Source organism: Nonomuraea sp. SYSU D8015 (assembly GCF_008065375.1).
Lineage (GTDB): Bacteria > Actinomycetota > Actinomycetes > Streptosporangiales > Streptosporangiaceae > Nonomuraea.
The window spans coordinates 1,189,446-1,297,399 of record NZ_VJYI01000001.1 but is presented as its reverse complement, the minus strand read 5'-3'; the positions used below and the strand labels follow the sequence as shown (position 1 = coordinate 1,297,399).

Annotated in this window: 146 protein-coding genes, 4 tRNA genes and 2 pseudogenes (2 of these 152 cut by a window edge); 34 read left to right on the top strand and 118 right to left on the bottom strand. The window is 69.3% G+C overall.

Going from position 1 to position 107,954, the window contains the following annotated elements; all coding sequences use genetic code 11:
* The 5 genes from ID574_RS08395 to ID574_RS08375 form a co-directional block, all read right to left on the bottom strand.
* Positions 1–722, bottom strand: partial view of a cation:proton antiporter gene (locus ID574_RS08395; RefSeq protein ID WP_188188108.1) — the 5' portion only. The gene continues 601 nt to the left of window position 1, outside the view; the window shows 722 of its 1,323 coding nt (coding positions 1–722); it begins with the start codon at positions 720–722; its stop codon lies beyond the left edge, outside the window.
* Between the two features lie 13 nt (positions 723–735).
* Positions 736–2,073 (bottom strand): cytochrome P450, encoded by a 1,338-nt coding sequence (locus tag ID574_RS08390; RefSeq protein WP_188188363.1) that lies wholly within the window; start codon positions 2,071–2,073, stop codon positions 736–738.
* Positions 2,070–3,116 (bottom strand): alpha-hydroxy acid oxidase, encoded by a 1,047-nt coding sequence (locus ID574_RS08385; protein WP_188188107.1) that lies wholly within the window; start codon positions 3,114–3,116, stop codon positions 2,070–2,072. The genes ID574_RS08390 and ID574_RS08385 overlap by 4 nt, the downstream gene beginning before the upstream one ends.
* 2 nt (positions 3,117–3,118) lie before the next feature.
* Positions 3,119–4,690, bottom strand: coding sequence for an NAD(P)-binding domain-containing protein (locus ID574_RS08380; RefSeq protein ID WP_188188106.1), 1,572 nt, complete (start codon positions 4,688–4,690; stop codon positions 3,119–3,121).
* 82 nt (positions 4,691–4,772) lie between these two features.
* On the bottom strand, positions 4,773–6,275 hold the full coding sequence (locus tag ID574_RS08375) for a class I adenylate-forming enzyme family protein (RefSeq protein ID WP_188188105.1): 1,503 nt from the start codon (positions 6,273–6,275) through the stop codon (positions 4,773–4,775).
* A 107-nt stretch (positions 6,276–6,382) separates the two neighbouring features.
* On the opposite strand from ID574_RS08375, the gene ID574_RS08370 reads away from it, so the two are divergent.
* Positions 6,383–7,072: a sulfotransferase family protein gene (locus ID574_RS08370; RefSeq protein ID WP_188188104.1), complete on the top strand. Its 690-nt coding sequence runs from the start codon at positions 6,383–6,385 to the stop codon at positions 7,070–7,072.
* Positions 7,073–7,081: 9 nt separating this feature from the next.
* Here ID574_RS08370 and ID574_RS08365 read toward each other — a convergent pair whose 3' ends face one another.
* From ID574_RS08365 to ID574_RS08355, 3 genes are all read right to left on the bottom strand, one after another.
* A complete protein-coding gene (locus tag ID574_RS08365) occupies positions 7,082–8,047 on the bottom strand; it encodes a phosphotransferase (RefSeq protein WP_188188103.1) in 966 nt (321 codons plus the stop codon).
* 1,087 nt (positions 8,048–9,134) lie between these two features.
* Positions 9,135–9,611, bottom strand: a complete 477-nt coding sequence (locus ID574_RS08360) for a nuclear transport factor 2 family protein (protein WP_223166473.1) — start codon at positions 9,609–9,611, stop codon at positions 9,135–9,137.
* 15 nt (positions 9,612–9,626) lie between these two features.
* A complete protein-coding gene (locus ID574_RS08355) occupies positions 9,627–12,158 on the bottom strand; it encodes a hypothetical protein (protein ID WP_188188102.1) in 2,532 nt (843 codons plus the stop codon).
* Between the two features lie 273 nt (positions 12,159–12,431).
* Here ID574_RS08355 and ID574_RS08350 point away from each other — a divergent pair, with 273 nt between their 5' ends.
* Positions 12,432–13,766 (top strand): trypsin-like peptidase domain-containing protein, encoded by a 1,335-nt coding sequence (locus ID574_RS08350; protein WP_188188101.1) that lies wholly within the window; start codon positions 12,432–12,434, stop codon positions 13,764–13,766.
* Positions 13,767–13,858: 92 nt separating this feature from the next.
* Here the strand turns inward: ID574_RS08350 and ID574_RS08345 are convergent.
* The 3 genes from ID574_RS08345 to ID574_RS08335 form a co-directional block, all read right to left on the bottom strand.
* A tRNA-Val gene (locus tag ID574_RS08345) sits at positions 13,859–13,933 on the bottom strand.
* 5 nt (positions 13,934–13,938) lie between these two features.
* Positions 13,939–14,009: transfer RNA gene (locus ID574_RS08340), tRNA-Cys, on the bottom strand.
* A 15-nt stretch (positions 14,010–14,024) separates the two neighbouring features.
* Positions 14,025–14,096 (bottom strand) — tRNA-Gly (locus ID574_RS08335).
* Positions 14,097–14,183: 87 nt separating this feature from the next.
* Between ID574_RS08335 and ID574_RS61500 the strand changes: the two genes are divergently transcribed.
* Positions 14,184–14,309, top strand: coding sequence for a hypothetical protein (locus tag ID574_RS61500; protein ID WP_262495951.1), 126 nt, complete (start codon positions 14,184–14,186; stop codon positions 14,307–14,309).
* On the opposite strand, the pseudogene ID574_RS62715 reads toward ID574_RS61500, so the two are convergent.
* Together ID574_RS62715 and ID574_RS08325 are read right to left on the bottom strand one after the other, a co-directional pair.
* A pseudogene (locus ID574_RS62715) lies at positions 14,276–14,851 on the bottom strand (SDR family NAD(P)-dependent oxidoreductase); the annotation flags it as partial. The gene ID574_RS61500 and the pseudogene ID574_RS62715 overlap by 34 nt on opposite strands.
* Before the next feature lie 62 nt (positions 14,852–14,913).
* Entirely contained in the window at positions 14,914–15,654 is a 741-nt protein-coding gene (locus ID574_RS08325) for a hypothetical protein (RefSeq protein ID WP_223166472.1), read from the bottom strand.
* Between ID574_RS08325 and ID574_RS08320 the strand changes: the two genes are divergently transcribed.
* From ID574_RS08320 to hutH, 3 genes are read left to right on the top strand one after another with little or no spacing between them, the layout of a single operon-like run.
* Positions 15,643–16,194, top strand: a complete 552-nt coding sequence (locus ID574_RS08320) for a hemerythrin domain-containing protein (protein ID WP_223166471.1) — start codon at positions 15,643–15,645, stop codon at positions 16,192–16,194. The genes ID574_RS08325 and ID574_RS08320 overlap by 12 nt on opposite strands.
* A gap of 49 nt (positions 16,195–16,243) precedes the next feature.
* Positions 16,244–16,951, top strand: coding sequence for an ArsR/SmtB family transcription factor (locus tag ID574_RS08315; protein ID WP_188188100.1), 708 nt, complete (start codon positions 16,244–16,246; stop codon positions 16,949–16,951).
* A gap of 19 nt (positions 16,952–16,970) precedes the next feature.
* Positions 16,971–18,521, top strand: coding sequence for a histidine ammonia-lyase (gene hutH, locus ID574_RS08310; protein ID WP_188188099.1), 1,551 nt, complete (start codon positions 16,971–16,973; stop codon positions 18,519–18,521).
* Here hutH and ID574_RS08305 read toward each other — a convergent pair.
* Positions 18,502–19,668 carry a Rid family hydrolase gene (locus tag ID574_RS08305; RefSeq protein WP_223166470.1) on the bottom strand — a complete coding sequence of 389 codons (1,167 nt, stop codon included), beginning with the start codon at positions 19,666–19,668 and terminating at the stop codon, positions 18,502–18,504. The two genes, hutH and ID574_RS08305, sit on opposite strands and share 20 nt — an antisense overlap.
* Positions 19,669–19,726: 58 nt before the next feature.
* Between ID574_RS08305 and ID574_RS08300 the strand changes: the two genes are divergently transcribed.
* The 4 genes from ID574_RS08300 to ID574_RS08285 all read left to right on the top strand — a co-directional run bounded on the left by ID574_RS08300 (position 19,727) and on the right by ID574_RS08285 (position 23,109).
* Complete coding sequence (locus ID574_RS08300; RefSeq protein WP_188188097.1) at positions 19,727–20,644, top strand: LysR family transcriptional regulator; 918 nt, start codon at positions 19,727–19,729, stop codon at positions 20,642–20,644.
* Positions 20,611–21,624, top strand: a complete 1,014-nt coding sequence (locus tag ID574_RS08295) for a chorismate-binding protein (protein WP_188188096.1) — start codon at positions 20,611–20,613, stop codon at positions 21,622–21,624. Before ID574_RS08300 ends, ID574_RS08295 begins: the two co-directional genes overlap by 34 nt.
* Entirely contained in the window at positions 21,621–22,451 is an 831-nt protein-coding gene (locus tag ID574_RS08290; protein WP_223166469.1) for an aminotransferase class IV, read from the top strand. Before ID574_RS08295 ends, ID574_RS08290 begins: the two co-directional genes overlap by 4 nt.
* 133 nt (positions 22,452–22,584) lie before the next feature.
* The gene (locus ID574_RS08285) at positions 22,585–23,109 is read left to right on the top strand and encodes a hypothetical protein (RefSeq protein ID WP_188188095.1); all 525 of its coding nucleotides are present in this window, start codon (positions 22,585–22,587) and stop codon (positions 23,107–23,109) included.
* Here ID574_RS08285 and ID574_RS08280 read toward each other — a convergent pair.
* Positions 23,103–24,494 (bottom strand): LVIVD repeat-containing protein, encoded by a 1,392-nt coding sequence (locus ID574_RS08280; RefSeq protein WP_223166468.1) that lies wholly within the window; start codon positions 24,492–24,494, stop codon positions 23,103–23,105. The genes ID574_RS08285 and ID574_RS08280 overlap by 7 nt on opposite strands.
* Positions 24,495–24,613: 119 nt before the next feature.
* Between ID574_RS08280 and ID574_RS08275 the strand changes: the two genes are divergently transcribed.
* Positions 24,614–25,186, top strand: a complete 573-nt coding sequence (locus ID574_RS08275) for a DUF305 domain-containing protein (protein WP_223166467.1) — start codon at positions 24,614–24,616, stop codon at positions 25,184–25,186.
* Between the two features lie 54 nt (positions 25,187–25,240).
* On the opposite strand, the gene ID574_RS08270 is transcribed toward ID574_RS08275, so the two are convergent.
* Positions 25,241–25,657 (bottom strand): SsgA family sporulation/cell division regulator, encoded by a 417-nt coding sequence (locus ID574_RS08270; protein WP_020547189.1) that lies wholly within the window; start codon positions 25,655–25,657, stop codon positions 25,241–25,243.
* A 451-nt stretch (positions 25,658–26,108) separates the two neighbouring features.
* Between ID574_RS08270 and ID574_RS08265 the strand changes: the two genes are divergently transcribed.
* Positions 26,109–26,183, top strand: a tRNA-Val gene (locus tag ID574_RS08265).
* Between the two features lie 222 nt (positions 26,184–26,405).
* Here ID574_RS08265 and ID574_RS08260 read toward each other — a convergent pair.
* The 5 genes from ID574_RS08260 to ID574_RS08240 form a co-directional block, all read right to left on the bottom strand.
* The gene (locus ID574_RS08260) at positions 26,406–27,647 is read right to left on the bottom strand and encodes a tyrosine-type recombinase/integrase (protein WP_188188094.1); all 1,242 of its coding nucleotides are present in this window, start codon (positions 27,645–27,647) and stop codon (positions 26,406–26,408) included.
* Positions 27,648–27,706: 59 nt separating this feature from the next.
* Complete coding sequence (locus ID574_RS08255) at positions 27,707–28,606, bottom strand: hypothetical protein (RefSeq protein ID WP_188188093.1); 900 nt, start codon at positions 28,604–28,606, stop codon at positions 27,707–27,709.
* 1 nt (position 28,607) lies between these two features.
* Positions 28,608–28,901 (bottom strand): hypothetical protein, encoded by a 294-nt coding sequence (locus ID574_RS08250; RefSeq protein ID WP_188188092.1) that lies wholly within the window; start codon positions 28,899–28,901, stop codon positions 28,608–28,610.
* Positions 28,902–29,410: 509 nt separating this feature from the next.
* Positions 29,411–30,193 carry an SAM-dependent methyltransferase gene (locus tag ID574_RS08245; protein ID WP_188188091.1) on the bottom strand — a complete coding sequence of 261 codons (783 nt, stop codon included), beginning with the start codon at positions 30,191–30,193 and terminating at the stop codon, positions 29,411–29,413.
* Entirely contained in the window at positions 30,085–31,092 is a 1,008-nt protein-coding gene (locus ID574_RS08240; RefSeq protein WP_188188090.1) for a helix-turn-helix domain-containing protein, read from the bottom strand. Before ID574_RS08240 ends, ID574_RS08245 begins: the two co-directional genes overlap by 109 nt.
* Before the next feature lie 342 nt (positions 31,093–31,434).
* Between ID574_RS08240 and ID574_RS08235 the strand changes: the two genes are divergently transcribed.
* A complete protein-coding gene (locus ID574_RS08235; protein ID WP_223166466.1) occupies positions 31,435–31,677 on the top strand; it encodes a GntR family transcriptional regulator in 243 nt (80 codons plus the stop codon).
* 250 nt (positions 31,678–31,927) lie between these two features.
* Here ID574_RS08235 and ID574_RS08230 read toward each other — a convergent pair whose 3' ends face one another.
* From ID574_RS08230 to ID574_RS08210, 5 genes are all read right to left on the bottom strand, one after another.
* Positions 31,928–32,623 (bottom strand): TRADD-N-associated membrane domain-containing protein, encoded by a 696-nt coding sequence (locus ID574_RS08230; RefSeq protein ID WP_188188088.1) that lies wholly within the window; start codon positions 32,621–32,623, stop codon positions 31,928–31,930.
* 288 nt (positions 32,624–32,911) lie between these two features.
* Positions 32,912–33,364, bottom strand: a complete 453-nt coding sequence (locus ID574_RS62710; RefSeq protein WP_188188087.1) for a GIY-YIG nuclease family protein — start codon at positions 33,362–33,364, stop codon at positions 32,912–32,914.
* A complete protein-coding gene (locus tag ID574_RS08220) occupies positions 33,351–33,725 on the bottom strand; it encodes a hypothetical protein (protein ID WP_223166465.1) in 375 nt (124 codons plus the stop codon). The genes ID574_RS62710 and ID574_RS08220 overlap by 14 nt, the downstream gene beginning before the upstream one ends.
* 17 nt (positions 33,726–33,742) lie before the next feature.
* A complete protein-coding gene (locus ID574_RS08215; RefSeq protein WP_223166464.1) occupies positions 33,743–35,056 on the bottom strand; it encodes a helix-turn-helix domain-containing protein in 1,314 nt (437 codons plus the stop codon).
* A gap of 238 nt (positions 35,057–35,294) precedes the next feature.
* Positions 35,295–35,639 (bottom strand): GntR family transcriptional regulator, encoded by a 345-nt coding sequence (locus tag ID574_RS08210; protein ID WP_188188085.1) that lies wholly within the window; start codon positions 35,637–35,639, stop codon positions 35,295–35,297.
* 120 nt (positions 35,640–35,759) lie between these two features.
* Here ID574_RS08210 and ID574_RS08205 point away from each other — a divergent pair, with 120 nt between their 5' ends.
* From ID574_RS08205 to ID574_RS08130, 16 genes are all read left to right on the top strand, one after another.
* Positions 35,760–35,987: a helix-turn-helix domain-containing protein gene (locus ID574_RS08205; RefSeq protein ID WP_223166463.1), complete on the top strand. Its 228-nt coding sequence runs from the start codon at positions 35,760–35,762 to the stop codon at positions 35,985–35,987.
* A gap of 110 nt (positions 35,988–36,097) precedes the next feature.
* Complete coding sequence (locus ID574_RS08200; RefSeq protein WP_188188084.1) at positions 36,098–36,418, top strand: hypothetical protein; 321 nt, start codon at positions 36,098–36,100, stop codon at positions 36,416–36,418.
* Complete coding sequence (locus ID574_RS08195; protein WP_188188083.1) at positions 36,415–36,819, top strand: SsgA family sporulation/cell division regulator; 405 nt, start codon at positions 36,415–36,417, stop codon at positions 36,817–36,819. The genes ID574_RS08200 and ID574_RS08195 overlap by 4 nt, the downstream gene beginning before the upstream one ends.
* Complete coding sequence (locus tag ID574_RS08190) at positions 36,816–37,529, top strand: hypothetical protein (RefSeq protein WP_188188082.1); 714 nt, start codon at positions 36,816–36,818, stop codon at positions 37,527–37,529. Before ID574_RS08195 ends, ID574_RS08190 begins: the two co-directional genes overlap by 4 nt.
* Complete coding sequence (locus ID574_RS08185; protein ID WP_188188081.1) at positions 37,529–37,765, top strand: hypothetical protein; 237 nt, start codon at positions 37,529–37,531, stop codon at positions 37,763–37,765. Before ID574_RS08190 ends, ID574_RS08185 begins: the two co-directional genes overlap by 1 nt.
* Entirely contained in the window at positions 37,765–38,847 is a 1,083-nt protein-coding gene (locus ID574_RS08180) for a hypothetical protein (RefSeq protein ID WP_188188080.1), read from the top strand. Before ID574_RS08185 ends, ID574_RS08180 begins: the two co-directional genes overlap by 1 nt.
* 44 nt (positions 38,848–38,891) lie before the next feature.
* Positions 38,892–39,323, top strand: a complete 432-nt coding sequence (locus tag ID574_RS08175; RefSeq protein ID WP_188188079.1) for a hypothetical protein — start codon at positions 38,892–38,894, stop codon at positions 39,321–39,323.
* Positions 39,320–39,586, top strand: a complete 267-nt coding sequence (locus ID574_RS08170; protein ID WP_188188078.1) for a hypothetical protein — start codon at positions 39,320–39,322, stop codon at positions 39,584–39,586. Before ID574_RS08175 ends, ID574_RS08170 begins: the two co-directional genes overlap by 4 nt.
* A 133-nt stretch (positions 39,587–39,719) precedes the next feature.
* On the top strand, positions 39,720–41,648 hold the full coding sequence (locus ID574_RS08165; RefSeq protein ID WP_188188077.1) for a hypothetical protein: 1,929 nt from the start codon (positions 39,720–39,722) through the stop codon (positions 41,646–41,648).
* Between the two features lie 12 nt (positions 41,649–41,660).
* Positions 41,661–42,092 (top strand): hypothetical protein, encoded by a 432-nt coding sequence (locus ID574_RS08160; protein ID WP_188188076.1) that lies wholly within the window; start codon positions 41,661–41,663, stop codon positions 42,090–42,092.
* A 15-nt stretch (positions 42,093–42,107) separates the two neighbouring features.
* Entirely contained in the window at positions 42,108–42,974 is an 867-nt protein-coding gene (locus ID574_RS08155) for a hypothetical protein (RefSeq protein WP_188188075.1), read from the top strand.
* A 3-nt stretch (positions 42,975–42,977) separates the two neighbouring features.
* Positions 42,978–44,432: a transfer protein gene (locus ID574_RS08150; RefSeq protein WP_188188074.1), complete on the top strand. Its 1,455-nt coding sequence runs from the start codon at positions 42,978–42,980 to the stop codon at positions 44,430–44,432.
* 38 nt (positions 44,433–44,470) lie between these two features.
* A complete protein-coding gene (locus ID574_RS08145) occupies positions 44,471–44,713 on the top strand; it encodes a hypothetical protein (RefSeq protein WP_188188073.1) in 243 nt (80 codons plus the stop codon).
* On the top strand, positions 44,688–44,948 hold the full coding sequence (locus ID574_RS08140) for a WhiB family transcriptional regulator (RefSeq protein WP_188188072.1): 261 nt from the start codon (positions 44,688–44,690) through the stop codon (positions 44,946–44,948). The genes ID574_RS08145 and ID574_RS08140 overlap by 26 nt, the downstream gene beginning before the upstream one ends.
* Positions 44,897–45,070, top strand: a complete 174-nt coding sequence (locus ID574_RS08135) for a hypothetical protein (RefSeq protein WP_188188385.1) — start codon at positions 44,897–44,899, stop codon at positions 45,068–45,070. Before ID574_RS08140 ends, ID574_RS08135 begins: the two co-directional genes overlap by 52 nt.
* 85 nt (positions 45,071–45,155) lie before the next feature.
* Complete coding sequence (locus ID574_RS08130) at positions 45,156–45,371, top strand: transposase (RefSeq protein WP_188188071.1); 216 nt, start codon at positions 45,156–45,158, stop codon at positions 45,369–45,371.
* On the opposite strand, the gene ID574_RS08125 is transcribed toward ID574_RS08130, so the two are convergent.
* Positions 45,325–45,624 carry a hypothetical protein gene (locus ID574_RS08125; RefSeq protein WP_188188070.1) on the bottom strand — a complete coding sequence of 100 codons (300 nt, stop codon included), beginning with the start codon at positions 45,622–45,624 and terminating at the stop codon, positions 45,325–45,327. The genes ID574_RS08130 and ID574_RS08125 overlap by 47 nt on opposite strands.
* A 175-nt stretch (positions 45,625–45,799) precedes the next feature.
* On the opposite strand from ID574_RS08125, the gene ID574_RS08120 reads away from it, so the two are divergent.
* Both ID574_RS08120 and ID574_RS08115 read left to right on the top strand, forming a co-directional pair.
* A complete protein-coding gene (locus ID574_RS08120) occupies positions 45,800–46,255 on the top strand; it encodes a lamin tail domain-containing protein (protein WP_223166462.1) in 456 nt (151 codons plus the stop codon).
* A gap of 281 nt (positions 46,256–46,536) precedes the next feature.
* Positions 46,537–46,833, top strand: a complete 297-nt coding sequence (locus ID574_RS08115; protein WP_188188068.1) for a hypothetical protein — start codon at positions 46,537–46,539, stop codon at positions 46,831–46,833.
* A 139-nt stretch (positions 46,834–46,972) separates the two neighbouring features.
* On the opposite strand, the gene ID574_RS08110 is transcribed toward ID574_RS08115, so the two are convergent.
* From ID574_RS08110 to ID574_RS07925, 38 genes are all read right to left on the bottom strand, one after another.
* Positions 46,973–47,359, bottom strand: a complete 387-nt coding sequence (locus ID574_RS08110; protein WP_188188067.1) for a hypothetical protein — start codon at positions 47,357–47,359, stop codon at positions 46,973–46,975.
* 9 nt (positions 47,360–47,368) lie between these two features.
* Positions 47,369–47,923: a lamin tail domain-containing protein gene (locus ID574_RS08105; RefSeq protein ID WP_188188066.1), complete on the bottom strand. Its 555-nt coding sequence runs from the start codon at positions 47,921–47,923 to the stop codon at positions 47,369–47,371.
* Positions 47,924–48,123: 200 nt separating this feature from the next.
* Positions 48,124–48,897: a peptidoglycan-binding protein gene (locus ID574_RS08100; protein WP_188188065.1), complete on the bottom strand. Its 774-nt coding sequence runs from the start codon at positions 48,895–48,897 to the stop codon at positions 48,124–48,126.
* Positions 48,898–49,165: 268 nt separating this feature from the next.
* A complete protein-coding gene (locus ID574_RS08095; RefSeq protein WP_188188064.1) occupies positions 49,166–49,309 on the bottom strand; it encodes a hypothetical protein in 144 nt (47 codons plus the stop codon).
* Positions 49,310–49,351: 42 nt separating this feature from the next.
* Complete coding sequence (locus tag ID574_RS59575) at positions 49,352–50,071, bottom strand: hypothetical protein (protein ID WP_223166461.1); 720 nt, start codon at positions 50,069–50,071, stop codon at positions 49,352–49,354.
* Entirely contained in the window at positions 50,068–50,385 is a 318-nt protein-coding gene (locus ID574_RS08085) for a hypothetical protein (protein WP_188188063.1), read from the bottom strand. Before ID574_RS08085 ends, ID574_RS59575 begins: the two co-directional genes overlap by 4 nt.
* 173 nt (positions 50,386–50,558) lie before the next feature.
* Complete coding sequence (locus ID574_RS08080) at positions 50,559–50,723, bottom strand: hypothetical protein (RefSeq protein ID WP_188188062.1); 165 nt, start codon at positions 50,721–50,723, stop codon at positions 50,559–50,561.
* 13 nt (positions 50,724–50,736) lie between these two features.
* Positions 50,737–50,940 carry a hypothetical protein gene (locus tag ID574_RS08075; RefSeq protein ID WP_188188061.1) on the bottom strand — a complete coding sequence of 68 codons (204 nt, stop codon included), beginning with the start codon at positions 50,938–50,940 and terminating at the stop codon, positions 50,737–50,739.
* Positions 50,921–51,514, bottom strand: coding sequence for a hypothetical protein (locus ID574_RS08070; RefSeq protein WP_188188060.1), 594 nt, complete (start codon positions 51,512–51,514; stop codon positions 50,921–50,923). Before ID574_RS08070 ends, ID574_RS08075 begins: the two co-directional genes overlap by 20 nt.
* Positions 51,514–54,189: a phage tail protein gene (locus tag ID574_RS08065; RefSeq protein ID WP_223166460.1), complete on the bottom strand. Its 2,676-nt coding sequence runs from the start codon at positions 54,187–54,189 to the stop codon at positions 51,514–51,516. Before ID574_RS08065 ends, ID574_RS08070 begins: the two co-directional genes overlap by 1 nt.
* 244 nt (positions 54,190–54,433) lie before the next feature.
* Positions 54,434–55,621 (bottom strand): hypothetical protein, encoded by a 1,188-nt coding sequence (locus tag ID574_RS08060; RefSeq protein ID WP_188188058.1) that lies wholly within the window; start codon positions 55,619–55,621, stop codon positions 54,434–54,436.
* Positions 55,618–60,357, bottom strand: a complete 4,740-nt coding sequence (locus ID574_RS08055) for a phage tail family protein (protein WP_188188057.1) — start codon at positions 60,355–60,357, stop codon at positions 55,618–55,620. The genes ID574_RS08060 and ID574_RS08055 overlap by 4 nt, the downstream gene beginning before the upstream one ends.
* 27 nt (positions 60,358–60,384) lie before the next feature.
* A complete protein-coding gene (locus tag ID574_RS08050; protein WP_188188056.1) occupies positions 60,385–60,582 on the bottom strand; it encodes a hypothetical protein in 198 nt (65 codons plus the stop codon).
* A gap of 29 nt (positions 60,583–60,611) precedes the next feature.
* Positions 60,612–61,085, bottom strand: coding sequence for a hypothetical protein (locus ID574_RS08045; protein ID WP_188188055.1), 474 nt, complete (start codon positions 61,083–61,085; stop codon positions 60,612–60,614).
* Positions 61,082–61,636 carry a phage tail tube protein gene (locus ID574_RS08040; protein ID WP_188188054.1) on the bottom strand — a complete coding sequence of 185 codons (555 nt, stop codon included), beginning with the start codon at positions 61,634–61,636 and terminating at the stop codon, positions 61,082–61,084. Before ID574_RS08040 ends, ID574_RS08045 begins: the two co-directional genes overlap by 4 nt.
* On the bottom strand, positions 61,636–61,914 hold the full coding sequence (locus tag ID574_RS08035; RefSeq protein ID WP_188188053.1) for a hypothetical protein: 279 nt from the start codon (positions 61,912–61,914) through the stop codon (positions 61,636–61,638). Before ID574_RS08035 ends, ID574_RS08040 begins: the two co-directional genes overlap by 1 nt.
* Positions 61,914–62,237: a hypothetical protein gene (locus tag ID574_RS08030; protein WP_188188052.1), complete on the bottom strand. Its 324-nt coding sequence runs from the start codon at positions 62,235–62,237 to the stop codon at positions 61,914–61,916. The genes ID574_RS08035 and ID574_RS08030 overlap by 1 nt, the downstream gene beginning before the upstream one ends.
* 56 nt (positions 62,238–62,293) lie before the next feature.
* Positions 62,294–62,713, bottom strand: a complete 420-nt coding sequence (locus ID574_RS08025) for a hypothetical protein (protein ID WP_188188051.1) — start codon at positions 62,711–62,713, stop codon at positions 62,294–62,296.
* Between the two features lie 2 nt (positions 62,714–62,715).
* Complete coding sequence (locus ID574_RS08020; protein WP_188188050.1) at positions 62,716–63,177, bottom strand: hypothetical protein; 462 nt, start codon at positions 63,175–63,177, stop codon at positions 62,716–62,718.
* Between the two features lie 10 nt (positions 63,178–63,187).
* Positions 63,188–63,634, bottom strand: a complete 447-nt coding sequence (locus tag ID574_RS08015; RefSeq protein WP_188188049.1) for a hypothetical protein — start codon at positions 63,632–63,634, stop codon at positions 63,188–63,190.
* 71 nt (positions 63,635–63,705) lie between these two features.
* Positions 63,706–64,086 (bottom strand): hypothetical protein, encoded by a 381-nt coding sequence (locus tag ID574_RS08010; RefSeq protein ID WP_188188048.1) that lies wholly within the window; start codon positions 64,084–64,086, stop codon positions 63,706–63,708.
* Between the two features lie 10 nt (positions 64,087–64,096).
* Complete coding sequence (locus ID574_RS08005; protein ID WP_188188047.1) at positions 64,097–65,023, bottom strand: phage major capsid protein; 927 nt, start codon at positions 65,021–65,023, stop codon at positions 64,097–64,099.
* Positions 65,024–65,045: 22 nt separating this feature from the next.
* The gene (locus ID574_RS08000) at positions 65,046–65,426 is read right to left on the bottom strand and encodes a capsid cement protein (protein WP_188188046.1); all 381 of its coding nucleotides are present in this window, start codon (positions 65,424–65,426) and stop codon (positions 65,046–65,048) included.
* Between the two features lie 3 nt (positions 65,427–65,429).
* Positions 65,430–67,226, bottom strand: a complete 1,797-nt coding sequence (locus tag ID574_RS07995; protein WP_188188045.1) for a phage protease — start codon at positions 67,224–67,226, stop codon at positions 65,430–65,432.
* An 88-nt stretch (positions 67,227–67,314) separates the two neighbouring features.
* Positions 67,315–69,372: a phage portal protein family protein gene (locus tag ID574_RS07990; protein WP_442939242.1), complete on the bottom strand. Its 2,058-nt coding sequence runs from the start codon at positions 69,370–69,372 to the stop codon at positions 67,315–67,317.
* A 13-nt stretch (positions 69,373–69,385) separates the two neighbouring features.
* A complete protein-coding gene (gene terL / locus ID574_RS07985) occupies positions 69,386–70,918 on the bottom strand; it encodes a phage terminase large subunit (protein ID WP_188188043.1) in 1,533 nt (510 codons plus the stop codon).
* On the bottom strand, positions 70,915–71,199 hold the full coding sequence (locus tag ID574_RS07980) for a hypothetical protein (protein WP_188188042.1): 285 nt from the start codon (positions 71,197–71,199) through the stop codon (positions 70,915–70,917). The genes terL and ID574_RS07980 overlap by 4 nt, the downstream gene beginning before the upstream one ends.
* A complete protein-coding gene (locus ID574_RS07975) occupies positions 71,199–72,767 on the bottom strand; it encodes a hypothetical protein (RefSeq protein WP_188188041.1) in 1,569 nt (522 codons plus the stop codon). The genes ID574_RS07980 and ID574_RS07975 overlap by 1 nt, the downstream gene beginning before the upstream one ends.
* A 15-nt stretch (positions 72,768–72,782) precedes the next feature.
* Entirely contained in the window at positions 72,783–74,519 is a 1,737-nt protein-coding gene (locus ID574_RS07970; RefSeq protein WP_188188040.1) for an SGNH/GDSL hydrolase family protein, read from the bottom strand.
* Between the two features lie 3 nt (positions 74,520–74,522).
* Positions 74,523–74,906, bottom strand: coding sequence for a hypothetical protein (locus tag ID574_RS07965; protein ID WP_188188039.1), 384 nt, complete (start codon positions 74,904–74,906; stop codon positions 74,523–74,525).
* A 75-nt stretch (positions 74,907–74,981) separates the two neighbouring features.
* Positions 74,982–75,431 carry a hypothetical protein gene (locus tag ID574_RS07960; RefSeq protein ID WP_188188038.1) on the bottom strand — a complete coding sequence of 150 codons (450 nt, stop codon included), beginning with the start codon at positions 75,429–75,431 and terminating at the stop codon, positions 74,982–74,984.
* Positions 75,432–75,479: 48 nt separating this feature from the next.
* Positions 75,480–76,175, bottom strand: a complete 696-nt coding sequence (locus ID574_RS07955; RefSeq protein ID WP_188188037.1) for a hypothetical protein — start codon at positions 76,173–76,175, stop codon at positions 75,480–75,482.
* Positions 76,176–76,189: 14 nt separating this feature from the next.
* Entirely contained in the window at positions 76,190–76,843 is a 654-nt protein-coding gene (locus ID574_RS07950) for a phage tail fiber protein (protein ID WP_188188036.1), read from the bottom strand.
* Positions 76,844–76,879: 36 nt separating this feature from the next.
* Positions 76,880–77,092 carry a hypothetical protein gene (locus ID574_RS07945; RefSeq protein WP_188188035.1) on the bottom strand — a complete coding sequence of 71 codons (213 nt, stop codon included), beginning with the start codon at positions 77,090–77,092 and terminating at the stop codon, positions 76,880–76,882.
* A gap of 1 nt (position 77,093) precedes the next feature.
* A complete protein-coding gene (locus tag ID574_RS07940; RefSeq protein ID WP_188188034.1) occupies positions 77,094–77,501 on the bottom strand; it encodes a hypothetical protein in 408 nt (135 codons plus the stop codon).
* Between the two features lie 15 nt (positions 77,502–77,516).
* Positions 77,517–77,804 (bottom strand): hypothetical protein, encoded by a 288-nt coding sequence (locus tag ID574_RS07935; RefSeq protein ID WP_188188033.1) that lies wholly within the window; start codon positions 77,802–77,804, stop codon positions 77,517–77,519.
* 16 nt (positions 77,805–77,820) lie between these two features.
* Complete coding sequence (locus ID574_RS07930) at positions 77,821–78,876, bottom strand: LamG-like jellyroll fold domain-containing protein (protein ID WP_188188032.1); 1,056 nt, start codon at positions 78,874–78,876, stop codon at positions 77,821–77,823.
* A gap of 11 nt (positions 78,877–78,887) precedes the next feature.
* Positions 78,888–79,397 carry a hypothetical protein gene (locus ID574_RS07925; protein WP_188188031.1) on the bottom strand — a complete coding sequence of 170 codons (510 nt, stop codon included), beginning with the start codon at positions 79,395–79,397 and terminating at the stop codon, positions 78,888–78,890.
* 50 nt (positions 79,398–79,447) lie between these two features.
* Here ID574_RS07925 and ID574_RS07920 point away from each other — a divergent pair, with 50 nt between their 5' ends.
* Positions 79,448–79,732, top strand: a complete 285-nt coding sequence (locus ID574_RS07920) for a hypothetical protein (protein WP_188188030.1) — start codon at positions 79,448–79,450, stop codon at positions 79,730–79,732.
* Here the strand turns inward: ID574_RS07920 and ID574_RS07915 are convergent.
* The gene (locus tag ID574_RS07915) at positions 79,729–80,100 is read right to left on the bottom strand and encodes a hypothetical protein (RefSeq protein WP_188188029.1); all 372 of its coding nucleotides are present in this window, start codon (positions 80,098–80,100) and stop codon (positions 79,729–79,731) included. The genes ID574_RS07920 and ID574_RS07915 overlap by 4 nt on opposite strands.
* Entirely contained in the window at positions 80,076–80,219 is a 144-nt protein-coding gene (locus ID574_RS07910; RefSeq protein WP_188188028.1) for a hypothetical protein, read from the bottom strand. The genes ID574_RS07915 and ID574_RS07910 overlap by 25 nt, the downstream gene beginning before the upstream one ends.
* Positions 80,220–80,362: 143 nt before the next feature.
* On the opposite strand from ID574_RS07910, the gene ID574_RS07905 reads away from it, so the two are divergent.
* Entirely contained in the window at positions 80,363–80,758 is a 396-nt protein-coding gene (locus tag ID574_RS07905; RefSeq protein WP_188188027.1) for a hypothetical protein, read from the top strand.
* Between the two features lie 3 nt (positions 80,759–80,761).
* Here the strand turns inward: ID574_RS07905 and ID574_RS07900 are convergent, their stop codons facing one another.
* The 49 genes and pseudogenes from ID574_RS07900 to ID574_RS07665 all read right to left on the bottom strand — a co-directional run bounded on the left by ID574_RS07900 (position 80,762) and on the right by ID574_RS07665 (position 105,943).
* The gene (locus ID574_RS07900; RefSeq protein ID WP_188188026.1) at positions 80,762–81,004 is read right to left on the bottom strand and encodes a hypothetical protein; all 243 of its coding nucleotides are present in this window, start codon (positions 81,002–81,004) and stop codon (positions 80,762–80,764) included.
* 27 nt (positions 81,005–81,031) lie between these two features.
* Positions 81,032–81,271 carry a hypothetical protein gene (locus tag ID574_RS07895; RefSeq protein WP_188188025.1) on the bottom strand — a complete coding sequence of 80 codons (240 nt, stop codon included), beginning with the start codon at positions 81,269–81,271 and terminating at the stop codon, positions 81,032–81,034.
* Positions 81,272–81,276: 5 nt separating this feature from the next.
* Positions 81,277–81,636: a hypothetical protein gene (locus ID574_RS07890; protein ID WP_188188024.1), complete on the bottom strand. Its 360-nt coding sequence runs from the start codon at positions 81,634–81,636 to the stop codon at positions 81,277–81,279.
* 7 nt (positions 81,637–81,643) lie between these two features.
* Positions 81,644–81,928 carry a hypothetical protein gene (locus ID574_RS07885; protein ID WP_188188023.1) on the bottom strand — a complete coding sequence of 95 codons (285 nt, stop codon included), beginning with the start codon at positions 81,926–81,928 and terminating at the stop codon, positions 81,644–81,646.
* Positions 81,929–81,950: 22 nt separating this feature from the next.
* Positions 81,951–82,850: a tyrosine-type recombinase/integrase gene (locus tag ID574_RS07880; protein WP_188188022.1), complete on the bottom strand. Its 900-nt coding sequence runs from the start codon at positions 82,848–82,850 to the stop codon at positions 81,951–81,953.
* 134 nt (positions 82,851–82,984) lie between these two features.
* On the bottom strand, positions 82,985–83,176 hold the full coding sequence (locus tag ID574_RS07875; RefSeq protein ID WP_188188021.1) for a hypothetical protein: 192 nt from the start codon (positions 83,174–83,176) through the stop codon (positions 82,985–82,987).
* A 56-nt stretch (positions 83,177–83,232) separates the two neighbouring features.
* The gene (locus tag ID574_RS07870) at positions 83,233–83,469 is read right to left on the bottom strand and encodes a hypothetical protein (RefSeq protein ID WP_188188020.1); all 237 of its coding nucleotides are present in this window, start codon (positions 83,467–83,469) and stop codon (positions 83,233–83,235) included.
* A 193-nt stretch (positions 83,470–83,662) separates the two neighbouring features.
* Positions 83,663–83,902 carry a hypothetical protein gene (locus ID574_RS07865; protein WP_188188019.1) on the bottom strand — a complete coding sequence of 80 codons (240 nt, stop codon included), beginning with the start codon at positions 83,900–83,902 and terminating at the stop codon, positions 83,663–83,665.
* Complete coding sequence (locus ID574_RS61490; RefSeq protein WP_262495949.1) at positions 83,899–84,024, bottom strand: hypothetical protein; 126 nt, start codon at positions 84,022–84,024, stop codon at positions 83,899–83,901. The genes ID574_RS07865 and ID574_RS61490 overlap by 4 nt, the downstream gene beginning before the upstream one ends.
* A 44-nt stretch (positions 84,025–84,068) precedes the next feature.
* The gene (locus ID574_RS07860) at positions 84,069–84,539 is read right to left on the bottom strand and encodes a hypothetical protein (RefSeq protein WP_188188018.1); all 471 of its coding nucleotides are present in this window, start codon (positions 84,537–84,539) and stop codon (positions 84,069–84,071) included.
* Complete coding sequence (locus tag ID574_RS07855; protein ID WP_188188017.1) at positions 84,536–85,294, bottom strand: hypothetical protein; 759 nt, start codon at positions 85,292–85,294, stop codon at positions 84,536–84,538. Before ID574_RS07855 ends, ID574_RS07860 begins: the two co-directional genes overlap by 4 nt.
* Before the next feature lie 4 nt (positions 85,295–85,298).
* On the bottom strand, positions 85,299–85,547 hold the full coding sequence (locus ID574_RS07850; protein ID WP_188188016.1) for a hypothetical protein: 249 nt from the start codon (positions 85,545–85,547) through the stop codon (positions 85,299–85,301).
* On the bottom strand, positions 85,544–85,756 hold the full coding sequence (locus ID574_RS07845; RefSeq protein ID WP_223166459.1) for a hypothetical protein: 213 nt from the start codon (positions 85,754–85,756) through the stop codon (positions 85,544–85,546). Before ID574_RS07845 ends, ID574_RS07850 begins: the two co-directional genes overlap by 4 nt.
* Positions 85,753–86,025: a hypothetical protein gene (locus ID574_RS07840; RefSeq protein ID WP_188188014.1), complete on the bottom strand. Its 273-nt coding sequence runs from the start codon at positions 86,023–86,025 to the stop codon at positions 85,753–85,755. Before ID574_RS07840 ends, ID574_RS07845 begins: the two co-directional genes overlap by 4 nt.
* Positions 86,018–86,362, bottom strand: a complete 345-nt coding sequence (locus ID574_RS07835) for a hypothetical protein (RefSeq protein ID WP_188188013.1) — start codon at positions 86,360–86,362, stop codon at positions 86,018–86,020. Before ID574_RS07835 ends, ID574_RS07840 begins: the two co-directional genes overlap by 8 nt.
* Positions 86,355–87,068 (bottom strand): hypothetical protein, encoded by a 714-nt coding sequence (locus tag ID574_RS07830; protein WP_188188012.1) that lies wholly within the window; start codon positions 87,066–87,068, stop codon positions 86,355–86,357. Before ID574_RS07830 ends, ID574_RS07835 begins: the two co-directional genes overlap by 8 nt.
* Positions 87,061–87,441: a hypothetical protein gene (locus tag ID574_RS07825; RefSeq protein WP_188188011.1), complete on the bottom strand. Its 381-nt coding sequence runs from the start codon at positions 87,439–87,441 to the stop codon at positions 87,061–87,063. Before ID574_RS07825 ends, ID574_RS07830 begins: the two co-directional genes overlap by 8 nt.
* A complete protein-coding gene (locus tag ID574_RS07820) occupies positions 87,434–87,724 on the bottom strand; it encodes a hypothetical protein (RefSeq protein ID WP_188188010.1) in 291 nt (96 codons plus the stop codon). Before ID574_RS07820 ends, ID574_RS07825 begins: the two co-directional genes overlap by 8 nt.
* Positions 87,717–87,887: a hypothetical protein gene (locus ID574_RS07815; protein WP_188188009.1), complete on the bottom strand. Its 171-nt coding sequence runs from the start codon at positions 87,885–87,887 to the stop codon at positions 87,717–87,719. The genes ID574_RS07820 and ID574_RS07815 overlap by 8 nt, the downstream gene beginning before the upstream one ends.
* A gap of 333 nt (positions 87,888–88,220) precedes the next feature.
* Positions 88,221–88,973: an HNH endonuclease gene (locus tag ID574_RS59570; RefSeq protein WP_223166458.1), complete on the bottom strand. Its 753-nt coding sequence runs from the start codon at positions 88,971–88,973 to the stop codon at positions 88,221–88,223.
* Positions 88,974–89,191: 218 nt separating this feature from the next.
* Positions 89,192–89,302, bottom strand: a pseudogene (locus tag ID574_RS62705) (hypothetical protein); the annotation flags it as partial.
* Positions 89,302–90,018, bottom strand: coding sequence for a hypothetical protein (locus tag ID574_RS07800; protein WP_188188008.1), 717 nt, complete (start codon positions 90,016–90,018; stop codon positions 89,302–89,304). The pseudogene ID574_RS62705 and the gene ID574_RS07800, both read right to left, overlap by 1 nt.
* The gene (locus ID574_RS07795; RefSeq protein WP_188188007.1) at positions 90,015–90,221 is read right to left on the bottom strand and encodes a helix-turn-helix transcriptional regulator; all 207 of its coding nucleotides are present in this window, start codon (positions 90,219–90,221) and stop codon (positions 90,015–90,017) included. Before ID574_RS07795 ends, ID574_RS07800 begins: the two co-directional genes overlap by 4 nt.
* Entirely contained in the window at positions 90,202–90,372 is a 171-nt protein-coding gene (locus ID574_RS07790; protein ID WP_188188006.1) for a hypothetical protein, read from the bottom strand. The genes ID574_RS07795 and ID574_RS07790 overlap by 20 nt, the downstream gene beginning before the upstream one ends.
* Positions 90,372–90,764: a hypothetical protein gene (locus ID574_RS07785; protein ID WP_188188005.1), complete on the bottom strand. Its 393-nt coding sequence runs from the start codon at positions 90,762–90,764 to the stop codon at positions 90,372–90,374. Before ID574_RS07785 ends, ID574_RS07790 begins: the two co-directional genes overlap by 1 nt.
* Positions 90,761–91,033: a hypothetical protein gene (locus ID574_RS07780; protein ID WP_188188004.1), complete on the bottom strand. Its 273-nt coding sequence runs from the start codon at positions 91,031–91,033 to the stop codon at positions 90,761–90,763. The genes ID574_RS07785 and ID574_RS07780 overlap by 4 nt, the downstream gene beginning before the upstream one ends.
* Positions 91,034–91,430: 397 nt before the next feature.
* Complete coding sequence (locus ID574_RS07775) at positions 91,431–93,980, bottom strand: bifunctional DNA primase/polymerase (protein WP_188188003.1); 2,550 nt, start codon at positions 93,978–93,980, stop codon at positions 91,431–91,433.
* A 369-nt stretch (positions 93,981–94,349) separates the two neighbouring features.
* Positions 94,350–95,588, bottom strand: coding sequence for a DNA-methyltransferase (locus ID574_RS07770; protein ID WP_188188002.1), 1,239 nt, complete (start codon positions 95,586–95,588; stop codon positions 94,350–94,352).
* Positions 95,585–95,881, bottom strand: coding sequence for a MerR family transcriptional regulator (locus tag ID574_RS07765; RefSeq protein ID WP_188188001.1), 297 nt, complete (start codon positions 95,879–95,881; stop codon positions 95,585–95,587). Before ID574_RS07765 ends, ID574_RS07770 begins: the two co-directional genes overlap by 4 nt.
* Positions 95,878–96,930 carry a DNA cytosine methyltransferase gene (locus ID574_RS07760; protein WP_188188000.1) on the bottom strand — a complete coding sequence of 351 codons (1,053 nt, stop codon included), beginning with the start codon at positions 96,928–96,930 and terminating at the stop codon, positions 95,878–95,880. The genes ID574_RS07765 and ID574_RS07760 overlap by 4 nt, the downstream gene beginning before the upstream one ends.
* The gene (locus tag ID574_RS07755) at positions 96,927–97,100 is read right to left on the bottom strand and encodes a hypothetical protein (RefSeq protein WP_188187999.1); all 174 of its coding nucleotides are present in this window, start codon (positions 97,098–97,100) and stop codon (positions 96,927–96,929) included. The genes ID574_RS07760 and ID574_RS07755 overlap by 4 nt, the downstream gene beginning before the upstream one ends.
* A 320-nt stretch (positions 97,101–97,420) precedes the next feature.
* A complete protein-coding gene (locus ID574_RS07750; protein ID WP_188187998.1) occupies positions 97,421–98,518 on the bottom strand; it encodes a DNA polymerase III subunit beta in 1,098 nt (365 codons plus the stop codon).
* Positions 98,515–98,766 carry a hypothetical protein gene (locus ID574_RS07745; protein WP_188187997.1) on the bottom strand — a complete coding sequence of 84 codons (252 nt, stop codon included), beginning with the start codon at positions 98,764–98,766 and terminating at the stop codon, positions 98,515–98,517. Before ID574_RS07745 ends, ID574_RS07750 begins: the two co-directional genes overlap by 4 nt.
* Positions 98,763–99,119, bottom strand: a complete 357-nt coding sequence (locus ID574_RS07740; protein ID WP_188187996.1) for a MazG-like family protein — start codon at positions 99,117–99,119, stop codon at positions 98,763–98,765. The genes ID574_RS07745 and ID574_RS07740 overlap by 4 nt, the downstream gene beginning before the upstream one ends.
* Entirely contained in the window at positions 99,116–99,583 is a 468-nt protein-coding gene (locus tag ID574_RS07735) for a WhiB family transcriptional regulator (RefSeq protein ID WP_223166457.1), read from the bottom strand. Before ID574_RS07735 ends, ID574_RS07740 begins: the two co-directional genes overlap by 4 nt.
* Entirely contained in the window at positions 99,580–99,906 is a 327-nt protein-coding gene (locus ID574_RS07730) for a helix-turn-helix domain-containing protein (RefSeq protein WP_188187995.1), read from the bottom strand. Before ID574_RS07730 ends, ID574_RS07735 begins: the two co-directional genes overlap by 4 nt.
* A complete protein-coding gene (locus ID574_RS07725) occupies positions 99,903–100,352 on the bottom strand; it encodes a helix-turn-helix transcriptional regulator (protein ID WP_188187994.1) in 450 nt (149 codons plus the stop codon). The genes ID574_RS07730 and ID574_RS07725 overlap by 4 nt, the downstream gene beginning before the upstream one ends.
* Positions 100,349–100,777 (bottom strand): hypothetical protein, encoded by a 429-nt coding sequence (locus ID574_RS07720; RefSeq protein WP_188187993.1) that lies wholly within the window; start codon positions 100,775–100,777, stop codon positions 100,349–100,351. Before ID574_RS07720 ends, ID574_RS07725 begins: the two co-directional genes overlap by 4 nt.
* A gap of 38 nt (positions 100,778–100,815) precedes the next feature.
* Positions 100,816–101,154, bottom strand: a complete 339-nt coding sequence (locus ID574_RS07715) for a hypothetical protein (protein ID WP_188187992.1) — start codon at positions 101,152–101,154, stop codon at positions 100,816–100,818.
* Positions 101,151–101,609, bottom strand: coding sequence for a hypothetical protein (locus ID574_RS07710; RefSeq protein ID WP_188187991.1), 459 nt, complete (start codon positions 101,607–101,609; stop codon positions 101,151–101,153). Before ID574_RS07710 ends, ID574_RS07715 begins: the two co-directional genes overlap by 4 nt.
* Complete coding sequence (locus ID574_RS07705) at positions 101,610–101,867, bottom strand: hypothetical protein (RefSeq protein WP_188187990.1); 258 nt, start codon at positions 101,865–101,867, stop codon at positions 101,610–101,612.
* Complete coding sequence (locus tag ID574_RS07700; protein ID WP_188187989.1) at positions 101,867–102,139, bottom strand: hypothetical protein; 273 nt, start codon at positions 102,137–102,139, stop codon at positions 101,867–101,869. The genes ID574_RS07705 and ID574_RS07700 overlap by 1 nt, the downstream gene beginning before the upstream one ends.
* The gene (locus ID574_RS07695) at positions 102,136–102,753 is read right to left on the bottom strand and encodes a hypothetical protein (protein WP_188187988.1); all 618 of its coding nucleotides are present in this window, start codon (positions 102,751–102,753) and stop codon (positions 102,136–102,138) included. Before ID574_RS07695 ends, ID574_RS07700 begins: the two co-directional genes overlap by 4 nt.
* Positions 102,750–103,289 carry a hypothetical protein gene (locus tag ID574_RS07690; RefSeq protein ID WP_188187987.1) on the bottom strand — a complete coding sequence of 180 codons (540 nt, stop codon included), beginning with the start codon at positions 103,287–103,289 and terminating at the stop codon, positions 102,750–102,752. Before ID574_RS07690 ends, ID574_RS07695 begins: the two co-directional genes overlap by 4 nt.
* Positions 103,286–103,675: a DUF6197 family protein gene (locus ID574_RS07685; protein WP_188187986.1), complete on the bottom strand. Its 390-nt coding sequence runs from the start codon at positions 103,673–103,675 to the stop codon at positions 103,286–103,288. Before ID574_RS07685 ends, ID574_RS07690 begins: the two co-directional genes overlap by 4 nt.
* On the bottom strand, positions 103,672–103,947 hold the full coding sequence (locus ID574_RS07680) for a hypothetical protein (protein WP_188187985.1): 276 nt from the start codon (positions 103,945–103,947) through the stop codon (positions 103,672–103,674). The genes ID574_RS07685 and ID574_RS07680 overlap by 4 nt, the downstream gene beginning before the upstream one ends.
* Positions 103,948–104,013: 66 nt before the next feature.
* Positions 104,014–104,532 (bottom strand): hypothetical protein, encoded by a 519-nt coding sequence (locus tag ID574_RS07675; RefSeq protein WP_188187984.1) that lies wholly within the window; start codon positions 104,530–104,532, stop codon positions 104,014–104,016.
* A complete protein-coding gene (locus ID574_RS07670; protein WP_188187983.1) occupies positions 104,529–105,380 on the bottom strand; it encodes an exonuclease domain-containing protein in 852 nt (283 codons plus the stop codon). The genes ID574_RS07675 and ID574_RS07670 overlap by 4 nt, the downstream gene beginning before the upstream one ends.
* A complete protein-coding gene (locus ID574_RS07665; RefSeq protein ID WP_188187982.1) occupies positions 105,377–105,943 on the bottom strand; it encodes a hypothetical protein in 567 nt (188 codons plus the stop codon). The genes ID574_RS07670 and ID574_RS07665 overlap by 4 nt, the downstream gene beginning before the upstream one ends.
* A gap of 11 nt (positions 105,944–105,954) precedes the next feature.
* On the opposite strand from ID574_RS07665, the gene ID574_RS07660 reads away from it, so the two are divergent.
* Positions 105,955–106,119, top strand: coding sequence for a hypothetical protein (locus ID574_RS07660; RefSeq protein WP_188187981.1), 165 nt, complete (start codon positions 105,955–105,957; stop codon positions 106,117–106,119).
* A gap of 118 nt (positions 106,120–106,237) precedes the next feature.
* Here ID574_RS07660 and ID574_RS07655 read toward each other — a convergent pair whose 3' ends face one another.
* Positions 106,238–107,143 (bottom strand): hypothetical protein, encoded by a 906-nt coding sequence (locus ID574_RS07655; protein ID WP_188187980.1) that lies wholly within the window; start codon positions 107,141–107,143, stop codon positions 106,238–106,240.
* On the bottom strand, positions 107,140–107,954 hold the 3' portion of the coding sequence (locus ID574_RS07650; protein ID WP_223166456.1) for a PD-(D/E)XK nuclease-like domain-containing protein. It continues 55 nt past the right edge of the window; only the last 815 of its 870 coding nucleotides appear in the window; its start codon lies off the right edge, out of view; it ends in the stop codon at positions 107,140–107,142. The genes ID574_RS07655 and ID574_RS07650 overlap by 4 nt, the downstream gene beginning before the upstream one ends.

The following is a 107,954-nucleotide window of genomic DNA, read 5'->3' as shown; positions in this document are numbered from 1 at the left end:
GCGACGGCCCTGCCCATGGGCCGCAGCAGCGGGGCGACGACCTTGAGCATGACCACGGCGAACACCGCGGTCAGCGCGATGGTGGGCAGGGCTCCCCCGGGGCCGGCGCCGAGGTGCATGGCCGACAGGACGGCCAGGATGCACCAGGCCAGGGCGTCGTCGATGGAGGCGGCCAGCAGGGTGAGGCGGCCGATCGGGGAGTTCTCCAGACCGCGCTCGTAGAGAATCCTGGCCAGCATGGGGAAGGCGGTCAGGGACAGCGCGCCACCGACGAACAGCCCGAACTGGAGCGGGCTGACGTCCGGGCGGGAGAGCGTCCCGTGCAGCAGCAGGCCGGCGCCGAAGCCGAGCAGCAGGGAGGGCACGATCCCGGAGGCGGCCAGCACGGACGCCTTGCGCATCTCGCCGGGCGGGCCGGCGCCGTGGTCGATGCCGGCGCCGACGAGGAACATGTAGAGCGTCAGGCCGATGGTGCTGAGCACGTACAGGACGGGCCTGACCTCGGGCGGGAACAGGGCGGCCTGCGCCTCGGGGAACAGCCAGCCGAACAGCGTCGGCCCGAGCAGCACGCCGGCGACCATCTCGCCGAGCACGCGCGGCTGCATCACCATCTGCGCCAGCCGGCCGCAGATCGCGGCGGCGATCAGGAGGACGACGAGGGCGGGCAGGACTTTCAGTATCAGGGCGAGATTCGGGTCGGGTGCGGTCACCAGGAAGGCCATGCCGGTTCTCCGCTCAGCGGTGGGTGACGGGGCATCGGGCGAAGTGGCGCTCGCACAGCCGCTGCCTGCGCGCGTCCCACACCATGTAGGTGCCGAGGACGAGCTGGACGAGGCTGCGCCAGACGTCCTCCCAGCGGTCGCGCAGGCGCATCCAGGCCAGCGCGGCCGAGCTCCGGCGGGAGGCTCCGGGGGCGCCCCGCGGGATGAGCAGGCACGGTCCCCGGTTGGGCAGGGACCTGGTGTGCGAGGCGGACGAGGCGAGGGCGTACCTGCGCAGGACCTCGCGGGCGGCGGCCCGCATCGCGATCGGGGCCAGCCGCCAGGCGGGGCAGGGGCGGTTGGCGGCGACGCCGAAGGGGATGTGGTTGAGCTCCTTGGCGGGCCGGTCAAAACGGCCGGGGTCGAAGCGGTCGGGGTCGGGGAACCCGGCGCGGTGGAACTCGGGGTAGTCGAAGCACAACACCGACCCGGCCGGGATCGTCGTGCGCTCGTCGATCTCGATGTCGCCGGTGGTGATGCGGTGCGCGATCCCGAACAGCGGGTAGAGCCGCATGGTCTCGGCGATCACGTGGTCGAAGTGGCGGTCGTCGGCCTCGCGGGCCTGCTCCTGCACGCCGGGGTGCTGGGCGAGGACCATCAGCAGGTGGGCCATGGCCTCCGACATCTGCACGACGGCGGTGTTGAAGAACGCGCCCTGCAGGTAGAAGGCCTGCTCCTGCGGCGTCAGGTCCGGCGGCAGGGGGACGCGCACGTGGGCGAGCCGGCCGAGCAGGTAACGGGTGAGGCGCTCGCGGCGGCCCATGTGACGCAGGCCGGTGCACTTGAGCGCGGTGACGACGTCGTCGGCGTTGCCTGCGATGAGGTCGCGGGCCTCGCGCGGGCACGGCTCGGCGAAGACCAGCTCGTACGAGAACTCCGCCCAGAGCGGCATCATCAGGTCCCGCAGCCGCACCGGCCCCCGGAGGCCGTCCAGCGCGCGGGCGGCACAGCGGCGGGCGAGCTCCTCGGCCTCGGCGCGCGGCACGGCGAGCAGGGCCCGCGTGGTCCTGGCGACGGCGTCGTACCGCTCCCCCGCCTCCAGGTGCTCCTGGTGCATCTCGGGGCCCGGCGACAGCCAGTACCAGAACAGGTCCGACAGCGCCGCCCCCTTGCTGCGCCCGTTCGCCGCGGGATGGGAGTAGAGCTCCTTGAACCGGTCGACGCCGACCAGGTCGCCGGGGACGGGGATGCCCTCGTCGCCGTTGATCCGGTTGAAGACCCGCACGCGCAGCGCCACCACGCGACCCGGCAGCCACCACGGCAGGCTGGCCAGCACGGCCACGGCCGGCACGATCGCGATCAGCCCTGTCATGATCGACACGGCCGCACCATGCCCGGGTCGAGGTCGTGGATCGAGGTGCGGCCGCACAGGGTGAGCGCGTGCTCGACCTCCGCGCGCAGCAGGCCGAGCACGCGAGCCACCCCCCGCTCCCCCTCCGCGGCGAGTCCCCAGATCACCGGCCGGCCGACGGCGACCGCGGCGGCGCCGAGGGCCAGGGCCTTGAGCACGTCGGTGCCGCGCCGCACGCCGCCGTCGAGCAGCACCGGCACGGCGCCGCCGACGGCCGCGACGACGTCCGGCAGCAGGTCGATCGTGGCCGGCACGGTGTCGAGCTGCCGCCCGCCGTGGTTCGACACCATGATCGCCGCCGCGCCGTGGTCGAGGGCGAGGCGGGCGTCAGCCGGATGCGTGACGCCCTTGAGCACGATCGGCAGCGACGTCGTCTCCCTGAGCCGGTCGAGGTGCTCCCAGGACAGCTCGGGCGCCATGACGATGGGCCGGACCCGGTCGCCGTCCCGCAAGTTCTCACAGCACAGGTGCTCGGGCAGGTCGTGGAAGCCGTTGCGCAGGTCGCGCTCGCGCAGCCCCAGCGCGGGCGAGTCCACGGTGACGACCAGCGCCTTGCAGCCGGCCGCCGCGGCGCGGCGCACGATCTCGCCGGTGAAGGCCTCGTCCGGCTGGATGTACAGCTGGAACCAGAGCTCGGCGCCGGGGGCCGCGGCCGCCACGTCCTCGACGGCGACGGTCGAGGCCATGCTGACGATCATGATGGTCTCGGCGGCGGCGACCGCGCGGGCCGTGGCCCGCTCGCCCTCGGGATGGGCGAGCCGGTGGAACGCGGTCGGCGCCACCAGCACGGGCATGGCCGCGCGGCTGCCCAGCAGGGTGACGTCCGTCTGGAGCTTGCCGACGCCCCGCAGCACCCGCGGCAGCAGCCCGAGCCGGGCGAAGGCGGCCTCGTTGGCCCGCACCGTGACCTCGTCACCGGCGCCGCCGGCGAAGTAGTCGTAGTGCGCGGGGCCGAGGCGGGCGCGGGCCTCCGCCTCGAACTCGCGCAGCGTCCGCGCGTCCACGGTCAGACCGGCACGGACGCGGCCCGGCGGGCGAAGAAGGCCCGGAGCGGCTCGACGTGGACCTCCTCGGAGTTCCACTCGTTCTCCAGGTTCTCCGTGATGTGATGGGCCACCGGCGGCTCCCCCGGCAGGTGGTGGCGCACCACCGGGTGCAGGTAGTGGCCCTCGTGGGCGCGGGCGGAGTCGCTCTGGGCGGGGCGGGCCACCGTGATGTCGAAGGGGTCGACTTTGTCGTGGTCGGGCCCGTACTCCAGGGTGATCGCGAAGTGGCCGCGCTCGCCGATCGGCTGGCCCTGCAGGTCGTAGGGCACCTCCTCCAGATAGCGGGCGAGCCCGTCTCCGTCGATCACGATCACGTCGGCCAGCAGCCCGAACTGCTGCCACAGGGCCGAGGTGCGGTTGACCCGCTCGATGACGGCCGTCGCCAGCGGCCCCGGCTGGGCCGCGAGCATCCTGGCCGGCCACGGGACGCCGTGGTAGCGGGACTCCAGGATGCGGTGCAGGGCGCGCACGCCGTAGCGGAAGCCGTGGATGAAGCCGCTGGTGCCGCGCTTGAAGTCGCGGGACTGGGTGATCGTGCCGGCGAAGTACAGGTCGGGCACGTTGACCGACTCGTAGGCGGGGGTGAGCGCCGGGAACCTGTCGTCGATCGCCAGCTCGGGGCGGCAGCCGTCGGCGAAGATCGAGGCGTCGAAGCGGAAGCCGGTGCACAGGATCACCCGGTCGTACGGGATGTCCTTGGTGACCTCGTCGGCCCGGGCGAAGGCGACCGTGACCAGGTAAGTGCCGTCGGGCTGCCGGACGATGCGCCTGACGTCCCCGTCGAGCAGGGCGTTCTGGGACTTGAGCTGGTAGGTGTCGAGCAGGCCGTTGTTGACCGCGCGCAGGTGGCCCACGTAGTGGGTGCGCCAGGCCATGCGCACGGAGTGGGGGCCGGCGACGTGGATGACCGCGGCGGTCTCGATGAGGTTGTCGGCGGTCTCGAACGCGGAGTTGCCCTTGCCGATGACGAGCACCCGCCGGTTCACGTAGTCGGCCGGGTCGGTGGAGGCGGTGGCGTACAGGTCGGCGGTCTCGACGCCGGGGATGGGCGGCACGTTGGGCCGGGTGACGCCGGTCGCCACGATCACCCGGTGCGCCTCCCAGCGGCGGCCGTGCTCGTCGGTCACCACGAACGCGCCGCGCCGATCACCGGGGCGATCGACGCGGACCACGCGGGAGTCGTAGGTGACCCGCAGCTCGTTGGCCTTGGCGAAGTCGGCGAGGTAACGCACCATGTCGTCGGCGTGCGGGAAGTAGCGGTCGCTGTAGCGGGTGAACAGCAGCTCGGGGTCGTCCGACAGCAGCGAGTTCCAGTCCATCCGGAGGTTGAGCTCCGGGTCGTCCCAGCCGGTGTGCTTCTTGTTGATCGAGATGAGCGTGCGATGGCGCGGGAAGGTGCGGAAGAACTGGCTCGGCGCGGGACCTGCCTCGAGGATCTGGTATGTCCGTCCCGCCCGGTGCAGGAAGTAACCCAGCTGCAGTCCCGCCGGGCCCGCGCCGATCACCAGGTAGTCCACGGCATTGTCCGCCACTGACGCCTCCGTCACAACGAAGTGATTGAAAGGACAACATCAGTGTTGGCGGGTGATTCTCAGAGTTTGCTCAGAGGCCGGCTCAGGGCGTGTGCCTGGCCAGGAGGGCGCGTTTGTCCGGCTTGCCGCTGGCGGCCACGGGCACGCCGGGCACCATCGTGATCGTCTTGGGTACGCTGTCGTCCCCCAGCTCGGCCCTGACCAGCGCGGACAGTTCCGCCTGGTCCGGGGCGCGCCCCGGCGACGGGACGACGAACGCGTGGACGGCCTCGCCGGTGACCTCGTCGGGGGCGCCGGCCACGTACGCCTCGGCCACGCCGGGGTGGGCGGTCAGGACGCGTTCGATCGGGCCGGCGTACACGACCATGGCGTTGACCATGACCACGTCGCGGGTGCGGCCGGCCAGGTGCAGGAAGCCGTCCTCGTCCACGTGCCCGAGGTCGCGGGTGCGCAGCCGGCCGTCCCTGAGCGTGTCGCGGGTCTCGGCCTCGTCACCCCAGTAGCCGGACATCACGTACGGGCTGCACACATGAATCTCGCCGGTCTCGCCCGGCGGCAGCTCCCGGCCGTCCTCGTCGCGCACGCTGACCTCGACGCCGGGATGCGGCAGGCCCACGGAGTCCAGCCCGCGCCCCGCCGCGATGTGCTCAGGCGTGAGCATGGCCACGTTGCCAGCCTCGGTCTGGCCGTACCCCTGGTAGACGACGGGGCCGAGGCGCTCGGCCGCCTCCGCCAGCCTCTTGGCGCTGATCGGCGAGCCGGACACCATGAGCGCCCGCAGGCTGCTCACGTCCGCCGGCTCCTCCTCCAGCAGGCGCAGCATCTGGTGCAGCCGCGGCACCGTGATGATGGAGCCGGTGATGCGGTGGCGCTCGATCGCGTACGGGAACAGCGGCCGCCCGTCCTCCTCCGGGATCACCGCCGTGCCGCGGCCCAGCAGGCACGGCGCCGCGAACTCCAGCACGACCATGCTGGCGAGCGTGCCGAACAGCAGGTAGCGCTCGAAGTCCCGGGCGAGGGCCGCCGCCACCGGCCCCCACCTGCGCGGCTGCCACGCCCAGTGCTCGCTGAGCGCCCGGTAGGTGATCGCGCAGCCCTTGGGCCGCCCGGTGCTGCCGCTGGTGAACACCAGCGCCGCCACGTCGTCCGCGCGGGCCTCCGCGGTGAGCGGCCGGCCGTCGTCGGGGTGCGCCAGCAGGTCGGTCGCCTGTGCGCACGGTCCCAGTGAGAGCGCCCGCTCGGCGGTGAACAGCCCGGGGGCGGCGGTCGTGGGGTCCACCAGCACCGCGTCCACGTCCATGCCGAGCACGTGGGCGAGCTGGCCGGGGGCGTACCCGGGGCGGACGCCCACGACTCGGCAGCCGAGCGCGTGCGCGGCCATGTGGGCGGCGAACGCCTCGGGCGTGACGGCGGTGCGCACCGCCACGGCGCGGCCCGGCCCCAGCCCCGCGTCGGCCATCGCGCCCGCCAGCCGCCGGATCATCTCCAGCAGTTCGCCGCGGGAGACGGTGCGGCCGGCGTGCTCGAAGGCAGGCGTGTCGGGGGCGGCGCGCAGCGCGTCGAGCAGGGGGTGCGGGAAGAGCATGGTCGGCTCCTCTGTGCATTCCCGACATGTCGTCATAGAACTGGATTCACGGTAGACGGCGCGGATCAGAGGCGCATCAGAGACGGCACGCGGGTGGTGAGCGCGACGTGAAGGTGATCGGCGCGGGCTTCGGCCGGACGGGCACCCGCTCGCTGAAGGCGGCACTCGAACTCCTCGGGTACGGCCCCTGCTTCCACATGTCGGCGGTCATCGCGGAGCCGTACCGGGTGCGCCAGTGGCTCGACGTCGGCGAGGGCCGCCTGTGCGACTGGGACGAGGTGTTCCGCGGCTTCCGGTCGGCGCTGGACTGGCCGGCCTCGGCGTACTGGCGGGAGCTGGCCGCGCACTACCCGGACGCCAAGGTGATCCTCACCGTCCGCGACCCCGGCCGCTGGTACGACAGCGTCAGCGAGACCATCTTCCGCAGCGCCCTGGCCGAGCGGCGGCGGCTCCCCCTGCGCCGCCGGGTGGTGCGCTGGCTGGTGGCGCGGCGGGCCCCGGACTTCGCGCTGTATCCGCGCATGGCCAGGGCGACCGTCATCGACCGGATCTTCGACGGCCGCGTCGACGACCGCGCCCACGTGCTCGAGATCTACGAGCGGCACGTCGCCGAGGTCGAGGCCGCGCTCCCGGCCGACCGGCTGCTGGTGTTCGACGTGCGGGACGGATGGGGACCGCTGTGCGCGTTCCTCGGCGTGCCCGTGCCCGAAGAGCCGTTCCCCCAGGTCAACGAGCGCGCGGCCTGGCACGCCAAGCGCTCGCGCCGCCGGCTCGGGCTGATCCTGCGCGGCCGCTGAGCCCTCGTGTCACAGGACGTTCAGAAGAGTCTCGATCCTCGCCGGCGTCAGCGGCCGGCTCAGCATCGCCTTCACCCGGTCGCGGGCCCTGCTCCGGTTCTCCCCGGACTCCTCCGGGGAGAGGGCGCGCCGGACGTAGAACTCCAGCAGATGCCCCTGCTCGGCGATCGCCATGGAGAAGTCGGCCGGCTCGGCCACCGCCGCGGGCCCGCCTGCCGCCCGGTAGGCGCGATAGGCCGCGACCGCGCCTTCCAGCGAGAGATCGACGAGGATCTTCGCCAGCTCCCACGCCGGCCGCGCCGGGCCGGCGTTCTCCCAGTCGAGCACGACCACGCCGCCGTCGGACGCCCGGCGCACGTTCTCGACGTTGACGTCGCGGTGGCAGGTGGTCAGGGAATCGGGGCCGGGCGGACTCACCAGGTCGTCCAGCGCGGCGAGCTCGGGAAGGGCCCGCTCCAGCGCCGCCGCCCATTCGCCGCCCGCCGCCGCCAGCGCCTCCCACCCGGCCTTCCCGACCGGCTCGGAGAACCACGGGGTCGCCGGCCCCCAGGCCGGATGCCCGACCTGGTGCAGCTCGGCCGTCACGGCGCCGAGCTCGGCTCCCATGACCACCTCGCCGGCCGCCAGATCGACCCACTCGTAGACCCGCCACCGGCCGTCGAGCAGCACGTCGCCGTCCACCGTCATGACCGGCCGCGGCAGGCGGACACCCGCGTCCCGGGCGGCGAGCTGGAACCCGGCGTCCTCCCGCGCGTCGTGCTCCTCCTGAGGCACCAGCAGCTCCTTGACGGCCCAGGTGCCGCGCTGGGTGTCGAGCCGCCAGATCCGCCCGAGCTCGCCGCGCGCGGCGTACCCGGCCGGCCCGGCCGGCTCCCCCAGGCCGTACGCCCGCGCGACCGCCCGCATCGCCTCGCCCGGCACCTCGTTCACGAAACCCTCCCCGCCGTCCGACGCCCCTGCGCGCCTGGTTCCCATGCCCACTCTCCCCCTCCAGGCTCCTGGCGGCGCCCGCCCGGCCACCCCGCGACGGTTTACGCAGCAGTCGTGCCCGTGGCGGGCCGGTGCGCGTCGGACGGCTGGTGGCGCGCATCAGAGGTAAGCCGCCGCAGTATGGCGCCGAGGTCGCGCATCGCCCGCGCCCTGGACCTCACGCCGGCCGCACCTGATCGACCGGTGCGGGGTCGTCCCAGTTCAGTGCCAAGAACCGTAGTCACTCTCCCGTGTCGGAAAGCGGCTCTTGAGCGTGGCAGCGATACCGGGATCGAACCAATGACCTCTTCGGTGTGAACTCGTGGCATGGAGGTCGCTGGAGGTTGTCATCGGGAGGCCAGTGCCGTCATGGAGATCGCCAATGGTCGCTGATAGCCGATGTGGTTGCTGCACCCTCGCTCGTGTGCCGTTCACCAACGTTAACGCATCGTTCAAGGACGCCTCCGGGCGCAGCGAGCCTACCTGGGCGCCGTCTACAAGAACCGTGTAGGCGCGGAACTGATCACGCCCTCCGGTGCGTTGACGGGTGATCACGATTTGGCGGTCATCGCAGACAGCACCCATGAATCAAAGCCCGACATACCAGGCAGCTCACAGGCGTTTCAAACCGCCCATAGCGGTGGCTTCGCAGCATCTCCTCGTCGGCCAACCGTAACTCGACCGGGCCGGACGGCCAGGGCAAGCCACCGTTCGCGTGTACATGTGTGCCCGTGAGCTTCCTCGCGCGCTGGTTGCCCTGCCGGCAGTCGGCTGCTTGCCCTGGCGTGGCCGGCCTGGTGTCCCTCGGGTGACCGGTAGCGTTCCTCACCTGCCTGCAGAGGCGTGGCGAGTCGCCGGCGCACAAGACCTCGAGCCCTTCTCCCAGTACTATGAACTCGTCCGCGACCAGGGGCTTCGCCTCGATTCACCAGGCGTTTTCAGGGGTTGACGACCCGACCCACACGCCCAGATCTTCCGCGTGTTGTTCGGTGGCCAGATCAGGACACGGCTGGTCACTGCCGGAACTGTCGATCCGCCCGTTCGCTCCTCGATGCAGGCTGCCGCGCCCGTCCACGCGCGAGCAGGCGACGGCTCAGCGGGCGGTGCGCCAGCTCTGTTCCTCCACCAGCTCCGTGCTGCGCCATCCGTCCGGGGTGCGGCGCAGGCGGTGGTGGTACCAGCCGCCGCCGTGCAGGAAGCCCTCGGTGCTCGCCGCCACCATGTCCCGGATCGGGGCGAGCGTGTCGGTGAAGGGGGCGCTCACGTGCGCCTCGCCGTCCCGGAAGTCGATCACGGGGGCGCCGATCAGGTGCAGACGGCCCGGCCAGTGCGCGAGCACCTCGGCCAGCCACGCCTTGACCTCGTCCCGCGTGCCCTTGATGCCGCCCGCCGACGTGTAGTCGATCACCGCGTCCGCGCTGAACACCTCGTCGAGCAGGTCCCACTGCCCCGAGTCGACGGCGCGCGCGTAGCGGGCCAGCAGGCCGGCGATCTCGAGGCGGTCGGCGATTTCCCGAGCGGACATTCCCCGGGCGTCCTCTTCCCGCGCGTCCTGCTCCTGAGCGTCCATGGGATGATCTTCGCGCTACGAGCGCTCCGTGACCAGACCCGCCAGCCGCTGACGCGAGGCCCGAATGGTGAACGGCTCGCAGCCGGCGCAGAAATAGCCGCGGCCGAACGTGAACTCCACCGCGTCCTTCCCCAGGTTCACCAGCAGGCGGTCGTTGTCCACGCTGACCGTGCGCGGGTTCTGGCCGGCCGGCATGAGCGGACGCAGCGCGCCGGCCAGCCGCCGCCGGCCCGCCGGGGTGAACGTGTCCGGGGTGAAGATGTCGCTCAAGGCGAGCACCCGCCCGGCCGTCAGGTCGTAGTTGACCGCCCGCCGGTGCTCGCCGTTCATGAGGTAGCGGACCGAGACGATCTCGGCGTCGCTGCGCACCAGGACGTAGGTGCTGGTCACGACGCCGATGGCGGTCGGGTTCTCGCGCACGTCGCGCAGCGTGTCGCGGACGCGCTCGCCGACGGGCGCGAACAACGCCGCGTTGATCCGCCGCGCGTCCCTGCCGGTGGCGCGCGGATGGGAGACGTCGATCGTCAGCCGCGGCCGCTGCTCCCGCCAGGAGACCGCGGCGATCGCGACGGGCTCGGGGGCCGGCGGGCGGACGGCGGGGGCCGCCGCGATGACGACGAGACCGGCGGCGGCGTACAGCAGGGCCTTGCGGCGCACCGGGACGACGGGCCCGGCCGCCGCGAACGGCCCGGCGAGGAAGCCCATCTGGAGCCCGGCCACGGGGTCCAGGGGGAGGTGGGCCAGCCCGCCGGCCACCACCGACAGCCCCCACACGGACAGCCAGGGCTGGAGCCGGCGCTCCTTCAGGTTCGAGCGCGCCATCCCGAGGTAGACCAGACCGGCCAGGAGCAGGACGTACAGGCCGGTGGCGACGTTCTCCAGCGCCGTCTGCCCGACGGACAGCACGGGCACGGCGTGGGCCTCCGCCACGCCGAACCCGTGAAGGGCCCCCGCCACCACGGCCACCACGGTCGCCGCCCCGGCCGCCCGGGCGGCGACCGCGCCGCGCTCCCGCCGCGTCGGGACGCGGTCCTGCGCCTCCTCCTGCCAGGCCCGGTACCGCTCGACCAGCTTGCTCCAGGTCTCCTCGCCCTCCAACTCGACGATCCGGACGAACCTCGTCAGGCCGACCTGCGAGTGCACGATGAACAGCAGCGCCGCGAAGGCCGGCACGACGAGCCCGGTGAAGAGCGCCGCCTCCCCGGCCGGCGAGATGCCGAGCAGCCGCTCACCGGTCACCGCGTAGGCGAGCACGCTGCCCGCGTTCCAGCCCAGCGCCGCCGCCAGCGCGAGCGCCCCCACGAGCAGCAGGTAGTCGGAGGCGGGGAAGATCCGCACGAGCTGCCCCCGCACCGCGCAATGGACCAGGACCGCCGCCGACACCCCGAAGACCGCCGGCACCGCCCACAACCACACCATGGCGCTCGTGCCCAGCGACGGGTCGGGCGGCGCGAGGAAGGCGGGCGCCTGCGCGATCAGCGGCGTCTCCTCGTCGTACGTCCGCCGCGTCAGCAGCGGGTACCGCGACGTGACGGCCAGGCAGAAGTACGTCAGCGCGAGCGCCGCCACCGCCACCAGCAGGCCCCACCGCCGGTCGGGCCGCACCGGATCCGGCGCCGCCGCCGGCCGCTCCCGGCCCGGGAGCACCCACTGGAGCCCGGTCCCGGCCAGCGCGAGCAGCAGCGGCGGCACGGCGATCTGGGCGGGCTCGGCCACCAGTACCACCCCGATGTCACCGGCGTACTCGACCGCCCAGGCAGCGTTCAGCGGGTCGGCGAGCAGCCGTTCGCGCATGCCGAGATCGATCGCGACGACGGCCGCGTACACGATGGGCGCCGCGCACAGCGCGATCCACGCCAGCACGAACGCCCGTCCCGGCCGTCCCTCCACCGGTAATCGCCGCCGCAGCGCCCCTTCGAGATAGCTCGCCACGACGGCCGCCAGCACCACCGCCACCTGGCCGAAGTAGCTCAGCGACAGCGGCAGCCAGGCCAGCAGCGGCTCCCGATCCCGGACCAGCACGCTCCACACCACGGCCCAGCCGGCCACCAGGCACGGCAGCACCCACCGGCGGGGCCGGAACGATCGGTTCCTCGGCTCCGGGGCGGAGGCGGGCAGCGTACGGGTCACGGCCAGCGCCGCCAGCGCGGCCACCAGCGCCGTCGCCATGCCCCAGGACGCGGCGTACGACGCGTGCTCCAGGAACGCGGCCTCCCGCGCCCCGGGCTCCGGCGCCCACGCCAGCACCGCGACCACCCCGGCCGGCCCGCCCGCCAGGCACCAGCAGACCACCAGCCCGACCCGCGACGCGCCGAACCCCGACCACCTGAACGCGACGTAGGCGCCGGTCGTGAGCGTCACGGAGAACCCCGCCAGGGCCGCCGCCGTGATCACCGCCGGTCCCTGGCCGAGCCCGGGAAAGACCAGCGCCCCCGCGAAGGGCCGGCCGAGCAGGAACCCGCCCACGGGCGGCAGGGCGCACAGGCCGGAGACGAGCAGCGCGGAGCCGGCGGCCGCGAGCAAGAACATGCGGGTCGTTTTCGCCACGCCCCGTCCTCTGCCCCCACGGGGTCTTCTCCCGCCTCATGGTGACCGGGAAGTGACCGGCGGGTGAGCGCGCACGGCCGCCGAGCCCGCCCCGGGCGCGACCGTATCCCGGGCCTGAGCGTGACCCGGCCGCGGTGGCCCGCGCCCGCGCCCGCGACGCCGGCCTCGGCACGGGGTGAAGTCTCCTGACATTTCCCCGTATGTGAGTTACAAGCGGAATGCCAGCGGCCCGCCGCAGAATCCCGTCACGAGCGAATGAAGACGGGGTGCGAGATGCGCAAGCAGGCACGGCGGTTGGTGGCGATGACGGGGGCGGTCCTGGCCGGGGTCACGGTCGCGCAGGGAAACGCGTCGGCCGAGGTCTCGACGCAGGCGTCGAAGCCGGGCGACGTGGCGATCGGCACCCGGCTGGCGGCGCAGACCGATCCCGCGGTGGTGCTGATCGAGCTGAAGTACACCGGGACCGTGGTCGTGCCACTGCCGGACACCACCAAGGCGTTCGACGGGCTGACCGCCAAGGCTCGCAAGCACGCGAAGGCGGGGCGCATCCCGGCCGACCGGCAGAGCCAGATGAAGTGGATCCTGCGTACGGCCGCGTCGGACGTCGGCCGGTACCTCAAGCCGCGCAAGGAGAAGGTCGGCTTCAAGGACCAGGCCCGCGGGTACTACTGCACCGGCTGGTGGATCACGCCGAACGGTCACATGGTGACCGGCGCGCACTGCGTCGACCGGCCGAAGTCGCTCGTGCGGGCGGCCCTCGGCGAGACCGCCCTGACCACCCTCAACGCCGAACAGGTCAAGGCGTACCTCGAGAGCGTCGCGGACGTCGCCCAGGCCGACGACGAGATGGTCAAGCTGACCGGGGCGCTGTTCAGCCGGTTCAACGCCAAGCACATGCGGCTGACCGGCCTGCGACGCGACATCGGCCTCGTGCGCGCGCTGCCCGGCGGCGGGATGGACGCCACCTCGAAGGTGACCCCGCTGCGGCTGCTGGCCAAGGGCCTCGACTACCCGGGCGAGGACTTCGCCCTGCTCAAGATGAACGGCGCCGGGAACCTGCCCACCGTCCCGCTCGGCAACGACACCGACGTGCAGGTGGGCGACCAGCTCTACGTCAACGGATTCCCCGGCGTCATCACCAACAGCCCGGCCTTCAATCCCAAGTCGAAGCTGTACCCGGCGCTCACCCAGGGCGCCTTCAACGCCAGGCGCACGACCATCGCGGGGGTGCCGTACATCCAGGCGCAGGCGCCGTCGTACGGCGGCAACTCGGGCGGTCCCGTGTTCGACGAGCGCGGCAAGGTCATCGGCACGCTGATCGCCGGCACGGGGGACGACGCGCAGGAGAACCAGAGCTACATCCTGCCAGTGGGCGTCATCAAGAAGCACCTGGTCGCGGCGGGGGTCAGGCCGGTGCAGTCGCGGACGTCGCTGGTCTACAACGCCGCGCTCGACGACTTCTTCGCCAAGAGATACCGCGCGGCGCTGCCCAAGTTCCGCCAGGTGCGTGAGCTGTATCCGGCGCATCCGTACGTCGCCGCGTACATCCGCGACACCCGCAAGGCCATCGCCGCGGGCCAGGACAGGACACCCAAGAACGCGGCATGACCGGCAACCGTGGCGTGTGAGGCCAGGGCCGCCTACTCGAGATCGAAGAACAACTGGTCTGCTAGAGGGTCATGTCTCTAGCAGGCCGGTCATGGTGGACGATACTGGGATTGAACCAGTGACCTCTTCCGTGTCAGGGAAGCGCTCTCCCGCTGAGCTAATCGTCCTTGCGAGGTGGCGACGGGATTTGAACCCGTGTGGACGGCTTTGCAGGCCGCTGCCTCGCCTCTCGGCCACGCCACCGAGCCGGAAGCTCCGAGCGGAAGACGGGATTCGAACCCGCGACCCTCACCTTGGCAAGGTGATGCTCTACCACTGAGCCACTTCCGCATCCGCCCCGCTCGCGCCGGGCGACGAGAGAACTCTAGCGAATCCTGGCCGAGTCCCCAAACTGGAATACGGCCGCCGGGCTCAGCTGTGGCCGCCGTCGACCGTGACGCGCTGCCCGGTGATGAACGCGCCCCGTCCGAGGCCAGGAACGACACCGCCGCCGCCACGTCCGCGGGCGTGCCCATCCGGCGCAGGGGCACCTCCGCGACGTAAGCGTCCGGGTCAAGGCCCGCGTGCCGCTCCACCGGGATCCAGCCGGGGGCGACGACGTTGACGGTGATACCGTACGGGCCTAGCTCACGCGCCCACGCCTCGGTCATCGCGTGCTGCGCGCCCTTGGCCGCGATGTACGCCGACATGCCGGGCAGGTTGCGGTCGACGATGTCGGAGCCGATCTGGATGATCCTGCCGCCGCCGCGTTCCCGCATGCCCGGTAACACCGCCTGCACCAATAGCGTGGGGCTCTTGACGAAGAAGCGGAGCTGGTCGAGCTGGTCCTCCCAGGTGAGGTCCGCCAGGGGGATGGACGGCTGCGGCCCGGTCGCGTTGACCACCAGCACGTCCACCGGGCCGAGCCGATCGGCGACCCGGGCGACCAGATCCCTCACACCGGCCTCGTCCGTGACGTCGGCGGGGCACGCCTCGGCCGTGCCGCCGGTGGCGCGGATCTCTGCCACCACCTGATCGAGGCCCGCGGTGTCCCGGCGGGAGTTGACGGCGGCGGCCAGGCCGTCGGCGGCCAACCGGAGCGCCATCACGGCGCCGAGGCCGCGGGACGCGCCGGTGACGAGGGCGACTCGTGTCGTGAGACCCGACTCTAGCCTCCGTCAGCGGCTCGGCTGGAGGCCGGCCGGGTCGGGCCCTCGGTCTGAAGGCGGTAGTGGGTGGTCTGATCGATCCGGGTGGCGATCAGCTCGCGCACGTACGCCTTGTTCGGCTGGAACGTCACGGGCGGCGGCAGGGCCGGGGCCAGCACCTGGTCCGGGTCGCGGCCGTCGAACCGCTTGAACAGCTCGGCGGCCGGCCGCGGGTGCTCCAGCTCCATGTTGAGGTGCAGCTCCCAGCTGCTCTTCACCTTCGGATCGGACTCCGTCTCCAGGAACGAGTGGTAGCTGCCGCGCGACGGGCTCCGTCTGCAGGGGCCGACGTTCATGTAGAAGTTCATGGTCTGCTGCTCGGCGGCCGTGATCGTGAGCGCGTGCAGGTCAATGGTGGCTCCATGCGGGCCACCCAGGCGGTCAGGTCCACGGCGACCTGTCTCGTAGGCGATGGTGCTCTCCAGCACCGAGGCCGTGCGGGGCAGCAGCCAGTTGACCGCCTTCTGCTGCCGGCCCTCCAGGTGGCGCACCCGGGCGAGCTGCCGCTTGAGCTCGGTGTCGGGGCAGTGGCGGGCCAGCCGGTGGCTGAAGGAGATCGCCTCTTCTCGAAGGCCATGTCGCCGCCCGTACCCGGCGACCGTCCAGGCAACCTCCGCGTTGGTTACCCGGACGGCCCGCGTTCGGTAAGGGGGCGCGTGCCCGCCGCGGCCCCCGGGTAGGGCTTCGGAGTGGCTGAACACGATGTGATCGATTTGCTGATGGCACAGCACGGGCAGATCAGGGACCTGTTCGACGAGGTCGAGAAGGCGCCCCCGGACAAGGTGGACGGGGCCTTCGCCCGGTTGACCCGCATGCTCTCCGTGCACGAGACCGCCGAGGAGGAGATCGTCCACCCGTACGCGCGCAGGAAGCTCGACAACGGGCAGGGCGTGGTCGGCGACCGGCTACGCGAGGAGAACCACGCCAAACGGCTCCTCCTCGACCTGGACCGGAACGGCGTTGACCACCCTCGGTTCTGGGAGCGTCTGGCCGAGCTGCGCACCGTCGTCACGATGCACGCGCGAGGCGAGGAACGCTACGAGTTCGCGCGGCTGCGCGCCTGCACGTCCGCCGCCGAGCGGCGGGCCATGGCGGCGGCGGTGCGCGCGGCCGAGACCCTCGCGCCGGTCCGGCCGCATCCCGGCACGGAGTCCGCCGTCAAGAACGTGCTGCTGGGGACGCCCATGGCGGTCATGGACCGGGCCCGCGAGGTGATCCGCAAGGCGCTCGGCAAGCGCTGAGGGCATTCTTCGACACCGGGCGAAATGTCGGCGTACTAGCGTCGTGAGCATGGAGTACATCGCCCGTGACGCCGACATCGCGCCCGTGGCCGCGCTCATCGCGGAGCCCACCCGGGCGGCCATCCTGACGGCCCTGCTCGACGGGCGGGCGCTGGCGGCCGGCGAGCTGGCCAGGGTCGCCGGCGTGAGCCCCGCCACCGCGAGCGCCCACCTGGCCAGGCTGCTGGATGGCAGGCTGGTCGACGTCGTGCGCCAGGGCCGCCACCGCTACTACCGGCTGGCCGGGCACGAGGTGGCGGAAGTGCTGGAGGTGCTGGCCAGGATCAGCGCCCGGCCGCCGGTGCGGTCCCTGCGCCAGTCCCGGCAGGCCAGGCTGCTGGAGGAGGCCCGCACCTGCTACGACCACCTGGCCGGACGCGCCGGCGTGGGGCTGCTCGACGGTCTCAGGGCAGGCGGCTACTACGTGGGCTGCGACCTGACCGGCGAAGGGGAGCGGCTGCTGACCGGGCTCGGCGTGGACGTCGCGGGCGCGCGGCGCTCCAGGCGGCGCTTCGCCCCCGAGTGCCTGGACTGGACCGAGCGCAGGGCGCACCTCGGCGGGGCGCTGGGCGCGGCGATCACGGAGGCGTTGTTCGCGCGCGGCTGGTATCGCCGGGGCAGCGTGCCGAGGGCACTGATCCTCACGGACGAGGGCAGGGAGGGGCTGTCGGAGTTGTTCCCGAGTAAGGAGCTAACATCGCATACGCCGGTTACCTAGCAGCGAGAGAAGTCCCACCATGCGCGACAACGGAGTCGTGAACGTCGGCCCGGAGCCCCTGACGTTCCAGGAAGTGATCAACGTGGCCCGGCACGGGGCCGCCGTCCGGCTCACCGACGACGCTGTGGCCGCCATGTCGGCCGCCCGCCAGCGGGTGGACGAGCTGGCCGAGAGCCCGCTGCCCGCGTACGGCGTCTCGACCGGCTTCGGAGCGCTGGCCACCCGGCACATCGACCCGGCGCTGCGCACCCAGCTCCAGCGTTCCCTCGTCCGCTCCCACGCGGCCGGCAGCGGCCCCGAGGTGGAGACCGAGGTCGTGCGCGCCCTCATGCTGCTGCGCCTGCGCACGCTGGCCTCCGGCCACACCGGCATCAGGCCTGGCACCGCCAAGACCCTGGCCGCGCTGATCAGCGCGGGCATCACGCCGATCGTCCACGAGTACGGCAGCCTCGGCTGCTCGGGCGACCTCGCGCCGCTCGCGCACGTCGCCCTCACGCTCATGGGCGAGGGCGTCGTACGCGACGCCGACGGCAACGTCCAGCCGGCGGCCGAGGCGCTCAAGCAGGCCCACATCGAGCCCGTCGAGCTGGCCGCCAAGGAGGGCCTGGCGCTCATCAACGGCACCGACGGCATGCTCGGCATGCTCGTCCTCGCCATCGACGACCTCACCAAGCTCGTCAGGACGGCCGACGTGAGCGCCGCGATGAGCGTGGAGGCGCTGCTGGGCACCGACCGGGTGTTCATGCCGGAGCTGCAGGCCCTGCGCCCCCACCCGGGCCAGGCGCTGTCGGCCGCCAACATGATGAAGATCCTGCGGGATTCCGGCATCATGGCCAGCCACCGCGACCCGGAGGCGTGCACCCGGGTCCAGGACGCCTACTCGCTGCGCTGCGCGCCGCAGGTCGCCGGCGCCGCCCGCGACACGATCGCGCACGCCGCCACCGTCGCCGGCTGGGAGCTGGCCAGCGCCGTCGACAACCCGGCCGTGCTCGCCGACGGCCGCGTCGAGTCCAACGGCAACTTCCACGGCGCGCCGATCGCGTACGTCCTGGACTTCCTCGCCGTCGTGGCCGCCGACCTGGCCTCGATGTCCGAACGCCGCACCGACCGGTTCCTGGACGTGGCCCGCAACCACGGGCTGCCCGCGTTCCTGGCCGACGACCCCGGCGTCGACTCCGGGCACATGATCGCTCAATACACCCAGGCGGCGATCGTCTCCGAGCTGAAGCGGCTGGCCGTGCCCGCGAGCGTCGACTCCATCCCCAGCTCGGCCATGCAGGAGGACCACGTGTCCATGGGGTGGTCGGCCGCGCGCAAGCTGCGCAGGTCGATCGACGGGCTCACGCGCGTGCTGGCGATCGAGGTCCTCACCGCCGCCCGCGCGCTGGACCTGCGCGCGCCCCTGGAGCCCGCGCCCGCCACGGCGGCCGTGGTGAAGGCCCTGCGCGAGACCGTGCCCGCCCCGGGCCCCGACCGGTTCCTGGCGCCGGAGATCGACTCCGCCGTCCGCCTGGTGGCCGACGGCGGCGTGGTGGCGGCGGCCGAGTCCGTCACGGGCGCCCTGGCCTGAGCGCCACGATCAGGTCCACTTCGAGCAGCAGCCCCGGCATGAACAGCTTCGACACCTCGACGGTCGTGCTGGCCGGGGGTGTGCCGGTGATGTACTTGCGGCGCACCGCGCCGTACTCCGCGCGGGCGTCCATGTCCGTCAGGTACGTCCTGATGAACGCGATGTCGTCGAACGTGGCCCCCTGATCGGCCAGGATGCGCCCGATCACCTGGAAGACGTGCTCGGCCTGGGCCGCCATGGAGCCCTCGCCGACGAGGTTCCCCTGCTCGTCGAAGGCCGCCTGGCCGGAGACGTAGAGCATGTCGCCGACCCGGACGGCGTGCGAGTACATGCCGTTCGTGGCCGGGACCGTCGACGGGTTGAGCGGCACGGCGCGCGGTCCGGGAGGATCTGCGACGTGCTCGGCGATCGCGGTCAGGTCGCGCTCGCCGAGTCCGGCCGCCCGCGCCTCCTGCAGCCGCGCCCGGGCGGCCGTGGCCAGCGACGCGCCCTCCCAGGCGCCCAGCTCCAGGTCCTTCGCCGCGTGCGCCAGCGAGTAGCGGGTCTCCTTCGACGGGGCGCGCAGCCGCTCCGCCAGCACGCCGAGCGGGGTCCCCGCCAGCACGTCGGCCAGCGCCTCGCGGTCCACGCCGTGCGCCTCGCCGTACGCGTACGTCTCCGCCAGCAGCACGTGCGCGGGCACCATCGCGCTCATGACGGCGATCTTCATGGCCGCGCCGGCCCCCAGCGGCCCGAGCTCCCGCACGGACCCGAACACCGACAGCACCTCGCGGCAGCCCGACACGTCGCCGCCCGCGAGCACGGTCAGCGTGCCCTCGGCGGCGGGCCCGACGCTGCCCAGCACCGGCGCGTCCACCAGCGCCACCGAGGGCGGCAGCAGCGCCCGCAGCTCCCGCACCGCCTCCGGGCCGATCGTGGACATCTCGACCACCGTCGCGCCGGGACGCAGCCCCGGCAGCGCCGCCGTCAGCACCTCGCGTACCGCGGCCGGGTCGCTGAGCATCGTGATGACCAGGTCCGCGCCCTCCACCGCGGCGGCGGCGGAGACTCCGGCGCCGCGCCGCCACGTCGTCACCTGGTGCCCGGCCGCAACCAGCCGCCGAGCCATGGGGGCGCCCATGCGCCCTTGTCCGAGAAAAGCAATCACGGGCCCCAGTGAACCCGGATGCGAGGTATTCCACCACCGACTAGATTGCATACCAGCCATGCTTGACGTGAATGCCTTTGACACCGCCGCGCTGCGCCTCTTCGACGAGGTGGCGCGGAGCGGATCGTTCACCGCCGCCGCCGAGCTGCTCGGCTACACCCAGTCGGCGGTCTCCCGCCGCGTCGCGGCGCTGGAGCGCGCCGCCGGCGGGCCGCTCTTCGAGCGCCTGGCCCGGGGCGTGCGGCTGACGCCCGCCGGCGCCGCCCTGCACCGCCACGCCGTCGCCGTCCTGGACCGGCTGGAACGGGCGGGCGAGGAGCTGGCCGCCATCCACGGCGGCCGGGGCGGCACGCTGCGCGTGGGCGCGTTCGCCACCGCCAACGTGGATCTCGTCCCGCAGACCTTGAAGCGCTTCGCCGAGCGGCGGCCGCACGTCGAGCTGCGCCTGGTCGAGGGGCTCACCGGGCATCTGATGGAGCGGCTGCGCGCCGGGGCGCTGGACGTGGCGGTGATCAGCGACTATCCGTCCGGGCTGCCCGCCGACGCGCCGCGGACCGTGCTGCTGGGCGAGGACCGCCTGTTCGTCGCGCTGCCCCGCGGTCACCGGCTGGCCGGCGAGGCCGACGTGGACCTGCGCGACCTGGCCGGGGAGACCTGGATCGAGGCGGCCCCGCGCGGCCAGCCCACGCTGCTGGTCACCGCGTGCGCGGCCGCCGGGTTCACGCCGCGCAGCGGGCTGCGGGTGGCCGAATGGTCGGGCAAGTTCGGTTTCGTCGCCGCCGGGCTCGGCGTGACGCTCGTGCCGGAGCTCGCGGCGCGGGCCGTACCGCCCGATCTGGTGCTGCGGCCGCTGCGCGGAATGGCGCCGATGCGCAAGGTTTACGCGGCCCTGCCCGAGGATCCCCTGCCCGCGACGCTGGAGCTCCTCGATTTGCTGGGAGAATGGGAAGTGTGTACGACGGCTTCGCCCATTTAGGTCACACTCTCGCCACCGGTCTGCGAGACGTGACCTCCGACCTCGCCGCGCTCGACGGCGAGGGCTGGTGGGCCGTCGTCGTCGACTACGAGGGCAAGGTGACGTGCGCCCGGTTCGACCGGGTGCGCCGGGCGCCCCTGCCCGAGCCGGCCGCCCCCTGGCACGGGCCGCACCCCGGCCAGTGGCGCAGCTCGCTCGGCCGGGACGCCTACGAGCGCGGCGTGCGGACCATCCGCGGCTACATCGAGCAGGGCGAGGTCTACCAGGCGAACCTGTGCCGGATCCTGACCGCGCCCGTCCCGCCCGACGCCGACCTCCTCGCCCTGGCCGCCAGGCTCGCCGCCGGCAACCCCGCCCCTTACGGGGGCGTGATCCGCGTCCCCGGGCTCAGTGTCGTGTCGGCCTCGCCGGAGCTCTACCTGTCGCGTGACGGCGACGTCGTGGAGTCCAGGCCGATCAAGGGCACCGGCGCCACCGCCGGCGACCTGCTCGACAAGGACTACGCCGAGAACGTCATGATCGTCGACCTGGTCCGCAACGACCTGGGCCGGGTCGCCGCCGTCGGCTCCGTCGAGGTGCCGTCGCTGTGCGCGGTCGAGGCCCATCCCGGGCTGGTCCACCTCGTCTCCACCGTGCGCGCCCGGCTGGCGCCCGGGGTGGGCTGGCCCGGGCTGTTCGCCGCGACGTTCCCGCCCGGATCCGTCACGGGCGCGCCCAAATCGTCGGCGCTGCGCATCATCAATGAGCTCGAACCAGCACCTCGCGGGCCGTACTGTGGGGCCGTGGGCTGGGTCGACGCCGATCGGAAGAGGGCGGCGCTGGCCGTGGGCATCAGAACATTCTGGATCTCGGCAGGCGAGATCCGGTTCGGCACGGGAGCGGGCATCACGTGGGGCAGCGACCCCGGGCGCGAGTGGCTCGAGACCGAGCTCAAGGCAGCCAGGCTCATCGCACTGGCATCCACAGGAGGAAATGAATGAACATCCCTGTCTGGGTCAACGGGGAGCTCGTCGACCCCGCGCGGGCCAGCGTCTCGGTCTTCGACCACGGTCTGATGGTCGGCGACGGCGTGTTCGAGACCATCAAGATCGTGAACGGCAAGTCGTTCGCGCTCACCCGGCATCTCGACCGGCTCAAGCTCTCCGCCCAGCGCATGGAGCTGCCCGAGCCCGACCTCGCGGCCATCGCCGACGGCGTCGCCGCGTGCCTGGAGGCCGCGCCCGCCTGGGAGCTGGGCCGCATCCGGGTCACCTACACCAGCGGCCCGGGGCCGCTCGGCTCCGACCGCGGCGACCAGGGCACCACCGCCATCGTCATCGTGGACGAGCAGAAGCCGTTCCCCGCCACCGCCAACGTCGCCGTGGTCCCCTGGCCGCGCAACGAGCGCGGCGCCCTGGCCGGCGTCAAGAGCACCTCCTACGGCGACAACGCCAAGGCGCTGCTGCACGCCAAGAAGCGCGGCGGCGGCGAGGCGATCTTCGGCAACCTCGCCGGCGACCTCTGCGAGGGCACCGGCTCCAACATCTTCATCGTCCGCGACGGCCGCCTGCTCACCCCCACCCTGGAGTCCGGCTGCCTGGCCGGCGTCACCCGGGCGCTGGTGCTCGAATGGTTCGGCGGCGAGGAGACCGACGTCCCGCTGTCGGCGCTCTACGAGGCCGAGGAGGCGTTCCTCACCTCCACCACCCGCGACGTCCAGCCGATCAAGCTGGTGGACGACACCGAGCTGCCAGTGGCCCCCGGCCCGATCACCACCAAGGCCATGCGCGTCTTCGCCGAGCGCTCGGCCGCCGACCTCGACCCGTGATCGTCCCGGCCCCGCCCCTCACCAGGGCGGGGCCTCCTCCATTCGCCCTGCGTTCCGGCGTTCTCCTCGCGCGCGATCGAACGGCGACGTTAGGATTCCCGGCAACATCGCCTCCGATCAATGGAGGGTCCGGATGAGTGGGGATGGCGGCGCGCCGCTGCCGCCGATTTCTGAGATGGGCGCGATCGTCACGGTGGAGCGCGTGCTCGCCCGCACCCCGGCCCTGGCCGTGCGGCTGCCGATGATCCACGCCTACACCTCCGGCTGCCTGCTCAGCCTCGACGTCGTGGCCCGCAACGCCGCCGCTCCGCGCAGCCTGGCGCTGCAGCTCGACTCGGCGTTCTCGGGCGAGGAGAGCACGTCCCTGCACGTCAGCCTGCGCTACGCGAACGGCGTCGAGGTGGACTCCGGCAAGGACCACGACTGCGCGCCGCCGAGCCTCTCCTGGTTTCCCGGAGGAGTGCGCGGCGACGCGTCGTTCACCCTCTACCAGATGCCGTTGTGGTTGTTCCCGCTGCCGCCGCCGCAGGACTTCCTGCTGACGGTCGAATGGCCGTGGGCCGGCATCCGTCCCGAGCGGGTGCGCCTCGACGGCGCCGCCATCACAGGGGCGGCGGCGCGGTCGACGCACTCATGGCCCCAGGAGATGCCTCAGTAGCTCTTCTGGGTCTGGACGTTGAAGTCGTCCATCTTGACCTTCTTGGCCGGGTCGGTGAGCGGATCGTCGATCTCGAGGACGTCCAGGCCCTCCATGATGTCGCTGGAGTAGATGTAGCCGTTGTAGTAGTAGGCCGACCAGGAGCCCGCGATGCCGGCCTGCCGGTTCGGGCCGCGCTCGAAGTAGCCGATCTCCTTGGGGTTCGCCGAGTCGGTGAAGTCCCAGATCGACACGCCGCCCTGGTACCAGGCCTGCACCATGATGTCCTTGCCGGGCACCGGGATCAGGGAGCCGTTGTGGGCCACGCAGTTCTCCTCCGGCTGCTGCTCCCGCGGGATCTTGAAGTAGCCGCGCTTCTCCAGCTTGCCGTTCACCAGGTCGTAGACGGCGTTGGCGCCCTTCGTGTTCGGCGTGTTGCGGTCGCATGTGGCCTGGCCGCCGCCGCCCAGCTCGTCGCCGAACACGACCTTCGTCCCGTCGTTGTTGAACGTCGCCGAGTGCCAGATCTGGAAGTTCTCCTGGTCGGTGAGCTGCTGGAGCACCTTCGGGTTCACCGGGTCGGAGATGTCGAGCAGCACGCCGTCGCCGAAGCAGGCGGCCGCGGCGAGCTTCTTCTCCGGGTAGGCGGTGATGTCGTGGCAGCCGGAGGCGAACTCGGAGTGCTGCCGCTCAGGGAAGATGTCCGGCTTCGCCACGATTTTTGCGGATTGAGGCGACTTTAGCGGGACTTCTACGATCTGGATGAGCTCGTGCGGGGCCGGGCAGGTCTTCGAGTCGGGCTCGGGGCCGGGGGACGAGACGTACACGTACAGGCTGTCCTGGGCGGGCACCATCGTGTGCGTGTGGGAGCCGCACTCGGTCTGGACCGCGCCGACGTACCGCGGGCTCTTCTTGTCGCTCACGTCGAAGATCCGCAGGCCCTCCCAGCTCCTCTCGTTCTCCCCCGCGTCGCACTCGGGGCCGGCCCGCGGCTCGTCGATGGACAGGATCAGCAGGTTCTCGTGGATCGTGACATCGTTCTGCTGTGCCGGGCAGGCCACCTGGCTCACGATCTGCGGCTTGGTGGGATCGCTGATGTCATAGATTGAAAAACCACCGAAGTTGCCCACATAGGCGTAGTCGCCCTGGAAGGCCAGGTCGGTGTTGATATCGTCCGTCCCGTCGAAGGGAGCGGTCCTCGGCACGTGGGCCACCTGCTTGATGTTGTCACTCATCATGACACCGCCTGTCGCGGTGCCGGTGGCCCTGCCGGCTGGAGCGCTGGTCTCCTGCGACGTGGTCGCGGGTGTCGCCGGCCCCTCTCCTGCCTGAGGGCCCGCCGCGCAGGCGGAGACCAGCATGAGCGCCGCACACAACACCGCTCCGCGCAACTTGGCAGAGATCAACGCGTAACCCCTTTGTCTTGTAGTCCACTATGGAAGCTATGTCAGCAGGTTCGTGGATGCGTACCGTCTTCGTCATGGTTATGGCGATATTGACGCTTACCGCCTGCTCTCAGGAGCCCGTGCAGCAGCCTTCGCCCATCGGGACGGACGCGCCCGTCCTGGTGCCTGGGAGCCCGGGAGCCCCGGCGCGCACGGCGACGCCGGGGGAGCGGATCGGGCATAAGGCGAAGTCGGCGGTGGCCGCTGACGTGCGCTTCGCGGAGGCCATGATCCCCCACCACCGCCAGGCCCTGGAGATGACCTCCCTCGTGAACGACCGCACCACCACGCCGGTCATCCACGCGTTCGCCCGCTCGATCACCGCCGCCCAGACCCCGGAGATCCAAGCCATGACCGGCTGGCTCGCCGAGCTCGGCCGCCCGGTCCCGGGCGAGCACGCGCACGACCAGGCGGCCGGGTACGGGATGGCCTCGCAGGAGGAGCTCAACGCGCTGCGCGCCGCCAGGGGCTCCGCCTTCGACCGCATGTTCCTGCAGCTGATGACCAGGCACCACGAGGGCGCGGTGAAGATGGCCGGCGAGGAGCTGGCCGGCGGCAAGGACCAGCGCATGAGGATGATGGCCAAGGACGTCTACTCAGGGCAGAGCATCGAGATCGCCCGCATGAAGAAGGCCCTGGAGTCGCTCCCGTGAACGACGAACGACCCCGCGCGTGACGGGGTCGTACGGGGGATGCCTGCGGGGAGCTCAGGAGGGCCAGAGCATGTTGGTCAGCTCGGCGTCCAGATCCATGAAGTCGGTCTCGCGGCCGGCCGGCACCTTCTCGTAGGTGCGATGCAGGAACTCGGTGAGAGGAGCCAGCGGCACCTCGAAGAGCGCCTGCCCGAACGGGGACGTGAGACTGATGTGGAGCGTGCGCTCGCCGTCGGCGCGCGCCGGCCAGACCTGCACGTCGCCGTCGCCGACCCGCCTCACGATGCCCACGGTCAGCAACTCGCGGGCGAAGATCCACTCGACCGGCTCGTCGTTCCCTACGTGGAAGGCCATGCGGATGGCATACGGGTCGTCGGCTGTGTAACTCAGTCCGGCGAGCAGGGGGACGGTAGTACGGTCGGGGACCACAAGCCGAAGGCCAAGCTCGGCGGAGACGGTGGTGCTGTTCATCGTCAGCCAAACCTTTTCGTCGAAGGTCCCCTCTACGGGGCTTTCACTGCTCTGACGGACTTCGTCCTGAGCTATGACGCGGAACGAAGAAACCTGTAGGAAAGATTCCGCTTCAGGGGCCTTCTGTAACGCACATCACAGCTGGACATTTAGGCATCTACCAGGCTAAACGGCATCAATCGGGTCGTATTTGCAAGGGTTTTGCGTGTTGTCAGCCTGCCCCGGACACGCCGACCATGAACGTTTCTCTCGAAAGATCGCGATCGATGCCTACCGGAACACGACGATGGTATGTCACCGACCCCTGTCGCCGGTGGGCAACCGCCGCCTTTCACCCTGAATCCTCCCGTCGCCATCCTCTGCCGCCCCCTCCCCGATCGCTTCGCTTCGCCAGCAGGTGCCAGAGTGCGGTATGGTTTTCCCCGTCGGCACCGTGAGGAGCCGGCAGGGCGGGCGATTAGCTCAGCGGGAGAGCGCTTCGTTCACACCGAAGAGGTCACTGGTTCGATCCCAGTATCGCCCACCAGCACGTCAGAGGCCCGGTCCCACACCAGTGGGATCGGGCCCTTTTGATGATCGTGCGTCGTAGGTGCGTCACGAGCGCAAAATCCTGACGCACGCCGAAGACGGTCAGACCGCCGCGAAGTGCACACAGAGTGACCAGAGCCGGAGATCGTGATCTACCGCGATGCGATCAGCACGATTCGGTAACAAGATCCTCTTGCCAGGACCTGGGGCTCGGTAAAAATCAGCCCGGCTGACGCTCGGCGGGCATCTCGCCACGCCGCCGCCACGCCGCGATCACCTTGTCGTGGGCGTCAGGCGCCAAGTGGCTGTACCTGGTGGTCGTCGCGAACGATTCGTGGCCGAGCAGGCCTTGCACGTCGTACAGCGGAACGCCGGCCTGAACTAACCACGACGCCGCGGTGTGCCGCATGATCCTCGGCGGGAAGCGTCGGATCCCGTGCGCCGGCGTGTCGCAGATCACGCCACACTCCCCCGCGGCGAACGTCTCGCCGTCGCCGGCCTCGAGCGGGGAGCGGTTGCCGCACAGCCGAGCCGCCTCCACCGCCGGATACCAGATCCGGTCGCGGAAGTTGCCGTCGTCGACCACGCCGCCGTCCGGTGCCGTGAACACCAGCGCGGTCCTCGGCCGGCCCACCATGAGCCGCGACATGCCCTCGAGAGTCTTGGCCGGGATAGGCACGGTCCGATTCGACTTCATCGACTTGGGATATTCCCGAAGCCCTTGTCGGGTGGCCACCTCCACCACGGACAGCAGGCCGCGGATCCAGTCGACGCGGTGCCCGTGCAGCCCGTACGCCTCGCCTGGCCGCAAACCCACGTCCATGCCCAGTTCGACCAGGGTCCGCCACTTCGGGCCGTGTAGCCGCTCTACAGCCGCGTACAGCGCCTCAGCTTCGGTGCGCTCGTAGAACTCGACCTGGGTGGCGTTCTTCCGAGGCAGGTCGAGGTCCCCGAACGGGTTGGCAACCACTAGCGGCGGATGCTCTTTCATCGCCGCCCGGTACAGGGTCGACATCAGGTAGACGATGTCATGGATCGTCGAGGCCGCCAGGGTCGGGATCTCGTCGGGGTCGTCGAAGAAGTCGGCCGGCTTGCCCTGATGGCGGGCACGCCTCGTCTCCTGCAGCTGGCCCACCCACCGCTGGGCGTCCACTCGCTGGACAGCGGCCATCGGCCAGTCGCCCCACTGCGGCAGGCAGTGCGTTTTCCACAGGGATGCGTTCTTCGCCTTCGTCGGCGCCTCGACGACGCGTGCCTCGACGACCCGCGCATGCCAGTCGGCGACCTTGATCTGCCCGGCACGGGGGTCGCGCGTGTCCCCCTGAGCGATCTTGGCTTCCAGGTCGCGCGCCCACTTGTCGACCACCGACTTCAACCGGTTCGTCTTCGTGCGCCGCTTGCCGTTGGGCAAACGGACGGTCGCCTGATAGAGGCCGGAAGGGATGCGTCGGATGTACGCCATCAGCCCTCCTCGCCCAGGCCGCCGAACTGGCGGATGTACGACATGAGATGCGGTTCTCCCTACTGGCGCAGGCGGTCGCGGACCCTGTCGAGGTCGACCTCCAGGTCGCCGACGCCGACCTGCCGCTCCTTGACGTCGACGTTGAGCACATCGTCGACCTCAACTTCGAGCTCGTCGACGTCCACATCCACGTCCAGGTCGCCGACCTTGGCCCCGACCTTGCGGTCCTTGACGTCCGCCTCGACGTCGACGTGCGGCCGGGTCGGCGATGGGACCGGCGCGGCCGGCGGCCGGGTAGGCAGCGGGTCCGGTCGGGGTGTTGGTGGTGGCGCGTCCACTGTAGGGGAGGCGGCCGGGGGTGGTGCTGGTTTCCGGTCGACAGTCTCCTGCGGGTCCGCCGTCGGGTGGGCGGGCGGCAGGTGTGTCGCCGTGACCGGCCGGCCGGTCTCCGATGTGGGGGCTGGCCGGTCGCTGCCGCGCGGGTCACGTCCCCCGCCTGCCGGCGGCTCAGAACGGTCCGGACGCCCCTGTGAGGGCTGCCCGGTCGTAGTGGTCGGCGGGGGTGTGCCGGGCGACGCCGGGACGATTACGGCGGTCTGCGACACGGACGCGGCGATCGCGCCCGGCTGGCCGCCGGGGCTGTCAGGCACGCTGGTTATCGTTAACGTTGCGATGCCGATTGTCGCCGCGGCTCCGGCGCTGGCGATCGCTGCGGCGGCGCGGGGATGCTCGTGCGCGAACGCCAGCAGCGGCGCCGGGATGATGCCCAGCCAGCCCTGCTTGGCCGGTTCGAGGGCGGCGTCGATGGCTTCCTCGCGTTCTTGGCCGCGCAGGCTCGCGTCGACCTCGATGATGAGCCGGCCGTTGGGGTCGTCGGGCGGTTCGCGGCGGGCGACCGCGGGCGCGTACGCGGGCGATACCTCGACGAGGTCGTAGTCCTTCAGCCGGTGGCGGCCCATGTCAGTTCCCTCCCCCGCTGCCGTAGTAGTCGACGACGTTCCGCCACACCTCGACTGGATCGTCGAATCCTTCGGGTGGTGCGACCACGACGAGTTTCCGTCCGCCTGCCGTGATCGTGATGGGGTGCATGCGGCTGGTGCGTACGCTCATGGCCCGTTGAACCTCGGGTGGCGGCGCGAGCGGCCGGCGAAGTTCGGCCTCGAGGTTGCGCACCATGGTCATCAGGTAGTGGTTCAGGGCTTGGGCGTCGTCGAGCTTCGCCTGGGTGTCTGCGAGTTCGGCGGTCAGCGCCATGATGCGCCGCTGCGCGAAGATTGGATTCCATGCTTCGGGCGGGATGTCGCGGATGTCCGCGATGTCCTCTGTTAACGCGTTGCCGGCGCGACCGGGTGTTGGATCTTCGTGCTGCTTGTGGTCGACATCGCCGTTGATGGTCGTTCACCCCCTGCTGCTTCTGCGCCCCTCCGCGCAGAGGCGGACTTGTCCGGAATCCCTCGCCCGTATTGCGTGTATAGGACACAAAACGCTCGCCTGATTCGAACGTCAAGCCGTATTTGCTGGAAAGTTCCTGTTGGTGCTGTTGCAACTACCTGCAACCATCTTCGCAGGTGGGCGCTAGGTACGCCATGTCCGTATTCCGGGATGGGGACTGTCAGTTAATGGCGTACGCCAGCTCGTAAACAGTCGATTACCTGCTTGAGGAAGGATTGCCTTACCCCGGTGTTCGATCGTTTTCTGTCATGCCCGAAACGGGCGGAATAGACCCAAATGCGTCCGCCGATCCGGGAAAACGTGAATGCTTGTCACGTTGAACGGAGAATCCCGACGCAGGCCAGCGCCTCTCCAGACTGCTCCGGGTAGGGGTCTCCGTGGCGTGGCCGCCACTCGTGCAGGCCGACCAGCCCGGGCTCGACGAGCGTGTATCCGTCCATCAGCGCCGCGATCTGGGCGCGGGTGCGGGCCGTCAGCGGATTCGTGGTCTGCTTGTACAGGGCTTCCGCGGCCCGGATCGTGGCCGCCGGCGTGGTGTCCAGGCAGCCGTGCGACAGCGCGAGGTAGCTGCCGGGCGGCAGGCCTTTACGCAACTCGGTCTGAGCCTGCTCGAGCGCGGTGTCGGGCATGAAGTGCCAGATCGCGACGGTGAGAACTCCTAGCGGCTGGCTGAGGTCGAGCAGCCCGGTCACGTTGGGGTTGGTGAGGATGTCGGCTGGGCGGCGCAGATCCCCCTCGACGGTGATCACGCCGGGTTCGTCGCGCAGCGCCTGCCCCTCCGCGATGACGATCGCGTCGTTGTCCACATATACGATCCGGGCGCCGGGATGAACCTGTCGGACGACCTCGTGCACGTTCGGTTCGGTGGGCAGGCCGGAGCCGATGTCGAGGAACTGCGTGATGCCTTGCTCGGCCATCCATCGGGCCGCACGTAGGGCGAAGCCGCGGGTGGCTCGAGCGCTCTGGCGTGCGTTGGGGAACGCCTTCAAGAAGAGTTCGGCGGCCTCCCGGTCGACGGCGTAGTTGCGATGGCCGCCGAGGAGATAGTCGTAGATGCGGGCACTGGACGGGATGGTGGCGTCTGTGCTGGCCATGAAGCTTCTCCTGAGGGTGAGAGGAGGCGGTTTCGGATGGCGGCGAGGATCTGCGAAGTCTCCGCCCGTCGTCGGGCGGCCGCGCCGATGAGTTGGTCGAACAGCAGGCCGTAGTGTTCGGCTGCGGCCAGGTCGGTGATCTCGTCGCCGGTGTAGCGGTGCACGGTCAGGATGTGCGCGTCGGGCACCCGGAAGATGCTGAACGGCTCCGCGGCGGGAAGGTACGGCGACGCCGTGGGGATGACCTGGATCGTGACCGTCTGGGTTTGGCTGGCGGCGGCCAGGGCGTCGAGCTGCCGCAGGTGCATGTCGAGGTCTCCGCCGGGGATCCGCAGGAGCGCCGCTTCGTCGATGACGGCCCACAGTCTGGTGCCGCGGGCGCGGAGCGTCTGCTGCCGGCGCGCCACGGTTGTCACGTGGGCCTCCGTGGCGGCCTGGTTCGGCGACGGGTAGTGGCGGGCCTGGTATGCCGCCCGCGCGTACTCTTCGGTGCGCAGCAGGTCGGGCACGAGATGCGGCTGGTAGATGCGGATGAGGTCGGCGACCTGCTCGTGGCGCAGCAGCACGGCGTCTTTCAGGGGTACGTCGTGGCTGTCCCACCAGCCGGGTTCGCGGTGGCCGAGGGCCACGGACAGCAGCGCTTCCTGCTGGAAGTGGTCGCGGATGCCGTACAGGGTGAGCAATCTGAGGAGGTCGTCGCGCCGGAACGGGTGGATGCCGGCTTCGATTCGGCTGATTTTGGAGATCGATGCGTTGATGGCTTTGGCGGCTGTCTCCTGGAGGAGGTTGCGGTGGAGGCGTAGGTGGCGGAGCCGGGCGCCGACCATTTGCCGGGCGCTTAGCTGTCGTCCGTCGCCGTTCGCCATCGTGTCCTCGCTGGAGACTCGCCGCTTGCGCAAATGGTTCCCCGACGTGTGCGCTTGGTGAGATTACGCACGGTTTTCCCTCTGTGTCCACCTTCGGTCACCGTGTGTAGAGATCACAGAATTTGCGTGGAGGGGCGTATATGGGGCTTTTATTTGCACGGGGCGATGGAGGGGCCGTTGACCTGCCCGTCCGCGCCGGGCCGTGAGGCCTGAACCGAGGCGAAAAGCAAGGCTCTTATAGCGGCACGGATAGTGTCGCCGCTGCAGATCGTACCCATGTTCGGAATCTTGATCATGCTCGTTCACGGTCGTTCATGCACGAGCGCGGACGTCGCTGGTTGAGTACCCTCGTTCATGATCGTGTACGGTTTGTCCGTGATCGAGTTCCGCGACAACGCGTACGTGTGGGTGCAGGTCAGAGACGTGCTGAAAACCCGCATCATCGAGGGGACATACCGGCCTGGCCAGGTCGTGCCCTCGGAGTCCACCCTGGTCCAGGAGTTCGGCGTTGCTCGCAACACCATCCGCAAAGCCGTCAAAGCGCTGCGAGAAGAGGGTTTGATCACTACAGTGCCGCATCTCGGCAGTTTCGTGTCAGAGAACTTGCCGAACGGATGACGGGAGGGGTGACGACGGCGCGCCCAAAAAGGACAGGGACCTCGGCAGGCCCGAGCATCGCTCGGTAGCTGCATGTGACCATGCGGAGACGTGGCGGCACGAGCCCAGGCTGCTTGCGTGGAGGTCGTGCGCATCCTCAGAAGATCACTCGCCGCAGCCGCCATCACAACCACGACGCTCAGCGGGCTGTGACCTGATCGAAATGCCGGAGCTACGGCGCCGAGAACTCAACCCCAGACACGACTTGATGTCACGTTGATCCCTTCCCTGCGTCGTCATTGTCTGAGCCGGGGGCGTTCGCGGCCGGCACGATGCCGCGGAGGACGTCGGCCGCGATGGTGGCCCGCTGGTCAGGCTCCAGTCGCTCGATACCGTTTAGGAGGCGTTCGGCCGCCAGGTAGCGGGAGAACTCAAGGGGTTGATCGAAATAGGAGCGCAGGTGGGTGGCGGCGGCCTCCTGGGAGCGGACGAAGGTCCGGCCGATGTAGGCAGCGAACGCCGCCGACGTGGCGCCCAACGCGCCAGTGACGACCGCGGCTGCGGTGCTCTGCGCATATAAGGCCAGGATGGCGAAGACAACCAGGAGGACAAACCCGACAGCCATCGCGATCTGGGCGTTGCGGAACGACTGACGGGCCTGGCCAGTGGCGATCTGGTGGTAGTAGTCCAGCCGGGCGTGCGTCACCTTCCACAACGCCGGCAACGTCAACTCGTCGGCGTCGGCGAGTTCCCTCTCCGCCTCAGACAGTTCGCGCCGGGCAGCCTGCTCAGCCTTGGTCGTACCGGACACAGGTGGCGGCGGGCGGGAGTCGTCGACGACTCTTACGTATGCCTTCACCCAAGCCTCGATGTCGGCCTCAGTAAGGCCGAGTCCGCGCAGAATCCTGAGCATGATGGGCAGATCAGCCAGCCGCCCGTCCCTCAGCATTCTGAACACGATCGACACGTGGACCCCGGAGTCTCGCGCGATCTGGGCATGGCTAAATTCGGACTCCCCATACCTGCACAGTCCGCGCAACGCGCTCACGAACTCTGCGCGGGTCCTGATCCCATCGGGCGAGATCCACGTGCTCGCGCGCCCGTCTCCCGCTGTATGGTCTGGCCCGGTCGCATCGTCCATACAGGGTAAACGTTCGGTCATGCCCTTTCGCTACAGGGTGCGGGACTGGGGGCTGCCCGGCAAGCGGTGCAGAGAACGAGACATCGGACAACGATGACTAGGCAACCGGCGCTCCTAGCGGCGCGTCGCGAACCCGCGGCACCCGCAAATGGAATCGCCGTCTGGATCTGTCGCGCTGCATGCTAATCCTGAGATGCGCCGATGAGATCCGGCCTCGTGTCGGCAAACGGCACACAGGGTCTGGCTAGTCACCGGCTGGTCCGTCAGCGTCCAGTCGTTGGACGCTACCGCCTCTTCGACCAGTGCAACCGCATCCTCATCGCCGAAGTTGTACCACTCGCCGTGTGAGTGGTATATCGCGAAGTGGCGGTGCAGGTTGGACTCCAGTCCACGGCCGCCAGAGTGGGTCCACAGGACGGCCAGAGGGACAGGGGACATGCTTTGGATTGTGCCAAGTCGACGCGTGACATCGACAGTTCGGCCGATCTTAAATAGAGATGATTGAGGGTTGCCAATCAGGTAGACGATCTCAGCCTCCCCCCTCCATGCCTCTTCATTGCACCTCAACCCCGGTCAACGACTGCTCGATCGCGTCGAAGATGTCGGCGTCGGTCTCGCGCTGCCACTCAGGCAGGTCAGCCCAGTCGGCCACATAGGACGGCTTCGGGTTCGGGATGAGCAGGTGCATCTGGGCGATCCAGCAGATCGCGATAAACCGGCCTCGCTGCTCACGGGTGAGTTTCGCCGTGCGGCCGAGGCTTATCTCCCAGAAGGCGGATACTTGTCTTTCCACCCGGGCTGCGGCCTCTCGCTCCCATTCGGGCATTTCCTCCCATGGTGTGACGTACCCAGGCTTGGGCTCGCCCGGATAGTGCTTGCGGACACCAGCGATCCACGCCTCACGGAAGATACGGCCAGGCTCGTGCAAGGTAACTCCCTCGTGGTTCAACTGGCCGTGGCCAGTTCGTTGATGTCGTTGTGCAGCGCACGTAGCCGGTCGTCGACCGGTAGGGCGGTCATCTGATCCTGCAGTCCGCGCAGCTTCTGGGCGATGACGCCGGACCCGGTGCGACGGGCGAGCTCGACGGCGGCGCGACCGTAATCAAGCAACTGGTCACGGTCGCCCCGCTGGACACCCAGGGAAGCGAGATCTACCAGGACGCCGCCGCGGCGGCGCGTGGTGAGGTTGTGTGCGAGCGCGCCGGCGAGTACCTGCTCTGCGAGATCGGGGCGGCGGAGCATGGTGTAGCAGGTGCCGCGCTCTTCGTGGAGTCGGCCGCCGTCGAAACGCAGCCACCCGCCGTTGTGGATGGTCCCGGTCATGTTGCGAACCTGCTCGGCGTCGTCGAGGGCACGCTGGCAGCTGTCGAAGTCGCCGAGCCCCGCGAGGGTTTCGGCTCGTACGGCGGCGACCCAGTGGCGCGTGGACAGGCTGCTGTTCCCACGGCGGGCGAGCGTGGCGGCGAGGTCGAGCATGGGTGCCGCGGTGGCGTACTGGCGTTCGTAGACGCCGATGAAGGCGTGCCGGGTCATGGCGCATGCCCACAGGTCGTAGGCCGCCGCCTCTCTGCTGGCGGAGGCGGCGAGGGTGTAGCAGTGGGCGGCGTCGGTGTACTGGTTGCCGTCGAAGTGGATTTCGCCGGCGAGCTGGAACAGGTCTCCGGCGAGGGCGCACAGTTGGCGATGGGTCGTCTCGGTCGTGGAGCGCTGGAGGGCGTCGACGAGCGTGGCGAGGTGGTCCTGAACGAGCGGGTAAACCTTGCGCTTGCTGCTGGCCAGCATGAAGACCTGCCACAGATGGGTGTTCAGGGTCTCGTACTGGGTGATGGTCTCGGTGTCGGGCCGGGTGGCTCGGTTGGCGATCCGGTCGAGATCGAGAGCTTGACTCGCCTGGGGTGTGGCGATGACGGCGCCGGCCATGGTGAAGAGGCGGAGCATTTCACGGCGGTTCATATCGTCATCGGTCCACTCCTGTGACTCGGGCACGACCTGCGGCTCACGTGTTGGGTCGCGTATTGGGTCGGTCTGGCGGCTTAGGAGGTGCGCGAAACGTGCCTTGACGTGGTCAGGAGCTGTCCAGAGCGCCATGTCCAGGATCTGCTGCTGTTCTGACTCCTGCTGCAGGTTCGGGTTGCCCTCCCACTTCACGATCGTGCGAGGATCAACCCCGAGACGTTTCGCGAACTCACGCTGGGAGTAGTGGTATGCCTGGCGTAGGACGCCGGCCATCGCGCCGTTCCAGTCGTTCACGACATCCACAGCGTGCTCCTCCGCTGAGTGAGTCTCCTGTGAGTCTAGGATTCCTGCCCTGTAGATCAATAACCGCGCTGCAAGAGTTCCGCAGCAGTGCTGCATCGGTGCGGCATACGTTCCTTCCGGCGCGGCATGTGTCGTTCCTACGGTAGATCTATGAGTCCATCAGAGTGCGTCAAGGTCGCCGAAGCGCTTCGCGCGCTGGCGTGTCGCATCGAGCGCTTGGAGAGGCGTGTGGACGTTCTCACTGGTCTTCGAGGGCCCGCACGCGAGACTCGAGCCCGCCAACCCGCTCTGTCAGGCGCTGAAGTTCAGCCATCACCTGTCGGTATTCCTGCGACGGTTCAGGCTCTTCCGGCGTCTTGATCACATAGACGCCCCGAGTTGACTGTGTGCTGATCAGCCCGTCGTTGGCCAGTTCGCTCTGGGCCTTTCTGACGGTCTCAGGGGCCACGTCGTAGTGCTTGGCCAGGTCCTTGCGGGACGGGAGCCGCTCGCCCAACTTGATGCGACCATCCTTGATCTTGCCTCGGAGGTCGTCGGCGATCTGCTGGTAGGCCGGACGTGGGTCACTGAAATCGATCGGCACGAGATAAGGCTAGGCGGAAATGTGTGAACTAGGAAAGCACGTCCATCCATGCGTTGACTTGCATAGTTCAACGTGTTTGCCTAGGCATATAGAGAGTGTGAAGCGCCCCTAGGAGTTGTTGTGAGCCGCAAGAGCGTTGAGATCACGCCGGATCGCCGTCAGGCGTTGCCCATCCCTGAGGTTGCCGAGATTCTCGGCGTCTCGCCCATCACTGTCCGCCGCGCTGTCGAAGCTGGCGAGTTCCCCCACGTTCCTGTGCGTAGCAAGAAGCAGGTTCCTCGCGCGTTCGTGGAGGCGCTGCTGGCTGCGCCGAAGTGGGGCGCCGAGCCTGACGAGGTCGCGGTCTGATGCGCGCGATCTCCCCTGACATGCGAAAGGCGACCCCCATCCGCCCAGACCGAGGTCGCCAGCTTCCGCATGTCCCGACCACCAGCACGAGCGAAGGGACAACCATCATCATGCACGACACCCCCGACATTCGCATCCCCGCGCAGCGCTGGCCGGAGCCGGAGCATCAGCTGTGGTGTACGGATCACCTCGGCGACGACGCCGGTTTCGGCATGTGCATCGGTACGGATCTCGAGCTGCCTGGCCTGCAGATCGGTCTCCGCTGGGAGCCCGGCCGGCCGGTCTACGCCAGCGTCGCTACCGGCGTCCGCGTGGAGGAGATCTCCCTGGACGACCTGGAGCATCGGGCGTTGGCGATGCTCACCACCGCGCTGATGGGCCGCGGCATGACCCCGCCCGCCACCGCGCTCACCGGGACGGTGACCGCATGAGAAAGATCCTTAACGTGCCGATCCTTTTGTGGAACGCGGCCCGGCACAGCGACGAGCCGTACACGGCGACCATCGTCTACCGCAGCGACGACCCGTTCGCGGTCGAGATCGTCATCCCCGACCACGACGGCGTCCACGAGGTTGTGCTCTACCGCGACCTGCTGATCGACGGCCTGGAGAAGCCGACCGGCGAGTCCGGTTTCCCGCTGGTCAAGCCGCACGCCGTGCGGGACTACATCACGCTCACGGTGCCGTGCCGGGGCGGGCTGCGCGAACTGTACGCCGAGCGGGACGCTGTCGAGGCGTTCCTGGAGAAGACGTGCCGGATGGTGCCGCTCAACCGGCAGCGGCCGATCGCCCGCGCCGAACTGGACCGCTGGCTGGCGGAGGTGACCGCATGACCGCCGACCGACTCTTCACACCCCACCCCGAGGATGACGCGCAGGCCATGCTGGCGATGCGCACCGATCTCGCCCGGATCGCCACCGCGCTGGAACTGCTGGCCAAGACGCCGGCCGCGATCCAGCACCTGGCCGGCCACGTGTCCGCCGCCGGCCAGGCCCTGCAGAACGGGCTGGAGGACCTCGGCGCTGAGGTCCACAATCTGACCGCGACCGTGAACCAGGGCGTCGAGTTCGCCGACTCCACCGCTGCCGCGGTCGGCTCGGTCGCCGAGACCGTGCACGAACTCACCGACACCGTCGATCGACTCGCCGAGCCCCGGCCGCGCTGGTGGCAGTGGCGGCGCCGCCGCACCATCAGGAAGGCATCGCCGTCGGGCCCCGTCCCCCACATGGCAATGTCCACGCCGGACGAGAGCACCGCCGAGGTGTACGAGTTCCGAGTGGACCTCCGTCGGCAGTCGGACATCGGAGAGCAGACCGTTGACAAGGCGCTGGCCAGTGGCCGGTTCACCGCCGAGTATGAGGCGGCCTACGGCATCGCGCTCAAGATGCTGCCGGGTCTGTGCACCCAGGCGGGCGTAGCGGTCGACCCCAACCAGGTATACGGCCGGATCTTCCGTAGCGACCGTGAAGGCCGATTCTGGCACGTCAACTCCGTGTTTCTGCCTGGTGTGACTGTCCTCGACGCACCGCCTGGAGGGTTCTGATGAACCAGACCCAGGCCGCGCTCCTCGTCGCCGAGCACGCCGAACTGTTGGCCGCCGCGCGCGCCGCCGTCGCCGCGGCCGAGCGCGACGAACCTGACCCGCTCGTGCACGTGCGGCACGTGCTCACCGCCCACGACCAGATGCCCGCGCCCGGGGCACACCCGGCGCAGTTGCTGGCGCAGGCGCTGCCCACCGCCCACCTACAGGCTCTGATCCGAACCCCGGAGACCGTCTGATGAACACCACGACCCCGTCGCCCGATCCTCCGCCCGAGGATGACGTCGCGCGCGGCCTGGCCGCGCTCGAGGACTATGTCGCCTCCCGCCTCCCGGAGCCGGCCGCCCACGAGCCCGATGTCGAGGATTCCGAGGTCGACGACGAGTCCTACATCGAGGACGAGCCTGAACCCGAGTATGGGCTCGACTTCGACGACGACGAAGGCAACACCAGCCGCGTCCGCAAGCTGCGCGCCGAGGTCGCCGAGGCGCACCGCCTCCTGGAGTTGCAGGACGACGACGCGCCTCTGCTGATCGACACGCCCAAGGTGCGCAAGCGTCGCCGCGATGTCAGCGAGGCCGCCCGGCTGCACGAGCTCGCCCAGGACCCGGTCGCGTTGGCCTACCGCGACGCCAAGGTGCGCCGCACTGTCACGGTGATGGTGATGGCGGCGGCCGCGATCGGCCTGGCGGTGTCGAGTATCGGCGTGCAGGCTTCGGTGGCCACGGCGCTGGAACTGAAGGAGCACACGTTCGCCTGGTGGGCGGCGTTCGGCGTGGAGCCGGCCCTATCGCTGCCGCTGCTGGCCGCCGTGGCGGTGCAGGCCTACAGCGCGATGCGCGGCCAGGTCGTCGACCGCAAGGACAAGAACGGCCCCGGCCGGAAGTTGTTCCGCGCCGAGGCGCTGCTGCTCGTTCTGACGCTGGTGTTGAACTGCTGGCCAGCGTTCGCGCCCGACGTCGATTTCGATCTGCTGACGTTGATCGTGCACAGCCTTGGTCCGGTCGCGGCGGTGACCGCGGTGTGGGTGCTGCCGGCGCTGTGGTCGGTGCTGCAGGCGCTGCCTGTCCCGGCGGCCTCCGGTACAGGCCGTACTGATGGCCGTACTCACCTTGAGTACAGGGCAAACGCTGGCCGCCGGTACAGCCCTCCGCCGCCCCGTCCGAGGGTCGATATCGACGCTCTGACGGACCGGGCACGCGCCTTGATCGCCGCCGGGAAGCTGCCCGCCGACGCCGGCATCCAGAAGATCGGCAAAGCGTTGGGGTGCGGCACCGGCACCGCCACCAAGGTCAAGAAGGCGCTCGAAGGAAGGGATTGATGATGAGTAGGACTTCTTCGTCCGGGCCGGAGTGGTCTGGGGACATGCTGGACCGCCCGGAGGTGGTGCAGGCGTTCGCAGCCCAGCTGCGGCGGGCGCTGTCGGAGTATGCCGACTTCGTGGCTCACATGCGGCGTGACGCTGAGGCCATGTGGGCGGAGAACCCGCCGTCGGAATACGGCTCGTTTGAGGCGTGGTGGCGGCATTGGAGGGTTACCGCCCCGTTCGCCGAGATCCAGGAACACCTTGAGGCTGCGGCCAGACTGACGTTCCGGCTGGAGGCCCGATATCGCAGGAACCGTCACGAGATCCCCGCGAAGCGGCAGGCTGCCGCGCAGGACAAGCAGCAGGCGCTCGCGCCCGGCCCTGACCCGGCCAAACGCCCAGCTCAGCCGAGGCGGGCAGGCGCGCGGCCAGCGTCGGCGAAGTCGGACAGGGAGTTCCTCGACCTGATCCGTGAGGAGCGGCCGGCGTGAACGGGACGGTCGACAAGCTGACTCCGGAGGCGCTGCGCCGGCTGCAGAACCTCGCCAGAACTTGGAATGAGCGCACCCAGGCTGTCAAGGATGACGCCCAGTTCGCGAAGTTGTGCTTCGACCGGGCCAAGGCCGCCGCGCGGCGGGCGCGGCGCAGCCAGCGCAACCCGCGGGCGATGTATGAGCTGGCGGAGCTGCTCGCGACGTGGGCCGCCCAGCAGGAGGAGTCCGAAGCACGCTGGCATGGAGGTCACGGATCGTGACTGCGCATCTTCATGTTCATGCGCCGAGTGCGCCTCGCGCGCGCGTAATGCGCGGCGCGCGTACGCGCGGCGCGCGCGCGAGAGAGGTTCCCTCATTCGGTCACTGTCTGTCAACCCTTGAGAGGAGGCGGTCGTGAGCGGCAGCGACGACAAGGACGGGGGCGGCTCGGTCGTACAGTTTCCTCGCGTGTTCCTGCCGGGCTCCTTCGACGCCCCTAGACCAGACCCTGACCCGGGCGTGACGGACAGCCCCGCCGAGGGCGCCGCGCCGTCCGCTCCGGCCGGTGTCTGGCCCCGGCTGCCCGGCGTCGCGGACATGGCGCCACCGCTCGCCCTGACGATGCCTGGTGTCCCGGCCCCGGCCGACGCCGGCGAGGACAGCGGCGAGGATGGCGGGTTCGTCCCGCCCGCGCCGGAGGATCCCGACAATCCGACCGTGCGGGACACGCTCGCGGTCGCGATAGCGCTGGTCACCGCTTTGGGTGTGGCGGCAGCGCAGGGCATGTGGCAGCAGGCCCGCCGCCGGAAGGCGCTCGCTGATGAGGCTCGAGCCAACGCCGACAAGGCGCAGGCCAAGGCTGCCGCCAGCGGCGCTCGGAGAGCGAATGGCGCCGATTCGGGAGGATCGGGGGGCAAGAGGTCGTCTCTGCGTTCCCCGGGTGGCGGCGACCGCAGGGGTTCGCGCCCTGATGGTGGCCGTAAGCGGCGCGACAGGGGCGATCGGCCCGGGGCCGGCCAGGATCGTTCGCGTAAAGGACCGGGACGTGACAGCAAGGGCGGCAATGCACCCCAGGCTGGCCCGGGCGGCAAGACGACGTGGGGGCGCGATAAGCAGAAGCGGCGGAAGGGCGCCGCCAAGGGCGGTTTCGGCTGGCGGAAGCGCCGCGGCGCCGACACTGGCAAGTCGCCGAAGACGCCCAAGGGCGGTGCCGACAAGAACTCCCCGAAGGCTCCGAAGGCTCCTAAGAAGCCTGCGGGCAAGCTGCGGTGGAAGGCTCCCAAACGCCGAGGCAAGGGCGGCGACAAGGATCCGAAGGGCTGGACATCCGGACGCCCGGGCGGCGGCCGCAAGCGCAAGGCAGACAACAAGGGCAAGCCGCGGCACGACCGGCTGCGGTGGAAGGCCAGCAAGCGGCGGCCCGGGCCCGGTGGCGACAAGGCGATCGAGGGGCGGAAACGCTGGAACCGCCGGGTCGCCCCCGAACGCGAGGCCGCGCGCCCGCGTCGGCGTTCCAGGAAGTCCTGGGTGCGCAAGTCGGCGAAGCACGGCGCCAGGTGGTTGAAGCGCTGGAGCCGTCGTAGAACCCGTCCCGAGCCGCGCTCCAGGATGAGTTTCGGGTTCACCTGGCCCAAGCGCGGCAAGCATCGGGGCGCGCGGCAGCGCTGGTGGACCAGACGTCACAAGGCCTCCGGCGCGACCGCGTGGAGCTCGACAGCAGGCGGCACGCCGCCCCCGCCTCCTCCAGGGTTCGAGGGGATGCGCCCGCCGCCGGGGGCGGACCGGAGCGTGCGGGTTGAGTCCTGCGAGCGCGTCGACGATCCCCCAGAGCCGGCGCCCGAGCCCTTGGTCTTGGCGGGAGCACCCGCTGGAGGACGCCCTGCGCTACCCGCAGGCCCTTCGCCGACACCAGCAGCGACCCCGAATGGAGCCCGTTTCGTGAGCGCGCCCGTCCGCAGCACGCAGTACCGCGACGCAGAGTTGACCATCTACGACGTGATCGACGCCGACGCCGACATGGCGGAGGAGATTCTCGACGGGGTGGCCCCGGCCCGGCACACCGCGGACGGCTGCGAGTTGCTGCTCACCCGGCTGGAATCCCTGCACGCCAAGGTCGTCGAGCTGATGGTGCCCGGCGTGCTGGAAGGCATGGTCGTCAGGTTGATGGACAAGACCGCCACCGTGCGCGCCCGCGCCATGGCGATCGCCGACACATTGCCCGCCGCCTCCGAGGCCATCTCTATCGCCGGCGCGAACGCCGCTGCCCGCCACAAGCCTCTGGCCGACGCGGTCCGCGATGCCGGCCACACCCGTCCCGCTGAGCGCGAATACCACGACGAGTAGCAGGAGGAGCTCATGAGCGAGTTGGAGAGGCGCCAGACGGGCGCCGCGGTGGAGGCGAGCGGCGGCGTGTTGGAGACGGCGGTGCGTTACACCATCGTCATCGCCCAGCTCACCATGGCCGGGATCAAGTTGCGCGGGCTGAGCCAGCAGGTCCGCTCCACTTACCGCTACGTCGAGGGCTGCTCGACGTCGGTGGATCGGCTGGCAGAGCAGATGGCGTCGCTGACCGTCGACCGCGACACCGTGGGTGAGCACCATCAGGCCGCGGCCGTCATGCGGAGCGTGCTGAACGAGGCCGAGGCGATGGCGGAGGCGGCCGAGGACCTGTCGACCCTGTTCCAGCAGGCCGCCGACGCCCACGAGGGCGACTACGGGACGGTCGCCGACGCCGCCACCCACATGCCTGTGCCGATGGCTGAGGCCGAGTTCTACAGCAACCGCTGACCGAAGGAGACGATTGTGGCCCGGCCTGTGAACCCGCCAGCACTGTCGCCCGTGGAGGTGACAGTGCCGCAGTGGCACGCGCTGACCAAGATGCAACGCCGCGTGCAGGTCGTCCGCAGCGCTGTGGGGCGCGTGGCCACGCTCGCCGGCGCTGCGTCCGCTGCGGCGGGTCTGTTCACCGGCCACTGGACCGGCGTGTCCCTGCTGGCCGACGCGGCGCTCACTCTGGGCGGGCTGGCCACGCTGCGGCTGTGGAAGCCTGATGGCCACCAGAAGGCGACCGCCACCGTGCTGTACCTGATGCCTGGCGGCAGCCTCGCCTGTCTGCTGGTCGCCGAACAGTGGGTGCCCGGTATCCACCCGCTCGAGGCAGCGGCGCTGGCCACCTGGACGGTGGGAACGTGGGTGGCGCGCCCGGCCGACGTCGCCCGCCGTATGGTGTCCCCGCCGCCGCGCGTCCCGTCAACCACTGTCGCGCCGCTGCCAGCCGAGGTGTGTGACCATCCGGCAGCGCGCTGGTGGGCGCAGAAGGTCGCCATCGACGGCGGTGCCGCCCCCGGCACACTGCTAGAGGACATCGAGCGGACCGGCGAGACAGCCGTGCGGGCGGTGGTCCGCTCCGCCGTCCCCGGCCAGCCGGTCCCGGACATCTCGATCATGCGACTGTCGGCGCTGATGGACGTCCCCGAAGACCTGATAGCCATCGGGCCGGTGCCCGGCCGTGGCTCCGCCTATCGGCTGCTGCAGGTCGGCCGGCCGGACGAGGACGTCACACCGGCCGCGGTGTGGGCCAACCGGATCGCCCCGGACGCCATGCCCGGGACCGTGCTGACCAGCGTGCGCACCGGCCGGCCCGCCGACCGCATAGACGAGGAGGGCTGAAACATGAGCGCGGTCGCTATCCCCGACGGCGAGATCGTCGAGCTGATGCTGGAAGCGCCGCCCGGCCAGGTCGTCAAGTACGACCACGAGGCGCTGTGCTCGGCGCTAGGCGTGGAAGACGACCCTGGCCGGGTCGTCGTCGAGGTGCACGGGCGCCGCGCCATCGTCACCGTCTACCCGGCCAACCCGCTCGCGGTCATGCCGCCGCCCTCCCCCGCCGACATGCTGATGGACCGGCATGGCCGGATCGTGGTCGGCCGCCACCACAACGGGCGCCCGGCCCGGCGCAGGCTTTTCGATAAGCGGACCGGCAGAGCCCAGCGGGCGCTCGTGTTCGGTACCACCGGCGCCGGCAAGTCCCGGATCGTGCAGTACGTGATGGCGTGCGAGAAGCGCAACGGCATCGTCACCTGGTACGGCGACCTGAAAGGTGGCCAGTCCGCGCCCGAGGCCGAGGGAAACGTCGACTGGTTCGCCACCACGCAGGAGGAGGTCATCCTCATGCTGCGGTCGGCAGTCGCGGTCGCCTCGCTCGCCCGGCAGCCCCGCTACTGGAAGATGGGGCGCAACACGTTCCTGATCGGCGACCCCGACCCGCTCATGTCGGTGCGCCTGGACGAGGCCAACCGTGCGCTGGAGCGGGGCGCTCCTTACCGGGACGAAGCGGCCTATCTGCTGCGGGAGTTGAGCCGTGCCGGCGGTTCGCTCGGCGTCGGCGCTGAGCTGGACGCCCAAGCCTCCCACCTGGAAGAGCTCGGCGGCAGCGACACGCTGCGCGCCATGTTCAAGGAGGGCGAGGTCACGCTGCTGCGCTGGACGTCCACCGTCATGCAGCAGCTGGCCAAGGACGGGCTGCTGGAGCCGGGCACGCAGCTCATGCCGATCCCCAAGCAGCTCAAGCAGCCTGAGCTGCGCAGCCAGTTCGACGCGTACGACGACGATGACGACTTCTGCGACACGCAGGGCATGGCCTACCTGCTGACGAGCTTGACCCCGACCAGTCTGATGCGGCATTGGCGGATCGGCTCTATCGAGCCGCTGCCCGGCCTCGACCCGGAGATTCTCGCCCTGTACGGCCCCGGAGAGCCCGCCCGGCTGGAGGAAGCGTCGTGGGAGGCCGCTGGCGAGGCGTACGCCGCCCGCCACGACCCTGCCGCCATGGCCGCGCTGTGCCAGGCGTTGCGCGACGAGTACGCCGAGAAGGAGCAGCGGACGCAGTCGGCGGACGGCGACTCTGCTAGCCGCGGCGGGAGGAAGAAGAAACGCCTGGAGGACCGCGTCGTGACTGCCCTGGCCGCCGCCGAGGACGCGCTGACGGCCGAGGAGATCCTCGACGTCGTCAACCAGGACGGCGGCCGCGAGGTTCGGATCGGCTCGGTCCGTAACACGCTGGTCGCGCTCGCCAACGACGAGGAGATCGCCCGCGTCGGCCATGGCCTGTACGCCCTGAACCGTTGACGTCCACCACCACGGCACCCCCAGGAAGGGAGATCACAGTGAACAGCCTGTATCGGATCCCCGCTGGCTATTGCGGCGGTGTGATCCTCACGGCGCTCGTCGGAAGAACCGGCGCCGACGCAAACCCGCTCCTGACCGTGCTCCTGATCGCGGTCGGCGTCATGGTCACGGCTCTCGCGATCCTTGTGATCGTCGGCGTGGTGCGCTTGGCCGGCGCCCGGCCCGCTCAGTTCATCCGCAGAGACGAGGTCGGCCGTGGCGGACGTCGACCTGGCCACTGACCACCGCCCGCTGTCGTGGCTGGACGCTGGCCTTTGCTCCCAGACGGACCCGGAGGTGTTCTTCCCGGAGAAGGGCGCCTCGCCGAAGGTGGCCAAGCGGGTGTGCCGATCCTGCGAAGTGCAGGCAGAGTGCCTGCAGTATGCGCTATCAAACCCACCATCTAGATCACCATGGAGAATGTCATGTCATCACCTACCCCGGTCGTCCGCCGTCGGCGTCTGGCGCCGTCGCTGAGCGAGGTGCTGCTCGGTCTCGCCGGCGCGCTCGCCACCACCACCCTGATCGCGGGCGCCGCTGCGGCCGCGGCGTTGCGCGCCGAGAAGACAGGCAGGCGAGGTGCACGCCGTGACGTGTGACGTCGCCCGCTGTTGCGGCCCCGGTCTCTGGTGAGGCCGGGGCTTCTTCACACCCCACTGTGTCCGTTTTGTACAGTTTTCAGGTGTGGTGACCTGGCACGGCCCTGACGGCATCCAAATCGACGCGATCACCCTCGACCAGCGTGCCGTCCTCAAAATCACCCAGCAGATCAACGGGCGAACCTACACCCTCGGCTACTGCCGGCACCCCCGAGAGGTCGCGGTGTACGTCGACCTCGCCGACCTGGTCGAAGTCATCCCGTTCCCTCAGGGGCATCGCCTGGCCTCGCGGCCTTCCTGAGCGCCATCTCCGCCTTGATCGGGTCGTCCACCGTCTGCCACCAGTCCAGGTCCCGCAGCTCTTCCATTCGCGCCAGCCGCGCCAGGCGCGCCCTCTGTAGCTCGTCGGCCAGCCCTGGCGGGATGGTCGCCTCTCCGGCCGCTACAGCGACACCGGACGGCATGAGGGAGATAAGCCGCTGCACCTCGGCATCCGCGGCGTCGTAAGCCTGCTGCGCTTTGATCGCATCTGGCGGGATGTCGTAGTCGGCCATGGTCTCCCCCGTGGTGCGTGTGGTTCGAGAGGATCCTAGACCGAACACCCGTGCGGGCCAGCGGCCGGCCCGCTGTGGTTGGCCGGATGCGGACACAACCGTTCGGCAACCCCGCTGCAATCCCCGCCGTCACACTGTTGTCACGTTCCATCCCCCTACTCTCAGGAGTTCGCCCGTGTTCAGACGTCTCGCTCCCGCCGCTGCCGCCGGGACGGCCCTGCTCGCGTCCACACTGGCCGCCGCACCCGCTCAGGCCGCCGCGCCGGCGGTTCAGATCGTGAAGGTGTACTACGACAGCCCCGGCGCGGACCGGCGCTCCAACTCCTCCCTCAACGCCGAGTACGTGGTGCTGAAGAACACAACGAGGAAGACGATCCAGTTGGAGCGCTGGGTGTTGCGGGACGAGACCGGTTACAAGTACCGGTTCGGCCCGTTCACACTCAAGCCGGGCAAAACGGTCACGGTCCGCAGCGGCAGCGGAGAGGACGGCACGTCGACGGTGTACTGGAACCGCAGGCAGTACGTGTGGAACAACGACGGCGACACGGCCAGCATCCACCGAGGCTCAGACCTGAAGAAGATCGATACCTGCTCGTGGGGCAGCGCCGGCGACTGGACCAACTGCCAGTAGCGCAGCGCAGAGCGGCCACCGCCCGAGGTGCGTGAAGCGGTCCTCCGGCTCTACGACCTCGGACGGTAGCCCTCCTGTGGAGGGGCGTGGGCGTCTGGCTGCACCCTGGTCAGAGGCTCAGACACCCACGCCGCAACTCCGACCTTCCCGCCCGGCTCCGTTCCACGCCGCCACCTGCCATTCGTTGCCCTCCAGTGGACAGTGAATCTTCCACCGTCATCGCATCGGCATATCCCCCAGGGGCAGCACGGAGATTGGCAGCAGCTTCACGGAGGAAAGCCATGATCAAGACACTTCACAAGATGGGCATCCGGTCCTCGTTCCTGTACACGTGCGGGATCGCCTCGATCGGGCTGTCGTTCGCGGCCTGGGCATCCTCACTCGCGCTCGAAACCACTAAGGGCATCGACAGGGCCGACCGTTGGGGGATCTTCGTCGGTCAGTGGGCTCCCACATTCTTCGCGCTCGGCTCCGGCCTCCACGTCGAGGAACTCCGCCAAGAACTCATGGAGCAGCGGCAGATCCCTGAAAGGGAGAGGGAGCCCGTACGGGCGCCCGCCGGCGCGTACGGCAGCTGACAAACGCGAAGAAGCCCCGCCCGCCTCCCTTGAGGGAGACGAGCGGGGCGTTCCGTGTCCGCCGTGGCCGTGAGTCCCATCCCCGGCCGACGGCGGACCATCCCAACGCCAGGGTGTGGGCTGCCCCAGCGCGGGACGTCTACAGCGACGTCACGTTCTTGTCCGAATGCGCGCCCGGCGGATAATCCGACGTGACCGGCGCCGGCGACACGTTCGCCCGCAGGATTAGGCCGAGCACGGCGGAGGTGAGCACGACGAACGCGCCCGTCTGCTGCTCGGTGAGCGGCAGCCCGAACGAGGCGAGCCCGGTCAGGATCGTGGACAGGGCGCCGGTGAGCGCGGAGACGACCCACGGCCGGGTGAGGAACGCGACGATGAGCGCGACCACGCCGTTGGCGATCGTCATCACATACCCGGACGTTTCAGCGGTGAGGCCGACCGCGGGCAGCGTGGCCAGGAACGCCACCAGGGCGTTGATGACGTACAACCAGACCGCGGGCTCGTACCCGAAGATTCGTACCTGCATGACGTCCTCCTAGTGGGCGGTGTAGCCGCGGGAGAAGTTGTAGCTCTTGGACTCGGATGCCGAGCCGAGGGTGATCCAGACGGTGTCCCACGGCGCGCCCTTGTCGCGCTGTGCGCCGTTGTTGAGGAAGTGTCCGCGATACCCGCATGCCACGTTGTGGTTCATGTAGACGGCGTGCATCTGGCCGTCGCCGAACACCGCGGCGGTTCCGGAGCCGACGTAGACGCGGATCGTGTGGCCGGCGGACAGCAGCAGTTTGCCGTCGGCCTCGACGACGCCCGGCAGCGAGGTGAGCGTGTAGTTGTTGCACTGGCCGGCGCCCGAGCCGCGGCCGTGCGCCCACGCGTCCTCCACGCGCAGGCCCTTGACGTCGACGGGCTCGGTGGAGGTGTTCTTGATGTCGATGAATTCCTGGTTGCGGTTCCACGGCTGGTCGGCGCCGTAGGCGTTGTAGCCGATCTGGACGATCTCCAGGCCGGGCACATCAGCGGCGGCGGAGGATGGCGTGGCGAGGCCTGCGCCGATGAGGAGGGCCGCCAGGGCGGCCACGAATCTGGTGCGCATAGTGAGGGCGCTCCTTTGATGGATGACATGAAGAAAGGCGGCCGTCACGGGTCCGCCTCCAGGTAGGCCAGCGCCGTTGCTGGCCGGTCAGTCGCCGACGCCCGGCTCGGGCTCGTCGACGCGTTCAGGCCGCTCCAGAGCGGCGTCCAGGGGCGGGTACGGGCGGAGATGCCACCAGCGGGCGAACAGGCCGTCCATGGCTACTTCACGCGCAGCAGCGCAGCCCACGTGCGAGGCCCGACGATCCCGTCAACCTCAAGCTTCTTCGACCGTTGAAACGCCTTCACGTCCGAGTCGAGGGCGGCGTCGAAGTCGGTCCGCTCGAGCCACTCCTGCAGCCCGTCCGTGCCGCCGTAGTGGGCCGGGTCGAGGCCGCCGCGGGCAAACAAGCAGGCGCGGACCGTTTTTACGTCGTAGTTGTTGGCGCCCTTCGCCAGCATGGGCAGCTTCTTCACGAGGTCCTCCACGGTCGACGCTGCCGGCGCGGCAGGCGGCTTGGTGCTGGGCTTGTAGGGCGGGTTCCAGAACCCGGCGATGTGCGTTGCTGACCTGACGCGGCGCTTGCACGCGTCGCCGGTGTTGCCTTCGATCGTGATAACCCGGCCGTCGTCAAGGACGTCTTCAATGACGCCCACGTGGTCGATCGCGGCGATCGTGTTGGTGCCGGCCCAGTCGAAGAACACGATCGCGCCCGGACGGGCATGCTTCTTCAGGTTCTCGACGGTGCCGGCGTACCACAGGCCGCGGTCGCGTCCGTCGTCGGCGTGCCACGGCGTATACGCCCGGTCTCCGGCCGGAAGGACGGCGGCGGCGTTGCCGGACTTGCGCGCCCAATACGTGATCGCCATGTTGCACCACGGCGCCTCAAGAAACGCTTTGCCGTGCCGGGCAGCGTAGTCGCGGGTGATGTGGTTCGGCCTGCCGGACAGGCCGAGGTCGGCGCGGCCCGCGGCCAGCATCTTCGCCGCCGTCATTTCTTCACCGCCGAGGTTCCCGCAGGCCCGTGGGGGATGTAGCCGAGGGATGCCACGCATGTACAACCGTCCACAGGTCCCCACGATGGGCATGTGCTGCGCTCGCCGTACGATCCGCAGCACGGGTTGCGATCCACCTCTGGGTCGTTGCAGCCGCACCGCTCGTGGCGGTGCATCCGGGTGACTGGCTGGCCGCATCCTTCGCACACCAGGAACGGGTTCGCGAACTCGATAAAAGTGTGGGTCCGGGTGCGTGTGATGGTCAGCATCACGCCCCCTCGCCGCGGTAGATGCCGTCATCGTCGGGCGGCCCGAACCGCTCCTTGAGCACGGTCTCTTCGTCGTCTTCCGTGGCTTCCCACGGCTGCCGATCAACTTTGGTGGCGGTGAGCTCGGCTTCGTTCTGCCTCACGGTGAGGGTGCTCCTTCCGGGTTGCAGGCGTAGGTGGTTGGTTCAGGAGGGCGGGGTGGCGGTGCATCGCCATGGTTTTCCGGTGACCTGGCCAGGCGGATCGGGCGGATAACAGTAGATCGGGTTGGCCTGCAGCCATGCCTCGACAGCTGCAGAGATCTGCTCGGCGGACGGAGGCGGCCCCGGGTCGCCCTTTGGGCCAGGGACGGTGGAGTCCTTGCCGTCCACGCCGTCTTTCCCGGGTTCACCTGCTGGCCCGGGCGGGCCTGTCACTGTCTCTCCGGGCTCGCCTTTTTCGCCGCGCGGGCCAGCAGGTGGCGGGTTCTCGCGTAGATACGCCGACACCGCCGCAGCAATCTCCGCCTTGCTCGGCGCCCGGCCAGACGACGGCGGGTTCTGGCGCAGATAGGCGGCGACGGCTGCGCTGATTTCGGCCGAGGTCGGCGGGCGGCCAGGCTCGCCCTGGTCCCCGCGTTCGCCGGGCGGCCCGGGATCCGGGGTCACCTTCGGTTTGCCGCCCATCTCCCGCACCTGCTCGGCGAGTACCTCGCTGTTGCGTTCCGCTACGTCCGCCCGCTCGCGCAAGTCGTGCATTTGCAGCATGATCGCGAAGATGACAGCGGCGAAGATGACAGCGGCGACGAGCGGCAGCGGCCACCAGCGCGGCTGCCGCGATCCCTCTTCCTTCTCGGCTGGCTCGTTGACGGTGGTGTCATCGGCGTGGTCGCGAAACAGCCCGTCGTCGTTGTGCCGGCCCATCATGTCCCCTTGTTCAGCCAGAGCTGGAAGAGCAGGATGACCAGCGGTGCGATGATCGACGTGAAAACGGCGAGGCCGATCAGCCGCTTGTAGTTGTCCCGTTCCTTCTTGTCGGCTTCGCGGTCGGCTTCGATCGCCGTGATTTTGCGTTCGTGATCGTCGAACTGGCGTTGAACAGCCTGCTGGTATGCGGCGAAGAGTTCGCTGGACACAACGCGATCAAGCCGTGAGTTGAGGGACGCGAACCCGGATTCGAGACTGCGGCGCAGGGCCTCCATCGAACGGTGGAGTTCCCACGGTGTCGGCTCATCGGGCACTCACGTCCTCCCTCGTGGACGATCCGGCGGAAGGCCGTGAATGGAAGTAGGTGTGCCGCCCTGCCGGAGCACCCTCAAACGCAGGGCGGCACGTCTCTGGGGTGTCCGCATCCGGCCACGCGGATTCGGGCCAACGTGAGGGACGATCGGAGCGTCCCCTTATCGGCCGTGGATCAGGAGGCGTGGATGGGTAAGGACAAGCCGATCGAAGTACGCAACGTCGGCAGGTCGGTGTCGAAGCCGGCGTGGACGGTCGGCGAGATCGTGTGGATGTGCTGCACGATGGGGATGGCGTATCCGTGGATTTGGGCGCGCCGCCGCAAGAGGACGACGATCACCAAGCATCGTTAGTCAGTCTTCAACAGAGCCTGCCACCACCGGCCGGTCGGGCTGTTCGCCGCGGCGGAGCCGCTCCAGTTCGGCGCGGAGTTCGTCGCGTTCGCCGGTCAGTGCGGCGACGTGGGCGCGCAGTGTCGCCGACTCGGTCAGCGCGTCGTTACGTTGCCGTTCGACCTCGCCGAATACGGCATGAATGTCAACGCTGATCGGTTCCACGTGTCCTCTTCCGGTAGGGGAGCCGCTCGTCGAGGTCCTTGTTCGCCTGGCGATGCCACTCGCCGACGGTCGTCGTGCCGCGACCTGTCCTGATCTCCATGTCCGGCCCGAACCGTGATTTGAGCGCCGCGAGCTTGGCGTGCGCGTCGACCTCGCCGTACTCCAGCCGGCCGTCCGCGGCGGCGGCGACCGGGATCCGCGCCTTGGCACCCGGCTTCGGCATGTCGATCCGCCGCCCGGATGCCTTGACGGCGGCGATCCTGGCGAGGTGCGCCTCCCGCACCTCGTCCAGGCTGGCCGCATTGTGCAGGGTGACCGGACGCCCGGCGCGGGCGCGCGCGACTGGATCGGTGCCGCGGGTGAGGTCCTGGTCGACGTGCGCGGTGTGGATCGCAACGTCGAGCAGCTGCTCGAAGTCGTCCATCGGCAGGCCGTACTCGGCAGCAACCTGGGGCAGCCAGTGAATCGGCATCACATAGCCGTGAAGAGTGCCGTCGTCCTGCAGCACATCAAACTGCCATCGGTCCACGCCATCACGATCATAGTGTTCACGGACATCAACGATCGCCGCCATTACATCCTCCATCCCAGATATGTCACCTCGTGGGGATCAACAGAAGAAGGTTGCGACTGCAGGAATCCGAACGACGATGCCCCGCCCCCGTTCTTGATCGCCGCATAGACGTTACTTCCGATGTCAAAGAACGAGATCACTGGGTAAATCGCCGAGTCCATCGTTCCACCGAAGAAGATCGTGTATCCGGTGGCGAAACCGCCGATTTGAGAACTGCCCCGGACCCATACGCTGTTGTTGCCCGGCTGTCCCAGCATTCCATGCATATCAAACCATGTGTCGTTCACTCTCAGTCCGGTATGCGTAAAGGTGGCCCCTCCGGTCGTGCGAATCAGCTCAACTATTCCAGGTGCCAGCTGCAGAAGCCCCTTTCTGTCGCCGACTGTCACCGACCCCATCTGAACAGCATCTACACCTGCTCCAACATGAGACGTAATGTAGTGGTAATCAAACGTGTTCTCGTAGAACCGGATTTCCGGATCAGCGCCGAAGTTCGGGTTGATCACAAGCCGTGCCGAAGAGCCGGATACCGTGCTTGTGAGTCGGCCGACCATGTCGACGTTGCCGTTGGTGGCGTCCAGGTTCAGGGTCTGGCTGCCGCCGCCGTCGTACAGCCGCAGGCCGTTCATGTCGAGTTCGACCCTGCTCCCCGACCCTGCGGACCGCAGCGTGAAAGAGCCGGAACTGGCCAAGTTGACGAGTTGTGTGCCGCCCGAATTGATGATCCGCAGCCCGGCCGTGTCCAACTCGACCCGGGCACCGCTCGCGGCCGACCTGAGCGTGAAACTGCCGGACGCCAGCAGCGACACCACCTCGGTGGTGCCGCTGAAGACCTTCAGGCCGGAGGTGTCGAGCTGCACACGTGACCCCGACGGTGCGCTGCGCAACGTGAATGACCCGGTGTTGAGCAGACTGACCAGTTCGTTGTTCCCGGAGTCGAAGCCGTGCAACCCGGTGGCGTTCAACACCACGCGCTGACCAGCAGACGCGGTGCGGATCTCGGCGCCGATCAACCAGTTCGACGAGATCGTGCCCGCCGTCACCTTGGTCACGGTCAGGTCCGAGATGTGGGCGTCGTCGATCAGCAGCGCCGTCGCGCTGGCCGACGCAGACGCCGCCGACCGGTTCCCCGCCTCGTCCACCGCGATGACCCGCACCCACCGCGCCGTCGTCTCCTCAACCTCGACCGTCGCGATCGCCGGGATCAGCGCCTGCATCATCGCGGCCGTCGCCGGCGTTTTGCCCTTCAACGTGGTCGAGTCGGCGGTGAATCCGCTGGTAGCACCGACGTGGATCTCCAGGTGTTGGAGATCCTTTTCCAGGTTGAAGGTGCCGCCCGTGGATTTGCCCAGGTTGTGGCTGATTTGGAGGGCGAGCCGGGAGCCGGCGACGGTCGGCGCGGCTGGCGTCGACGGCGGGATCGTGTCGGGGTTGGCTGTGGCGCTCACGGTCGCCGACCAGGCGCCCGCGTTGCCGGCCAGGTCGACGGCGCGGATCCGGAAGTCGTACGTGACCCCAGGGCTCAGGTCGTTGACGACGCCCTGCAGGTCGCCCCACGGCGCATAGGCGATCTCCCACGAGGTGGCCGGGGAGATGCCGTAGCCGATCTCGTAGTGGTGGCCGTCGAGGATCGTCGAGCCGTCAGTGTTGAGCGGCAGCTGCCAGAAGGCGATGATCCGGGCGCGGGTGTTGCCGAGCCCGTCCAGGTAGACCGACGTTTGGAACGGCGTCACCCAGGTGACGACGCCGGGAATGGTCGAGTCGGGGATCGGCCTGGGCCCGACAGGTTCGCTGCCCGCGTTCGTGAGGCTGCGGCCGAGCTCGCCCACCGTAATGCTCGTCGCACCCGACTCGAACCGCACAAAGGGGGTGAGATCGTGCCAGGTGCCGTCCTGGTGCCGGTAGGCGACCGTCATCTCCTCCGTGACCGGCCACGAACACTCCGCCACCCGCAACTTCAAGGGGTTGAACCGCTGTCCGCGAAACGTGACCTCCACGCTGGGGTCGACGATGCCTGAGTCGGGATCCCACACCCACACCCAATCCCCGACCGCGAAGGAGCCGCGCACCTCGTAGTCGTGGGTGGACAGCCGTAGCGCGTTGCGGGTGCCCGAGAAGCGGTTGAGCTGGAGTTGCGCCCTCGCTTGGGCGTTGCCGGTCGACGTGCCCGACTCGGAGACGAGACGGGTCCGCTTGACCGCCTGGCCGCGCAGATCAACGTACGGGTTCGACGCGATGTTCGCCGAGCCGGTGGCGGTCGCCTCCCCCTGGCCTTCGGCGAGGAGGACGACGCGGGTGGTCCAGTCCTGTACGTCCCGGGCCAGGGACATGTCGCCGGGCAGCCCGGTGAGGGCGAGGTCGTGGCCGTCGGCGCCGTTTCGGACGATCACACACTTTGGGGTGGTGGCGAACAGGTTGGCGGCTGGGCCGGCGTCGAGGGTGGCGTTGCCGTTGACCCGCCATTCGCAGTTGAACAGCTGGCACACGTAGTCGACAGCCTTGCGTTTGCTCTGCCACACGTGCGTGCCGGTATACGTGCCGGCCGCGCTGTACAGGGCGCCCTCGATGACCGCGGTGCCGGAGCCGAGGATGTCCCTGATGGCGTTGGGGAACGTCTTGCCGGTGATGTTGAGCGGCGTCTCGAAGATCTCGCCCTTGTCGTCGGAGTCGCCCAACCACAACGCCATCCCCTGGCCGTTGATCTTCTTCGTGGTGTCAAAGTCCCGCCCGGTGAGCACGCCGACATACCGGCCGGTGGTGAGCAGGTTGTCGCCGTACTGGGCCGGGTCGAGGCGGCCGGCCTGTACGGCGATGTGGCCGAAGAACGCCAGGCGGTCCAAGAGGTCTTTCGGGGTTTCCTCGACGAGGGTGATGGACCAGGAGCCGAGCCCCATCAGCGTCTCCGTGACCGGCACCTGCTCACCTCCGAATCGCGGCAGTCGTCTCGGGCAGCGCCGCGAGGTACTGGTCGCGCAGGTTGGTGGCTTGGTCGCCGGACACTGCGGAGCCGCCGCCGGCGACGACGCCGACAAAGAAGTCCATCGCCGTGGCCGCCGTCCGGGTCAGGCCTCCAGATGCGTGCGGGTCGAAGTTCCTCGCCGACCCGGCGATCGCCCTGTTGCCGTTGGCGTCGTCCGTCGACCGCACCACGTACGAGGTCGAGTCGGTCATCGTCTCAGCAGTGGCCAGATACACGCTGAGCGTCCCGGAGTCGCCGCGCTGGAAATACCCTTCGACGAATCTCGAGCCGCGCCGCAGGGTTAGGTCGAGGACGGCTCGGCCGACCGGCGACCGCGACTCCACCAAGCGCACGATCACCTGCTCCGGGTCGTTCCGCAGCACCGTGGCCGACTCCCAGCGGCTGATTTGGGTGCCGCCCACGTCCGCCCACCAGGTTTTCGGCCGCCACGCCGACCCGGTGAACGCGGCCACCTCCAACGATCCGCCGACGGTGAGGGGCCGCACCCGCACCAGGCCGTTGGAGAGCTCCCAGTTGTCGGTGGCCAGCGTGCTCCCGGTGCCGACCCGCTCGAACCCGGAGGACAGGATTCGGGCGCGGCCTCGCAGATAGTCCTCCACCGCGCACCCCCACCGTGGCGAGGTGTTGGCCGGGAGCGCCCGGTAGACGGTGATGGCGCCGTCCGTCGTCGCCCGCGTCATCGTGGACGGCGACGTGGAGCCGGTGTAGTAGCCGTAGGCGCCGACCGGCGGCGCATGCCACCGCTCCCCCGCGAGGCTGAAATCGTTGGCGCGCACAGCGCCACTGAGTCTGCTCTCCAGGTCGACGTCGGTGTCGCCGCCGTGCCTGGCCAGTGTGAGCTTCCAGGTAACCCACGCGATGGACTGCCTGAACCGGTCTGTGTAGTCCGCGGACGCGTCCGTGATCGTGTAGTAGCCGTTCCGCTCGGACTTCTCCTCCCAGATGGCGGGGACGAGCGAGCCGCGCAGCCCGAGCACGCCCTCCAGCCGCTCGAGCAGTTCGGTGCGGCTGATCAGCGGGGTGACTTCTTTGCCGTGGACGGTGAGGGTGCGGCCAGCGTCCCGGACAGTCTCGGATACCGTCATGGTCTCCCGCAGGGTGAGGCGGCCGAGCTGGAGGGTGCTCATCCTGCGTAGGCCTCCCGCTCGATGTCGCGCAGCCCGTCCCGCACCTGCACGAGGACCTGCCGCCACGCGTCCGGCCGCGACGGGTCGATGACGCCCTGGATCGGCATCACCAGGTCGCCGTGGATCACGACTCCGCCACCCGCGCCGCCCGCCGCGACAGCGGGTGCAAACGTGCCGGTGAAGGTAGGCGCCGGCGAAGCGACGTCGGTGAAGGCGCCGGCGACGGTGTCCGCCATCGTCTGCGACGCGGCTTCGAGCATGGGCAGGCTGTGCTCGATACCCATCACCAGGCCGGGCGGCAACTCGCGGCCGATCGCGGCGAACAGCTTCGACGGGGAGGCGATGCCGAGGGCGTCCTTGACCCATTGCGGCATGATTCCGGCGAAGAAGTTGTAGATGGCGTCGCGGAACCACTGCCACAGCGACTGGATTCCGTTCCACAGCCCTATGAGCAGGTCGCGACCGGCGTTGAACAGGGTGCCGCCCAAGTTTCCGAGCGCCCCGGCGATCTGCCCGGGGAGGTCGCGGAACCAGTTGAGCAGGTTGTTGATGCCGTCGGATACCGCGTTGCGGATGTTGTTCCAGGCGCCCGAGACGAACTCGCGGACGCTGTCCCACGCCTGCCGCCAGCGGTCGCCGATTTGGCCGAGGATGTTGGCGATCGTGTCTCGGATCTCGTTGATCCGCTGGCTGATGGCGGCTCGGATGTTGTTCCACGCCTCGGACACCCGGTCGAGGACGCTGCCGAGCCAGCCGCCGATCATGCCGGGGAGTTCGCCGAACCAGGCGATGATGCCGCGCACCCAGTCGACGCCGCGCTGGAACCACTCCCGGAATCCGTTGATCAGGTCGGGGATGATCGAATTGCCGATCAGGGTGTCGTACAGCCATTGGAAGACCTGCACGATCGCGTCGATCGCGACCTTGATGATCCCGGCCAGCCACTCGAAGACCGGGGCGAGCCGGTCTGCCAGCCACGAGATGACGTCGGCGATGATGCCGATCAGCGGCGTCAACACCGACGTGATCAGGTTGAGCAGCACCTCGATGAGCGGCATCACGGCGGTCACGAGCTGCGCGAACAACCCGATGATCGTCGTGAGGAGCGGGGCGAGCGCGTCGATCAATGGCAGCAGCGGCTGCAGGATCGCCATCACCAGCTGCATGAGCGCGTCGAGCAGCGGCATCAACGCTTGCAGGATCTGGCCGAACACGTTCGCGACCAGCGCCAGGATCGGGGTGACCGCCTGCACGAGGCTGACGAGCACGGGCAGCACGGCCTGCACCAGCGGCATCAGCGCCTGCACGACCTGCAATACGAGGCCGATGAGCGGCGTCAACGCCTGGATCGCGACGTCGACCAGCACCTTCAGGACCGGCATCAACGCGGCCAGCAGTTGGGTGACGACTCCGGCGAGGGCGGTGATGACCGGTGTCAGCGCGCCCATCAGCTGGGAGAACAGCGGCAGGAACTGGACCGCCAGTGGGACGATCGCCTGCAGCAGTTGCGCCACCAAGCCGATCAGCGGGGTGATCGCCGGTAGGAGGCTGAGGACCGCCTGGACGATCGCCAGCAGCGCCGGCGCCGCGGCCTGCAGGGCGGTGATGAGCGCGCCGCCGATCTGCTGCACCAACTGGACGATGACCGGCAGCACCGGCGTGAGCGCCTGCACCAGCATCGTGACCGCCTGGGCGAGGATTCCGCCGAGCTGGGCGGCGACCTGCGCGACCAGTTCGATCAGCGGGGTCAGGGCGGGGAGCAGCGCGGCGATCGCGTCGGCGATGAGCACGAGCGCCGGCGCGACGGCCCGCACCGCCTGCGCGAGGGCGTTGCCAAGCGCGGCAGCCAGTTGGCCGAGCGGGGCAAGTAGCGGTGTCACCGCCCGCAACAGCGAGCTGATCACCGTGAGGAGGGTTTGGCCGATCACTCCGGCGATCTGCACGACGATCGGCAGCAGCGGCGCCACCGCCGCGAGCAGTTGGCCGAACGCAGCGACGAGCTGGCCGACGATCGGTGCCGCGGTCTGCAGCAGCTGGGTCAGGATCGGCAGCGCGGCCGTCGCCAGGCTGCCCAGGACGGGGGCGAGGGATGCGGCTGCCTGCGCGAACTGGCCGATATAGGGGACGATCGCCTGCACCGCGGCCAGCAGCGCGCCGCCCAGCACCTGCAGGACCTGGCCGAGGACCGGAAGCAGCGGGGTGACCGCCTGCGCGATGGCGGCCCACGCCTGGACCAGTGCGCCGCCGAGCACGGCCGCGATCTGGGCGACGATCGGGATGAGCGGGGCCAGCGCGGGGATGAGCTGGCCGACGAACTGGCTGATGACCTGGGAGATGAGCGGCAGCAGCGGCTGGACAGCGGCGACCAGGGTGGTGAATGCCTGCACCAATGCGCCGCCGAGGACGGGCACGAGCGCGGTCGCGGTGTCGATCAGCGGGGTGAGAGCGGGCAGCAGGCTCGCCAGCAGCGCGGCGCCAAGCTGAATGGCCTGGGCGGCGAGCGGCGCCAGCGCGGCCAGCAACTCGCCGAACCCCGAGATGATCGGCGTGAGGAGCGGCGCGAGCGTGTTGATGGCGCCGACCAGGGCGGTCGCCAGGGTGTCGGCTACCTGGACGAGCACCGGCAGCAGCGGGATCAGCGCGCCACCGATCTGGGCGACCGCATTCAGGAGGGCTCCGCCCAGCGCGGCGGCGATCTCTGCGATGACCGGCAGCAGCGGCGTCAACGTGGCCAGCAACTGGGACAGCAGGACGGCGGCGAGCTGCCCGAGCTGGACGATCAGCGGCGACACGATCGCCGCCACTTGGCCGATCGCGGCGATGAGCGGGCCGAGCAGCGGGGTGAGCGCCGATACAGCCTGTAGCAGGGTGCCGCCGACCACCGCGACCAGATCCCCGAGGATGGGCAGCAGGGGAGCCACCGCGGCCAGAACGCTGCCGAGCACCTGCCCCAGCTCGGCCACCACTGGGCCGACCGATTGGAACGCGGTGGAGAGGTTCCGGGCGATCGGCGACAGCGCAGCCCCGAGGGAGGCGACCGCCTGGCCGACGCCGTCGACCACCGCAATAAGTCCGGGCAGGAGTTCCGCGGCGGCGACGCCGATCTGCAGGAACACCCCGGCCGCCAACTGCAAGAGCCCGGCCAGGGCGGTGCCGAGCGGCGTCAACGCCGGCCCGATCGCGGCGACAGCGGCGCCGAGCCCGTGAATGACGGCGATGATCCCGGGCGCGACCGCCTGGAGGGCGGGCACGAGCGCCTGCACCGCGCCGACCAGCACCGGCCCGAACGCCGTCGCCAAATCAGCCACGAGCGGCGCGAGCTGACCGATCCCGGCCGCGACAGCCGTGATGACCGGCACCAAGGCTTGGCCGACCTGCGCCAACGCCCGGAAGATGCTGACCAGCACCTGCTGGCCCTGCGCCGACTCCACCCAGGCGTGGGCGGCGTCGACGAGTTGGCCGAGCACACCGAGCGCACCAGCGCCAGCGTCATCGAGCGCGGAGAAGACGCCGCGGATGATGCCGCCGACGTCTGCGATGATCGCGCCGAGTTGTTTGAAGACGTCGACCGCGCCTTGCATCCACTGGAAGGCCCGCCCTGACAGGGCGGCCTCCTCCATGAACTCGCCGAACCGGGCCGCCACCGCGGCGATGCCGGGCGCCAGGTCGGCGACGAACAACGCGCCCGATATGGACAGGGCGCGGAACCCGTCCAGCAGCGGCTGGATCGCCGGTGTCAGGTCCTCTACCGACCGCTTGGTGGCGTTGAAAATCGCGGTGATCGCGTGGATGGTCGCGCTCTCGCGGATGAACTCGACGACCTCGAGCGCGGCCTGCCCGAACGCCTGGGCCACCCCGGTCATGCCGTCGTCCACTGCGTGGATCGCGGGCAGCAGCGACCACATCTGGCCGATCAGCGGCTCGAACAGGGCATCCTGGACGCTGCTCTTGAGGTCTTGGAACGCCGGTGCCATCTGGAACAGCTCGTAGCTGACGAGCTGCGCCGCCCGGCTGAGGTCCTTGGTGGCCCCGATGAACTTCAGGTAGTTGCCGCTGATCGCCGCGGCGAACCCGTCTGCGACACCGTGAAGCGCCAGCTTGAGCGTCCCCATGGCGCTCGCGCCGAGCAGCGCGGCCCCCGGTAGGGCGGCCAACGCCCCGGCAGCGGGGGCGAGCGCCGCAGCGAGCGCGCCGACGCTGACCGCGGCGGATGCGGCGCTGGCGGCGAGGGTGGCCATGGCACCCGCGGCCACACCGAGCTTGCCGAGTTCGGCGAGGAGGCCGCCAGCGGCGACCGTGGCGTTGCCGAACCCGCCGGCCAGCCCGGACACGCGGGGCGTGATGGCGTCGAACACGCGGGCGGCGGTGTCGCCGATGCCGCGCAGCCGGTCGCCGAACCCGTCGTTGGCGCCGTCGCCGGCGGCCTCGCCGAGCCGGCGGCCCTCGGCGTGGAAGCGTGGGCGTTCTCCGCGCAACCGGTCAGCGGAGCCGCCGAGCTGGTCACCGAATTCGTCGTTGAAGCCGTCGCCGGCGGCTCGGCCGTGCGCTTCGGCGGCGGACACGAATCGGCCGCGGTCGTCGTGCCAGCGGCCGAGCGCATCCTGGGAGAAGCGGGCGCCGAACTCGTCGCCCGCGTCGGAGCCGGCCCGGCCGAACTCGGAGCGGACATCGTCGCGGACGCGGTCGGTGTCGGCTCTGACCCGCACGAACGCTTCGGCGAGAGGGGTGCCAGGCATCGACACCCCCCGCCGACTTTCCGCGATCTACTTGGCGAGGGCTGCTACGATCCGCATCCGCTCCTCACGGTCCTGCTGGGTGCGGCGGACAGGGCGAGGCGGGCCGTACAGGTCGTCGAACTCGGCGTGCGGGTCCGCCTCGATCCCCTTTGCGCCGGCGAACGCGAGCAGTGCGGCGGTTTGGAGGAAGTCGGTCCGCCACTCGATCCACAGCGCGTGGATCACATCGAGGTAGTCGGCGAGGGGCAGGTCGGTCAGCCGTAGGAGACCACTGGAGGTGTCTCCTCGACCGGTTTCTCCTCGACGGTGGCCCGCGAGAAGGAAACGACCTTCGCAGTAGCCGGGTCGTTCGGCGGCCCATCGGGCAAGCTCGAGGGCCTCTGTGTAGGGCGGTTCGTGGCCGCCTCTGTCGCGTCCTGCATGATCCCTTTGAGGATTTCGACCAAGGTTGCGTCGTCGGTGCGGTGGCGGCGGCAGTGCGCCCGGAACCGCTGGTAGGTGCGTTCGCCGAGCAGGCCGAGGAACACATCAGCGATGATCGCCACCCCGGATGGGTCCTGCGAGTCGATACCTGCGGCGGCGAGCCGTGCGTACTCGGCGAAGTCCATCGTGCTGATGGCACCCTCGCCTTCGAATTCGACGCCGTCGAGCTCGAACGAGACCGCGGGTACCGCGTTCTGGCTTGCCGCGGCGGGCGGCTTGGAGGTGTAGGAACGCTTCGCCATCACGCGGCCCTCGCTGTCGCCATAATCGCCTTGAACGCCTTAGCCGCGGCCGGACGTTCCAGCTTGAATTCGCATCTGATGGTGGCCTTGGCGGCGCCCTTCGCGCGGGAGACCTCCATGTTGCCGACCTGCAACGCCTTGCGGTACACCCACCTTTCGGTGTGATCTTCGCTTTCCCAGCCGAGCATGGTTCTGACTTCTTCGCCCAGATCCGGGGGTTCGAAGGTGACGATGCCAGTACCGGATGTGATGGTGCCGCCGTTGAGGGCGCGCTTGAGGTTGGCCGCCGTCATCTCGGCCAGGCTGAAGCTCAGCGACAGCTCACGCGAGGTGAGGGCGACCGCGACCGGGTCAAGCTCTTCGGCAACCTCGACGTTTTCCGAGTCGACGCTGTAATTGAACGTAGAGCCTTCGTCCGTGTAGCCGAGCTGGATCCAGTTCGCCGAGACGCTGGCCCACGGCGTGGTCAGGTCGGCCGGCTCAGGCGTGCCGAGCACGGCGATGTATAGCGTGCCGGGCCCGAGCGCGAGGTTGGCCGGGTTTCCACGAGGCATCAGGACTCACCTTCCTTGCTGCTGGTGGCCTGGCCATCGGCGGTCTCAGGCTCGTCATTGCTGGGCTTCTCCGGGGCGTCGTAGCCGTCGGGTGCGCGCACCAGGTCGTGCCAGCCGTACTGCTCGACGTGGCCGGGCGGCACGTGGTCGCCGGGGTTGAAGGCGCGGGAGAACTGGTCGCCGATGAACAGCGGCTGCTCGGCGATGTAGTACGGCGGCGTCGCCGGAGCCTGCTCGACATTCTTGTCAGCCTGCTTGGACTGGCGGGAGGTAGCCATCAGGACACCTTGAAGCAGCCGACCGTCACCGACGTGACGCCCGAGTAGGTGATGTCACACTGGCCGTCCGCCTTCGCGAACACCCGCGGGACGGGAATCTTCCACCGTTCCCCGGCCGGGATCGCCACAGCCCGATCGCCGATCGTCAGACCGTCGAACAGGCCTGGAGTGACGAGAGTGACGGTCACGGACGAACCGCCGCCGTTGTTCACCTCCAAAAACACGCCGTCACCGGCGGCGCACGTGTCGCCGCCGCCAGCGGCCGCGGTGAGAACCGATGCTGATCCGCCGGGGACCAGCACCTGCAGGGGTAGAGCCGCCATATCGTCCTCCAGGTCAGGTCAGGCGGGGATCATTCGAGCGGAGAAGAGACCGCAGGTCAGAGGCAGTAGAACGAGGCGTCGACGAGGAACTGCCATTGCTCGCGGTCGGAGTCGTGGTTATCCACGAGCAGCGGGCCGACGATGTCGTCGGCAACCAGGAACGCGTGGCCGTCGACCGCGGCCGGGGCGCCCTTCAGCGCTGCGACCGCGTTCGCGTAAGCGGTCGCGGCGAGTTCGGCGGCCTCGTCGGTACCGGCATAGATCGACGCTGAGATGCGGGGGCTGTCGAGCACGTCCTCGGCGACCAGATCGGCGGCGCGGCCGATCCGCGACAGGAGCACGTAGGCGCCTTGGCCGGGGGAACGCGGATGCTGCCGGAACGCGCCCAACGCGATCGGCCGACCAGGGCCGACGAGGTCGGGTTGGGCGGTGATCCAGGCGCGGACGAGGGTCACGGCGGCGACGTAGCCGGGCACGGTCAGGCTCCGCGAAGGTCTTCGAGCGCTGGCCGCAGGTACGGCTGAGCGCTGGTGCCGGGGTGGTTGACCTTCTTGGCGAAGTGCACACGCCCGTCGGCGCCGACCCATCGCAGCCAGCCGCGAGGGTTCTTCGGCCTGATCACATGCGGTCGCGTGCCTACCTCGAGAAAAAGGCCTAGCGGCTCGCCTTGTGGTGTTTTGGCTGGTGATGCGATGTCGGTGTAGAGGCCGATCGCGTCCCGGTGGAGTTCCCAACCGATTTTGGAGCGGGTATAGCCGGATGGGCGGCCGCCGGAGCCGCGCGGGGAGACCGGGCAGCGCCGCTTGGCGCCCTGGGTGACGATTTCGCCGTAGCGGGCCATCTGCCGGCCGACCGGCCCCTGGGGACTCTTGAAGATGCGGTCGAGTTCAGCCTCGTTGAAGTCGATGCGGAAACCCCGGCCACCTGCTCCAACCGCCACATCAACCTCCTTAGAGGGGGTAGTCGCCGGGCCAGGTCGGGTCCGGCATGGCCCACACCGGCAGCAAGGATCCGTCTGTGCCGGAACCGGCGTCGTTGACCGCGTTGATGAGCCGCTGCAGGGCGTCGTTGGCCTGCTGACGGAGATGTTCGTAGACGCTGACGTCGGCCTGCCGGTCCGGGTAGGCGAGCTCGATCGAGGCGGCGGCCAGGAGCGCGGCAGTGTCCGTCGCCATCCCGGTCAGGAACGCCGGCGTGGCGGGCAGCGTCCCGCCGATCGCGGCAAGCACCTCACGCACAGCACGGTTAATGTGCCGCATCGCCTGCTCGCCAGTCGGCGTCGTGGACGCGTTGAACGTGCCCAGCAGCGTGTCGTCGCTGGGGGTGTCAGCCGATCGGGTGCGGGTGGGGATGTGGTCGGCGACCTGCTCCAGCAGTGGAGCCCACGACTCAGCCACAACCCCTCCTCACACGGTTGCGGGCGGCCCGGCCGGCGGCTACGGGGGAAACCATCCGACCGGACCACGACCTACTGCGGCTGCTGGCCGCGGACGTACCGGTCCAGCAACTGCTCCCGTGTCATGTCGTCGAGCTCGGCCTGGCTGGCGCCGCGGGACACCCCGTAGGCGACCAGGTCGGACTTCGAGGAGCGCGAGTTGACCGCCGCAGGCTCGGCCATCTGGACCGTGCTGGCCTGCTCGACGTCTTCGGGGGTCTGCGAGGACGGCTCGTTGTCGCCGCCCTCCTCCACCTCGACGATCATCTTGTTGGCGAGGAGATGGTCGATCTTCTCTTGGGGGACGTCGTCGGGCAGGAACGCGTCCTTGTAGAAGGTGCCGAGCGCGGGCCCGGCCACGGTGTTGATGGGGATGTGGACGACGCACGGCGCCGTCACCTGGTATTTCGCCACGTCACCCACCTCACGTGCCGGTGATCTTGCGTCCGGCGCCTGGCTCCTGCACGACCGGGACGGTCAGCCGACGGCCGCGCAACTCCCACGCGTCGCGGCTGTCGAGCCGGGTGGTGCCGACTTGGACGGCCATGTCTCCGACCGTGTAGCCGGGGTCGACCTCGGCTTCGTCGGCCATGCCGCCGAGCTGCTTGGAGTCGAGGATCCACACGTCGTCGGACGGCAGCGCGGAGAGGGGGGCCACCACGACGGCCAGATCGTCAATAACGTCGATCTTGCCGGTGTAGACGGGGTTGTCGGTGGACTCCCGCCTGCGCAGGTTGGCGATGTTCGGGTCGGACGCCATGTAGGCGTACTTGGTGGACGACAGCAGGATGGTGTCGGGCATGTAGCCCTGGTTCAGGTCGATGATCGCCGCCTTGGCGAGTTCGATGTCGCGCAGGATCGCCGCCGTGGTCGCGTTGTTCCAGGCGGCGGTCGCCGCCCCGGACGCGGTGATCGCCGACCCGACCGCGGAGATGGTCACGGAGTCGACCTGCTTGATGATGCTGTTGATGACCTTGCGGAGGGCGCGGTCGACCGCGTCGCCCGCATACACCGACCGCTTGATCTCCTCATCGGTCAGGTCGACCGCCTGCCCCCACTTCTGCACGGCGGCCACGGCGGCGGTGCCGGTGCCGGGCACGTCCTTCGGATAGGTGCTGCCAGGCGGCACGGATTCGACCGGGCGGGCGTTGACGATCGGTTCGCTGACCTCGTACATGACAGCGCCGCCGCTGGAGCGGAAGCGCTGGGTGAGGATCTGGTCGGACACGAACCGCAGGTCCGTGAAGGTGCGCAGCCGCCTGCGGATGGCGGTCGGCTGCTGCAGGAAGCGGCTGATGGTGAGCAGGTCGCCCGAAAGGGTGGGCGGCGCCGGAGGGTATGTCCCAGGCATTCCTTATCTGTCCTTCCGGGTGTTAGCGGCCGATCCAGCGGCACTTGTTGCCGGCGGTGGCGGTGGACACGGCGGTGCCGATGAGATGGCCGGCCGCGGCCAGCGTGCCGAGCGTGCCGGAGTCGACCCCGCCTGAGGCGGCGGAGGCGAGCGCGGCACCAGCGGTGACACCGGCCGGGGTGGTGGTTTCGTGCATGACTCCGGAGATGGGCCACACGGTGACCCGGGTGCCGGAGGCGGCGTCGAAGGCTGCCACGCCGACGACGGAACCAGAGGCACCAGCGGTGGGCGCGACGGTGCCGACGCCGGAGGCGTGCACCACCTGGCCGCCGGTGATCGCGGCAGAGGCGGTCATGGCGAACGGCTCGGCGCCGCCGTAGTACACGGGCGTGTAGTCAGCCATGGCTTAGACCGCCTTCCGGGAGAAGATGCCGTCGTACTGGGAGCCGTCGTCTGCCTGGTCGGTCGGCTCGCCGCCCGGCTCACCGACGTCCTCGAGCGGCACCAGCCCGGGCGCCAGCGAGGCGAGAAGCTCGCGGGTGCCTTCGGGGTCGGCGGCCCATGCCTTCTGCCAGTGTTCGCGGCGGGCGGGCGGCGTCTTCCCGGCTCGGATGGCGTCGTCGATGGTACGGTCGCGGTCCTCGGTGAGCTGGCGGGCGCGGGCGGCGACGCCCTGCTCAGCCTTCTCCCGCAGGTCGGCGAGGGTGGCCTCGTCGATGGCGACGGTGCCGGGCGGCAGTGCCGCAGCGGCGGCTACCGGTTCCGGCTGCGGGGTGGGCTCGGGCGGCGGCGCGGTCGCCTTGTCGAGCAGGTCGTCGATGGCCGCGAGGATGGCCTCGTCGCCGGCCTCGGCCTCGAGGCCGAGCCGCTCACGCAGGCCCTCGTCCAGAGCCATAGTCGCTCCTTCGGTTGGTGGGGTGGGCCCCGCGGCCGGCTCGACCGGGGGAGACAAAGATGCCTCCGCCTGTGGGGCGGAGGCGTTGGCGGTTTCGCCGGCGAGATCGAGGAGGCTGTCGGGCGGGTCCTCGTCCAGCTCGTTGCGGTAGAGGCTGGCCAGCTTTCGCGCGGCGGCCTGCTTCTGGTCTGCGGTCACGCCCTTGAGCTGGCCGATCCGGGCCGCGGCGGCGTGCACGGCGTTCCGGTTGAGGGTGCCGTCCGGCTCCCGCACCGGGAGCTTGCAGGCGGACTTGGCGTCGGGGTCGCCGTCGTGGGTGTGGATAAGGCAGGCGCGATGCCACTGGTCGACGTCGTAGTCGGCCTGCGAGAAGTCGGACCAGGCGGTGTCGGAAACCGAGGCCGCCCGCGTCTGCTGGGCGGGGTCGGGGCGGGATTCGGCGCGGGACGCGTACACGATCGTCTGTGTCGCCGCCGCCGCAGTGACGTCGGCGGGCACATCCTCGTACCGGATCTTCACCTCGACCTTGTCGCCGAAGCTGAACTCATCCTCGCCGTCCACCTGGACAGGCACCCGGTGGTACTTGCCGGTCGTGTCATCCACCACGATCAACTGCAGCGGGGACAGTTGCATCTCGCAGATCCACTCCTGCCAGGGCGCCTTCTCGTAGTAGGCGCGCCGCACGTCCTCGCTGGAGATGCCGGCGGCCACCTCGGCTGGTCGCGGATTGGGCATGGAGGCTGCTCCCTTGCTGGCGTGGACGGTGACCGTGACGCGGCCCGGCACGTCGTCGGCTGCGGTGGTGGAGGCGGCGGTTACGCCGTACAAGGCGGCGACGTCTTGAAGCGACCGGAGGGTGCCGACGCCGGGCGGTACAACACCGAGCAGCGACACCGCTGTGATCACAAACGGGTGGGTGTGGCCCAGCTGGCATTTGTGGTCGAACACGGCCTCAATCGACCGGTCCGGGTAGGCGGACGGCAGAATGTCGCGCAGCCAACCCGGCATGCCCACGTAGTCGCCCACCACCGTGTTACCGGAGTCGGCGAGCATCATGTTGTCGATCCAGCCGACCGCGGGCTCGCCGTCCCACCGCATGCCGTGCTCGTCCGGATCCGGCTCCGCATGGCCGAGCTTCAGAACGGGTCGGCGCACAGCCGGGCAGTCGACGGCGGCGACCGCGGAGGCGAGGTCGTCGCGGCTGAACGTCACCCGGCCAGTCGACAGATCCCATTGGCCGGCCTGCACAAGTTCGACGCCTGGCAGCGACGCGAGCGGCGGCGCCTGCGGCACAACCAGATCGGCCACGTCAGATGACCTTCAGCAGTAGGAACACCATGATGGCGATCGCCAGGATCAGGATGACGATCCCGAGGGCACGCTCTGGAGTCACGATCTACACTCCCTCCGGCCAAAGAGCTGCCACTATGCCGCGACAGCGAAGGCGTCCCTGGCAGCTGATGTAGCCGCCGTTCGCGTACGCGGCCTTGGCCTCGTCGAGGCTGTCGAACGCGGTCCCGTCGATCTCCAGGCAGCTCGGACAGGTGCCGGAGTCGAGAACTTCGCTCGCCAGATATTGGGCTTCCGGTGCGACGTCGAGCACGGCGAACCGGCCGGACGCCTGCGCCTGCGACAGGGCTGCACCCAACTGATCCCGCAGGAACACGTCGCTGAGGCTTTCCAGGTGGGCGGTGACACCGTCGGCGACCTGCTCGCCATCCGCGCCCGGCACCGCCAGGCGGAGCGCTTCGCGCCCGGCCGCGCCGGACAACCACCCGGCCAGCAGCGCGGCGATGGCTCGCGCGATGGCGGTCAGGCCGACCTCGTCCGGCTCCGGCGGGTCGACGTCGACGCCCTGCGATGCGGCTTCCGCAACGAGCTGCCGGATCGCTTCCCTGGCGACATCCACCATGGCCTCGGCCAGGAGAACCGCCGCGGCCGTCGTGTCGAGCACAATCCCGGCGAGCGCGGTCAGATCCCCGGCGTTGACGAGCGCGGCTATCCGCTCAGCGAGCGTGGAACGCCAGTCTGCGCTGATCTCCTGCCAGTCGCTGAGAAGCCTGTCGAGCGAGTTCTCCCAGACGGCGTGGATGGCGTCCGGGTCGATCCCGGCCTGCGCCTCGAGCAGGGTGAGTTGGCGTCGCTGCCCGCCCTCCGATGCGGCCTGGGCGCGCTTTTGGCGGGGGCGGCGGCGCGGCGCGGCGTGCACCGGCGAGGCAGGAGTTGGCGCCGCTATCGGCGCACGCTGCTCCTTCTGCGGCAGTTTCCACGTGTTGCGGACGAACGCCTCCAACTCGGCGTCCGGGGTGATCGCGCCGGCGCGGATCAGCATGTCCAACGCCTCAGCGGTGACCTCTTGGCGGGAGCCGACGTCGGCGACAACGATCCTGGGCGCAGGCTCGTCCTCGCCCCAGTTGTAGTCGACGAGCTGGGTGACGATCCCGTCCATGCCCGGCTGGCCAGAGGTGGCGGTCTCGGCGATCTCCTCCGCGACCGCCTGCAACGACAGAAGGAACATGTCCTTCAGCGAGTCGCCCAGCGCGCGGGAGCCGTTCGGGGTTTGCCCCAGGTCGAGGAGACCGGCGAGGGCTTGCTTGGCCATCTGCTGGTCCAAGTAGCTGACGAACGCCATCACGTCCGGCACCGAACCGGTGAGCCCGGTGAGGGACAGTTTGAAGCCGGGCGGCAACCCGACTCCGGACTGGTCCCCGACGCGGATCGCGGACGCCAGCCGCTGCGCCTCCAATACCTGGGCGGGAGTCGCAGAGGTTGGGGCTTCCACCGAGGGGACGCCCATCCCGAATCTGCGGATGGATGTGGCGTTCACCCTCCACATCTCATGCTTGATCAGCCAGGGGCCGTAGGCGGGCCGCAAGATGCTGAGGCCTGCCCAGTTAGCTCCTTCGCGTTCGTTGACGTACCAGACGAGCCGGTCGGCCGGGATCTTCTGCGTTGTGCCGACGTCCTGCTGGACGGTGTCGATCGTGCCGTCTTTGCGCAGGTTGATGGCGCCGATCGTGTGGGGAAGCCGTTCGCCGAGGTTGATGAGACGCGCCTGCCCGTTGACGATCTCGTAGCGGCGTTCGAACGGCATGAACCCGTACACCAGCGACTGCAACGCGAGTCGCAGGTGGTCGGCCCAGCGCACTCCGCGCCGGCGCGCCGGGCCGGGCCTGTTGTCGGCGCCGAGGATCGGCAGCCCGAGATCGTCGGCGACGAGCTGGACAACCTCGTCGCGGCAGCCAGCCGGGTCAACCGACCAGGCGGCACGCCGGATCGGCAGCGTGTACGCCGATAGGACGGCCTTGAGTTGCGGGTCGTGCCGCATCCTGGCGTAGGTCTGCACCGACTGGGGCCAGATGAGGTCGGGGATCTGCTCGAGCAGGTCGCCAAGCCAGTAGCCGTACACCTGGTCGAGGTAGCCAATGTCGCGGGTGGGGGCGTTGACCGGCATCGACTCACCCCGCCTAATAGTCGATCGCCATCAGATCGAGGCCCGCGCTGCTGCCGGTCGCGGCCGTGTACGCCTGCTCGATCACGCCGTTGCCGTAGCCGGAACTTGCGCTCGGGCGCCGCTGCCTCTCCATGGGCAGCCAGTGGGCGCCCGCCACCCGCGCCGCATACGCGACCACGTCCACGACGTCGTCGTGCGCACCGTTCGGGAAGGACAAGAGCTCGTCCCGCCAATCGGCCCAGTCCGGGAACCGGTCCTCGGGCGGAAACCACAGCCGCCCCGAATCCGCCCGCGCAGTGGCCGGCAGCGCCCTGGTCACCTTGTCGGTGTCGGCGTGCAACTCCTGCACGGGAACACCAGCCGTGCCCGCCTCATACACGAGGGTGGTGCCGAACATGCGCGACTCGACGAACACGACATCGGCGGCCCACCGCTCACGCAGCGCCCGCACCGCGGGCCAATGCCCGGCCGGGTCCATGCGCTCGCGGACCCCGTCCAACATGATCAGGTCGCCGTCCGGAGCGATCGCCCACACCGCCGCCACCGTGTAGTCGGCGCTCGTCCTGGTGCTGGCGGCGAGGTCGACAGTGAGGAACCGCCAACAGTCCCGCAGATCGACGACCCGGCCGTCGAGCAGCAGCCGCTCCTCCGCACCCTTCGACCAGTGGCGCAGACTGTGACGCTTGAACAGACCACCATCCGCGGGGGCCGGCCGCTGCTGATACAGCGCGGCCCACACGTACTCGCCGACGTCAGCTCGGATCTTCGCCCAGTCGCGGTGACCGCGCGCCGACTCCATAGCCTGACCCGGGCGGCGGCCGAGCGGATCGTCGTCGGATTCGGCGATCGCCGGAATCGATACGACCCGCCACCTGCCCGCGTCCTGGGCGAGCAGCCGACCGGCAAGGTCCTGTTCATGCCAGCGGGTTTGGATAAGCACCACCTTGGAGCCCGGCCCCAACCTGGGGACAGCGACGGCCTGCCAGAACCGCCACGCCCGATCCCTGTACGCCGCCGACTGTGCCTGCTCCAAGTCCTTGATCGGGTCGTCGATGACCATGACGTCGACCGGTTTGCCGGTCAACGCGCCGGCGACACCGACACAGTAGACGCCGCCCCGGTGCCCGTCGATCTGCCAGCGGCCCGCCGCCCGCGAGTCGGCGCGCAACCGGATGCCGAGGTCGACGCTGCCGTCGGCGCCGTCGAAGGATTGGGCGTCGAGTTTGATGTCGGCGCCCCACCGGCGGGCCATCTCGTCCGCGTACGACACGATGGCGACCCGCAGGTCCGGGTTTTCGACGAGCAGCCATTCGACGAACCGGTGCGAAACCCGCACCGACTTGCCCTCCTGTGGGCTCATGAACACCATGAGCCGGTCGATGGCGCCGTCGGCCAGGGCGACGAGTTCGCGATCGATGACGTCCAGCGCCGGGGTTTGCACGGTGGTTGGGTCGAGTGCGCGGGCGAGCGCCCCGGGCGTGGGCCAGCGGCGCGGTCTCGGCTGGAAGTGGCGGGCGGCCACCTCCCACGGCGACAGGACCGTCATGGCGTGCCGACCGTCAGCAGCCCGGACCGTCGGACCGGGCGGCGGCTGCCGATCGTGACCCGCGACCAGATCACATACACGCCGGGAGCGAGCGGCACATCCGTTCCGGCTCCGACCAGCAGCGACGCCTCATCATCCACCCACGTCGCATTGCGGTAATCAGCGTCGCCAGGCTCCCCGGCCGACGGCGGGACGATCGCGATCTGCACCGGCTGGCCGACCGCGTCCGCACCCCACCGCACGTACACGTCCTCTTTGCTGGTGGCGGGCATGTACGCCATCAATGCCTCCCCAACCGTGGCGGCCCCGCAGTCCAACCGGTCGCGGGCGGACGCACCCCTCTCCGCGTCACCCGGACCGTGGCAGGCGAGAAGCCCAGCCGCGGAGCCGACGTGGGCGGAACCGTGACCGGGCCGCTGTCGACGACGAGCACCAGGTGCGACGCCAACGCCAGGTCGGCGCGGCCTGCGACGGCGATGCGGCGGGTGCTGGCCACCGCGGCTGCCAGCCCTACCGGGGTTCGGCCCGCCACGGACGCGATCCGGGCAACCGTCCCACGGCCGACGAATGCGGCACAGCAGGTGGTGTTGCTGCTCGCCCAGCGCGCGGTGGACGCCCGGCCGGTGACGGCGAGCGTGGCCGCGGCCTGCGCGGCGGCGCCCCGGCGAGCCGTCGCGGTGCCGGCGACCAGCAGCCCGGCCAGGCCGACCGGTACGGCGCGTTTGGCTGCGGCGCCTCGGCCTGCCACGGAGAGGAACCCGGCGGCGGTGACTGCGCGGACGATGAGTTGCGACCGGCGCGCCGACAAGGCGAGCGGCGCCGACCCGACCGCTGGGGCGCGCTTCACGGGCATTGAGGTCGCGGCCGAGGCCAGCAGCCCGGCGGCCGCAGCCTGAACGGTCTTGGCTGTGACGGCGCGGCCGGTCAGCGCGAGTCCGGCGTGGGCGGTGACCGAGATCGTGTCGACGCCGCCCGCCGTGGCCGTCGAGCGGAGCGCGAGCGGCGAACGGCCCCCCGCTGCGGCGAGTTTCGCTGCGGCGGCCTGCTGGGCAAGAGCGAGCCTGCTGTGGGCTGCCGCCGCGGCGAGATGACGGGCGGTCGCCGACGACGCCGTCGCGTACGCCGAGGTGGCGTTGGCCGGTAGCGTCTTCGCAGCCGAGACAGGAACCGCCACCCCAAGGGTGCTCGAACCGGCCGCGGGCGCGCTCTTGCGGGCAGTCAGCGGCGACGCGAAAGCGGCTGTGCCGGTCGCAGATGCCGGTTTACGAGCTGTTTGGGCCGCGACCCCGGACAGGGCCGAGTGCGAGGCCGCGGAACCCGGTGCGGCCTTCCGTGCCGCAGCGGTCGAGGATACGGCGGCGTCCGCTCGACCGACCGCGGACGCCCGGTGTACGGCCACGCCATACGCGGCGGCGGCGACCGTTGCCCGGCCCGCCGAGATCGCGGTCTTGGCGGTCGTGCCGGCGGCGGCGCAGGCGAGGACACCGCGCAGCGCGGCGGGCATCGTCTTGCGGGCGGCCGCCGTCGCTGTGGTGGCCAGCAGGTTGCGCCCGCCCGTCAGGCCGACCTTCCGTGCCGCCGCGGACGATGTCGATGCGGTGGCCGCGCGGGCGGTCGGCGTGGCCACCTTCCGCGCCGTGACGGTAGCTGCCTCTGCGGTCGTTGCCCGGCCAACCGCCGGAGCGGTCTTCCGCGCACCGCCCGTGGCGGCCAGCGCGGTCGACGCGGTGGCTGATACGCGCGCCACCTTCACCACGCCGGCCCGGGCCGCCAACGCCTGAGAGGCGGCGCCGGTGACGGCCGCTGTGGAGCCGGTAGCGCTCGAGCGGGGCAGCAGCAGGATCGGCACCGGCGGCCTCCCCGGCTAGAACAGCTTCAACATGAGGGCAGGCATGTTGTTAGCGACGTTCGCAGGAGTCAGAGCAGGGGCGACGTCAGCGAGCGCACCGGTGCCTTGGGACGCGAGCTGGTAGCCGCAGCCCAGCAGCACGAGACCTGTGGTCTGGTTGACGTTGGGGAGCTGGAACGCCGAGGGGCCGTTGAGTTTGGCGACGGCCTGGGTTCCGGGATGCGTGATGCACTTGATCGACAGCCAGTACAGGCCGGGATCCAGCGTGATATTCAGCGAGCCGGTGCCGGAGGTGGGTGACGCGGCGATCACGCCGGCGGTTGGCGGGATCGTGAACACGCCCGCGCTGGTGACCTCGGTCACCAGGTTTTGCGGGTAGCCGAGCCAGCCGACGTCGTCGTAGATGCCCCACCGGATGGTGTCGCCGGTGGTGCCGCCGGTGGTGACCGGGATGCCGATCTGGATGTAGCGTTCCCGGCCCTGGGACACGATCCACGGCAGCCAATACTGCGTCTGGACGGTCATCACACCTGCTGTGCCCTGCGAGGTGTGCTCGGGCGCGTACCAGATACCGGTGATCCGGTTGCGGATCACCGCTCCCTGCCGTGGCGAGGGAACGTTGAAATTGACGGCGATGCCGTGCTCCGTCGTCGGACTCATCCGGCGCAACGCCGTCATGCAGGCGTCCGCGCACTTCGCCGACCCCAGCTCGTTGGGATGCAACCCATCCCAGAAATAGGCGGAGGTCTTGTTCAACGCGCTGTCGATGTCGGCGACCTGCACCATCGCGTCGAACTCGGCGACCAGCGCGTTGATGTCGCCGTTGAGTGCGACGACTTCGGCGTCCTTGGCGGCTTCGGTGCCGGTCCAGTTGGTGTAGATGGCGTACCCGTTGGCGGGCAACCGGGCGACGTTGCACACGATGATCGGAGGCGCGGCTTTGGCTTCCAGCCACCAGCAGTCGAAAGCGACGGTGCCGCCCGAGTCCAACTGGGTGACCGTCACGGTGATCGTCTGTCCGGCGTTGGCGGCGGTCAGGTTCGTGATCCGCTTGACCGCTTTGCTGTGGTTGAACAGCACGTTGTTGATGTTCGACACGGAGAAAGTGCCGGTCACCCCGGCTGTGCCGCCGAACGTGACGGTGCCGCCGTTCGTGGACTGACTGTCGAAGCAGATCACGACCGGTTCGCCGGCGTAATCGCTCGGCAGGGTGATCGTGAAGTTGGCGTTCGTCAACGCGGTCGCCGCATGTGTGCTGCTGCCGAACGACCAGTTGGAGGTGCCGTTCACCTGCGTGAACCCGGCACCGTAGGCGATGCCGGACGCTGACGTGTTGTCCCAGACGCGGGCGGCCCGCCACAAGCTGATGCAGGCCCGCATCGTGTGGATGAAGTTGGTCCGCAACGCCGTAAACGTGGACGGCCCGGTGCCGTTGCCGCCGAGGTCGTTGATGCCGTAGCACATCAGCAGCGCGCCGCCGTCCGCCGTGTACGGGGCGCCCCGTCCGGTGTTCTTGCCGCACTCCTGGAACACGCGCCCGAACCCGCCCAGCTTGCGGCCCTCCAGGATCAACTGGGCGCCGGACACGGCCCGGTTGCGCCAGTTGGTGTATTCGATGTCCAACATCGCCCGGAAGATCGCATCAAACCGGCCGGTCTGATCCACGCTGCCGCCGGTGAACTGCAGGTAGGAGTGGCCGAACGTGTTCCACATGTCCGGGTTGGAGTAGACGGCGCGCGGGGAGATCGGCATCGTTCAGCTCGCCGTCGCCAGCGTGGTCAGGATGGTGCCGCCAGCGGACTGGCCCAGCATGCTGATGGCCAGGGTGGCGAGTTCGGGCGGCACCTCGTACCGGTCGCCCGGATCGAGATACCAGTGGTGGGCGGCCGCGGTCGGCGCGGTCGCGTCGAACCGCAGGTAGACGCGGGCGCTCGCCAACGAAACCATGACGACGGTGAGGCGGCCTGCGTCGGCGGCGATCTGCGAGGCGGACGCTGTCGTGCTGACCGTCCAGGTGTTGGTGGTGATGGCGGTGGCGCGCGCTTCGCGGACGATCTGCTGGTGGTCGCCGCCCGCGATCTGGTACGTGTCGATGTTCGCACCGCTGCCGGGGGTGATCGGCACTGCGCTATCGGCCACGACACCCCCCAGCGTGAAAACGAGTCGGCGTGGCCGGCGCGGCGGCAAGGCCGCGGGCCCGAACAGCGGCATGTGTCACAGTTCCCGCACCCAGAGCGTGCCGCTCAACGTGACATCGTCGGCGACCGCGGTGATCAGTCGGACGCATAGCAGGTCAGCTTCCGCCGTCTTCGGCCTCATCAGTTCCGGATAAATCTCCGGCAGGCCTGCGCGAATGTTGAACGTGTCGGCGACGAGAGTGACGGCCGTCCCGGCGCTCGCCGGGGTCGACGACACCGTCTTGGCGGTGAAACTGGCCGCCCCGTCGCTAGGGTCCAGGGGGCGCGGAGTCGTGGCGGTGCCGTTGCCGGTCGTGGTGTTGCCGCGGACAATCGCGTACTCGAGCATCTCTTCGCCGGCATCGCCCGTCTCGCTCTTGTTGCCGAGCTTCACCGCCACGATCTCGACGGGTTTCCCTGCGGCGGCGTCCAGCTCGAACAGGTCGTAGTCGCCGGACGCGGCGGCGATCGTCTGCGCCTGAAACACGACGGTGTAGACGCCTCTTTGGGCTGCCACGGCTGCCTCCGTCCGAGGTTAGAGCTGGAGTAGCGCGCCCATGCCTGGACGGCGCGAGGGCGGAGAAGCGGCCGCTGCGGCGCCGCCGGTGGTGCCGATCATGGCGCCGAGCCAAGCGGTTCTCTTGTCGCTGCCGGTGCACGTGCCGGTGACCGGGCCGGAGTTGCCCGCGGTCGGCCAGGAACGGTCAGCCAGCGAGACGACCCCGGCAGTGTTGTAGCGGCTGGCGAAGCTTGTGGGTTGCGTCCACGCGCCGCCCGCCCAGTTCGTGCCACCCCAAACGAGCAATCTGTCCGGGCCCAGCGAGGTGACATCCACGGCGGGTGTGACGGTGTCGTTGGCAGTGTCCTGGGCCGTATCGGTGGGGCTGTCGAAAGGTGTCCCGCTGGCGACGACGTTGTTGTAGAGGGTGGAGAACGTCTCCACATAGCGGTCCGTACCCCACGAAAACGTGTAAGGCCCCAGGTCAGCGCCCGTGAGCCTCTTCCACCACACGTACAGGCTGTGGGAGCCACTGACGCCGGTGATCTGGGACGGGATGCCTTCCGCTGCCGTAAAACCGGCCGCTGGGGTGACGGTGAGGGCGTCGCCGTCCAAAAACATGGTGACCAAGACGAGCTTGCCTGCCGCCGTCCCCTCTGGGGCCGCGATGTCGGCCGACGCGAGAATGTCGACCACGGCGGCGCCCGCCGCTTCGAACGCTGGAGCGGCCATCGCCGTGCGGGACGCTAGATGCCGGTGGCGTCGAGGGTGAGCGCGCCGACCGCGACCGTGATCTGGCCTTGCGACCCGAACGTCTCGGGGATCACCTTCTGGAAGTACAGCTCTCCCGAGCCGGTGATGTTCACCGACGCGCCGCCGCTGGTCAGCGACACCTCAAACGTGTCCGTCGCGCTGCTCACCACGAAGTAGATCGTGCCCTCGGTCAACCCGGCCGGGAGCGACTCGGCGAACACGTTGTAGACCATCACCCGGTCGCCGTCTACAAGCCCGTGCCCTGCGGACTGGATCGCGTCCGCCGTCACCCCAGCCGTGTCGACGGTGCCGAAACCTTTAACCGTGCCGTTGATCGGCGCATACCCCAGGAAGTTGTTCGTGTTGCCCGTGCTCGCGTTCCAGAAGGTCAGAAACCCGTAGGTGCCGCTGGGTACGTCGAACGTAAGCGCGCCGGTGTTGGAGACTTGGCCGCCGGACGGGGTGCCGAACGTGACAGCCTGCCGCGCGTAGGCCGGTGAGCCGCCGGTGGCTTCCCCGGCGTTCGCGTTCGTCCCGGTGCCGGGATCTGTCAACGTGTGAACGCCGACATGGGTGATGATGTTGGCGACGCCGCCGCCCGTGCCCGACTTCAGGGACGAATTCTTGCCGAGGTCGTTGAACGGCATGACAGTTCCTCCGATGCGGAGCTCGGCGAGCGGGCGTTACGGGTTGTCGTGGTCAAGCCGGCGCTCGGTGCGGGCGGCTTGCCAGGCGGCGAAATGCGAGGCGATGTTCGCCCACAGGCTCATCAGGGCGACCCATGTGACGCTGTCCCGCCACCACAGCAAGGTCGGCGGAATCAACGCGATCCAGACGAAGGTCAGGGCGAGATGGAGGCGCGGCCACCAGCGTGCCTGCTGGTGCTGATCGGCCACGTCAGCCCGCGGGCATGGTGACGGTGCCGCTGGTCAACTCGACCGTCACGCCGACGCTGATCGTGAGCGTGTTCAGGTTCATGTCGGCGCCCGACGTGCCGACGCTGCCGTCGAACACGGTGTTGCCCGAGCTGTCTTTAGCGCGGAACCAGCCGGCCGTACCTGCGGCGCTGCCCGTGGTCGAGCGGGGCGTGCTGGCCAGGTTCGCGACGCCGTTGGCCGCTGCGCCGAAGGCAGGGTCAGCGAGGGTGAAGGTGGCGAGCACGGTGCCGCCAGCGGCGTCGTTCGCCGACGCGGGCTGGCTGCCCGACCGGACTTCGATCGTGGCCGCGCCCGCGCCGGCGTCGAGCGCGTCAACGATCGCGTCACAGGCCGCGTTGCGGACCGCGGTGGGGATCCGGAAGGCCATCGTTCACCTCGCCCTTCAGGAGATGTGGAGGTCGAACGGGCCGAGCACCGGGATTTCGGGGCTGGACGTGATTTTCACCCAGACGCCGTACGTCGTCCCCTTGACGAGCGGCAGCGCGGTCGCCGGGCCGATCAACACAGCGGCGGACGTGCCAACCCAGGACGCTGACTTCCAGTCGCCGGACACCGGGTCCTGACCTTGCGCGACGATCGCCATCTGCACCGTCAACGAGGTCAGATTCGCCGGGCCGTCCACGATCGGGACCTTCACGTACTCGGTCGACAGGCTGGGAATGGTGAGCAACCGCGGCACCTCCCGGTCAGGTGGTGGGCGTGCCCGTCTTCCAGCCGCGGCCAGCCGTTCCGGACTTCCACGAGCGGTCGGGGGGCGTCGACTGCCAGCCGCGGGCCAGGGGTCCGGGGGTGACGGTGATGTCGTTGGCGGGGATCTCCACCTCGCCCGCGAACGCTCCCGCCGCGGCGGGAATGGTCGAGGCCGCGCTGCCGGACACTTCCACTGTGGCGGCCATGGATGCGGTCGCCGCGGGCAGGACACCGGCGAGATGGTTCGTGTTGAGGTTTCCGGTCAGGTCCGCTGTCGCGGCCGGGGCGAGGGCGGTGAGCGTCCCTGAGACGGTTACCGTGCCCGCGCTGGAGGCGGTGGCTGTCGGGAGGGTTCCGGCCAGGCTGCCCGTCACCGTGTCGAGGACGCGGACGCCGGTGCGGTGCCGGCCGGTCGACCACGAGATCGGCGGCCCGTCGTCGAGGGCCGCACCGGTGCCGCCGCTGAGCGTCTGGCTGTTGCCGCTGAGGTCCGTGCCTTCGACCCGGACGAACGGATACCAGGCGCGCAGGTTCGCGGTGCGTTGCGGCAGGTATTGCCAGGACTCCAGCTCGAGCTCGTCCATGGTCAACGCGGCATCCCAGGCTTTGACCGCCGCGATGCTGCCGTTGAGCCACTCGGACGCTCCCTGCCCGTCGCCGATGCGCAGGGTGGCGGCGGAGATGGTGACGTTGGCCTGGGTCGGAGAGCCGCCGACGAACGTGGAGGAACTGGCGGTGCGGATGCGGACGCGGGCTTGGCCGGGGTTCGCGGTCGATGACAGGCCGATGAACGTCCACTCGTCGATGACCAGGGTGTGGCCGGCGAGCCCGAACCAGCTGTTGCCGCTGGTCTGGAAGGTTAGGGCGGTGCCGTTCCATGCGTTGACGCGGAGATAGGTGGCGCCGGCGCCGTCGTCGATCTGCCAGACGACGGTGGTCGCGGCCCGGTCTACGGCGAGTTTCGCCCAGCAGGCGACGCTCCAGTTTGTGACTGTGCCGAGGCCGGTTGACCTGGTGTAGGACTCGCCGTCGGCGTCGAAACGGACAGCCACCGGGGAGCCTCCTACGTGTCGCTGTAGGAGAGCCGGACCGAGGTGAGGATGGCGTCGCCGGTCAGATCGTCGCCTGCGTCGGAGACGAGCCGGGTGACTTTGATCCACACTTCGTCGTCGGCGGCGACCGAGTCGAGGTTGGTGATCGTGACCGTGGTTTTCATCAGCTTCTGTGGGCTGGTGCCGCCGAGGTCGGTGCTGGCCTGCTGGTTGGCGGCGAGCGCCTTTGTTTCGACGTTCTGGGTGTCGACGCCGGGTGTGATGGCGGCGATCGCCACCTGCCAGGTCACCCCGTCTGACGCCGTGGTGGAGGTGTCGGCGTACCAGATCACGTCGCAGGTGATGTTGCCGGAGCCGTAGCCGAAGGTGGCGAATTTCCAGTAGGCGACCTCGCTCGCCGAGGCATCGTAGGCGAGCCCCGACACGGTGAACTGCGACCCGTAGTTGCGGACGTACTGCGGGAATGCGGACGGCCCGAACACGGCCTCTTCGGGTGCGAGGTATTGGCGGACGGTGGCCACGATCCACCCCCGCCTAGCCGAGCATCGAACGGGTGTACGAGAATGGCGGGATGGTGATCGTTCCCGGAACGTGCGCGGAGTGGCATCAAGACCCGCGCCCCATGCTGCGGCAGGCCACGCTCGACGACGCCGGCCCGCAGAGCAGCGTCCACCCGCGCAAAGTCGTCGACGTGCTGTGCGATGACGGCCAGTGGCATCCTGGCGTCCTCGACTGCTGGCATCAAGGCCGTGCCGGGCTCGACTGCCACATCGAGTGGAGCGCCACCCCGTACCGCCGGTACATGGGCTGGTTCCGGTACAGTCCCGCCGCGATCCGGCTGGTCGACGAGAACTAGGCGGCGTTCCGCCAGCGTGCGCGGAGTTCGGCCCGCAGCCGGTCACGTCCCTCCGGTGTCGCCGGGACGTCCTCGCCGCGCGCCATGCACCCGTCGATCGTGGCGAGATCGTCCCAGTCGTAGTAGACGGCCCGGTCGATCGTGCCGAGCTGGCGGGCGGCGTATCGGCGCGCCCACTGCCGGATCGTGACCGGCTTCCGGCGGAGGCGTTTCGCGGCGGTGGTGGCGGTGACGGGCTCGGGGTCGATGGTGCACCCCCGGAAATGCGCGAAGCCCCCGCGCCTGGGCGTGAGGGCATAGGTGTCGTGACTGCAGGAAGTGTTACACAAGGTCCTGACCGCGTTCAACCCGGCGTCACGCCCAACCATTCTGCGACGGTCAACGGCAGCGCCTTGTCGGGCACCAGGAACGGGAGGGTGTACGGCACGACGAGCACGCCGTCGGCGACCGGAAACAGGTCGCACGGCAGACGCTCGATCTCAGACATGGCACACATAGATACCAGCCGACTACAGAAAGCGGCGAATCTGTGAGAGCCGCTATCAGCGGAGTCGCGGTCATCTCGTCGCTCATGCGGTCGCCCATAAGCGAGCAGTTGCAGACAATCAGCAGTACGCCGAGACTTCCCGCATGAGCATCGACAGCCACCTCGTACGCCGACTCATCTCCGAGATCGACAAGCGGCGGGCCACGCTTCATCTCCCGTGGGAGAAAGTCGCGACACGTGCAGGCATCTCAACATCTCATCTCCGGCGTATCCGTACCCAGCAATCCCCGCTGAGCGATCTCATCAAAGCAAAGCTGGAACGCGCGCTCGAATGGGAGGCAGGCACCATCGACGGCCTCCTCAAGGGCGACATGTCCACATCTGGCAACAACAATCAGGAGACCGGGCCGCACCGATTCAAGGATCCGGCTGCGCAGCACATCTGGCAGACGCCCGGCGTCGCAGAGCAGCATCGACTGGCGCTGATCTACATGTTGCAGGCGCTGCGCAGAGCCGATGTCGAAGGCGCTCAGCCCTGACGATCAGAACCATCGCTCGATCTGGAGCGCCTCGTAGAAGTTTTCGGACAGGTTCCGCTCGTTCGGCACGTACGCGTAGCCGGGCGGGACGATGTAGGTAGGCACGACCTCTATGAGATCGGCGATACCAGCCTGCTCGGCGGACGCGCGGACCCGGTCGGCATCGTCCGGGTTGCATGCCACCTCAAGCGGTGTGCCGCCGTTCATCTGGGTCCTGAACTTGAGGTCGGTCAGCCAGTCGCTCACGGCCGCGCCCGCAGGAAAGCGACCAGGTCATCCACGCTCGATCTCCTTTTGCGACTCGGAGAGCATGAGCCCGGCGACGACTGTTCCCACCGCGTTCACAACCGCGAGCGCACCCGAGACCGGGCCCACCCACAACGGGTGATCATCCGGGTTGCCGAACCATTCGCCCGTCAGCAGGTACACCACCACGATCTGACTTCCAGCCACCAACGCGAGAAAGACGACCGTTCTGGCAATCACATGGCCCCAACTTGGCAAGTCATTCACGCTACTCACCCTCGCCTTCCTCTCCTGCGCCTGGCGTACTCCGATTTCATCGCCCGCCGCCGTAACCGTTCCTCCTCGGAGGGTTCGCTCATCTCCAGCGCGTTCCCGATGACGGCGAACACCCGGCCGATCTCGACGAAGTTGCGCGCCATCTGCTCGGCGACGGGCCGGAATACGTCAACGATCGCCTGCATCTGACGGCCGAACTGCTCCAACGCCTGCTGCGTCGCCTCGGAATCGATGCGCGGCGGCGCGGGCAGCTGGAGCGCGTTGGGCGGCTCGGATGTCCACTCCATGGCGTCTTCGCTGTGCCCGTCCCAGTGGATGACGTCGTCGATCTGGTCGAGGATGTCCTGGTCACCCATCGGCCGATCACAACCCTTCATGCAGATCGCGCAGCAGCTCGTCCAGGTCCGGCTTGGCGTCCACGCGCAACCAGTCGGGGAGTTGGGCGCGGGTCTGATTCTGCGCGTTGTAGACGTCAGCAGCGTCCTCGGCACACAAATCGATCCAGTCGCCCGGCTTCATGTCCCGTCCCGCGAAGCGCCCATGCTCGCGGGCGATGAACGCGGTCTGGGCCCGCTTGCCACAGCCAGGGCGGATGCAGTCGTGGACCTCGTCGTTGACGCGGTGGTCGATCCGCTGGGCGTCGTTCATGGGGTGCATCGGGACTGTCTCCTCACTGCTCGAAGATGCGGTCGACGACGGCGGCCCGCTCGGCGGCACCCGCCCGAAAATACCGGGCAGTCGTGTCCAGCGAAGAGTGCCCCATCAGGGCTTGGATCTGGGCGAGGTCGGCGCCGCCCTCCCGCAGCCGGGTCGCATAGGTGTGGCGCAGCCGATGCGGACGCAGCCCCGGGATGCCGGCGTCTTCGCCGACGGCGAGCACGACTTGGGTGATGCCGGAATCGGTGAGGCGGCCACGCTGCCCGGTCCACAACGGACCGTCTGCGGTGCCGCGCTCGTCCAGCCAGGCGGCGAGATGCTCACGGGCGACCGGCGGCAGCGGGACGGTGCGGACCTCGTCGCCTTTGCCGTGCAGGCGCAGGCTGCCGGTCCGAGCGGTGAGGGTGAGGTCGGCGTAGTCGAGGCGTCCGCATTCTTCGACGCGGGCGCCGGCGTACAGCATGGTCGTGATGATGGCCCGGTCTCGGGCGCCGCGGCGGGCTGCGGCCCGCTCAACCCGGCCCTGCTCGGCGCGGGTGAGTGCGGGGGGCTCGCCGGGTTTCGGGATGCGGACGCGTTTGACGTCGATCCGGATGCCGGTCTGGGCGTAGAGGAGGGTGACGGCGGCGAGCGCCTGGTTGATGGAGGCGGCGGAGGCTTTCGAGGCGATGAGGTGGCGCCGCCACGTGGTGACGGCGGCCTCGGCGCCGACCACATCGGCGAAGGCGTCGTCGTGGTCGGCCTCGGGTCCGGCCAGCCAGTCGACGTAGGCGCGCGACTGCCGCTTGTACGCCTTCACCGTGTTGGCCGACAGTTTGCACCGGTCGAGGTGGCGGTGCAGCGCGGCGAGCGCGTCTCGGCTGGCTGTCGTGGTGTCGGGGGTGGGGTGGAGCGGGATGACGGAGGCGCCCACAGAGTCTCCTTATTATCCGCTGAGTTTCGCCACGGGTTTCCGTGCCCCGGAGGCGACATTATCCACTGAGATCCTACGCCGTCTCAGCGGATAATGTCAGTTATCCGCTGAGACCAGCGAGGTCGGTTTCGGCTCTACTCCCTGACCGGAGGTAGGCCAGCGGCGTCCGCAGCCTCGACTGCGATAGAGAGGTCGAGGTCGGTCACATCCACCTTGTAGCGGCCGATCAACCATGTGAGCACGCGGCGGCGCTCGGCTGGGTCGAGGGGATCGAGGGCGTCGAGGGCGATCTGTGCCGCGTTAAGTTCCGGCAAGTGGTAGGCCACGGCCGACTCCTTCGGTAGGCGATCTGAACGCCCATTGAGTCACGGGAGTGTCGCGCCTATGTCGCACGGCGCGAACTGCCGCCCCGCATCTCCCCGTCCTCGTCGACGCCGAGATGATCGTGGACGGCCTGCGCCGTCTCCTCGTTCGGGCCAGCGCCCTTCTCCCCGCACGAGCACCACCACGTGCTGTGCCCGGTCGCCCGGATGACAGGGTTGCCGTCGCCGTCGAAGGTCTCGTAATCGCCTTGATCGACCTTGACCTCGTGGCCTGCCACGGTAATCGAGTTTCTCATCTGGTACTCGACTCCTGATCTTCGGCGATGATCTGGCAGATACGGGCGTGGCTCAGCTCGTACCGGGCGGCGAGGTCGGTCCTGCTCTCGCCCTGCGCGTATGCCGTTCGGATCTCTCGGTCGCGGGCCGCGTGACGTCCAGGCGGCACCCCCGTGCCTCGTCGTCGGTGTGAGGGCTTGAACACCTCAAAGGTCATCGGCTGCTCATCTCCTCGTCGGCCATGCTCGCCAACATCGTCGCAGCCATCGACAACTCCGTGAGTTGGTCCGGCATCATCGTCGCCAACGTCAACCGCAACTGGGCAAGGTCGCCTCGGTACGCCCACCCCATCGCCGCCTGGCCGGCAAGGATCCGGTTCGCGTGTTCGAGGCTTTTCGAGACGGCGGCCATGGTGCGGGCGAACGCCTCCCAATCCGGCTGACCGCTGCTCATGGCCGCGTCTCGATCCGCTTGATGCCGCCCTTCAAGTTCACCCGCACGTATAGCCGGGTGTCACCGGGGATCTCGTGGCGGAGCGCGTTCTGCACGAACGCCGCCAACTCATCCAGCGTCATGCCGGACCTCTGATCCTCAGCGTTCGCGCTCGCGCTCGTTGTGATCACGATCCCTCCGCTCCAGCGACCAGGGCAATCGCCTGATCTGGGCTTTCGCAGTCAGTGGCCCTGATGAAGTTCTCCCGCTTGATCACCTGGGGAGTATGGGCGGCCGTCTCGAAGTCCCAGACGTCGTACGACCAGGTCTTGATCTTGCCCCACGGGCCCCATTGGCGAGTTCCTTGATTCCATCGCCGTTCCATGCCTGCGCCGTACCGAACCACTGTTCGTGGATCCCGGCTGAGAAGCTCCATCTCGCGCACGTCGCCGTCAGGCAGCTTGCTCGCAAACCGCTCCGCTGTCCGGCCGTCCTCGAACACTGCCACAACCGAGTACTCCGAGTACTCGCCCTGCGTGACAAGAAAGACCTTCACACCGGCGGGGGCAGGTTCGACGATCTGGGAGGACGCGGGATCCGCCTTGCGGGGCTCGGGCCACTGTACGTTCGGGACCTGGCCTGGTCTGGTCTTTCTCATGACGCACCGACTTCCTGCTGCTGGTGGTCGTGCTCGTCGGCCTGCTCCGCATACTCGCGGTCATGCTCCGCCTCGTTCAACAGGCGGCCGCACAGGCACTCGTAATACCCGTCATCACGCCGCGAGACCTGGCGTTCCCGGCAGCGCGGACACCGGATCGGCGACCGGCGGCTGGCCGGATCCGACTTCGACATCGCCCGCAACCGGCGCTGCCACCGCAGCACGCCCAGCCCGAACTCGACGCTGCCCTGGTGCAGCAGGATGTCGTCGAGCTGATCCAACAACCAGCCCACGCACACCGCCCGTGCGTGGGCGCCGCGGGCCCGATGCGGGCGCGGCCGATACCCGCGAGCCTGCCGCCACTGATCCTCCACCTCCACCAAGAACCCGAACACCTCGTCCAAGGTGTCGACGATCGTCTTGTGGTCCGGGGCGGTCGCCCCGTTCGGGCCGGCCAGGGCGGCGCCGCGATGCCCGTCGACGGCAGCGGCCAGGAGTGCGGCGGTGTCGTCGAGCTCGGCGAGCGCGCCGCGGATGAGGCGGGAACAGCCGGGGTCCCAGATCGGCGCGCCAACGGTGAACGGAGTGCTCGGCAACTCAGGTGGTTCCGGCCGAGGTCCGCGGTCGTCGCCTGGCAGGGCGAGCCATTCCTGCATGGCGGCGACGTGCTGGTCGACGGCCAGGTCGTAGGCGTTGACCGCCTCCCGGTATCGGCGGTTGCAAACGCCCGGACACGAGTTCGGGTCGATAGGCACGGTGTTACTCCCCCTCGGTGGTGCTGTTCTTTGCGGGTAGATCGCGGGTGGCCAGGCGGTAGAGCAGGGCGAACGGCAGCGCAACTATGACGACGAGCCAGACGAGCGGCCAGATGATGGCGGCCATGACGTCGTCGTCGTCGCCGAGCCGGAGCCACTCCCACCGTCCGTCGAGGATGTTGGCGGCGCGGGCGGTCGCCATGAACCCGGCCGCGTAGAGGGCGAGGGTGGCGAGGATCCAGAGGCCGGTCATCGGTGTACCTCCGTGGCGAGGTTATAGAAGATCAGGGCTGGCACGGTGAACGCCGACATCAGAGCAACCAGTGCCACGCCGCCGAGGATGACGAAGTCGATCGTCTTGAACGCCTGAGAACGGTGGTTGAGCAGGAAGATGATGCGTCCACTCACCCGGTTCCCTGCAAAGCAACTGATTACGGCAGTGACGATCCAGGCGGCAGTCATCGGCGCCGCCGGTGGTATTCGCGCTTCACCCGCCGTGCGTGCGGGCCCGGCGTCTGCCAGAAGGTTTGGTAGAACCGCCAGCCGAACCGGCCACGGCCCCGCAAGGTGATCGTGAGCCGTTTCGGCGCGCTCCAATCCGGCAGCGGCTTAGGTTCAGGCTCGAAGACGAGTCCGTCGTCGTGAATGGTGCCGATCTCGACCCAGCCAGGCTCGTCGAGCGGCGTGCCGAGCGGGGCGATCCAGGCCCGGGCGCCTTGCTGTTCAAGCATGGGCTTCTCCGATCTGGCGGGCGATCCACTCGGCTGCTGCTCGCGACGACTGCCGGTACGGGTGGCCGTCGGCCGGGTGCGCCCAGGAGTCGCGGCCCATGCCGCCGTCGTTGATCCGCCGGCACTGATGGGCATCGCCGCACGTCACGCATGCCCGGGCGGCGGCGAGCAGTTCACGCTGCGCCTGGGTGGCCAGGATCGGGGCGGCTGCCTGCACTGCGACCTGGGCCTCGGTCTGCCAGTGCTCGGGAGGATGGCTGGAATGGCCGGAATGGCCGGAATGGCCGGAGAGCGCGTCTGCTGCGGCTTTCACGGCATCTTCTGGAAGGTTAGCCACGGGTTCCTCCTTCGATGGGGTTGCCGTCGGCGTCCTCAACGGTGCCGCCGTCCAGAGCGGCCAGGATTTGGGCGCAGGCGTGGGCGAGGCCGACCCACATCGAATCGCCGTCCTCATCTGCGCGCCGCATACCCGCAGCCCGCCACGACTCGGCGACCGCGCGCGCCCTGACGTGGAGGCACCGCAGATGCTCGTTCTCGGCGACCGCCCCGTCGTGGTCCGCAGCAATGCAGCGGCTGGCGGTGACGGTGTCGGCGAGGATGTGCTCTGCTCGTGTGAGCCGTTCTTCGGGAGTGGCGTCGTTCCAGCGGTGGATCCATTGGGCAGGGGTGTAGTTGGTGCCGGGTGTCGGGAGGTCGTCGGCTTCGCCGGCGCGCAGCCGGGCGACCTCTGCCAGCGCGCGACGGCACTCGTTCACCGCCTCCTCACGCTGAGCGAACGCAGTCCGCTTCTCGCTCACCTTCTCGGCGAACGCGGTGATCGGCACGCACTTGAAGTGCCGCGGACCGCCACCGTGATCGCCGAGCTGGGCGCGCAGCGTTTCCAACGCGGCCTCCGTGGCTTCGAGCCGGGCCCGCAGATGGTCAAGCTCAGCGGTCGCGATGAGCGTCATGTCGGAGGCGGGCGGCTCGTGGTGGATGATCCGGGTGATGTGGCGGCCGTTCTCGTCCACCGCTTCGACGGTCTCGTAGTCTCGGTCATCCACGGCGTTCCCTCGCTCTCTTGATCGCGTCGATGGCGGCGTCCACGTAAGGCGCACCGGCAGTGCCGATCACGCTGGTGGCGCAGGCCCAGTAGCCGCGTTGCCACTCGGATGGGTCGGGCGGGCATTCGCCTTCGAGGTTGCTGGTCTTGATGTTGGCGATGACCCGGACGATCGCCGCTTCAGCCAGCTCGGCGCGCTTGCGGAGGTCCTCGTTCTCGGAGCGCAGCGTCTCTACATCCTGGTCGCGTACTGCGATGACGGCGTTCACGATGCTGCCGATGGGGATGATCTGGCTGTGGTCGCACAGCACAGCCTGCTCGCCCCAGGCTTTCATGGCTGCGTCGGTGCAGCGCTGGCGGTAGTCGTCATCCACGGTCGGGCTCCTCTCCGCCGAGGGCGCGCCACGTGGCGCACGGCCAGACGTTCGTGCACGTGCCGCACCAGGGCCCGTGTGGGTTGCTGTCGTCGCGGCCGTGGATCTCGCGGACGCGGGCGATGGCGGCCTCGGCGTCGGCCAGGAGCGCGTGCGCGCCGATGCTCGCTGTCTCGACGACGCGCAGCCGCTCCAACTCGGCCTCGGCTACGGCCAGCTCGGCGGTCGCCTCGAGGTAGCCCTTCTGCAGGCTTGTGATGAGGTGCGCGGTGTCGTCAGCCACGGTCGGCCCTCTCGCACTCGATGTCGCAGTAGTCCTTGCCGCCTGGGCGGGACAGCCGCACGGGCAGGTGGTCGGGGATGGAGCGGCGGGCGGTCTGCGCCGTCTTCCCCGCCGCCAGGAGCGTGGCGCAACCGTCACAGACGATCGTCACTTCAACCGACATTCGGCTCTCCTCTTATCCGTGGTAGTCGGGCGACTGCTGGTCGATCACGTGCCGCTGGTACTGCTCCAAGCATGTTCTGTGCGGCACAGCATTGCGGAGGTCCACAGAAATAGCCGTAGACGGCGCTGTGGCGGCCGTAGAGCCGTTTACGGGGGCGGTCGCGACACTCTGGACGCCGGAACCGGGAGAATCGCGTACAGGGCCGCGCACGCGGGTCCGCGTCCTCGAGCAGACCGCGCACCGTTCGGTGACGAGACGGCCGATACATTCGACCTCGACCCATCGGTGACGGAAATGCATCAGACGCCACCGCCAGCCAGTCCGGGCGCAGGGTCAGGCAAGCGGCGCAGGCTGAATTCGATGAGATCCGCAGTCGGCGCACTGAAGTGCATAGCCGCGACCATGCTGACCGACTCGTAGCTGCAGGTTCTCGATCCTGTTGTCGTGCCCGTTGTTGTTGATGTGATGGACAGTTTCGCCAGGCAGCAGGGGACGTCCGAGGTGCCGCGCCATGACGAGGCGGTGTTCAAGCACGAGTCCACCCGCCTGACGCATGCAGGCCATCGGGTCTGAGTCGTCAACGCGAACGCCGAGATAAACCCCGTCCTTGCCAATTCGAACCTTACGCGGACCGAGGGCACTGCCACGTTCTGATAGATCGATGTTGAGAAGCCTGAGCGCTTGACGCACGGCGCGCTGTGGAACCTGAAGTTCCACCCCAATGTCGCGGATCGTTCTCCCGTTCCGATACAGATCCACGACACGTTGCTCCTCGTCCGCCGAGAGCACATATCGTCTGCGACGTGTGCGAACCCCTTGCTCATGGAGTGTTCGCAACACCGCGTCCTCTGGCACGCGAAGGGCGCGTGCGACCTTTTTTGAACTCTTGGTCTCCTTGTACAGGCGCACCGCTTCGCTTGGGTCGAAGGGGATCCGACGGTAGTCCGCTGACTGTCGGCGCTCAATCCCCGAGCGCTGCAGGCTTGCTCGCACCACGAAGCGGCTAAGGCGCAGTTCGTCGGCGATGGCATCGAGGGTCTTGCCTGCCACATACATGGACGCGATTTGCTGATCGTCAACTGCCACCTTGCGACCATCTCGAATATCGATGCCTTGGCGGCGAAGGGCTCGGCCCACAGTGTCGGCCTTGACACCGAGGCGGAGTGCGACTTGCCGCATGTTGAGGCCCTGCTCGTAGAGCCGAACGGCTTGAATATCGTCAACCTTATAGACGCCCATGCATCCACCGTAATTGCCACCACCGACAAGGCAGTAGCCGTGGACGGGTTGAGCATCACCCAGCCGCACAGCGGCAGGCTCGATGCCCACGTGCGCCACAGCGTGTACCGGAACGGACCGTCGATCACCGCACCCGACGTCGCATCGTCGGCGAACAGGGCGTCCTGAACGAGCATCACGTCCCCACCTCTCCTGCGATGGCCAGCAGTTCCCGCGGCACCAGCTCGGTGATCCAGCCCGGCCACGCCGTCCTCAACCGGGCCCCCGCACTCTGGCCGACCGCCTCGAGCGTCCGCTGCAGCACCGCGTCCAGGACCCGGCCGATCACCCCGGCGATCAGAGCACCCTGAGCCTCAGCCAAGCGAATCTCCCGGTCGGCGATCCCCATGTCGTGCGCCACCTTCGCGTACCGGACACACCGGTCCCGCTCCTCCGCCTCAAGCTTGGCCAGCGCCCGAACGGCCTCGCCCGACTCGTACACGCCCACCGACGGCGACGCGCTGAACGTGTGACCGACCAGGCCAGCGCCCTGACCGACACCGCCCGGCCGAGGCGGATCCGCAGCCGCCACCTGCCGCTCCAACAGCCCGGCGTAGACGTGGACGCGCGCCCACGACATCTGCAACATCGCCATCACGGCTTCGCTCGGCGACACATCCTGGCGTCCGGGGTTCGCACGCCACGCACTGAGCGCCTCACCCTTCGCGCGGGCGACGTCGGCGCGTTGGCCGGCGTGCATCCGGCACGCGTCCAAACCGGAGATCGCGGCACCGTGGCACACGCCGCCGCCCTTACGGCTCTTGGCGCATTCGACCTGCTTGTGCTGGTCGCACCAGCGGCCCGGGCGCGTGGGGTCCGACTGGCGTGTGGGGTCGCCCGCAGCCGTGGTCATGAGCCGCTCGCAGCGCCGTCGACGCGGCAGTTGGTGAGGTACGCCTGGAGTCCGCTGTCGGGGATGCGGAGTGACCGTCCGACGCGGATGGTGCCGGGGAACTCGCCCTCGTCGGCGAGCCGGTACACGGTCATTTTCGACACGCGCAGCTTGGTGGCGATTTCGGCGATGGTCCAGAACGGGTCATCGGTGGGAGTCGTCATCGAACTGTCCTTTCGGGGTGGTGGGCTTCCACATGCCTTCGCCTGTGAGCCAGCCCCAGGTGCCGTAGCGGGCGCGGAGTTCGGCGTCGAGGGGGACGTGGCGGTTGCGGGTGAGGAGGCGGAGTAGCCGCGGCCAGAAGATGCGGAGCATCAGAACCGCCACCACCCGTCCCAGCCGGGCGGGAGTTCCGGGTAGTTGGCGAGCATCGGCCGCAGGACGGCGAGGTGCTGGTGTTGCTGCTCGAGTGTGCTGTTGCCCCAGTAGGAGGTGCCGTCCCAGCGTCCGTCGCAGTCGCCGCCGTACCGGCCGTCGGTGTGCCGTTCGAGGAACTGCACGGCGTCGGCGGGTTGCTCGTCTTGGGAGTCCCACAGGGTGCCGATGCAGGCGACGGTGACGCCGCGGCGTCGGCGGTACCAGACGGCGTCGATCCGGCCGCGGTAGTAGGTGGTTCCGTCGTGGCGGGGCTCCAGCGTGCCTCGCAGGCTGGACAGGTCGACGGCGTACGGCCGCCGCGAGACGAGGAAGCGGTTGTCTCGGATCACGGGGTGCTCTCTTCGTTGAGGTGGACGATGTAGGGCTGGCGGCACTGGCCGACCCGATACCGGCGGCCAGGCGACGGTTGGTGCCAGTGCGTGCCGTCGCAGTGCGGACACAGAACGACGGCGCGGCCGCCGATGACCCGGGCTGGCAGCACGAGGGTGAGCAGGCAGACTTCGACGGGGCCGGTGCGGGGTGGGCGGCCGCAGACGATGGCGCATCCGTCGGGGCAGATGCCGGCGCCTTCGATCTGACCGCAGGTGAGGCAGGTCATGGCGCAGGGGATGTGCTGGGGCCATGGTCGGGGCAGGCCGAGCATGTGGTTGCGGCGCCGTCGTGGTGCCGACTTTGCGGCCGGCTTTGAGGGAGGTGCCACGTCCGCGAACGGTGTCGGCTCGTCACCCCAGAGGGACGGCTGCGCGTCGAGGAGTGCGGTGCGTCGGCGGCCCATCAGACGGGCCGCCTACGCGAAGGTGTACAAGGTGTAGGTGTACATCGGGTTCGGCGCGAAAAAAAGACTCGCTGCAAACCTACTAAAACCCCTGACCTGCAATTATGAGTTTCAAAATGTGCTTCGCGCGTTTGGGGTATGCCAGACCCCGTGTACATGTACACGTGTACACCCGATTTCGGGGGTGTACGCCGCCCCGTGTACACCGACAAAACGGACATCATGACGGCCTCGCATCTCCCGGCGACACCTGGTCGCCGTCGCAGGAAATCCACCCCAGCGCCTCAGCAAGATTCAGCGCCGCAGGCAACAGATCACGGTCGCGGTAGGCGATCGCCTTCGCGAGCGCGCCCCGCGTCATGCCTTCGGCCTCGTGTACCCTCTTGGCGGCACGCCGGGCGACCCGCTCGACGTTGCGGTCAGAGTTCGCCTTCGCCGTGTGCGCCCGAAGCTCCCGGTCGATGTGCAGCTTGGTGCGCTTCTCGTGCTCCTCGGCCGCCTGCCGCGCGGCATGCTCGAGCAGCGCGTCCCGCAGTTCGCACGACGTCGCCCACATTTGCTCGGCGAGCTGCCAGTCCTCGGCTGTGACGTCGAGCCGGTTGTCGAGGATGGCGAGCAGCACGCTGAGCTTGACGAGCATGAGCGGCTTGTGCGAGTCGAGCGGCGGCAGCGTGAGTTCGCCGGTCGCCCGGGCGCGGTCCTCGGCCCTGATCTGCCGCAGCAGCGGCGTCGCGAACGAAATCTTGGGGTCGATGCCGAAGCCGCGCCGGATCAGCTCGAGGTCGAGTGGGCCGGGCTCTTCGACGACGTCCTCGGGTATGGACGGGTCGGTGGAGGAACACCACAGAAACCGTTGCGGCGTACCGGCGGGCGCGTCCTCGAGGAGGGGCAGCGCGGTCTCGGGCTGAAAACCGACGACCATGCCCAGCGAGTAGGTGCCGGATTCGATGACCCGGGTGTTGACCTTGTGACCGTTGAACTGGCCGATGGTGCCGCCGGTCCACGCGCGGCGCAGTGATTCGCCGACGGTGGCGCCCAGCCTGCCGAACAGCTGCTTGGTGAGGGATTCGCCTTCGTCGGCGTAGAAGAGGGCGTTGTGCCGCACCTGCATACGCACGGTCTCGGTTTTGCGTTCGCCTTTGCGGGGGCCGCTCCGGTACACCTCGTCGGTTTCGACCTGCTGCTCGCCCATGTATGCCTCGGCGATGCCTTCGCCGGATCCGAGCGGGAGTTCGTCGAGGAAGTCGATGCGGGGCGGGCAGGGCAGGAGTTTGCGGGGGATCCACGCAGCGGAGCTCTTTCCGGAGCCGGAGGCGCCGAGCAGGATGACGAACATGTTCATGCTGGCGGGTGAGCCGACGCCGGTGTCTGCGCGGAGTTCGGGCGGCAGGAGGCTGGAGAGGCGGGCGAGCATGCCGCCGAGGACGATGTCGCCGGAGCGGGCGCGGGCGTGGGCTGCTTGCCGGATGTGGCGGAGGGTGGGGCGTGCGTCCCAGAAGTCGTCGGGGAGGAGTCCGCGGCGGCGCGCTGGCGGCGCCTCCCATCCATCGTCGTGGGGCTCGGTTGCGGGGTCGTCGGCGGGATGCGGCGGCAGGTCGTCGACGCTCATCTCGACGGCGGCGGGGGCGGGCCGGGGTGCCCGGTCGGTGAGAGGGCTGCCGTAGCCTTCGGCGCGTAGCGATTTCGCCGCGGCGCTGAAGCTGGCCTGGCTGGTAGCGCCTTCGGTGACGAGCGTGTACGCGGCGAACTTGCTGTACGGCTTGCGCGGCTCGAAGATCGTGCTCGTGGAGAAAACGTACAAGTTGTCGGCGCCGGTGCGGCCGGTGGTCGCGGAGACGCCGCGGTCTTTGCCGGCCCGCCGCCAGTAGGTGGTGCCGCCCCGCCAGTAGACCTTCGTCCAGCCGAGCCGGTCGATAAGGGTGTCATCCCAGGTGGCGCGCTGGTTGTAGTCGTCGCCGGGCCGTAGCCCATCTGATCCGTTGACCCGGTCGGTTGCGGGGCGGCGGGGCGCAACCTGCTGGCTGATCTCCTCCTCTTCGGGCGGCATCTGGTTGAGTGCGCCGGTCAGGTGGTGGAGGGCGTCGCGGTCTTCAGGGGAGATGAGCGGGATGCTCATGTACCCGCCGGCCTCGAGCGTCCAGCCTCGCCCGCTGGGGTGGGTGCGGCCCGCGGAGGGGGCGATGATGACGAATCCGCCTTCGCCGCGGGTTTCGATGAGTGTTTGCGGCACCTGCTCGCAGCGGGTGATGTTGTCGAGGCCGCGCTGCCGCCGCGCCCGGGCGGCAGGGTCCTTGATGGCGTCGATTTTGGCTTGTTCGCGCTGCTTGTAGGCGGTGAATTCGTCGGGTGTGGAGGGGCGTTCGGCGAGTTTGACGTTGCCGGCGACCGGTCCGGCGACCCGGTAGAGCAGGTGGATGCCGCCGGACGGTGTGGTTTCGCGGTAGCCGTTGAACACGGTCCGCCAGAGGTCGCCGAGCCCTGATGCTTCGGCGATTTCGGCGGCTTCGGCGACGAGCCCTTCGGTGACGGCGCGCCCTTCGAATTCGAGCATTTCGAGGTTGCCGGAGATGCGTCCGCAGACGATGCCGAACCCGTCGTAGCGGCCGTTGGCGAACCAGCGCTCGATCTGTTCGCTGGTGGGCTGCTGGGTTTCGTAGGTCTTCCAGCGGGGACCGTCGGGCCAGGGCTGTTTGGTGCCGTTGGCCGCGGCGGGGATGATGCACAGCCCTGCGGTGAGGGCTGCGCGCGCGGATTCGCGGAGGGCGCTCACGGCGCCTCCGGCGGTTTGGTGGCGTGTGGGGCCCCGGCGGCGCGGCGGCGTGCCGCTGGTGGTTCTGGGTCCTGCTGGGAGGCGTTCAACCGGTCCCCCTGGATCGTTCTCGGGTGGAGCTGCGGGCGGGAGGTCTTGGGTGGTGCGCGAGGGTTCAGCGCCTCAGAACAGGGGGTCTTGGGCTCGCCCCTTGAGCGGCTCCTCTACGACGGGCCCTGCTTTCTGTGCGAGGGCGCGGTGTTTGGGTGCGCAGTCGTCGCAGGAGAGAGCGCTGTAGAGGCTTTTGCCGCGGACTCGGCCGGTGATGGTGCGGGTGGCGGGCCGCCGGCAGGTCGAGCAGCGGCTGATCCAGGGCATCGGTGTCCCCGCTCATGCGATCGCCTCGTCATCCCACAGCGCTGGCTGATCCTCGTGCTGTCTGGGATCGGGCTTCGGCTTGGGCTGCTTGAGGCCTCGAGCACGTTCGCCCGGATCCTGGGTGCGCCATTGGGCGATGCGGCAGTAGTCGAGCGAGCGGTCGACGCTGATGCCGTGCCGGCCGTACAGGTCGGCGATCAAAGCTGTGGTGCCGGTCCCGCCAAACGGATCAACGATGACCGCGGGTCGGGTGGGTGCGTCGGGTGTGGGGCATGCGCAGGCGTAGCCGGTGATCCGGGTTTCCGCGGGCGCGAGCATGGTGCCGGACGCAGGCTTATATGACCTGCCGTTGGTGCGGCCGGCGATGGTGGGCGATTCGCGCCAGATCATCGGCTTGCGATCGGCAACAGGGCGTCGCCCTTCGCCGCAGGCGGTGCAGATGCCGGGCGGGGACCAGCCGCGGATGATGCGCCGCGGGAACTCCATCGGGAACGCCGCGTAGTGGTCGACGCCGAGGTGTTCGGGCACCTTGAGGGGTTGGGCGGCGACATTCCACACGCTGCCGGGAAGTGCGCCGAGCGGGTGCCCATCGACGCCGACCTCGTCGCGCTGGCTGGTGGAGTATGTCTGCGCGGGCAGTACGCCGAGCTGCTGGCGCTGCTTGTGGCCGTTCGGTCGTCGCTGCGGCTTCATACGATGCGGCTCTCGGATTTCGTCCACGGCGGAGTAGTAGCGAGGCCTCGAGGTGAAGTGGAAGATCTGCTCGTGGGCGCGTCGTACTCGGTCGGTCACGCTCTCCGGCAACGCAGAGACTTTCTCCCACACGATTTCGGCGCGCAGGATCAGCTCGAGCTGGTCGACACAGCCGAGCGCGTATCGCCAAGGCAGCCCGATGAGGCTCTTGCCGGGGACGCCGGTGGTGTTTCGGCCGCCGCGGGCGTCGCGGCCTCGGCTGTGGTGCAGTCCTGCGCCTTCGGAGCGGGAGGACCAGCGGGTGGCGTACTTGTCGCCGAGCACCACAAAGAGGCTGCCCTCCGGCTTGAGGACCCGCATCCACTCGCGGGTGCACTCCCACAGTGCTTCGAGGTACTCCCACGGAGTGGGCTCGTTGCCAATCTGGCCAGGCAGGGACTGGTCGCCGTCGCGGTAGTCCCGTAGCCCCCAGTACGGCGGCGACGTGCAGATCAAATCCACGGAGTTGTCGGGGAGCGGGAGCGCGCGGGCGTCGCCGCGGATGATGGTGACGGTCACCTCGATGCCTCCGCGGTGTCGATGGTGAGGGTGATCCCGTACGCGAGTCGGATCCGCTTTCGTCCGTTGATGTGGGCGCGGGCGGCGAGCGCGGCGACGTCGACGGCGATGCCGGCGTCGACGAGGCGGCCCATCAGGTCGGCGACCTGCAACTCGTGCTGGGGCCATTCGCGGTTGTGACCGGTGCCGCCCTGATGGGCGGGCTGCAACCAGCCCTTACGCGTCCAGTGATCTATTCGGCGGTAAGAAACACCGCGGTCGAGCAGGTCCTGCAAGGTGAGGTTCTTGCTCATGCCGCAGCCTCCTGACGCATGTGGGCGGGCAGATCGAGTCCTGTCGCCGCGGCGACGACATGCATGGCCAGCAGCGGCGGAACCGCGTTGCCGATCTGTTCGAGCTGCTTGGTCCGGCTCCCCTGCCAGGGGTGGTCGGCGGGAAAGGTTTGGAGGATCGCGGCGTCCTGGACGGAGAGGCGGATGGTGTCGCGGCGCCCGCCCCGGTAGGCGGGCAGATCGTCGGCGTCGACGATGCGGGTGCAGTCGATCCAGCGGCCTGCGTCGCGCTCGCCGTAGAGGGTGGCGCGGGCGCCGGATCCGCCGACGCATGACGGGTCGGGTCCTCCTGCGGCGGTGCCGACGGCGATGGTCAACGCGGGGCGGGCGGTCATGCCCCAGCCGATCGCGTCGGCCATGGATATCCACGGGCGGAGCCAGAGAGCTTCTTGGCCTTGGACGGCGTCCTTGCGGTAGCGGTGGTGGGTCGGCTCCGGCAGTCGCGCCTTCCCGGACAGGGATGCGGCTAGGAACGCCCGGACGCGGGTCTGCGGTACGCCGTACTCTTCGGCGGACAGCCGCCCGGTTGCGACGCTGTAGCCTTCCGCCCGCAGGATGCGGGCGAATGCTTCCCATACGGGGAGCACGGTTGATACCTGCTCCAGCAGCACCGTCTTGTAGGGGCGCCCGGCGTCGATCGCCTCCAGGGCCCATCGCAGCGGTTCGAGTACCAGGCCGGTCCGATCGTCGTCGAAGCCGGCGAGGGCCTGGGTGATGTTCTGCCGGGAGGCGAGATGGGCGGCTAGGGCGAGGACGGTGTCGAGGGCGGCCCGGCCTCGCCCCTTGCCGCCGACCGAGTACGGCTGGCATGGCGGGGAGCCGATGAGGTCGGACGCTTCGGGGAAGTCGGCCGGCCCGTAGTGGCGGACGTCGCCTTCGACGGTTGCCAGGCCGACGGCTCGGCGGGTCTCGCATGCTGAGTGGTCGCGTTCGATGCCGGTCACTTCGAATCCGAGCCGGGTCGCCCCGATGTCCCAGCCGCCAGGGCCCGCGAACAGGTCAATGATCACTCCGTCACCTCCAGGCTTGCGCGGGCGAGGAGGATACGCAGCGCGTACGCCGCCTGGGCCGGCACCACGCCTCCGCCGATCACCTTCAGTTGGGCGTTGCGGTAGCCGGCCAGGCTCATCCCGTCAGGACGGGGGATGCCGGTGACATGGCCTTCAGGGAGGCCCATCATCCATTCGGAGAAGGCGGGCGCTAGCTGATCGCGTCCAGATCGTCCAGGCTGGGTTGGTCGGGGTGCTCGCCGGCCGGACGCCGCTTCCCAGCGGCGGATCGCGAGCCCGTAAGGGCCCCAGTCGATATGGCCTCCGCCACTCCTGGCAGGAGCAGGTCCCCGTGGTTGTTCACCTTGTTGCCCGCTCCATTGCGCGTCGTCGGGGTTGGCAGCAACTTGTCGATCGAGTCGACCCCACGCGTTGGCGCCGCCGGTGTGGACGGCCCGCAGGTGTCCACACCGGGTGCACGGTCGCTCGAGTTCTTCGAGGGTGATCCTGTTCATCGCGCTCTCAACGGCACGGCTAGATACTTGAACGCTTGGTCGGTGGATGAGATGAGGATGTAGCGGCCGGGCGCCGTCATGCCGATCACGGTCTTTTCCGTGTGGACGCCTTCGAGTCCGTCGATGAGGAATGGCGGCTGGAAGCGGAGCGTCATCGTGTCGCCGCCCACTTCGCATGGCACGGTGTCGGCGCCGCGGCCGACGCCTGCGATGTCGCCGGCGTGGACGCTGATTTCGTCTGGCCCGATGTCGAGGGTGACGTCCTGGTTTTCCGCGAACAGCACGACGCGTTTCACGGCCTCGAGCAGCGCCTCCGTCTCCACTGTGACGGTGGTGGGGAGGGGTTTGGCGAGGCGCGGCTTGTAGTCGGTGTATTCGTCGATCTGATACTGGCCGATCGTCACCGTCTGCTCAGCGCTGGCGAGAGAGACGAGGGTGTCGCTCACGCCGAGCGTCACCGAGCCTTTGCCGAAGTCCTTCACCATGTCGCGGAAGGCGCGCACTGGCACATGCGCCGCCAGCCGGGCGTCCGGGGTGCCGGGGTTCCACGGCGTGATACGGGTGGCCATCCGATAGTTGTCTGCACCCACCCACGTGATCTCGTCGCCGTCGATGTCCATCCGCACGACGGCGTGCTCCGGCTTCACCGGTTTTTCCGGTTTGCAGGCGGGCGCCACCTGGGAAACGGCGTCGCGCAGATCCGCGGCGTCCACCGTGCCGACGGCGGCGGCTGGCTGGGGCAGTGCTGGGAAGTCGTCGGCGGGTAGCGCCCGGATCGTCATCACCGCGCTGCCGCAGGTGATCGTCGTCTCGGCTGTGGTGGACGCCATCTGCAGGAAGTCGTGGCGCTTCGCCAACCCTTTGGCGGCGTCGGCTAGGAGGCGGCCGGGCAGCAGTGTCTTCCCAGGTTCGGCGACTTCGGCCGGCATGGTGGCGCGGAACGAGGATTCGCGGTTGAACGCCGACACCGTCATGGTGGCGCCGTCGGCTTCGAGGAGCAGCCCGGCGAGAACGGGTTCGATGGGGCCGGATGTGTGGTGCCCGGCGCGGGCTACGAGGTCGGCGAACAGGCTGGGTTCCACAGAGATTTTCATGCGGGCCGCTCCTCTCCGACGTTGTGGCGCGCCTTGCACGGGTCGCAGACAGGGCCCTGTGCGGGGTCGAGCCAGCCGGCGCCTTCCCGCGGCTCGGATTCGATGCGCAGGAGGCGTTCGCAGTCGGGGTAGATGTGGCCCTCGATGTCGCCGCCGATGACGGCGCCGATGTACCAGGGGCGGATCCAGCTCATCCATGCCCGCCACCCGGTGCGGGTCGCGGCGATATCGGTGGTCGCGGTGTTCACGCGGTGACTCCTTCGGCGAGGAGGGCGGCCAATCGGGGTCTGCGGCGGGCGAGGTGCCGGTCGAGTGCCGCCTGGGCGTCGGCGGTGCTGCCGGTGATGGCGGCGAGTGCGACGAGTGCGGTGATGACGACGTCGCACAACTCCCCCGCGACGTCCTCGCGGGTGTGGGTGACGCCCTTGCGCGGGTTCTGGCCGGTCATGCCGATGTAGGCGGCGGCCACCTCACCAGCCTCCTCTGTGATCTTCAGGATTTGCATGGTGGTCGCGTGCTCGCTGCGGCCGTTGGCGGCGTCCAGCCAGTCGAGTGCGGTGGTGACGTGCTGCCACAGGTCGTAGGTCGTGGTGGTGGTCATGCCGTTGCCCTTTCGGCTTGGCGGAGTTCGAGTTGGCGCCGCTCTGGCGAGGTGAGGCCGCCCCAGATGCCGTGCGCCTGCCGGGTGGTGAGCGCGTAGTTGAGGCAGGCTTCGCGGACGGGGCAGCCGCGGCAGATGCGTCTGGCGACTTTGACCTGCGGATTGTCGCCGGTCTCGGAAATGGGGAACCAGATTTCGCCGTCGGCGCCTCGGCATGCGCTGCGCGCCTCCCAGGTGGTGTCGCCGCTGTGGTGAGCCGGCTCCGGCTCTTCTGGGTGGGGCGGCGGTAGTGGTTCGAGGAGGTGGCTGTTTTGCCAGGCGGTGTTGCCGCGCACGGTCGGCCACTTGTGCAGCGTGCCCATCCGGGTGTGGTGGCTGTAGCAGGCGTTGCATAGGCCGCGGCCGCCGTGGAAGCCGCGCTGTTCGCAGTCGAGGCAGATGATGGGCCGGGGTCGTCCGCTCAAGCCGCCACCTCCGAGATGGCGCCGGTGGCTCGTGTCGCGGATGCGTAGCGTTGGACTTGCCGTTCGGACACGCCGAGTTCGAACGCGATGCGGGCGATGCTGAGCGGCGGCCGGAGGCTGGTGAGCTGCTGGTAGCGGGCGAGCATCCGTTGGCCGTGGCTGCCGGTGGGGTGCCAGGTGTCGGGGTTGGTGACGCGCGGGTATTGGGTGAGGGTGCCGCGTTTTTTGTGGCGGTCGTAGCAGGGTTGGATGAGGCGGCGGGCGCGGCTGGGGCCGTCCTGTCCGCAGCAGATGCAGGTGATGATGCGGCGGTGCTTGCTCATGAGGCACCCTCCGGGAGAGGCGCGACGTTGATCTGGTAGCCGAGTGCGGCGAGATACCGCTCGAGCGTCGACAGCCGGACTCCGACCCCCGTCCTGGTCTGCCGTTCGATCGCGGACACGTATCCGTAGTCGGCGTTCAGCCGTTCGGCGACGTCGCACCGCGTCAGCCGCTGGCGGCCGCGCAGGTCGGCCAGCCGGGGTAGCACCGTGGCGAGGTCGGCGACGACCTGGTTGTTGCGGGCGACTACGAGGCGTCGGCCGACGACGCGGGCATAGGCGATGACGTGGCGGATGTTGGGGGCGGAGATGCCGCGTTCCCAGTGGCCGACGCTGTTGGGGGCGACGCCGATCATTCCGGCGAGGTGTCGTTGCTGGATCTGCTGGTCGCAGCGGACGTTGCGGAGCTGCTCCAGCACCGTCAGCGGCTTGACCGCGGTGGCGTTCATGACGCCACCGCTTCGGCCTCGAGCGGTGTCCCGTAGCCGGCCCAGCGCAGCAGCTGGGTCACGTCGCCGAGTAGGAGCCGGACGGGCACGTCGGGCGCCTCGTCGAACAGGGCGATCGACGGTTCCATGAGGGCGGTGAGGGTGCGGCTGGTGATGTGCGCCCACCAGCGGTGCGCGTTCTGTGCTCCGACGCCGCGGCGTTGGACGACGAGCACGCCGACTTCGGCGCGGGCGTTCACGCGCTCGACCTCGGTTTCGACCATCCATGCGGCGATCTGGGCGTCGGAGGCGTTGCGGGCCGCGTCGCCGCCCTTCACTTCGAAGACGATGCCGGGGCAGCCGGTGATGTCTCCGAGGTCCTGGCAGCCGGCCAGGGCTCGTCTTTCTGCGTGCGGGAAACCGTGAATGCGCAGTGTCTTGACCACGGCGGATTCCGCCGCAGTACCACGCGCTTTGGGCCGGTTCATGTGTCACGTCCCTGGAGTCCGATGTGAACGGTCGCCCAGGCTCCGAAGGCCGCGATTGCGGCGGCGGCGAGTGTCCGGCGGCGCCGGAGTTGGGCGGTGAGGGTGCCGTGGCCGTCGTGGGTGCGCAGGCCGGGCAGCTCGATCGCCAGGAACGAGGCGAGGACGCCTGCGGCCCAGTAGCGCCAGGCGGTGCGGTAGACGCACCGTGCGGGCCCGGCCGTGGGGGAAGTCGCGGCCGGGCGGGTCCGGCGGGCGCGGGCGAGGATCTTGTCGAGGCAGTCGCACGCGGTGAAGTCGTCGATCTCGGCGCTCAGAGCGTTGGCGAGGTGGCTCATCGGGCACCTGCCGTGGGGGCGGTGCCGTTGATGACCCGAGCCACAGCCAGGGCGAAGTCGACGTGCAACTCCGGCTCGCCCTTGGCCAGCCGGTCGTCAGGCCCTGAGATAGGAGCGCCGAATATCTCATGCAGCCGCTCGTACTTCGCCGCGAAGTGGTCGAGCAGCGCGGCAAGCGGTTCGGCGAGCAGCGGGCTGACAAGGCAGATCCAGGATGCGTCCCGGTTTGCCTGCTCGCCGTCGCCCGCGTTGGCGACGGAGTCGAGGTAGTCGCCTTCCCAGTTGGCGATGTGGTTCGGGCTGTATCTGGTGATGAAGTCGGGGTCGGCGTCGGCGACTCGCCGCCACGGACCTCGGGTGGCGTTGGCCGCGGTCTCGCGGAGGGTGGTGGCGGCCTGCCGGAGTTCCTGGCAGGGTTCGAGCTTGGTGTTGGCGGATGCGCCGGTGGTGGACATTTATGCCTCCAGCAGGCGGGTCACGTGGGCGGGAAGACGCTCGGGCTCCGGCTCGCTGGTGTTGGCGGCGGTGTAGAGGAGTCCGGCGAGGATGAGTAGGACGGCGGCGGCGGCGAGGGTCCACCGCCGGAAGCGGCGCGAGGCGTGCGCGGTGTTGAGGATGGCGGGCAGGCGGTCGCGCGGTTCGAGGTGGTTGACCTCGTTGTGGAGTGCGCGGGCGAGGATCCGCTCGGCGGTGGCGTGGGTGAGGTCTCGCATCAGGCGCCTCCGCTCTGCACGTCCTGGGTTCGGTACAGTTCGGGGTGGTCGGCCAGGAGGCGGAGCCACAGGGTTTCGAGGCTGTGGATGGCGATGCGGCCTTCGACGGTGAGCCGGACCTTCTCGAATTCGGCGGCCCACAGGCGGCGCACCAGTCGCTGATAGCGGGCGTGCTGCCGCTTCGCGCGCGCGGTGGGGCGGAGATAGTGGCCGAGCGTGGCCGCGCTGACGGCGGCGAGGGTGGCGGCGATGGTGAGCGCGGTGGGGGTCATGACGTCGGCACCGCCTCCCGGGCGGTCGCCTTCGTGGCGTCGTACTTGGCGATGCCCCACACGACGGCGTGGCACTGCCAGAGGTACTGCCAGTGGAAGTCCTGGAACGTCCGCTCCCACGACTCCGGGAAGGCGAGCCGCAGACCCTTGTGCCGGAAGGACGCGATGGCGTAGCGGGCAGTCTCCTCGTATTCGAGGTTGTGCTCGTCGCTGTCGAGGATCTGGAGCTTGACCGCGCGCATCATGCCCGGGTGCTCAGGCGCCAGTTCGGCCGCCTCCTGCAGCACCCATTGCCGGAACGCAGCCTCGGACCAGGTCATCACCTCGCCAGCGCGGACTTTCTCTGCCCAGTAGTGCGGGTTGATGCGGCGACCGGCCGAGCCGTCGCGGAACAGGGCGAACATGTCCTCGGTGTCGTCGCCGAAGCGGCAGAAGTGGTAGGAGCCGTGGGAGCCGTTGACGATCAGGTTGTACGGCCACGTGATCAGGTCGAACCAGTCGAGGCTGGGCGGGGCTGAGAACCGGATGTGCCGGTACAGGCCGTCGTCGTGCAGGGTTTCGAGGCGGTGGTTGGCGGTGTCGCGGGCGAACTGCTTGGCGATGTCGAGGCTCATGCTGCTTCTCCGCCGTTCTGCGGTTCAGCGACCGCCTCGTCGGCTTCGCGGGCGGCGTAGTACTCCGACAGCTTGATCCTCTGCCAGATCGCCGAGTCCACCTGGTCTTGGGGGATCGGGCGGCTCCACTCGGCGTACAGGGTGTCGCGGATGATCCGCATCCCGCAGGTGAGCAGGGCGAGGCTGACGAAGCACTGCATGGGCATTCCCGGCATCTTGTTGCGCGGGTCCGGCTGCACCAGTTCGGCGAGGCGGGCGTCGATCTGCTTGCCCGCCCGGGTCTTCAGTCGGGGCATGAGGTAGCCAGTGCGCTGATCGACACGCCAGCCGTCGGGGGCGTCCTCGCCGTCGACGTGCTCGATGCCGAGGACCCGCCCCGAGTGGCCGACGTAGACAGTGCGTTTGCCGAAGCCGTGCTCGTCGAGGAACGCCTGCATCTGCTTGGTCCACTCTTGGCGGGCGTCGGCGGCGGTGTGCCAGGCGGTGAGCGCGTCGGGGTGCGTGCTGCGGTAGACGGTCAGGTCGCGGTCGCTCATGCTGCTTCACCGCCGTTCTGCGCCACCTTGGCGGCGATCTCACGCAGCTTGCCGACGACGTGTTCGGCGGTGTGTTCGTCGGACCAGCCGCCGATCGACTCGTCCCAGGCGGGGATCGGGTCGAGGCCGAGCCGGTCGACGAGGAGGTCGGCGACGTCGCGGACGGGTCGGAACGCGGCCGAGTCGACAGCCTCGGTCTCCCAGATGTGAGGCGGGAATCCGGCTGCGGCGGCGAGGCTGCCCTGCACGTCGACCGGCCACTCGCTTTCGTCGACGCCGTCGACGGGGACGGTGTAGTCCTCGACGGCGAGCCCGAACTTCTCGATGCGGTCGGCGGCCCGGTTGAGGATGGCGGCGTAGGACAGGTCGAGGGTTTCGATGCTCATCGGGTGCCTCCGGTGGGAGCGCGGTCGGCGATGGCGTCGTGGTAGGCGGCCAGGGCGGCGCGGAGGCGCAGCACCTCGTTGACGAGGTCAGGCACGTCGACACCGATCAGGTGCGCGAGGACAGCGCGTGCGGATCCGTCCACGGTGGCCGGTTCCATCGGGCGGCTGTTGACGGCTGTGCTGCCGTCGGCGGTGAGCCAGCGCATGTCGAACGCGCGGGCCCGAATGGGATCGAGGTTGAGCTGGCTCACCTCGATGGTGATGTCGTACATGGATGCTCCTTTTGCGGATGGCGCGCCCAGCCCCCGTGGCGGGCGCGCGGTCAAGGAACGGAAGGGTTAGGCGGCGTCTTTCGGCGGCGCCGGGTACGGGTTGCCGCCCCGCTCGGCGGCGGCCTTGCAGTCGTCACACTTCGGCTGCACGTCGTCGCCGGCCAGCACCGCCTCCACGTCGGCGGCGGTGGCCTCGCCGAGGTCGCCGCCGCAGAAGATGCAGGCCAGGTGCGGGATGTTGCCCCACTCGCGGGAGTGCGCCAGCGGGAATCTCTGGCGAGGCCGCGGCACGAGCATCGTCTGGGCGTCGCCTCGGTCGTTGACGAGTTCGCCCAACAGGTCGTCGCCGGCCGCGTCCAATTTGAGGAGCCTCTCCCAGCGGCGCTGCCGGTCGCGGCACTCCATCGCCTTTTTCTCCAGGTCGGTGGCGCGGGCCCGGGCGCGGGATGCTTCGCTGGCGTACTGGTCGGCGTGCTTGCGTTCGCGGACCATGTAGCCGCGGAGAATGGCCACGATCAGGTCGGTTTCTTCGACGACCTCGGCGACGTCGGCCTGTTCGGTGTCGTGGACGTGCTCGATTGTCATGACGCGATCGCCTCCGTGGCGGGTTGGGTTTCCGTGGTGGGGGCGGCCTGGACTGGCCAGCTCCCGTCGATGACGGCCTTCTCGTCGCGCTTGTCTCCGGCTTTCGGGGAGCGCAGGTATTCCTGGTAGGAGGCGGCCTGCTCTCGCGCCCAGCGCTGCTGGCGGGCGAATAGTTCGTCGAGCGGCACGTTGAGGTCGTCGAACAGGTGCCGGTCGTCCCCGCGCCCGGCTTGGATGAACGGGCGTTGCTCGCGCGGGAGTGCCGCGATGGTGCCCATCCGCCAGGCGATCCGGGCGGAGATGATGGCGTCGTAGCGGGCGCCGTGCGCCTCCTCATCCACCCACCGGATGCCGAACACCTGGGCGCAGGTTTTGAGCGCGTGGGCCTTCTGCTCCTCGCTGACCTTGCGGCGCCACTTGTCGATGTGCTTCGACAAGGTCTTGGTGTCGATGACAGGTCCGTACGAGCCGCCCATCAGGTTGATGAGCGGGCCGAACCCGTGCCGCACCATCTCTCTGTCGAGAAGGGTCAGGTCATAGTTGCCGATGTTGTGGCCGACCAGCGGAATGCCCTGCTGCCACACCGACTTGACCGCGGCGACGATCTGACCGATCCCCTCCGCCGGTTCAACGCCGTTGACCGCGAGGAAAGCGTCGTCGTAGCCGTGGATGGCGGCCGCCTCAGCCGGCATAGGCACGCCCGGGTCGATATAGAGGGGCGGCCGGTCGACTGGCTTCTCGCCGCCTCCGACGAGGCCGATGTACGCCTCGACGATCCGCGCCTCGTTCGGGTCAACGCCCGTTGACTCGAAATCTAGGGCGGCGAGCCGGCCGGTCCAGAACGTCATATCGTCCACTCCGGCGAGTTGTCGCGGCACTGGCAGTTCGCGGTGATGTCGCGAAGCATGTTGACGGGGCACTCAGACAGGTGCCGCATCCAGCACGAGCAGACCGTCCCCTGGCCGGTGCGTAGATCGCAGGTGGACCAGTGCTTCGCGAGGGCGGCGACGTCGCCGGGCAGGTCCTTGACGAGCGCCCGGTAGAGCGGCGTCGTCTTCAGCCACGACTCAGGATTCTCGGCGCGCTGGGCATCCTGCTGGAGGAGGTCAGCAAGGACCTCGGGCGGCATCTCGAGGTAGAGCGGGCGTTCGTCTTCGGCTGTGCCGTCGGAATCTTGACGCAGGGCGGGGCCGCTGATCGGCGAGGTCAGGGCGGCGAATTCGCCGAAGCTGTACATGATCGAGAGCTCGCAGGCGCGGCGGAGGAGCCAGTTGGCGGCGTTATACCGCCAGGTGGAGTCCATGTCGCGAATGAGGATCGGCCCGCCGACCTTCGGAATCCACGTGGTGTCCTGGTGGAGATGCCTGAACCAGGCGCGGGCTTGCCGCTGCATATCGACGGTGTCGTTCATGACCTCTCCTGGTGCTGGGAGGTGGCGCGGAGGTGGTCGGCGAGTTGGTCGTCGGTGAGGTCGCCGAGGGCGTGCCTGCCGTAAGCGGCACACGCCTCGTCGAGGTGCCCGGCCTGCTGCGCGCGCGCGCGATCCAGGCGAGGGCGTTGGCGCGTTCCTGCTGGTGCTGCTCGTAACCGTGGAAGATCAGGGCGAGGTGGCGGACGGGCAGCGTGATGTAGTCGCTCGAGGCGGCCCGTGCGGCTTCGGTGGCGGTCCGCCATTCGGCCGCGGTGCGGTCGTAGTAGGCGCGGCTCATGACGACGCCTCACCCTGCTGGCCAGCGTCTCCGTCGGCCGTCTCGTTGTTCTTGCCGGCCTCTCGGTCGAGCGCGTCGATTACCTTGGACGCTTCGTCGAGGGTGAGCTCGTTGCGGGACGTGACCTGGTTGTCGTCGCCGCGCTGGAGGACCTCGTTGACGAACGCCAGCGCCGAGTCGCGGTCGGTGAGGCCGACCGTGCGCATGAGCGCGGCCATCTTCTTCTGCTGCGGCTCCGAGATCATCCGCTCGGTGGTGGCGCTGTTGGGTGGGGCCGGCTGCTGGCGGCGCAGGATCTCCTCGGCTGTGACCCGGCTGTCGCTGGCGGGCGGCGGCGCGAGGTCGGGGTCGCCGAGTTCTTCGGCCGCGTAGGGCATCGCGTACAGCACGTCGGCCGCGATCAGACGGCAGATTTCGCCGGTGGCCCGGGCGACCAGCATTGTCTTCGGCTGCTTCTTCCACTCCGACTTGCCGGTCAGGCCCAGCTGTTCGGCACGGGGAATGTCCCACTCCACCTGCTGCCACTCGGTTTCGCCCTTACGCCGGCCGCGCATCACGCATCGGTCCTTCGTGGACTCCACGAGCTGCACGGTGTGGCCGTGCGACTGGACGAGGCCGCGCATGGCGTGCGCGCGCAGCGCCGGTGTGCCCTGAATGACGTCCATGGACCGGAGCGACGCGACGGGCGGCAGCCCCAGTTCGGCGCCGGCGAGAATCGCTGCGGTGATCTCGTGCGGTTTGCCACGCATGGCGGCCGGGACGAACGAGGTCTGGGCCAGCGCTTCGGCGATCTGGCTGGCCTGCTGGACCTCCATGGCCCACACCATGAGCGGGGACGGCTGCGGGTCCACTGCTACCAGCGAGGAGGTGGCGGGCCGGTTGGGGATGGCGAGCTCGGTCACAGGATCTCCTCGAAGGTGGTGTTGGCCCAGCGGGGCAGGGCGATGGTGGCGATTTCGGTGCTGTATCCGGGCCAGATGCCGGTGGCCTGGCAGTGGGCGTAGATGTCGATGGCGCGCTGGTTGGCTTCGCGGCCTGCCTGGACGTCGTCGGGGTCGAGTTCGACGATTTGGATCAGGTAGGGGGCGGTTTTCTCTTGGAAGACGAAGACCATGACGGGGTCGTCGTCGATGCCGACCGCGGTGACGCCGTCGAGGTACCAGGGCTGCTGGCAGTGGTAGCCGTAGTTGGCGACCGATTTGGCGATTGCCGCCCGGGAGGCGTCGGTCGTGGTCTTGTAGTCGCCGACGATGAGCCGGCCGTCGTCGGGGCGGGGGAGCCAGTCGAGGCGTGCGCGCCGCCAGATCCCGGCCTGCTCGTCCTGCCAGATGAGTGTCTTCTCGGGTTCGCCGAGCGCGGGGTCGAAGAGGGCGGAGGCGATGGGGTGTCGGCGGATGGCGTCGGCCATGTCGTGGACGGTCTGGTAGTCGGCGGGTTTGAGCGGCACTGCGCCGCGTTCGCGGGCCCTGGCCACCTGCTCTTTGATCTCTTTGGTGCGCCATTCGTCGGCGGGGATCCGCACGAGTTCGGGGCCGGCGCCGAGCACGAGCTTGTGTGCGGCGTGGCCGAGGTCGAACGCTTTCTTCGGCGGCTGGGGGTGGGTTTGCTGCCAGTGGTAGCGGGCGGGCCCGCCGGGCTGCATGATCAGCCTGGCGCCGGAGGAGGAGAGGCTGCATCCGGGGACGGGGTCGGCGTGGTAGGCGTCTTCGGGGA

Coding starts and splice junctions, on each gene's coding strand:
- ID574_RS07715 (WP_188187992.1), bottom strand. CDS start 101,154: ATGAGCCACCTCGCCAACGCTCTGAGCGCCGAGATCGACGACTTCACC.
- ID574_RS07725 (WP_188187994.1), bottom strand. CDS start 100,352: ATGAACGCCACCGCGGTCAAGCCGCTGACGGTGCTGGAGCAGCTCCGC.
- ID574_RS07845 (WP_223166459.1), bottom strand. CDS start 85,756: ATGACTGCCGCCTGGATCGTCACTGCCGTAATCAGTTGCTTTGCAGGG.
- ID574_RS07870 (WP_188188020.1), bottom strand. CDS start 83,469: ATGAGAAACTCGATTACCGTGGCAGGCCACGAGGTCAAGGTCGATCAA.
- ID574_RS08100 (WP_188188065.1), bottom strand. CDS start 48,897: ATGACGGCGGCGAAGATGCTGGCCGCGGGCCGCGCCGACCTCGGCCTG.
- ID574_RS08285 (WP_188188095.1), top strand. CDS start 22,585: ATGAGTGGGGATGGCGGCGCGCCGCTGCCGCCGATTTCTGAGATGGGC.
- ID574_RS07710 (WP_188187991.1), bottom strand. CDS start 101,609: ATGTCCACCACCGGCGCATCCGCCAACACCAAGCTCGAACCCTGCCAG.
- ID574_RS08375 (WP_188188105.1), bottom strand. CDS start 6,275: ATGCTCTTCCCGCACCCCCTGCTCGACGCGCTGCGCGCCGCCCCCGAC.
- ID574_RS07840 (WP_188188014.1), bottom strand. CDS start 86,025: ATGCTTGAACAGCAAGGCGCCCGGGCCTGGATCGCCCCGCTCGGCACG.
- ID574_RS07865 (WP_188188019.1), bottom strand. CDS start 83,902: ATGAGCAGCGGTCAGCCGGATTGGGAGGCGTTCGCCCGCACCATGGCC.
- ID574_RS07795 (WP_188188007.1), bottom strand. CDS start 90,221: ATGACGACTCCCACCGATGACCCGTTCTGGACCATCGCCGAAATCGCC.
- ID574_RS08300 (WP_188188097.1), top strand. CDS start 19,727: ATGCTTGACGTGAATGCCTTTGACACCGCCGCGCTGCGCCTCTTCGAC.
- ID574_RS08175 (WP_188188079.1), top strand. CDS start 38,892: ATGCTGGACCGCCCGGAGGTGGTGCAGGCGTTCGCAGCCCAGCTGCGG.
- ID574_RS07950 (WP_188188036.1), bottom strand. CDS start 76,843: ATGCCGTTCAACGACCTCGGCAAGAATTCGTCCCTGAAGTCGGGCACG.
- ID574_RS07955 (WP_188188037.1), bottom strand. CDS start 76,175: ATGGCCGCTCCAGCGTTCGAAGCGGCGGGCGCCGCCGTGGTCGACATT.
- ID574_RS07685 (WP_188187986.1), bottom strand. CDS start 103,675: ATGAGCATCGAAACCCTCGACCTGTCCTACGCCGCCATCCTCAACCGG.
- ID574_RS07740 (WP_188187996.1), bottom strand. CDS start 99,119: ATGACCACCACCACGACCTACGACCTGTGGCAGCACGTCACCACCGCA.
- ID574_RS08180 (WP_188188080.1), top strand. CDS start 37,765: ATGAACACCACGACCCCGTCGCCCGATCCTCCGCCCGAGGATGACGTC.
- ID574_RS08250 (WP_188188092.1), bottom strand. CDS start 28,901: ATGGCGCTGACCGCCGAACTCGCAGACACCCAGGCGAAGCTCGACGAC.
- ID574_RS59575 (WP_223166461.1), bottom strand. CDS start 50,071: ATGATGGGCCGGCACAACGACGACGGGCTGTTTCGCGACCACGCCGAT.
- ID574_RS08295 (WP_188188096.1), top strand. CDS start 20,611: ATGGGAAGTGTGTACGACGGCTTCGCCCATTTAGGTCACACTCTCGCC.
- ID574_RS07755 (WP_188187999.1), bottom strand. CDS start 97,100: ATGATGGGCCTCCCTGAAGGCCATGTCACCGGCATCCCCCGTCCTGAC.
- ID574_RS08160 (WP_188188076.1), top strand. CDS start 41,661: ATGAGCGAGTTGGAGAGGCGCCAGACGGGCGCCGCGGTGGAGGCGAGC.
- ID574_RS08070 (WP_188188060.1), bottom strand. CDS start 51,514: ATGGCGGCGATCGTTGATGTCCGTGAACACTATGATCGTGATGGCGTG.
- ID574_RS07920 (WP_188188030.1), top strand. CDS start 79,448: ATGGTGATCGTTCCCGGAACGTGCGCGGAGTGGCATCAAGACCCGCGC.
- ID574_RS07970 (WP_188188040.1), bottom strand. CDS start 74,519: ATGCCGATCTCCCCGCGCGCCGTCTACTCCAACCCGGACATGTGGAAC.
- ID574_RS07910 (WP_188188028.1), bottom strand. CDS start 80,219: ATGTCTGAGATCGAGCGTCTGCCGTGCGACCTGTTTCCGGTCGCCGAC.
- ID574_RS08195 (WP_188188083.1), top strand. CDS start 36,415: ATGAGAAAGATCCTTAACGTGCCGATCCTTTTGTGGAACGCGGCCCGG.
- ID574_RS08190 (WP_188188082.1), top strand. CDS start 36,816: ATGACCGCCGACCGACTCTTCACACCCCACCCCGAGGATGACGCGCAG.
- ID574_RS07915 (WP_188188029.1), bottom strand. CDS start 80,100: ATGGTTGGGCGTGACGCCGGGTTGAACGCGGTCAGGACCTTGTGTAAC.
- ID574_RS08150 (WP_188188074.1), top strand. CDS start 42,978: ATGAGCGCGGTCGCTATCCCCGACGGCGAGATCGTCGAGCTGATGCTG.
- ID574_RS07730 (WP_188187995.1), bottom strand. CDS start 99,906: ATGAGCAAGCACCGCCGCATCATCACCTGCATCTGCTGCGGACAGGAC.
- ID574_RS08360 (WP_223166473.1), bottom strand. CDS start 9,611: ATGGACGCTCAGGAGCAGGACGCGCGGGAAGAGGACGCCCGGGGAATG.
- ID574_RS08255 (WP_188188093.1), bottom strand. CDS start 28,606: ATGGGCCGCCACCGGCTGAAGGACTACGACCTCGTCGAGGTATCGCCC.
- ID574_RS08110 (WP_188188067.1), bottom strand. CDS start 47,359: ATGCAGGTACGAATCTTCGGGTACGAGCCCGCGGTCTGGTTGTACGTC.
- ID574_RS08105 (WP_188188066.1), bottom strand. CDS start 47,923: ATGCGCACCAGATTCGTGGCCGCCCTGGCGGCCCTCCTCATCGGCGCA.
- ID574_RS08390 (WP_188188363.1), bottom strand. CDS start 2,073: ATGACAGGGCTGATCGCGATCGTGCCGGCCGTGGCCGTGCTGGCCAGC.
- ID574_RS08135 (WP_188188385.1), top strand. CDS start 44,897: ATGTCATCACCTACCCCGGTCGTCCGCCGTCGGCGTCTGGCGCCGTCG.
- hutH (WP_188188099.1), top strand. CDS start 16,971: ATGCGCGACAACGGAGTCGTGAACGTCGGCCCGGAGCCCCTGACGTTC.
- ID574_RS07700 (WP_188187989.1), bottom strand. CDS start 102,139: ATGACCCCCACCGCGCTCACCATCGCCGCCACCCTCGCCGCCGTCAGC.
- ID574_RS07890 (WP_188188024.1), bottom strand. CDS start 81,636: ATGGGTGACCAGGACATCCTCGACCAGATCGACGACGTCATCCACTGG.
- ID574_RS07665 (WP_188187982.1), bottom strand. CDS start 105,943: ATGAACGACACCGTCGATATGCAGCGGCAAGCCCGCGCCTGGTTCAGG.
- ID574_RS07940 (WP_188188034.1), bottom strand. CDS start 77,501: ATGGCCTTCCGGATCCCCACCGCGGTCCGCAACGCGGCCTGTGACGCG.
- ID574_RS07885 (WP_188188023.1), bottom strand. CDS start 81,928: ATGAACGACGCCCAGCGGATCGACCACCGCGTCAACGACGAGGTCCAC.
- ID574_RS08290 (WP_223166469.1), top strand. CDS start 21,621: ATGAACATCCCTGTCTGGGTCAACGGGGAGCTCGTCGACCCCGCGCGG.
- ID574_RS08270 (WP_020547189.1), bottom strand. CDS start 25,657: ATGAACAGCACCACCGTCTCCGCCGAGCTTGGCCTTCGGCTTGTGGTC.
- ID574_RS07765 (WP_188188001.1), bottom strand. CDS start 95,881: ATGAGCAAGAACCTCACCTTGCAGGACCTGCTCGACCGCGGTGTTTCT.
- ID574_RS07860 (WP_188188018.1), bottom strand. CDS start 84,539: ATGAGAAAGACCAGACCAGGCCAGGTCCCGAACGTACAGTGGCCCGAG.
- ID574_RS08035 (WP_188188053.1), bottom strand. CDS start 61,914: ATGGCTACCTCCCGCCAGTCCAAGCAGGCTGACAAGAATGTCGAGCAG.
- ID574_RS08245 (WP_188188091.1), bottom strand. CDS start 30,193: ATGGCCAGCACAGACGCCACCATCCCGTCCAGTGCCCGCATCTACGAC.
- ID574_RS07990 (WP_442939242.1), bottom strand. CDS start 69,372: ATGCCGGTCAACGCCCCCACCCGCGACATTGGCTACCTCGACCAGGTG.
- ID574_RS07800 (WP_188188008.1), bottom strand. CDS start 90,018: ATGACCACGGCTGCGGGCGACCCCACACGCCAGTCGGACCCCACGCGC.
- ID574_RS08315 (WP_188188100.1), top strand. CDS start 16,244: ATGGAGTACATCGCCCGTGACGCCGACATCGCGCCCGTGGCCGCGCTC.
- ID574_RS08185 (WP_188188081.1), top strand. CDS start 37,529: ATGAACCAGACCCAGGCCGCGCTCCTCGTCGCCGAGCACGCCGAACTG.
- ID574_RS08040 (WP_188188054.1), bottom strand. CDS start 61,636: ATGCCTCGTGGAAACCCGGCCAACCTCGCGCTCGGGCCCGGCACGCTA.
- ID574_RS07750 (WP_188187998.1), bottom strand. CDS start 98,518: ATGAAAATCTCTGTGGAACCCAGCCTGTTCGCCGACCTCGTAGCCCGC.
- ID574_RS08030 (WP_188188052.1), bottom strand. CDS start 62,237: ATGGCGGCTCTACCCCTGCAGGTGCTGGTCCCCGGCGGATCAGCATCG.
- ID574_RS07850 (WP_188188016.1), bottom strand. CDS start 85,547: ATGACCGGCCTCTGGATCCTCGCCACCCTCGCCCTCTACGCGGCCGGG.
- ID574_RS07780 (WP_188188004.1), bottom strand. CDS start 91,033: ATGACCTGCCTCACCTGCGGTCAGATCGAAGGCGCCGGCATCTGCCCC.
- ID574_RS08115 (WP_188188068.1), top strand. CDS start 46,537: ATGATCAAGACACTTCACAAGATGGGCATCCGGTCCTCGTTCCTGTAC.
- ID574_RS07815 (WP_188188009.1), bottom strand. CDS start 87,887: ATGTCGGTTGAAGTGACGATCGTCTGTGACGGTTGCGCCACGCTCCTG.
- ID574_RS08060 (WP_188188058.1), bottom strand. CDS start 55,621: ATGAGCACCCTCCAGCTCGGCCGCCTCACCCTGCGGGAGACCATGACG.
- ID574_RS07705 (WP_188187990.1), bottom strand. CDS start 101,867: ATGCGAGACCTCACCCACGCCACCGCCGAGCGGATCCTCGCCCGCGCA.
- ID574_RS07675 (WP_188187984.1), bottom strand. CDS start 104,532: ATGACAATCGAGCACGTCCACGACACCGAACAGGCCGACGTCGCCGAG.
- ID574_RS61490 (WP_262495949.1), bottom strand. CDS start 84,024: ATGACGCTGGATGAGTTGGCGGCGTTCGTGCAGAACGCGCTCCGCCAC.
- terL (WP_188188043.1), bottom strand. CDS start 70,918: ATGACGGTCCTGTCGCCGTGGGAGGTGGCCGCCCGCCACTTCCAGCCG.
- ID574_RS07670 (WP_188187983.1), bottom strand. CDS start 105,380: ATGACGTTCTGGACCGGCCGGCTCGCCGCCCTAGATTTCGAGTCAACG.
- ID574_RS08350 (WP_188188101.1), top strand. CDS start 12,432: ATGCGCAAGCAGGCACGGCGGTTGGTGGCGATGACGGGGGCGGTCCTG.
- ID574_RS08200 (WP_188188084.1), top strand. CDS start 36,098: ATGCACGACACCCCCGACATTCGCATCCCCGCGCAGCGCTGGCCGGAG.
- ID574_RS08005 (WP_188188047.1), bottom strand. CDS start 65,023: ATGCCTGGGACATACCCTCCGGCGCCGCCCACCCTTTCGGGCGACCTG.
- ID574_RS07905 (WP_188188027.1), top strand. CDS start 80,363: ATGAGCATCGACAGCCACCTCGTACGCCGACTCATCTCCGAGATCGAC.
- ID574_RS08055 (WP_188188057.1), bottom strand. CDS start 60,357: ATGCCTGGCACCCCTCTCGCCGAAGCGTTCGTGCGGGTCAGAGCCGAC.
- ID574_RS08000 (WP_188188046.1), bottom strand. CDS start 65,426: ATGGCTGACTACACGCCCGTGTACTACGGCGGCGCCGAGCCGTTCGCC.
- ID574_RS07680 (WP_188187985.1), bottom strand. CDS start 103,947: ATGTACGACATCACCATCGAGGTGAGCCAGCTCAACCTCGATCCCATT.
- ID574_RS07690 (WP_188187987.1), bottom strand. CDS start 103,289: ATGAGCGACCGCGACCTGACCGTCTACCGCAGCACGCACCCCGACGCG.
- ID574_RS07695 (WP_188187988.1), bottom strand. CDS start 102,753: ATGAGCCTCGACATCGCCAAGCAGTTCGCCCGCGACACCGCCAACCAC.
- ID574_RS08365 (WP_188188103.1), bottom strand. CDS start 8,047: ATGGGAACCAGGCGCGCAGGGGCGTCGGACGGCGGGGAGGGTTTCGTG.
- ID574_RS07790 (WP_188188006.1), bottom strand. CDS start 90,372: ATGCTCCGCATCTTCTGGCCGCGGCTACTCCGCCTCCTCACCCGCAAC.
- ID574_RS07980 (WP_188188042.1), bottom strand. CDS start 71,199: ATGGCGTACATGCCCGCCACCAGCAAAGAGGACGTGTACGTGCGGTGG.
- ID574_RS08260 (WP_188188094.1), bottom strand. CDS start 27,647: ATGGCGTACATCCGACGCATCCCTTCCGGCCTCTATCAGGCGACCGTC.
- ID574_RS08125 (WP_188188070.1), bottom strand. CDS start 45,624: ATGGCCGACTACGACATCCCGCCAGATGCGATCAAAGCGCAGCAGGCT.